The sequence below is a fragment of the Spongiibacter marinus genome, from assembly GCF_016906995.1.
GTDB classification, from domain to species: domain Bacteria; phylum Pseudomonadota; class Gammaproteobacteria; order Pseudomonadales; family Spongiibacteraceae; genus Spongiibacter; species Spongiibacter marinus.
In genome coordinates, this window is sequence record NZ_JAFBBD010000003.1 from 115,344 (window position 1) to 230,686 (window position 115,343).

Sequence of the window (115,343 nt, forward strand, 5' to 3'; positions counted from 1 at the left end):
AAATACCGGTGCATAATCAGCGCGGGAATGGCTACACACAGTCCGGAGGCGGTGGTGATCAGTGCCTCGGAAATACCTCCAGCCAGTACCCCCGCATTTCCGGTCCCCTGCACCATGATCTCGCTGAATACCCGGATCATGCCGACCACGGTTCCCAGCAAGCCCAGTAGCGGGGTAACAGCAGCAATTGTTCCCAGGGCATTGAGGTAGCGTTCCAGCTCGTGAATAACATGGGAGGCCGCGTCTTCGATGCTCTCTTTCATAATATCGCGGCCGTGTTTGGCGTTGCCAAGCCCGGCGGCAATGATTTCACCAAGTGGTGAGCCCTTGCGCAGTTGGCGAAGTTTTTCATTATCCAGTTGCTTGTTTTGCATCCAGCCCCACACCTGATTGAGCAAATTGCGCGGGGCGACCTTGTCGGGGTTCAGCGCTAAAAACCGTTCTACACAAATTGCCAGGGCGAGAATGGAAGATAGGATGATTGGTAGCATTAGCCAGCCACCAGCTTTGACGAGTTCCAGCACAGCACAGCCTCTTTATTTTTGTCGCTGCATTATACAGCGATGCTGACAATGAAAAAGTCATCATGGCCCTGAATCCGGTATGGCGCACACATCTTTGGGGGTAATCTGCCAGAAGTAGCGCTTTTTCCCGTCATATCGCAAAAGTTGCATGCCGTTGCTGGTCATCTCGAAATGCACACTACCGTGGATACCCGTTTGCCAACAGCGGCTCCCCAGCCTTTGGAAACGCTCGGTAACGTCTTTGGCCGGGTGCCCATAGGAGTTAAACCGCGAGGCCGCAAAGACGACGTGCTCGGCTTGGGTAGCACGAAGAAATACATTAGAAGAAGAGCTCTTACTGCCGTGGTGCGCCGCCAGAAGCATGTCTAGCCCAGCCTCTGGGGGCCAACTCCGCGCCAGCTCTGCTTCAATACCACGCTCAATATCGCCGGTCAGCAGCACTCGATGATCGCCAGCGCGAATAAGCAGAACGCAGCTGCGGTTATTGCTCTTGCTGTCACGAGAGGGTAAATAGCGTAAAAAACGGTATTCCACACCCTCCCACACCCAAGGTGAAGCGTGATGACAGTTTTTCGCCGCCAATTCGCGGTGTCGCTCGGGTTCGCCGGACAGTACCTGCTTCACCGGCACCGCGCTCACCAGCCTGTCGGCCGCGCCGGCGTGATCGCGATCTCCGTGGCTGAGAACTAAGCGGTCGACCCGGTGAATGCCGCGGCGACGGAGCAGCGGAAGTAGCACCGCATCAACACTGTTGTAGCGCGCCGAGAAGCTCGGCCCGGTGTCGTAGATCAATGCACGCCGCCCTTGTTGAACCAACACCGACAAGCCCTGACCCACATCTAACACACTCACCCATACATGGCCGGGTGGTGGCGATGGTGGTGTTTGTAGCAAACCGAGCCCGGCAAAAATCACCGCCAAGGGGCGACCCAGTACGCCGCGGGGCAACAACAGTAAACCCGCAGCCAACAGTAGGCACAGGATCGATAAAACGCTAAGTGCGGGCTGCCAATATGGCAGCTGTGACAGCAGTTCAAGATAATTAAACAGCCACTTGAGCAACGAATTCGCGGCAGAAAATAGGCCAAAATCGGGCAAGCCTAGCCAAGCCGCCAATAACGCGATAAAGAGCACCGGCATAATGACCAGCGCGAGCGCCGGAATTGCCACTAAATTTGCCGGCAATGCCGCAACGCCTGAGCCGAAACCCCAAATCGCCAGCACCGGCAATAATACGAATAACAGTTGCGCTTGAAGAAGCGGCAGTTTGCGCCACGCGGCCTGGCCCGATTGCACCCCCATTGTCAGCATCAGCAACACGCCCACAGCAACAAATGACAGATAAAACCCAGCGCTGTGCAGTGCCAGTGGGTCGCGAATTAGCACCAATACCAGCGCAATCTGAAGGCCCTGCCACGGCGATATGCGCCGCTGTAATAGCAGCCCGACGCATAGCACGGCGGCCATGATTAATGCCCGCTGAGTGGGCAGCGTAAACCCGGCCATTGCGGCATAAGCGCTGGCCAGAGCAAACCCAAGAGTCGGCCCCAGCCACACACTGCCCTGCCCGCCTCGTGTCAATACGGCGCCAAGCAGGCGAGCCAGAACAAAGCCCCAAGCCATAACAATGCCAATATGCATACCTGATATGGCCATCAGGTGACTGGTGCCGGTTCGGGAAAGCAGCGCCCAATCCTCGTCGCTGACATCGCGCCGATCCGCGTAGAGCAGCGCCCGCATAATACCCTGCCGCGACAGGCCAACGAGCGCCTCGCGCTGCTGACTCAACAAGCGATTACGCACTTGCTGATAGCGAACACCAATACTGGCTGCGTGTTCAGTCCCTGCGATTGGCACAATGGCTTTGGCATAACCGCGCCCGGCGTAGCCGTTGGCAATCAGCCACTGGCCGTAGTCAAACGCACCCACTGACCGGGCACCCGTTGGCGGTCGCAAGCGCAGCGTCAACCTCGCCCAGGTGCCAGCTAGAGGGGGGCGGGCGCCGTAATAGTTCACACGGTATCGGGCGCGACCGGCGGGGCAGTAGCCGTCGGCACACTGCCCGGCGGCCAACTGAATATCAAAGCGATAGTAAACCCGCCCATAGCCACTCTGTTCCTCAATTGGGCCGAGGATAAGGGCGTCGAAAACCGCCTTTGTCGGCATGTCTCCTGCCGGGGGAAGCTGAGCGAAACGCTGCTCGCAATAATGGGCGCTGTAGCCGCAAGCGAGGAAAAACGCTACCGCTGCGCTGCGCCACTGCCGTTTTACCATCAGGCCAGCAGCAATCGCAGCGCCGACGAGCAGGCGCCAGTCGATGACCTCTGGCAGAAAAGGAGGCACTGCCAGCCCGGCTGCAGCAAATGTCATCCATGACAACATACTGGTCTCGCTCTCGACTTACATGCATAATACCGCCGCATGGCACTGTGCTAGCGGCTGTCATGTGCATTCATTTTACGTAAAGTGGGGCCAATGGCTCGTAAATTCTTCAAGCGATGGCTTCCGGCTCCCGAGCGCATGCGTGAACACCCCTCAGTGCGCGTGTTCGGCAGTCTTCTTCACGAACCCAATCTGTGGCATTTAAATCGCCGTTCAGTGACCTTTGCGTTTTTTATTGGTCTGTTCACTGCCTTTGTGCCCATTCCCACACAAATGCTCCTTGCGGCACTGCTGGCTATTTTGCTGCGGGCAAATCTGCCGCTATCGGTAATGCTGGTATGGATCACCAACCCCGTTACCATGCCGGCCTTCTTCTATTTTAGCTACAAAGTGGGTGCTGCCCTGCTTGATGTGCCTGCCAAGGACTTCGCCTTTGAGCTGTCTTGGCAGTGGATTCAGGATGAACTGATTTTGTTGTGGCGGCCATTCTTGCTCGGCTGCTTGCTGACCGGGCTATTCTGCGGCCTGGTCGGTGCGGTGAGTATCCATATACTGTGGCGCGTGCACGTTGTGCGCCGCTGGCGTAAACGTCAACAGCAGCGCAGAGCAAAAACACCTAACTGACCCCTGTTACTGCTGCCGCAGGGTATGCGCGGGCGCGAGCCGCGATGCTCGCCATGCGGGATACAAACTGGCAAAAACACTCATAAAATACGCCGCCGCACTTACAATCGCGACGTCGCTGGCACGAATATCAGTCGGCAGATAACTAATTGGGTAGACATCCGAGCGCAACAGCTGCGCTCCGGACACCTGCTCCAGGCCAGCCACAAGGTCACCGATCACCAAAGAAAAGAGCACGCCCAGTATGGCGCCGATGAGCGTGCCAATACCGCCAATGATCGCGCCGTACACCATAAAGGTTTTCAGAATGTCGCTCTGTGTGGCGCCCTGGCTGCGCAGAATGGCAATATCCGAGCGCTTGTCATTCACCACAAGCACCAGTGTTGAAACAATGTTGAATACCGCAACGGCCACTACGGCCAACATCATTATCACCACTAACTTTTTCGACATTTGTATCGCGTGATACATATTGCCAAATTGCTGACTCCAATCACGCAACCGGTAGTGTCGACCATGCACTGTTGACAACTCCCAGGCTACTTTCGGCGCCGCAAACACGTCGTGCAGGGCAACCCGCAATGACAACGACTGATTCGGCAATAATGACTGGGCCGTAGCCAGCGGCATCAACACCAGCTGTTGGTCAAGCTCCGTGCCACTGCTGAAAATCGCCGCAAGCGTAAAGCGATAAAACCGCACTCCCCCCTTCTCCGGCTGCGGAATTGCCAAGCTCAACGAGTCTCCCGCCGCCAGTCCAAGGCGCGTCGCAAGCCCCTTACCAAGCACGACGTTCTGTCCTTGAAATGCGCTGAAATCAGCGAACTGTGTCATCTGCGACACCGTCGCTTCCTGCGCAAGGTCGACCCCAAAGAACTGCACCGGCTCGGCCTGACTGGACTTCACTAACAGCGCGTTGCCCTGTACAAAGGGCGCCACAGCGCGAACCTCAGAATGTGCAAGAACACTGCTGCGAAATGACTGCCAATCGGCGTCGCCGCCATTCCAGGGCACCATACTTATGTGCGGCACAAGGGCGAGAATACGCTGACGCATCTCCCGGTCAAAACCGTTCATTACCGACAACACGGTAATCAGCATGGCAATGCCCAATATCAACCCCGCCATGGACAACCGCGATAGAAATGACATCAGCTGACTGCCATCACCGCCGGTGCTATAGCGCAAACCAATAAATCTGGAGATACCGGCCACTGCTATACCTTCTGGGTCAATTGGCCAGCCCGCAATTCCAGAATCCTGTCCATGCGCTGCGCCAGTTGTAGGTCGTGGGTAACAATTAAAAAACTCGTTGCAGACTCGCGGTTAAGTTCAGCCAGCAGCGCGTGCACAGACTCAGCGGTATCACCGTCCAAATTCCCGGTTGGTTCATCAAGCAACACACAAGCAGGGCGATTGACCAGCGCCCGGGCAATGGCCACGCGCTGCCGCTCGCCACCGGAAAGCTGAGCGGGACGATGGCTGAGCCGACTGCCCAAGCCAACGCGCTCCAGCAAGCTCGCGGCCTCTGCCATTGCCTCACGCCGCTTTCTACCGGCAACAAGCAGCGGCATTGCGGCGTTTTCGACCGCGCTGAATTCTGCCAGCAGGTGGTGAAATTGGTAGACAAAGCCCAGCTCGGCATTGCGCAGACGACTGCGGTCACGGTCATTAAGAGCGGCGATATCACGGTCGTTAATCAGCACCCGACCACTACTGGGCAAGTCTAAGCCTCCCAGCATATGCAACAAGGTGGTTTTACCAGCCCCTGAGGGCCCGACTATCGCCAGCATTTCCCCCTTCTTCACCACCAGCTCGATGTTATCGAGAATGGTGAGCTCGCCGTCGCCCTGACGATAACGCTTGCAGAGGGCTTGGCAGTGTAAAACCGGTTTCGCGGTGCTTAGTTGTTCCATATTTTTCATTTACTCGTAGCGCAATGCTTCTGCCGGCTGGACTTTGGCCGCCTGGCGCGCGGGATACAATGTGGCCAATACACTTAGTGCGAGACCAAAACCGCAAATCCACACAATATCCGTCACCCTCAGCAGCGACGGTATTCGGCTGATAAAGTACACCTGCGGATCAAACACATACAGACCTGTCACGGACTCTAACCACGCGACGACGTCACCAATATTCACTGCCAGCGGCACGCCAATCAGCAAGCCCAACAACACACCGCACAGCCCGGTTGCGACCCCGTAGACAATGAATACCCCGGTGATACTGCCAGGCGATGCACCCATGGTACGCAACACCGCAATGGCGCCGCGCCGAGAGGAAACGGCCATACTTAGAATGGAAATAATATTGAAGGCGGCGATGATGACGATAAACATCAACAGCAGCCGCACCATCAGCTTTTCCATCTTAACGGCTTGAAACAGGCTGCCCTGGCTGATACTCCAGTCCACCACTGTGCTGCCTTTAGGGAGCAAGGGCAGTAGATCGGCAGACCACTTTGCCGACTGGAGAAGGTCGCTAAACTGCAGGCGCAAGCCCTGCACATCAGTGCCCAGTTGATAGAGTTTTTGCGCGTCCTGAAGATGAATAAACGCGGTGCTGGCATCAAGCTGCGCGCCCGCTGAAAACATTCCAACAACGGTGAAAACCCGCTCCCGGGGAAATAAACCAAAGGGCGTGACGGTGACCTTCGGCAAAATCACCCGCAGCGTGTCGCCGGGCATCAAATCCAACTGCCGCGCAAGGATATCGCCGACTACCACTTCGTAGTGACCCGGCGTTTCGCTCAAGTAGCGGCCGGCGATCATTTTTTCGGCGACCGATGACACTGATCGCTCTAATTCGGGGTCGATGCCGTACATCGCAACGCCCTGTATTCTGCCTGCCGCCGACAGCATCGCCTTGCCACCGACATAGGGTGCCGAGGCCTTTAGCCCTGGCGCCGAGGCTATCGCTTGTCGCTGTGCAGGCCAATCATCCAGGCGCTGATTCGGCCCCTCCACATACGCATGGGGTAACACTGACAACACTCGTTTCTGTAGCTCGGCTTCAAAGCCATTCATGACGGCGGTCACGACGATCAGTGAGACAACACCGAGCATCATGCCCAGCAGTGAAAACCACGACATCAAGGATAGAAAACGGTCATCACCCGCACCCTTGCGAAAGTAGCGAAGACCAATAAAGAATGGGAGTGAAGCTGGCATAGTGTTGCTGGAGGCCGTGAACGGTTGGGCCTCTATACTAGCATTGTCGGGACAAGAAACCGCAGTTATTGCGCCGCTGTGTGCGGCGCACAGGAACCGCTAGTCGCGGCTAGCGTCATAAAATTGCTTGCTGTCAGCCTGCATCGCCGCTTTCTCGGACTCTTCTTTACACTTATTCGGGTCGTTCCCGCAGAGGTCACAGACATAATCCGGATCAGCCAACGCTGCACCCACGCCGCCACAAGAGCCCGCTATCGGCTTGCGTCCAAAGATAACGCCGACCGACATCGCCGCCACGATCAGCAACATCACCAGTACTGCTGCAAAAATAGTCGCCATCACTTACTCCTTCGGTAGATAGGGAGCAAAGGCCGAGCTGTAACGACTGACAAAGCCCTCTTCCCCTTTCTCAATAATATACACAGGTAAATCCTGAGCTTCAGCAAGCGCCAGCGCACGCTCCGTACCCATTACGGACAGCGCGGTCGCCATCGCGTCAGCAAAAGCGCACGATGGATCAAGCACCGTCACCGACGCCAGCGTGTGAGTGATGGGCCTGCCAGTGCGCGGGTCAATAGTATGAGAATAACGCACACCATCCTGCTCGAAATAGTTGCGGTAGTCACCGGAGGTCGCCACCGCAATATCGCCCAGCGCTATCGCCAACTGAGGGCCACCGCCGGCCGGATTCTCAACACCGATGCGCCAGGCATCGCCGCGCGGGCTCTTCCCAGCTACACGCATTTCGCCGCCGATTTCAACGAGGTAGTCTTTCACACCCAGCGACGTCAGCCAAATCGCGGCAGCGTCGACGCCATAGCCCTTGGCAATGGCTGAAAGATCCATGCTCAATGCCGCAGACTTCATCAGCTTTGGCTCAAGCATATCGAGCTGCAGGCGGGTATAACCCACCCTATCCATCACGTCGGCCAGGGCGTCGTCACTCGGACGGCCCTCGCGCTTCACCGGCCCGAACCCCCAAAGGTCCACCAGCGGCGCCACGGTAATATCGAATGCCCCGCCGCTAAGCCAGCTCACCTCCATTGCCATGGTCAGAATCGCATATAGCGGCTCGCTCAGCTGTTGCCACTCACCGATGGGCGCGCGGTTTAACTTATTTAGCTCAGAGTCTTCAATATAGGTCGACGCAATTTGGTTAAAGTGCGCGAGCTGATAGTCGAGCTGTTGCTTCAAGCGCTCTGCGCGCAAATCACCAGGGTTTCGCAGCGTGACGTGGTAGGTGGTGCCCATCGTCTCGCCACTGAACTGGATAATTTCCTCTGGCGCCGGACTACAGGCACTTAAAAACAGAAAAAGCAGCACTAAGGCTGCTTTTTCCACGGACAGAGATCGCTTAACCACCGAAGTCATCAAGAAGAATATTCTCCGGTTCTACGCCCAAATCTTCGAGCATTTTAATCACTGCCGCGTTCATCATCGGGGGTCCACACATGTAGAACTCACAATCTTCAGGAGCCTCGTGGTCCTTCAGATAGTTTTCGTACAACACGGTGTGAATGAAGCCCGTCAAACCTTCCCAATTGTCTTCAGGCTGCGGGTCAGACAACGCCAAGTGCCACTCAAAGTTGTCGTTTTCTTCCGCCAGCTTGTCGTACTCGTCCATGTAGAACGCCTCGCGCAATGAGCGAGCGCCGTACCAGAAAGAAATCTTACGCTTGGAGTTCAGGCGCTTGAGTTGGTCAAAGATGTGCGAACGCATCGGCGCCATACCCGCACCACCACCGATGAACACCATCTCTGCCTCAGTTTCCTTAGCAAAGAACTCACCGAAGGGACCGTACACCTTAACTTTGTCACCGGGTTTCAGGCTGAATACCCAGGAAGACATCTGGCCAGCTGGCAGCGAAAGATTATTCGGCGGCGGTGTTGCTGCACGAATATTGAACTTAACAATGCCCTTCTCTTCGGGATAGTTGGCCATTGAGTAAGCGCGCACAACGGTCTCGTCAACTTTTGACTCAACATTGAAGAAGCCAAAACGCTCCCAATCGCCGCGATACTCTTCGGGGATATCAAAGTCAGAGTACTTCACGTGGTGAGGCGGACACTCCAACTGCACGTAACCACCGGCGCGGAAGTCTACGTTCTCACCTTCGGGCAGCTTGAGCGTCAGCTCTTTGATGAAGGTAGCTACGTTGGGGTTAGACTCAACCGTACATTCCCACTGCTTAACGCCAAAGACATCTTCAGGCACTTCAATAACCATGTCCTGCTTGACGGGCGTCTGACAGGACAAACGCCAACCTTCGCGAGCTTCACGGGGGCTGAAGTGTGCCTCTTCAGTAGCAAGCATGGAGCCGCCACCATCTTTTACAATGCACTTACACTGCGCGCAGCTACCGCCGCCGCCACAGGCAGATGCCAAAAAGATGCCCTGATTCGAAAGCGTACCCAGGAGCTTATCGCCAGCGGGTACGCTGATTGTTTTTTCACCATTTATCTCGATGGTCACATTACCGCTGCTCACCAAGCGCGCGCGAGCAAACAGGATAACGGCTACCAGCGACAACACGATCGCGGTAAACATCGTTACACCGAGAACAACCACTGTATTCATTAAAACGCCTCCAGTTCTTCTTCTCGGTTACAGATCGATGCCGCCGAAGGACATAAAGCCCAACGACATCAAGCCGACAGTAATAAAGGTGATGCCAAGACCGCGAAGGCCTTCGGGAACATCGCTGTACTTGAGCTTTTCGCGGATCCCTGCCAAGGCAGTGATCGCCAGCGCCCAACCGGTTCCCGCGCCCGCGCCGTAAACTACCGACTCGGTGAAGTTGTAATCACGCTCTACCATGAACAGTGAACCACCCATGATCGCGCAGTTCACCGTGATCAGCGGCAAGAATACACCCAGCGCGCTGTAGAGAGCCGGAACGAACTTGTCCAGGAACATCTCCATGATTTGTACGATAGCGGCGATAACGCCGATGTAGCTCAACAAGCCCAGGAAGCTGAGATCCACATCCGGGAAGCCGGCCCACGCCAGCGCGCCGTCGCGCAACAAATAGGTATAAATCAGGTTGTTAACCGGCACGGTAAGTGTCAGTACAACAATTACCGCAATACCGAGACCGATGGCGGCCTGGATTTTTTTTGAAATTGCCAAGAAGGTACACATACCAAGAAAGAAGGCCAACGCCATATTCTCGATAAACACCGACCTGACAAACAGGCTGAGATAGTGTTCCATCAGAAGGCCTCCTTAACGCTGCGTGTATTCTTGGTGATTTTAAATTCTTCCTCTTCTACCTGCTCTTTATCTGCACTGCGCAGGATCCAGATGAAGAAACCGATCAAGAAGAACGCACTGGGAGGCAGCAGCAACAAGCCATTCGGCACATACCAGCCACCGTTATTGATTGTGGCGAGAATCTCGATACCAAACAGGCTTCCAGAACCAAGCAGCTCACGCACAAACGCCACACTGAACAGCACCACGCTATAGCCCAAGCCATTACCGATACCATCGATAAAGCTCGCCAGCGGTGGATTCTTCATTGCAAAGCCTTCAGCGCGACCCATAACGATACAGTTGGTGATGATCAAACCAACAAATACCGACAGCTGCTTACTGATGGCATAGGCGTAGGCCTTAAGTACCTGGTCAACCACGATAACCAGCGAGGCAATAATGACCATCTGTACGATGATACGGATAGCGCCAGGAATGTGGTTGCGAATCATCGATACGGCGAGGTTGGAAAACGCCGTAACGAAAATCACTGAAATACACATTACCAGGGTAACCTTCATGCTTGAGGTTACCGCCAGGGCACTACAAATACCGAGGATCTGCAGCGCTATTGGGTTGTTTTTAAATATGGGTGAGGTCAATGCCTCTTTCATCGTTGCCATTACTTAGGCCTCCCCTGACTGCAGGTTGCTCAAGAAAGGCTTGTAGCCATTCTCGCCCATCCAGAATTGCAGTAGATTGGTTACACCGCGACTGGTCAAAGTTGCTCCACTCAAACCGTCAACCTTGTGCTCTGCTTCTGCCGTATTGGCATCAACACTGCCCTTGATCAACTGAATTTTTGCATCACCTTCGTCGTAGACCTTTTTGCCCGGCCACAGCGCTTTCCAGTTCGGGTTATCAACTTCGCCGCCAAGCCCTGGTGTTTCACCGTGCTCGAAGAAACCCAAACCGGCAACGGTGTTGAGGTCATTTTCCAAGGCCAGAAAGCCGTGAAGCGTCGACCACAGCCCAGCGCCGCGCACGGGAAGAATGATCTTGTCCAGCTCGCCATTGCTCTCAACAAGATAGACCGTCGCGTAATTTTCGCGGCGCTTTATCTTGGCAATGTCGTCACCGCCCAGTTCCACAGAGGTTTGCGGATCTTTAGCGATGCTGCTTTGCTCGAAGCTTGCAACATCAAATTGGTCAGTAAACTTGCCTGTATTAAGGTCAACAATGCGCGTAGTCACACGCTCGAATTGCTCATCGATGCTTTTCTCTGGGTCAAGCATGCCCGCAGCAGCGAGGATATTTGCCTTGCGGTCTTCCGCTTTGTTGGCAACTTGCGCCGGTTTCAGCATGACCGCAGCCGAGGAAACAAACAATGCACAGACGATACAGAGTGTTACCGCGACCAGCAGTGTTTTTTGAATACTGTCGTTATTAGCCACGTGCCAACCTCCGTTTGATGTTTGCTTGAACCACGAAATGGTCAATCAGTGGTGCGAACAGGTTGGCGAATAGAATTGCCAACATCATACCTTCTGGGAAGGCCGGGTTAACGACGCGGATCAGGACAACCATGCAGCCGATCAGCAAACCAAAAATGAACTTGCCGGTATTGGTCATGGCTGAGGAAACTGGGTCGGTGGCCATAAAGATCATACCGAAGGCGAAACCACCCAAAACGAAGTGCCAGTACCAAGGCATAGCCATCATTGGGTTGTCACTGTCGATGCCGTTAAACAGTAACGACAGCGCCACCATGCCACTAAACACACCCAGCACAATGCGCCAGGAAGCGATGCCCGTCCAAAGCAGAACAGCGCCGCCGATAAGGATCGCGATAGTGGATACCTCACCCATGGAGCCGTGCATGTTACCGCTGAACGCATCGAACCATGTCAGTTTATCCTGCAGTGCCGCCATACCGTCACTGGCCACGACCGACAAAGCCGTCGCGCCGGTATAACCGTCTACCGCCGTCCACACTGCGTCACCAGAAAGCTGGGCAGGATAGGCGAAGAACAAAAAGGCACGACCGGTCAGCGCTGGGTTAAGGAAGTTTTTACCGGTACCACCAAATACTTCCTTACCAACAACCACACCAAAGCTAATACCCAGAGCTACTTGCCAAAGCGGAATTGACGGGGGGCAAATCAGTGCGAACAGAATAGAGGTAACGAAGAAACCTTCGTTCACCTCGTGACCGCGCTTCATGGCAAACAGTACTTCCCAGAAACCGCCGACCGCAAAGGTGACGGCATATACCGGAATAAAGTACCAGAAGCCATGCCAGAAGTTGTCCCACACGCTGGCCGGGTTATAACCGGCAAACATACCGATCAAAGCGTGGCGCCAGCCTTCACCAGCAGCGATGCCCATATCGGCCATGATGGTGTTGGCTTGGAAACCAATATTCCACATACCGTAGAACATGGCAGGGAACGCACAGAACCACACGGTGATCATGATGCGCTTAAGATCAACACCGTCGCGCACATGGGCCGTGGTTTTTGTTACCGAACCCGGCGAATAAAAAATAGTGTCAACCGCTTCATAAAGGGCATACCACTTTTCAAAGCGGCCACCTTTTTCAAAATGCGGTTCCAGATCGTCGAGAATAGTTCGCAGACCCATGATTAACCCTCCTTCTCAATACGGCTGAGATTGTCACGGAGAATCGGGCCGTATTCATATTTGCCAGGGCAAACGTAGGTACACAGCGCCAAATCTTCTTCGTCCAGTTCGAGGCAGCCCAAATCCTGCGCCATCTGTGTATCCCCTACGATGAGGGCACGCAACAGCTGGGTAGGCAAAATATCTAGTGGCATAACCCGCTCGTAAGCACCGACCGGCACCATAGCCCGCTCGCTACCATTGGTATTGGTGGTATATGGCAGACGCTTCTTCAGGAATTGGCTGAGGTAAATACGCAGGGTCGAGTGTTTGTTTGCACCGGGCGATAGCCAACCCATGAAATCGCGCTGCACACCTTCAAGAAGGACACTCACCTGATTGTGGTAGCGGCCGAGATACGCCATTGCGCCGCGCGCGGTTCTACCACCGAGTACGGAACCAGAAATCAATCGGTTTTCGCCTGCTTTCAATTGACCGGCACAAAGCTCTTCCAAGCTCGCACCCAGACGAGTTCTGAGCAGTCGAGGTTGTTCAACTTGCGGGCCGCCCAGTGCGACAACGCGATCCGCTTGCAACTTACCCGTGGTAAACAAGCGTCCGAAGGCGATCACATCCTGATAACCAACGTGCCACAACTGCTTGCTGAGGCTAGCGCCTTCCAGGAAGTGCATATGCGTGCCCGCCAAACCTGCCGGATGGGCACCGGCAAATTCACTGACCTGCAGCTGGCTATTGTTAACGCTCGGCGCTTGACTACCGGCGGCAACACAAAGATGAACTTTGCCAGTGGTGAGTTTGCTCAGCACTTCAAGGCCGTTAGCAAAGTCCTGCTCTGCTTCTGCAATCACCAACTGTGGGTCGCCAGACAGTGGATGAGTATCCATTGCCGTAACAAAAATGGCGGCTGGCGATGCATCTAAGGCCGGCACCTTACTGAATGGCCGCGTGCGAAGCGCTGTCCAAAGCCCGGACTGCTGCAAGTTTTCAGCAACCTGATCCCTGCTCAGCCCGCTTAGCTGCTCGGCAGAGTAGCTAGCGAAGGCTTCGTACTCGTCATCTTCCACATCGATAACAACCGACTGCAGCACTCGCTTTTCGCCGCGGTTTATGGCTGACACCACACCGGTAGCCGGCGCAGTGTAGCGTACACCTTCAGTTTTTTTGTCGGTAAAAAGAAGTTGGCCCGTTTTTACACGGTCCCCTACTTTCACCGCCATTGTTGGCTTCATACCAACATAGTCGAACCCGAGTACAGCCACCGAGCGGACTTTGGGTCCTGGCTCAATACGCTGCTCGGGTGCGCCGGATATGGGCAAATCCAGGCCCCTGGAGATTTTGATCATAAGGCTCTCTGACACTCTTATGGTTAAACGCGAAAATAAAAATTCTGCGATTCCGAGCAGATGCTGGCCCGGGAGGCGGGGTGAGCACGGTCACCCAGCTCAAAAAATTGCCGCAAGTATATAGACTCACGGCATAGTCTGTCACGACGAAACTGGCGATACCGGCCAGAACCGCTATGCAAAACGGCCAGCGTCGCTATGTGCGCTGCTGGCCGTATCGACACTTACTCGGCTGGATATACCGCGTAGGAAACCCCTGCCATTTGCTCCAAAATACGGTGCACCTGGCAGCTGTAACCAAACTCGTTGTCGTACCAGCAGTACAAGATAGCGCTCTTGCCGTTCACGATGGTGGCTTCGCTGTCAAAAATACAGGCATGGCGAGAGCCGACAAAGTCACTGGATACAACTTCGGGTGAGTTTGAGTAGTCGATCTGCTTACGCAGCGGCGAGTGCAACGCCACTTTGCGCATGTACTCGTTCAACTCGTCGGCAGTGGTTTCCGTTTTGAGGTTCAGCTTCAAAATAGCCAGCGACACATTCGGGGTCGGCACGCGAATCGCGTTACCGGTCAGCTTGCCGAGCATTTGCGGCAACACTTTACCAACGGCTTTCGCTGCGCCCGTTTCAGAGATAACCATGTTCAGCGGTGCACTGCGGCCGCGACGATCACCCTTGTGATAGTTGTCAATCAAGTTCTGGTCATTGGTGTACGAGTGAACCGTCTCAACGTGACCATTTTCAATACCAAAACGGTCATCCAGCACTTTAAGCGGTGGCGCGATGGCGTTGGTTGTACAGCTGGCGGCAGAAATAATGGTGTCGCTGTCGAGAATCTCTGCATTGTTTACGCCGGCAACGATATTCTTCATATCGCCTTTGCCTGGCGCCGTTAAGATCACTTTGGCGATACCGGGGCGCGCCAGGTGTGTCGCCAAACCTTCCGGGTCACGCCATTTACCGGTGTTATCGACCAGAATTGCATCGTTAATACCGTATTGGGTGTAATCCACCTCTTCAGGAGAGTTGGCGTAAATGACTTTGACTTCTACGCCATTGGCGACGAAGGATTGACGCTCTTCATCAACGCGGATGGTGCCATTAAAGGGACCGTGCACTGAATCGCGGCGCAGCAATGAGGCTCGCTTCACCAGATCGTTTTCAGCACCGCCCTGGCGAACAACGACTGCGCGCAGACGCAGGTTGTCACCGCCGCCCGCTTTCTCTACCAGGAGACGGGCCATCAGGCGACCGATACGACCAAAACCGTAGAGAACGACATCGCGAGGTGGGCGCGCAGGCTCTTTGACGCCACCGATCAGATCGGCAACCTGGCTGCGAACGAACTCGTCAACACTCTGCCCTGCTGGCTTGCCTTGCTCTTCGTAAGCAACAGCAATACGGCCGGCATCAATGTGCGCCGTGCCCAAATCCAAACCAGCAAGTGCTTGAATGACAGGGAAGGTTTCAAATTCAGACAACTCGTTTTGTTCAACCTGACGAACAAAGCGATGCGCCTGCATAATATCCAGCACCGAGAGGTTGACCAGATTCTTTCCGTAGATATAGGTTTTGACGTTATTGCTGCGGTAGAGCTTACCAATCAGAGGGATCATTCCCTCGGCTAATGCTTCGCGCTCTTTCCAGTCGGCGAAGTAATCATCAGGACGCTCTCGTCTTCTCTCAGTCACGGCAGATACCCTTTGCTGTCGGGGGGAAAATTCAGGAGCGCGTATTATCTTTATTCACGCCATCCAGATCAACCTCCACAACTGTCAACTGCTACCAATGTCGGTACTAATCCTGGCAAATTTGCCGTGATCGTCGGGGTTATGACTGCAAGCGCCGACGCGGTACAATGCCCGCCCCTGTCCACCGACGAATAAAAGCACAGTGATACAACTTCCCAATACGCTCTCTCTTAGCCACCGTCAAAGCCTCGATCTCGGTAGTGTTACCCCCGCCAGCCAGGCATTTGTCACCGCAAAACTCGCATCGCGTATTGAGCAGCCCCTGCTGCTGATCACCCCGGATACCGCAAGTGCTTACCGGCTTGAGCAAGAGCTGCATTTTTTCGCCGCTGGCTTGCCCGTCAAGCTGCTCCCAGACTGGGAAACCCTGCCCTACGACACTTTCTCCCCCCACGAGGATATTATTTCCGAGCGGCTGCGCTGCCTGACTGAAATTCGTCAGATGACGCGCGGCGTCGTTGTAGTGCCGATCACGTCGCTCATGCAGCGCATCGCCCCACCGGAATACCTGGGCAGTCACAGCCTGTCGCTGAAGCGTGGTCAAGCCGTCGACTTAAATGCCTTCCGGCTGGAATTAGAAAATGGCGGTTATAACAACGTCACTACCGTCTTTCAGCACGGCGAATACGCCCTGCGCGGCGCTGTGTTGGATATTTTCCCCATGGGCAGCGATCTGCCCTACCGCCTGGATTTTCTCGATGAAGATATCGACAGCCTGCGCAGCTTCGACCCAGAAACGCAGCGCAGCCTGGAACACGTTGAGGCGATCGACCTGCTTCCTGGGCGGGAATTCCCGCTGGATGACGACGGCATTGCCGGATTTCGCCGGCGCTGGCACGAGCGCTTCAATGTCGACCACCGCAAATGCCCGGTCTATCAAGATGTGAGTAGCGGTATTGCCCCGGCGGGGGTTGAGTACTACTTACCGCTATTTTTTGAACGCTGCGGCACCTTGTTCGACTATTTACCGAACAATGTCACGCTGCTGCGCTGCGATGGTATAGAGGCTGCAGCAGACCACTACTGGCAGGACATTCACCAACGCTACGAGCAACGCAACGGCGATACCCAGCGGCCCGTGTTAAGCCCCGCAGAGCTTTTCCTGCCGGTGCCAGACCTGTTTGCCAGTATTAAGCACTACCCCCGTCTGCGCCTGGGCCGAGACGGCGTCAGCAACCCTGAATACAATCTGGCCGCTGAATCCCTGCCCGTCCTCGACATCGACAGCCGCGCCGACGACCCCGTGGCAGCGCTGCGTGCATTCAGCGAAAACCGGCGGATATTACTGTGTGCAGAATCGGCGGGGCGGCGCGAGGCACTTGTAGAGTTGCTTCAGCGCCACCATCTGCGCCCTACCCTGATCGATAGCTGGCAGGCCTTCGAAAGCGCCGACTGCGATTTGGCGATCACTACCGCCGCCCTGCAGGAGAGCTTCGCATTCAGCGCGCCCTCGGCTTTCGCGGTGGTCGCCGAGCCGCAGTTGTTTGGCCGCCGGGTCTCACAGAGCCGGCGACGGCGGAAAAACACCAACAACAATGCCGAAGCGGTGGTCCGCAACCTTGCAGAACTGCGCATCGGCGCGCCCGTTGTCCACGCCGATCACGGCGTGGGCCGCTACCTCGGCCTACACAGCATTGATGTAGACGGGCAAAGCAACGAATTCCTGACACTGGAATACGCCGACAATGCCAAGCTGTACGTACCGGTGTCATCACTGCAACTGATAAGTCGCTACAGCGGTGCCGACGAGGAACTGGCTCCTTTACACAAACTTGGCAGCGACCAGTGGAGTCGCAGCAAACGCAAAGCCGCGGAAAAAATTCGCGATGTTGCTGCGGAGCTGCTCGATATTTATGCCCGGCGCGAAGCGCGACAGGGCCGCGCCTTTTCATTGAGCGGCGACTATCAGCAATTTGCGGATGACTTCCCCTTTGAAGAAACGCCAGACCAGCAGCTGGCGATCGACGCGGTACTGGGCGACTTGCGCTCCGAGCAACCGATGGACCGCCTGGTATGCGGCGATGTGGGCTTTGGCAAAACCGAGGTCGCTGTTCGCGCCGCGTTTGTTGCCGTGGAAAACAACACTCAGGTCGCGATCCTAGTGCCCACCACCTTGCTTGCCCAGCAGCACTATGAGTCATTCCGCGACCGCTTTGCAGACTGGCCGGTCAAAATTGAAGTGCTGTCGCGCTTTCGCTCAGCAGCCGAGCAAAAGCAAGTAATTAGCGACCTGCAAGCCGGCAAGATCGATATCCTTATCGGCACCCACAAGCTTCTCAGCAGTGATATTCGCTATGCCAACCTCGGCTTGGTCATCATTGATGAAGAACACCGCTTCGGCGTTCGCCAAAAAGAGGCCCTTAAAAATTTGCGCGCCGAAGTCGACGTACTGACACTGACCGCGACACCGATCCCTCGCACCTTGAATTTGTCGATGTCGGGGATTCGCGATTTATCCATCATTGCCACCCCCCCAGCGCGGCGTTTATCGGTAAAAACCTTTGTCCGCGAGCGTGACGACGCGCTGATTAAAGAGGCGATACTGCGAGAGATTCTGCGTGGCGGCCAGGTTTACTACCTGCACAATGAGGTCAAAACCATTGAAAAAGCCGCGCGCGAGCTCGAGGCGATGCTGCCGGAAATACGCGTCGGTATTGGTCACGGACAAATGCGCGAGCGCGAGCTTGAGCAAGTAATGAGCGACTTCTACCACAAGCGCCACAATGTACTGCTGTGCTCGACCATTATTGAAACAGGCATCGATGTCCCCAACGCCAACACCATTATCATTGAGCGCGCCGACAAATTCGGGCTGGCGCAACTCCACCAACTGCGAGGCCGCGTCGGACGCTCTCACCACCAGGCCTATGCCTATTTGCTAACGCCTCCGGCCAAGCAGCTCAGCCGCGACGCCGAGAAGCGCCTGACCGCCATTAGCGAGGCCGACGACCTCGGCGCTGGCTTCACCCTTGCAACGCACGACATGGAGATACGCGGCGCCGGCGAGTTGCTCGGCGAAGGCCAGAGCGGCCAAATACACTCCATCGGCTTTAGCCTTTACATGGAAATGCTCGACCGCGCCGTAAAAGCCATTCAAGCCGGGAAAACAGTGAACCTGGAAGACAGCCAAGCTGACCACACCGAGGTTAACCTGCGTATTCCTGCGCTGATCCCGGACGATTACTTGCCCGATGTGCAAGAACGCTTAATGCTCTACAAGCGCATTGCAAGTGCTACTAGCGACAACGCGCTGCGCGAGCTACAGGTGGAAATGATCGACCGCTTTGGCCTGCTCCCCGAGGCTTGTAAAAATCTGTTCCGCTGTGCCCAGCTCCGCCTCAAAGCAGAAGCACTGGGTATACGCAAAATCGAGGCATCAGCGGGAGGGGGTCGCCTGGAATTTGCGGAAGACACGCAGGTTGACCCAATGGCCATTGTTCAATTGGTGCAGAAAAATGCCCTGCGCTACCAGCTTGATGGCGCTAACGCTATGCGCTTCAAAGAAGAGGTAGAAAGCGCCGAGCAGCGTATTAGTGCCGTTGACGACTTGCTAGCAGCACTGACACCCAGTACAAAGTAAACGTCGATGACGGCGCTTAACAACAAGAGACCAAGATATGCCCCGCTTCCAACTCGCCACATTCTTTTTACTTGCTGTCGCATTTGCCGCGCCGCTGCACGCTGAGCCCGACAACCGTTACCAAATTGATATTGTCGTCTATGCCAATACCGATCCCGCGGCGAACAATGCCGAGGCATGGCCAGACAATTTGCACCTGCGTTACCCGCGAGATTGGCGAAGCTTGAAAAACACCGGCCGCGGCCACTTGCAACGCACCGATCAGCACCACCCACAATTTGCCAAAGCCCTACGCTCTCTGCAGCTGTCGTCGCGCTACCGCATTCTTACTCAGCAAAGTTGGATTCAAGACCTGCAACCACGCGGCAAAGCACCGGCAATCCTCATTCGCGGCGGACGGGAAGTCGGCGAGCACTATGAGCTTGAGGGCTATATTCGCATCGCCTTGGAGCGCTACTTATATGCGCAACCCATGCTTTGGCTTTCTCAGTTCGGCGAACGCGGCGGCAATTACTATCTGCCCCGCCACCCCTACCGACCAGCACCGGAAAACGAGGACGGTTTTATCGATGAGGCGTTTGAAAATAGCCCAGAGTACGCCGAATTTTTAAAACAGAATCCCCAGCTGGCAGATTCTGAGCCTACTATCCCCGCAGGGGCGGAGCCGGTAGAGCGCATCGTGGTCATGAAGCAGGAACGCCGCATGCGCAGCGAAGAGCTGCACTACATCGACCACCCCCTGTTTGGCTTACTGGTTATGATCAGCAAGCCTCAGGAATTACCCGTGGCTGGCGATAGCGTGGGAGAGTAACGACTTTACCTGCAACATTCCGGTATCGATAACGGCCTGAATATCTTCCATCGTAATGAGTGTGTCGCTCAGGCCGGCACCTGGATTCACCACCAAGCACACTGAGGCGTAATCCAAACCAGCCTCCCGAGCAAGCGCTGCTTCAGGCATCGCGGTCATACCCACCATATCGTTGCCATCGCGCGCCAAGCGGCGTATCTCTGCTGCCGTCTCCAAACGCGGTCCCTGGGTTACCGCGTAGGTGCCGTAGGGCTCAATATCAATATCCGCGTCCTGGGCAGCGGCGCATAATCGTAGCCGCAGCTCTTCACAGTAGGGGTAACTGAAGTCCACATGCTCAACCCTGCCATCACGGCCATCGTAAAAGGTATGTTCACGTCCCCAGGTGTAGTCATTGATTTGCTCAGGCAATGCAATAACACCGGCAACAAAGCGCTCGCTGATTCCCCCTACCGCATTCACTGCGATCACTTCCCCTGCGCCAACAGCCTTCAAGGCGTGAATGTTCGCGCGGTAGTTAATCGCATGGGGCGGCAGCGAATGCCCCACACCGTGCCGCGGCAGAAACAGAAACTCCGCCCCCTGATACTCCATATGCTGAACAGGTGCACTGGGCTCACCGTAGGGCGTTGACACGGTTTCACTGCTCAACATGTGAGCGCCCGGCCAATCACACAGCCCGGTACCGCCAATTACTGCAATGGGTCTACGCATTTTCTTCGTCTCCAACCGCTCCGCTTTGGCGAGCAGCATTTTCGATCTGTAAGGGGGCCATTTTCACCGTGGTGGTGGGGAACGCCACATCAGCGCCATGCTCATGGACAATATCTAAAACCTTTAACAAAACATCTTGCTTAATTTCATGGTACGTCACCCACTGGGTTGTCTTAGTGAAGGTGTAGATAAAGAAATCCAAGGACGACGCGTTGAACTTATTGAAGTTCACAATCAGCGTTTTTCTGAGATCAATCTCGGGGTGCGCTTCCAGCATGGTTTTTACGTCGCTGATAATGCCGGGTAACTTGCTCGCATCTTCATACCTTACGCCCACCGTTTCATAGATACGCCGGTTCAGCATGCGCGATGGGTTCTCGACGGCGATCTGCGTAAACGTGGCATTGGGCACATACAGTGGGCGCTGGTCAAAGGTGCGAATTCGGGTCTGCCGCCAACCAATATTCTCTACCGTGCCCTCTATCTCTTTATCTGGGGAGCGCACCCAGTCGCCCACAGAGAATGGACGGTCTAAATACACCATCAGGCCACCAAAAAAATTCGCCAACAAATCCTTAGCGGCAAAGCCCACCGCTATCCCGCCAATGCCGCCAAAGGCCAGCACACCAGAAATGCTGTAGCCAAGGTTCTGAAGGATCATCAACACCACAACAATGATGACCGCGCTTCGCACCAGTTTGCCCAGCGCCATCACCGTTGTTTGGTCGATCGGCTCGTCGCTATCGCTGTATTCTCTGGAGAGCAGGCCCGCTTCGATCTCGTGAACCAGCTTCACTAGAAACCAGCCCAAAATCGCCATCACCGCAACGGCTCTGAACGGTTGCAGGGCGGTAAAGATGTCGGCGTCAGTGCTACCGGCGATAATCTCCAATACGTGACTGGCGCCGACCACCCATATCAACAATACCAGCGGACGACGCGCAGCGAGCAAAACGGCGTCGTCCCACAGGTTATGCGTGCGTTTAAAACGCTCACCCAGGACATTCAGCAAGCGGCCTGCCAATAAGTTCGCCGTCAGAACAATAAGAACAACGATGAACACTTCCGTGAGCCAAGGGTAGTTAGAAAACTCTATACCTTTAATCCAATCCATCGACATCAAACGCTGTCCTCTACTTATACAGATTGCTTGTTAGCCCCGGGCCACTTATTCATTAGCGTGCTAAAAAACGGGGTGAAAAAAAGAAAATCAGTTTAACTTAGCCGGGCATCTTACTGAAAGTGCGAAGATTTAAACTTGAAGCCCATAACAACGACACAAAGCCACACCCGGGCTCTCGGATAAATCCCTACTGGACAGCCCGAAGGGACATGATAGCTTGGAGATACGTACTTTAGGAGGTGAACGCTATGGCATCATTAAATGCGTTGATAGGCTGCTGGTACAAAGACTTGGAAACCGGTCAGCAGTTCGAAGTTGTGGCTACAGATGAAGGCCTGGACACAATAGAAGTGCAATTAATTGACGGAGAAATCTGCGAGTACGATTTGGACAGTTGGAGGCAGCTAAAGCTCACCGGTATTGAAGAGCCAGAGGACTGGCGAAATGCGTTCGAGCTCAGCGATGACGACTACCGCCATTGGGATGATGGCATCATGCCGGAGCAGATCGGCAACCCGCTACACGAAATCGAGAGCGATGTTGTCAACGGCATCCTCGATGAATTCTAGCCACTGAAACACTGAATTTTCCGCGCTCCCCCTCCTGCCTGCCTTCGGGTGGGCTTCTTTTTATCTACCCTCCCACTTTTTATCTACCCTCCTGCTTTCAGCCAACATCAAAATTACCGATCGCGGCTTGCACAGAACAAAATACTGTATATACTCACAGTTACTGTATAGATAAACAGATGCCAGAACATGGAAAAATTAACCGCCAGACAAGCGCAAGTACTCGAGCTGATAAAGAGCCATATCGACGATACCGGCTACCCACCGACCCGTGCAGACATTGCCAGAGAACTCGGGTTTCGCTCACCTAACGCTGCCGAAGAGCACCTCAAGGCTCTGGCCAGAAAAGGCGCGATCGAAATTATACCCGGCGCCTCAAGAGGTATTCGCCTTCCCGAAGACCTCGGCATTCCCATTGTTGGCCAGGTTGCTGCAGGTAGCCCCATCCTGGCTCAGGAGCACATTGAAGACCATTGCGCGATTTCGCCAAACCTGTTTTCTCCCTCGGCCGACTACTTCCTTCGCGTGCGCGGCGACAGCATGATCAATGCCGGAATATTTGAAGATGATCTATTGGCTGTACACCGCTGCCAGGTGGCTCAGAACGGACAAATCATCGTCGCGCGAATTGGTGATGAGGTCACTGTAAAGCGCTTGCAACACCAAAAGAACAAACACCAATTGCTATTAATCGCCGAAAACCCCGACTACGCCCCCATTGAAGTTGACCTGCGAGAACAGGACTTCGCCATTGAGGGCTTGAGTGTGGGTGTACTGAGACGCGGGAGTTAAGCATGGCACTGATCGAGCAAACATCATTGTTCTCAAACGCTCAGCAGCACAACACTGCTACGCGCATTACCGATATCGTGTTGAGCAGCCAGGCGCACCTGTCACGCACGCTGCTGGCCGCCATGCTAATGCAGCTAAGCGGACAAACTGAGGAGCGTTGGTTGTGCTGGGTTGCAGACAGACCTCTCAAACCATTGCTCGATGCCTGTGGCAAAGATCGCGGCCAGCGAATATTACAGGTTGTGGCGAACGGCGGCAGCCTCTGCAATATTGCCGCACGAGCGCTGGAGCGCGGGAAAAGTCACACCGTGGCGGTTTTGACGAACACTTCCCTCAGCACAGAACAACGCTGCGCTCTAGAGCGAGCTGCGCTGGCTGGCGACGCCGAGTGCCTGGTGATACAGCTTCAAAATTAACAGCCAAGAGGGACTCAGCAGCCACAATACATAAGGGGTAAAGAGGTGCTCTATGCCCTAGTGGAGGGTCTTTGATGGGGGGTGAATATCGTCCTGATCGTCGTCTTGTGCTTCAGCGGCGTCGTCACTAAGCTCTTCGCTCACAACCTGCGCAGCTTCTAGACCAGCCTGCACCATTGCACGGGCGATCTCTAAACATGAGCCTGGAATTTGCTCTCTGGCCTCACTTGAGAACCGGATCATCACCAATGGCTTTTCGTCGCCTTCGGAACGCTGAAGCACGATATCGCCATTTGCCAATTCGACCAATTCTAAATAAGCCAGCACAGAGTTTCCCTTGTTTGTTATCACCACGCGTTGACGCGTTTGCTAAGTGTAACAAACCCAGCGACCAGTAGGCCAATCTGTCAGTAGACCGAGCTATTAATACTCCAGGAGTGTGCTTCGGTGTCTCGCGATCAACTCGCTGAGGAACTGCAAGCAGCCCTTAGCAAGCTCAACATCGTCCTGGTCAGAAACCGTAACGGTGCTTAGCAGCGACGGGTTGTACTGTTTTGCATCACCGGGCTGGCGCACAAAACGGTAGTCCAGCATCCACTTCAACTGATCATCGTGTATTTCGCGATCAGCCAACTCTCCAATTTCCGGAGGATGCGCGGCCTTCGTCAATACTTGAGCATTCATACGCCCAGTGGGCAGAGTCTGGCTGTACAGCGGTTGCTGGATGAGTAAGTCGGCCAAATGGCACTCGTAGGCCAGCCGTAGCTGCCACAACGCAGACTCAACACAAGCTCGCTGATAATGCCCGCTCCACTGTGGCTCAGCGTCCCTTTCACTGTCAGCGAGATACTGCTTAGCGAAGTGTAAATGGAGGTTGCACTGCCCCCGGTAACTCTCTGACATACGCCCTACTTCGCTTTCTTCACTGGCGATTTTTTAGCCGCTTTTTTCTGCTTTACATGCGCCACCCATTTACCGCCTTCATAAAAGGCGGACCAACCACTGGGTTTGCCGTCAACCTCAGACTGCACATACTGCTCCTTGGTCTTACGGCTGTAGCGAATAACAGTATCTCGCCCCTCGTTGTCTTGCGCTGGCGCAGAAAACAAGAAAGCGTATTTAGGATCGATCTCTGCCTGGTGAGGCAGAATCTCTTTCACCTTGGGTGCCCGGGTTTCACGGTTTTTGGGGAAGCCACTGGCAGCCAGGAACAGTCCGGAGGCACCGTCGCGGAGTACGTAGTGGTCATCGACTTTTTCACACTGCAACTCCGGCATAGGAACCGGGTCCATTTTCGGCGGTGCCGCTTCACCGTTACGCAGTAATTTGCGTGTGTTTTTGCAGCTCTCGCTCGTGCAACCGAAATACTTGCCGAAGCGCCCCGTTTTCAGCTGCATGTCGGCACCACACTTATCACATTCGATAATTGGGCCGTCATAGCCTTTAACCTTAAAGGCGCCCTGCTCAATCTCATAGCCGCTGCAATCGGGGTTATTGCCACAAATGTGCAATTTGCGACTTTCGTCGATCAGGTAACTCTCCATTGCCGTGTTGCACAGCTTGCAACGGTGCATACTGCGCAAGACCCGAGACTCTGCCTCTTCGTCTTCCGCATCAATACTAATAAATTCCTCACCGGGAACCAGATTGATGGTTTGCTTACAACGCTCTTTGGGCGGCAAGGCATAACCCGAGCACCCTAAAAAGACACCGGTGCTGGCCGTGCGGATTTGCATATTACGTCCGCACTTCGGACAGGGAATATCCGTTTCGGTGGGCTGGTTGCTGCGCATCCCATCGTCACTGCCCTCCGCTTTTTCGAGGGTCGCCCTAAAATTGCTGTAAAACTCATCCAGCAGCGCCGTCCAGTTTTTGTCACCAGAAGCAACGCTATCTAAGGACTCTTCCATCCGCGCGGTGAAGCTGTAGTCGAGAAGATTGCTGAAACTCTCGACTAGACGATCGGTGACAATATCGCCCATTTTTTCGGCGTAGAAGCGTCTATTTTCAACTTTTACGTAACCGCGGTCCTGGATCGTCGAAATAATGGACGCATAGGTCGATGGCCTGCCGATGCCGCGCTTTTCAAGCTCTTTTACCAACGCTGCCTCGCTGTAACGCGGCGCAGGCTTGGTGAAGTGTTGGCTGGGATCAACCTCAAGCAACTCAAGGTGATCTCCGACTTTTACATCGGGAAGTTCCTGATCGTCGTCTTTTTTGCTCGCAGCCGGCGGCTGAACCTTCATAAACCCATCAAAGCGCATCACACGCCCGCGAGTACGCAGCTCAAACTCCCCCGCTTTGACCGTGATAGACGTGCTGGTGAACTCAGCAGGCACCATTTGGCAGGCAACAAACTGCCGCCAGATCAAGGTGTAAAGACGCTCCGCATCTCGCTCCATGCCGGACAATTGGGTCGGCTCGACATTGACATCGGAGGGGCGAATCGCCTCGTGAGCCTCCTGAGCACCGTCTTTGCTTGAGTAGCGTTGGGGCTGCTCAGGCAGGTAACGCGTGGAAAAATTCTGCTCAATGTAGCCTCGGCAGGCTTCCACAGCATCATTACTCAAATTGGTCGAGTCAGTACGCATATAGGTGATATAACCCGCCTCGTAGAGGCGCTGCGCCAGCATCATGGTTTTCTTAACGCCAAACCCCAAGCGCGTACTCGCCGCTTGTTGCAGCGTAGACGTAATAAACGGCGCGCCAGGCTTGCTCCGCGTCGGCTTGTCTTCGCGGCCAGCGACTTCAAAGCTTGCGGCTTCAAGTGCGGTGACCGCCGCCATTGCTGACTCTTTGTTATTGGGCCGGAAGTTGTTCGCCCCCTGCTTTTTGACTTCCAGACGCAGCGGCCCTGCCGCAGCGCGATTGTTCGTATGGATTTGCCAGTATTCCTCTGGCACGAAAGCGCGGATTTCCTTCTCACGCTCAACTATCAGGCGCACGGCTACCGACTGAACTCGGCCTGCACTCAAGCCTCGTGCAATCTTTGCCCACAACAGTGGCGAAACCATATAACCAACAACGCGATCGAGAAAGCGACGCGCCTGCTGGGCATTAACCCTGTTGATATCGAGCTCGGTGGGAGCGGAAAAGGCTTCTTGAATCGCCTTTTTGGTAATTTCGTTGAAAACGACGCGCTTGTAGCGCGAGTCGTCGCCACCAATCGCCTCGCGTAAATGCCAGGCTATCGCCTCCCCTTCGCGGTCAAGGTCGGTCGCGAGATAGATGGTGTCGGCATCGGCGGCCAGCTTTTTCAGGTCGCTGACGACTTTTTCTTTGCCGGGCAGTATTTCATAGCGCGCCTTCCAGCCTTTTTCCGGGTCAACGCCCATTCTCGCCACCAACTGCTCACGCGCCTTTTTCTTTTTGTGGCGCGCTTTCTCTTCCGGCGACATTTTGCGCGTTAGCGCGGCGGCCTTGGCGCGCTCCTTCGGATCTGCCCCGGCCTTGCTGCTGCCGCTAGTGGGTAGGTCCCGGATATGGCCCACACTGGACTTAACAACAAAATCTGACCCCAGATATTTGTTGATCGTCTTAGCTTTGGCCGGCGACTCCACGATTACCAGAGATTTACCCATATTACCCTTATCTGCAAAATGCGATTAGATGACGCGCCAGTGGCGAGGCGACATATATAAGTGTTCAATCCTCGGTGGTCAAGGCTGGTCACAATAATGCCAACCCGACATCGCCCCTAAATGGCTTCCTTATTTTGCTCAATCAGCGCAAAACGGGGCGTTGAGGTACCGTCGATATCAACATGCTCGAGAAACATATCAACAGGCCGAACCCATAGTTCTGACTGCCCGTACAAGGGGCGATATACCACCAGCAGCTCTTCGGATTCACTGTGACGCGCTACGCCGTAGACCTGGTACTCACCACCTTTATAGTGCCGATAACGACCAAGCTCTACCTGTGTCTTTTGCGACATACTCCAACCTTAATCTGATACTAGTGTATTGAGGATATCAGCCAAATTTTCAACTGCCGCGATATCCGCGTTCGCCTCGCGCCAAAACACTTTTACCATTCGGCCACTGGCCTCGATCACTATGGTGTCTTTCGGCAGCCGGTCACGCAGGCCGGCAATGCGATCTTGCACCGCAGCAGGCGGACCGGGCACATCGTCTTCGGCGCCATCGGGCCAATATCGCCAGCGCTCGCTGGCGCGGGCTTTTGGCAGGGTCATGGCATAGCATAGCCCGTTGACGGTTTCTTCCTTGCGCACTTTTTGGCGACGGGTTTGCGGCAGCTGAGTGATCTGCACGGTAACACCCAGCGCCCTCGCCCGATCGCGAAGCGCCGCCTGCAAGCGCTGGCGCGGGCTGGGAATGATCCACAATATCGGCGCCAACATAAATGCTAAAACCGCCGCCGCGATGATCCAGAACATGGTTATCCTTAATAAATCATTGCACACTGGTCGTACAACCCGTGCTATAAAATGTCGTATAGACTCACCGCAAGTACAGCGCAAGGAGAAACCATGGCCAACTACCAACGGATATTGACGGCGATCGACCTATCGGATGAGGCGATTCCGGTATTGCAACGCGCGGCAGCCATGGCCCGCCAGCATCAAGCGGAATTGCATCTTCTACACGTCGTTGAACCCCTGAGCCTGGCCTACGGCGGCGATATCCCCATGGACTTCTCAGGGATACAGGAAGAGCTGCAACAACAAGCGGAAAACAGTCTTAAGCGCTATGCCGACCAATACGGCATTCAAACCGACAACTGTCACCTGCTTACTGGCCGCCCGGAGGCCCACATCCACCAACTCAGCGAAGAGCTAGACTGCGACCTAATTGTCGTGGGCAGCCACGGCCGCAAAGGGCTCGCCCTGTTACTTGGCTCCACAGCAAACGCGGTGTTACACGGCGCCAAGTGCGACGTTTTGTCTGTGCGAGTGGGTTAGTCTCCCGCCGCCTCAGACAATTCCATCCAGCGCTCCATACAGCTATCCAGTTCCTCTTGGAGCGCCGCTAAGCGCGCCAGCGTATCGTTAACCTTTTGCGCGTCCTGCTGATAGAACTCAGCACTGGCGCTCTGGTCGCTCAACTGCTGCAGCTGACTCTCCAGGTCGTCAATCTTGTCAGGTAAATTGTCGAGCTCGCGCTGATCTTTATAACTTAACTTCTTACGTGCTGCTTTTTTGGCCGGCGCAGCCGTCGCTTTCTTCTCGCCTTTTGGTTTTTCAGGCGCTACCACCGCCCTGCGCGCCTGGTAGGCGGCCACTTCGCTATACCCGCCAATGTGCTCACTGATATTGCCGTTACCTTCGAACAGCAGACAGCTGCTGGCGACGCTGTCGACAAAAGACCGATCGTGGCTGACCAGTAGCACGGTTCCTTTAAAGTCAACGAGTAAGCTCTCCAGCAGCTCGAGGGTCTCCATATCGAGATCGTTGGTCGGCTCGTCCATCACCAGCACATTTGCCGGCTGCGTAAACAGGCATGCCAGCTGCACGCGTGCGCGCTCACCCCCTGACAGCACACCAAAATGGCTGCGAGCGCGCTCAGGTGTGAACAGAAAATCACCCAAATACGACATGATGTGCCGTTCGCTGCCATTGATCGAAACCGATTCTCGCCCCTGGCCGACGATATCTACCACACGCTCGTTGGGGTCTAAGCGGTCGCGCAATTGATCAAAATAGGCGACTTGCAGATTGCTCCCCTGCTTGACCTCGCCGCTCTGAGGAGCCAATTCCCCCAGTATCAACCTAAGCAGCGTCGTTTTACCCGCGCCGTTCGGCCCAATCAAAGCCAGCTTGTCGCCGCGATTCAGCAACAGGTTAAAGTTTTTCACCAAGTCGCGGCCGGGCACACTAAAACAAACATCGGTCAGCTCGGCAACAATCTTGCCGGTTTTTGTCCCTTCGTTGACGTTCAGGCGCGCAGTACCCTGCTGCTCACGGCGCTGGGCGCGCTCCCTACGCATTTGCTCAAGCGCCCTGACCCGCCCTTCATTGCGCGTGCGCCGCGCTTTTATACCCTGGCGAATCCAGACTTCTTCCTGGGCCAGACGTTTGTCAAACAACGCATTGTGCTCAGCCTCGACCTCTAGCTCGTGCTCGCGCCGCTGCAGGTACTGACTGTAAGTGCCGTCGTAATTTTTCAGTTGCCCCCGGTCCAGCTCGATAATTCGGTTAGCCAGTGACTCAATCAGTGCACGGTCGTGGGTGACGAAAAGCACGCAGCCACCAAAGCTTTTAACGCATTGCTCTAGCCACAGAATGCCCTCAACATCGAGGTGATTAGTCGGCTCGTCCAGCAGCAATACATCGGGCTCTGCGACGAGCGCCCTCGCCAGCGATACGCGACGCAACCACCCACCGGACAGGGATGAGATCGGGGCTTCAGGGTCTAGCTCCAGGCGGCTCAGGGTCGACTCGATACGCTGCTGAAAACGCCAACCATCCGCCGCTTCAATTTGACGCTGTAGACGCTCCAACGCTTTTAACGAGGCATCATTCATTTCGCCGTGCGTCAGACTGTGATAGCCCTTCAACAGATCACCGAGTTCGGAAAGGCCACCTGCAACGACGTCAAAAACACAGTCATCTGCCGACGCGAAGTCCAGGTTTTGCTCCATTCGCGCAATGACCAGCCCTGGCTGGCGCCAAAACTCACCCGCATCCGGCTGAAGGCCACCCTCAACCATGCGCAATAATGTCGACTTTCCGCAACCATTGCGCCCAAGCAAACAGACGCGATCACCATCATCCAGCTGGATATCAGTGTTATCCAACACCGTCTGCTGGCCAATGCTGTGTTGCAATTGAGTGCCGCGAATTAAAGGCATATAGTGGTTTCCATGGGTATTAAGGTTAACTGCCGCGCCATATCGCTGGCCGGAAAAGCAGGTGCACAAGGATGATAAACAAGACGATTGGCACGCGACTCTTCGCGCTGCTTGTTTCAATTGGCGCTGCATCATGCTGGGCGGATAATGCCCAGTTGAACGAGCAGCGGCAAGTATATCGTGAAGCCATGGATGAAATCAGCCGCGGTCGCAGCGAACAGGCCGAGCGCCACCTTCCCGCACTCGCCAACTACCCGCTGCTCCCCTACGTTGAACTGGAGTTGTTAAAAGCACAGATTGGCGACGTTGCCAGCGGCACCATCGACTACTACCTACAACAATACCGTAACACGGTCGTTGGCAGCCGTATTCACATTGCCTGGCTACACCAGCTGCGTCGCGCGGGCGACTGGCCGCAATTTATACGTTACTACCGCAAAAAGCCTATCAGCAGCCTGCGCTGCGCCTATATTAGCGCCCTCCGACATACCGGCGATAACGCCTTAGCGGACAAAGAAACGCAAAAACTATGGCATACCGGACACTCGCTGCCCACGCGTTGCGACGGCGTATTAGATCAGTGGCTAAGCCGCTTAGCACCACAGGAACGCCACCAACAACGCCGCCAACGAGCGCGCTTGGCAATTGCCGCCGGACAGCACAATCTAGCGATCTATTTACTTAAAAACGTACCGGGCAGCGATGATGCGCTCGCGCTGCTTAAGCAGCCCAGCCTGCTTTATACCCGTGGCTTCGAGTTGTCGGCCAACGACGAGAACCGCCAGCTGGCATTGCTTACCTTGCGCCGCTTGGCGAAAAGCGATTTCGAGCGTGCAAATACGCTCTGGCACCAACTAGAGCGGGAATTGTCTTTCAGTAGCCAGCAAAACTACGCGCTGCGTGACGCCTTCGCCCGGCAAATTATCGCCAGCGACGCGGAATACGCCCGGGATTGGATTAACGCCAATGACCCCGCCTTTGAAGACCCCTACCTCACCGAGTGGCGCGTGAGGCTCGCATTAAAAGATGGCGACTGGGAGGCAGTACACCACTACATTGCCCTGTTGCCCGCCAAACTGCGCCAGCAGCCAGACTGGCAGTACTGGTGGGCACGTGCCGACATTGAAAAAAACCAGCGATTCACACCCGAAGCAGAGACGCGGCTTAGGGCCATGGCGACTGATCGCGGCTACTACAGTTTTATGGCGGCCGATTTATTGAATCAGGAATATCGCTTGGGCCACCAACGCAACCTCGACCCCAGCTTGGTGAGCGAAGTACAACAACACAGCGCGATTCTACGCGCGCGCGAGCTGTACTGGCACGGCGCAACAACCACAGCCCGACTTGAGTGGCGCCAGGCAATGCGAAGCTTAAACACCGCAGAACAAATCGCGGCCGCGCAACTAGCTTTGGATTGGCAGTGGTCTCACCAGGCCATCGCCACCGCTATTCAAGCGGGGCAATGGGACGATTTGTCTCTGCGCTTTCCCACTCCCTACCAGACAGTCTTTGCGCGTATCGCCGAGAAAGAAAATATCGACTTGAAATGGATATACGCGATCGCCCGACAAGAAAGCGCCTTTGCCAGTGATGCCCGCTCTCCCGTTGGTGCCCGCGGTTTGATGCAGCTGATGCCCGGCACCGCTCGCACCCTTGCACGACAAATGGGGCGCCCCGTCCCCCGTGGTAAGGAGTTACTGGAACCCGACACCAATATCGAAATGGGCGGCTTTTACTTGGGCCAGCTACTCAAGCGCTTCAACGGCAATCGCATTCTCGCCACCGCCGCATACAACGCTGGCCCGTCAAGGGTGGAAAGAGTATTGATGCGCCAAGACAGCAATATGCCGGCAGATATCTGGATAGAGAATTTACCCTACGGCGAGACCCGTGAGTACATCAAGAATGTGATGGCCTTCAGTGTGGTGTACGGCAAAAAGCTGCAGCTGAGCAAACCTATTCTGGCTCAGCATGAGCGGCGGATCAGTCCCTTCGAGGAGCTTCAAACGCCCTGAGCTAAGCCAGCACCTCAACATCGTCGCCAAGGGTTATCCGCCCTTGGCCACGCTGAATCACATTCTGCCCAAAAATGATATTTTTTCCCTCGCTGCAGTGCTCACGCAACAGCGAAAAAACAGCCTTTTCACGTTCGCCTGTCTGCGGATCAATGGTCGGAATCGCGCAGCGGGTGCAGGGCTTGACTACATCGAAAATAACATCGCCGATACGTAATTGCTGCCACTGCCTTTCCGCAAAGGGTGGCGCGCCGTCAACAACGAGGTTGGGCCGAAAACGCGCCATCGCCAGTGGCTTACCATAGCCTTCAGATAAGGCATCAACACTCTGCTGCAGGCACAGCAAAAAAGGAAAACCGTCGGCAAAGCTGACTCTGTCACCGCGCTGAGCATAAGCGGTATCGACCTGCCGGTGAAAATCATCGGCCATATAGCACAGTCGTACCTCCACCCCGAGCCGGCGGGACAACCACTGGGCAGCTTCATCACCACCGTCCGCGGCCGAGCAGCGGTCCTGCCAAACAACAACAGCCATGTGATGACTGCCAGTGGGTTTCACCACCGGCAGAGAGTCGCCGCTGCTCAAGTCTTCCAGGATAATGCCGCCATCGATTTGCCTTGCATGCAGTCGGCACATCTGCGGCAACTGCCTTTGACTAAGGAATTGGCCACGGTGGTCAACAACCATCCAGCGCCGATCGCCATGCGGCCCCCAATCACTGACATCAAGCGTCGAAAGGGACTCTCCGGCCAACGATTTTACCGGATAGCGCCACAATCCACTTACTTGCACAACGCCTCCCCCTCACTGACAAAGGTCACAACGGCAGCGCTATCAAACGGCCACTGCAACTCCCTGTCGCCATCGCCTAATACCGGGATACGCTCCCCATAATCGGCAATCAGGGCATCACTCTCAGCGATATCCACCACTTCTATTTGCCACTGCGGATGGCTGGCAAGCAAGTTAGCCAGCAGGGCTTCAGCTTGCTCACACAAGTGGCACGCCGAGGTGCCATACAGAGTTAATTCACGCATACTTGGTCCAAAAAAAAGCCCGGCAACTGCCAGGCTCCAGGTCAGGTGTTAGGCCATTATAAGTCGTATCCGACCTCGTTGTGGCCAGTAATGTCCAAACCTTCCGATTCCTCATCAGCGGTAACGCGCAGGCCAATCAACTTATCAACCAGTTTAAACAGCGCAAAACTCACTACCGCGGTATAGGCACAGGTCGACCCGATACCAATAAGCTGCACTTTCAGCTGCTCAACAATTGTCACGCCCTCGGCCAAGCCTTGACCACTGAAAACCCCCAGCTCACTGCTGGCAAAAATACCGGCGAGGAAGGTACCGAGAATACCGCCAACACCGTGCACGGGGAATACATCCAGTGAGTCATCAATTTTCAACACTTGCTTGATCCACAGCGTGCAATAGAAACAAATAACGCCTGCGCTCAAACCAATCACCACCGCGCCCGCCGGACCCACATACCCCGATGCTGGTGTGATGGTACCAAGCCCGGCCACCATACCGGTCACAGCGCCCAGCGCACTGGGTTTACCGTAACGCCACCATTCGACCAGTGACCAGGTAAGGCAGCCGGTTGCCGCTGACAGGTGTGTCACCAGCATTGCCATACCGGCGTCGCCATTGGCCGCCAGCGCGCTACCGGCGTTGAAGCCAAACCAACCCACCCAGAGCATTCCCGCGCCGGTGAATGTCATCGTTAAGTTGTGGGGCGGTAAAGCAACATTGCCAAAGCCATTACGCGGCCCCATTACCATCGCCGCTACCAGCGCGGCCACGCCGGCGGTAATGTGCACAACCGTGCCCCCGGCAAAGTCGAGCAGCCCCATTTGGCCGAGCCAGCCACCACCCCATACCCAGTGGGTAATGGGCGCGTAAACGGCCAGCAGCCACAGTGCCGAAAACAGCATCACGGCAGAAAAGCGAATACGCTCAGCAAAACCGCCCACGATGAGTGCCGGCGTAATAATGGCGAATGTCATTTGGAACATTACGAACACCGTCTCGGGGATATCTCCCACCAAGCTGTCTTCCCCTACTCCGGCCAGAAGAACACGGCTGAGACCGCCGACAAAGTCGTTGCCATCAGAGAACGCCATGCTGTAGGCCACGGCAAACCACAACAGCGAGGCCACACAGGTGATACTAAAGCACTGCATCAGCACACTGAGGATGTTCTTACTGCGCACAAGACCGCCGTAGAACAGGGCCAGCCCGGGTAAGGTCATGAAGAGAACCAACGCCGTGGACGTTAAAATCCACGCCGTATTCGCGCCATCGGCTTCTGCAGCGAGACTGCTTTGCGGCAGCAATGCTGCCAATGCAACAAAAATGGGCAGAGCCGCCCGAACGACAGGAATTTTCATTTACTTTTCTCCAAACTTGCGCAACAAAGCGCACTATTTATAAGCACAATCCAGCGAAGCAGCACCGTTAAGGTGCATGTTGACGCTAATTCGCAATGACATCGAATTAGCCCTCCCTCACCAGAAAGATATTTTTCATTTAATTTCAAATAGTTATCAATTTTCGGCGGCGACTGCGCAGTGTTGCCCGCGCCGTTAATCACCACCGAAAGAGACCGCTGCCCCGCTTAAAAGCAATATCCATGCCCAAAATGGGGCGAGCGCACCATTTTCTTGCAAATTCGTTTTCAGTGACGTAGCGCGTGATAGGTCGAGGCATTCAAGCCCAGATAACGTAGAATAGGCCGCCAACAACGATAACAAGGGAGAACAGTGTGTTTTCCAAACCAACTGCCAGAGTCTTAGCGATTTTGGACTTGTTTATGAGCCACCCCAGCAAAGCCTACGGCTTAACCGAGCTGACGCGCATACTGGGCCTGAACAAGGCCACCTGCCACGCCATATTGAGTACCATGGCCCGCTACGGCTTTCTCGCCCAGGACAGTCGCAGTAAAGCCTATCGCTTGGGGCCAAGCATCGCCGCCGCTGGCATGTCAGCCTTTGCCCAGTTTCCCGTGCTTGAAGTGGCTCGCCCGCGACTGGAGGCGCTCAGTAAAGAGCTGCAGCTGGGCTGTGGCCTGATGGGACGAAGCGGCGACCAGCTCGTGCTGCTCACTAATTACGGCATTCCAGAGCGCCTGGAATTTCCTTTCCACCAAGGCCTGCGTCTGCCCAATGCCGCGCCATTAGGGGCCGCTTTTATCGCCTGGTCGTCACCGAACAAGTTGCAACAGTGGTTAGATAGCGCTCAGGCACATCTGCCCGAGTGGGATGAAAACCTAGATAAACGACTGCGAATTTCCGTTATTGGCATACGTGCTCGCGGTTTTGAGGTGACCTTGATTAGCGAGGCAGAGGCCGCGCTGGAGCGGGAATTAGCCAAACCGAAAGAAAACTGGAGCCTTGAGGAAGTCGCTGAGCATGTGCAGCACTACCGGGAGTCACTGTGCCGCAGCCACTACCACCTTGACCGTATTGAAGAGGGCCGCCAGTACCAGGTCGCCAATATTGCTGTGCCTATCTTCGCCAGTGGTGAAGAGCCGGAACTGGTGATTTCAGCGGGCAGTATTCGCCGCCCCGTGTCAGCGCAGGATATCCTTGCCATCGCCGACCGCCTAAAACTCGCGGCTAAAGAAATCAGCGAAGCCGCCACCGCAACCTTGAGCTACCCCCAGCCTGACCAGGATCCACCGACCGCATGACCGAAGATCGCCAGCAATACCTCAAGAAAAAGCAATTTTTCCAACAGCTGCTCACTATTTACGGCCGTAAGCCGGTGCTCGAGGCGCTACAAAACCCACAAGTTCGCATTTATAAACTGCACTTGGCGGACAGCAATCGGCGCGACGGCATCGTCAAAGAAATCGTAGACGCGGCGGAGCGCGAAGGGATTGAGGTCGCCTGGCACGAGCGCCGTGCCCTATCGCGGATATCGAAAAATGGCAAACAAGACCAGGGGGTTGCTGCGGACCTGCAGCTGAAGGCGTATCGGCCCTGTAGCGATATACCGGCAAGTCGCGACACCACTACTCGGCGTATCTATATCGCGCTCGATGGCGTTAACAACCCTCAAAACCTGGGCATGATTATTCGTTCGGTGGCGGCAAGTGGTATCGATGGTTTAATACTGCCCAAAAAGGGCTGCGCCGCGCTGTCACCGCTGGTGATCAAAGCCAGCGCCGGAGCCCTGTTCAACTGCCCTATTTTTCACTGCGACACACTTCAGCCCGAACTGCAGCGCCTCCAAAAAGCTGGGGTGGAGATCGCCTGCCTCTCTTCCCACGCCGAGCAATCGCTCTTCGAAAGCCAGTCTGACACTAGCCGAGTCTATGTATTGGGGAATGAAACTGAGGGGGTGTCGTCGGCCACACAGGCACTGAGCGACTGCGCACTGCAAATACCGATGGCCAATGGTGTGGAGTCACTCAATGTCGCGGTAACCGCCGCCCTGTTGGCCTTTAGCCATAACAGGGCGGGCGCATAGCGCGGCGCTACTTGGCCAGGTAGGCCATCGCCTCTTCGAGGCCGCCCAGAGTCATGGGGTACATCTGCCCTTCCATGATCTGCTCAACCATGCCAATGGACTGTGTCCAACTCCAATCTTCGGGCGGCACGGGGTTTAGCCATACCACTTTGTCAAAGGTCTCGCGCAGGCGCCGCATCCACAGCTCCCCGGCTTCGTCGTTCCAGTGCTCGACACTGCCGCCTGGCTGCACGATCTCGTAGGGCGACATTGACGCGTCGCCGACAAAGATAATTTTGTAGTCCGCGCTGTATTTGTGCATCACGTCGAGCAGCTGTATTCGCTCACTGTGACGACGCACATTGCTGTCCCACACCGACTCATACAGAAAGTTATGGAAGTAGAAATACTCCATGTGCTTAAACTCGCTGCGCGCGGCGGAAAACAGCTCCTCGCAAACGCGAATATGCGGGTCCATAGAGCCGCCCACATCAAAGAACAACAGCACTTTAACGGCGTTATGGCGCTCCGGCACCATCTTCAGGTCCAGCAGACCGGCATTGCGGGCCGTCGACGATATCGTGTCGTCGATATCCAGCTCGTCGGCCGCACCGCTGCGGGCAAACTTGCGCAACCGGCGTAGCGCGATCTTGATATTACGCGTACCAAGCTCAACCGAGTCATCCAGGTCGCGAAAGTCGCGGCGCTCCCAGACCTTTACGGCTTTCTTGTTTTTGCTTTCACCACCGATTCGTATGCCCTCGGGGTGATAACCACTGTGGCCAAACGGTGAGGTACCGCCGGTGCCGATCCACTTGTTACCGCCCTCGTGGCGTTCTTTCTGCTCTTCTAACCGCTTTTTAAATTCCTCAATGAGCTTATCGAGGCCACCCAAAGACTCAATTTTTGCCTTTTCTTCCTCGCTGAGCTGCTTCAAAAACTCTGTACGCAACCAGTCATCGGGAATCAGCGCCTCAATCACGTCGTCAAGGCTCGATAGGTCATTGAAGTAACGCGCAAACGCCTTATCAAAGCGGTCGTAATATTTCTCATCCTTCACCATACAGACGCGAGCGAGCTGATAGAACTCGTCGACGTCCATGAAGGCGAGCCGCGCCTCAAGGCCGGCCATCAAGTCGAGTAGTTCACGAATACTCGCCGGAACACCAGCATTTCGCAGGCCAAAGAAAAACTGAACCAACATAGACTAGCGGCTCTCGCGACGATGCATAAAGGCCAGCCGTTCAAGCAGGTGAACGTCTTGCTCGTTCTTCAGCAATGCACCATAGAGCGGCGGGATAGCCTTGCTCGCATCGCGATTTTTAAGAATTTCTTCGGGGATGTCATCGGCCATCAGCAGCTTCAACCAGTCAATCAATTCTGACGTTGAGGGCTTTTTCTTCAGACCCGGAATCTTGCGAACATCGAAGAAGACTTCTAGTGCTTCCTGAACGAGGGTTTTGGAGATATCGGGATAATGAACCTCCACGATTTTCTCCATCGTTTCGCGATCGGGAAAATTAATAAAATGGAAGAAACAACGGCGCAGGAAGGCATCTGGCAGCTCTTTCTCGTTGTTGCTGGTGATAATGATAATGGGACGGTGCTTCGCGCGAACGGTTTCACCCGTTTCGTATACAAAGAACTCCATGCGGTCCAGTTCGACCAGCAGGTCATTCGGGAACTCGATGTCTGCCTTGTCGATTTCATCGATCAGCAGCACCACCTGCTCATCGGCGGCAAACGCTTCCCAGAGTTTGCCGCGCTTGATGTAGTTGGCAATGTCGTGCACTTTGTCATCGCCCAGTTGCGAGTCACGCAAACGCGACACCGCATCGTACTCATACAAGCCCTGCTGAGCCTTTGTGGTGGATTTGATATGCCACTGGATCAATTTTTTACCCATTGCCGCCGCTACTTGCTCGGCAAGCAGGGTTTTACCCGTTCCGGGCTCGCCTTTGATCAGCAGCGGGCGTTGCAGGGTAACGGCGGCGTTTACCGCCATGCTCAGCTCTTCGGTGGATACGTAAGAATCAGTACCAGTAAATTTCATCAACTCGTCCTACTCGGGCGCCCGGTTTTATTATTGCCGGACGATCATTACACTGGGCGGCGCTGGCGCCACACTATCTAATAGTCAACGCGAAGCCTACTTGGCTGCTCGACTTACGGCAAGCGTCGCAGCGGCCAGCTATAGTATCGAGTCAGGACAATTTGCCGTGACATTACACTGCCAGGATCAAGGAAACCCAAAATGACCGCAATTTTCGACGACATCAGCCGCAGCATCGGCGAAACGCCACTCGTGCAGATACGCAGAATCAGCCAACACCGGATTCTTGTAAAACAGGAATCGCGCAATCCTGCCAATAGCGTGAAATGCCGAATTGGCGCCAATATGATCTGGCAAGCTGAACAGAGCGGCGCGCTGAAACCCGGCATGGAAATTGTTGAGCCAACCAGTGGTAATACCGGCATCGCACTGGCCTTCGTCGCCGCGGCTAGGGGCTACCCCATCACATTGACCATGCCCAACACAATGAGCCTGGAGCGCCGCAAAGTACTCATTGCACTGGGCGCCAAACTCCATTTAAGCGATGGCGCCAAGGGGATGAAGGGAGCCATCAGTGCCGCAGAAGACATTTGCGCCCAGGACCCTGAGCGTTATTTTATGCCGCAGCAGTTTAAGAATCCCGCGAACCCAGCGATTCACGAACAGACCACCGGCCCGGAAATTTGGCGGGACACCAACGGCGATATCGATATTTTAGTTAGCGGCGTCGGCACCGGCGGCACAATCAGCGGCGTGTCTCGCTATATTAAAAACCACTGCAACAAAGCCATCTGCTCAGTGGCCGTGGAGCCCGAGAGCTCGACGGTGATTCGCCATGCACTCAACGGCGAAGAACTCAGGCACGCCCCTCATAAAGTTCAGGGCATCGGTGCAGGCTTTTTGCCAGACACGCTAGACCTAAGCGTGGTAGACCGTGTTGAAGCGATAAGCGATGAAGACGCCATGCGCTGGGCGCATCGGCTAATGAAAGAAGAAGGCATTCTGGCCGGCATTTCCAGCGGCGCCGCGATGGCCGTTGCAGAGCGCGTAGCCAGTGAACCTGACAATGCCGGCAAAACCATTGTTGTGATCCTGCCCGATTCGGCGGAGCGCTACCTCAGCAGCCCACTATTTGACGGCGCCTTTAGCGAAATCGAGAGCTGACATCACCCTGCAGCGCATCGCAAACGGCAGCACCTGATCTACGCTGACACTTTCGGCTCGACACGCTCCCCGGCTTTCTCGGCTGCGGGAGCAGAACTTGCAGAGCGCGGCGCGACCAGCGCCCATACTATTGCCGCGACAATGGCGAAGAGTTGGCCAGCGCCAACAATAATCACCGCCGCCATCGCCGATTCAATACCGCTGGTCATCACACTTAGCGCCGCACCGATGGTTGCCGGCATCCACAGTTCCACCGCTTCGGGGTGCCGGCACGGCAGCAGCAGTAAAAAGGCCACTGCGAGAAACGCCCACAACTTGACGGCAGACAGGCGATAAACGCGAATCAGCAAGCCCCAAAGCAGAGTCGCGACCACGCCAAAGGCCCAATAGGCCTGCCAGGCGAGTGTGTAATCATTGTTATCAATCATACTAATCCCTAATCAATCCAGCGGATGATATGGTCCTCAAGCTCGTCATCTGCCACGGTCACTTCACTCACGCAGCGTCCCTTTACCGACACACCCAATGTTTCCATCAGCCGCTGATCACCGGCAATAAGGGGGTGCCAAGGCTCGAGCGGCCGCCCCTCATGAAGCTGTCGATAGGCGCAGCTACTGGGCAGGCTGTACGCAAACGCCGGCAGTGATTCACGCAGATCGAGGCAGCCCGGCACCCGCGTCAGGCGCTGCGGGTAATCCCGGCAACGTATGTGCTCAACATCGAGCAGTCGACACGACACGTCGGTGTAATACACCTCACCGCTGTCTTCGTCTTCAAGCTTGTGCAAGCAGCAGCGGCCACAACCGTCACACAGGGCTTCCCACTCCTGGTCGCTCATCTCTGCGAGCGGCTTTGCCTCCCAAAATGGGCGATGACGAGACGCTATCACCGATCTTCACGCGGTGAGAGAGGCGCCTCTGGCTGCGGAGGAAGCTGAAGATAAAATCCATTTTCATCAATAGCTTGCAACACATCCTTAACATCTGCTCTAGCTAACTTTTTACCCTCTTCGAGCAGCAGTGTCATCGCTCGCTCCGGCTGACCAAAACGCTTCAACAGCACCTCTGGAACACGCTCTGTGTCTTCCGCCTTGTCTACATAAAGGTACATCCCCTCATGCTTAGCACTGCGATAAATGGTGCAAATCCGCCGCATCACGCCCCCTCCAAACTTTGCAATAACACCTCACCTACCACCTGCTTGCGCCACGCTGTCATCGAATCGGGCAGGCGACGAAGCCTGATCACCTCTTCCATATCACGTTTGCGGCACAACAAACCCGCGGGGATACCCAGCGAATCAGCACAACGCTCTACCCCGCAACGCATCGCGGCCAAATATTGCGCCTGCTCTGCTGACAACGGCCGTTCGCCCGGCGGTGGATGTGCAGCGCTATCTTCCTCGCGTGCCTCTCGCACAATAGTAAGCACGTCGTCGCCAAAGCGCCGCAGCGATGCACCGGGCAGGTCTTTAATTCTTCCCAACTCACCGCTACTGGAGGGCTGGCGGCGAGCAATTTCGAAGCACACTGGATCCTTAAAAATGCGCCCGCGTGGCACATCTCTCTCCCGCGCCTGCTCTTCCCGCCAGGCACATACGCGCTGCAGTACCAAACGCTGGCAGCCGTTGAGCTTCCAAAGCGATTTATTGCGCAGGTAAAACTGATCCGATGGGGTGCCCTGATCGGCCTGCTCGATAAGTTGCCGACAATCTTCTTGCCACCACGGCAGCCGACCCAACTCCTCGAGTCGCTGACGCAGCAAGGGGTAAATATCCTGCAAATACGCCACATCGAGCGCCGCGTAGTGGCATTGGCTCGCGGTAAGTGGTCGCTGCAACCAATTGGAGCGTGTTTCGCCTTTCTCTACGTGCTGATTCAAGCTGTGAGCGACCAGCTTTTGGTAGCTCAGGCCCTCTCCCCAGCCCGCCAGGCCAGCGCCAATTTGGCTATCTAACAACGGCGCTGGCAGCGCGCCACACAGACGCTGAAACACTTCGAGATCTTCACTACACGAGTGCAGGACTTTAGGAATACCGGCGTTGTTCAGAAGTCCCCTAAAATCGTCCCAATCGGTAATGGCAATGGGGTCGATCAGCCAACACTCGCCAAGCGCGCCTACCTGTATTAAACCTGCAATAGGATAAAAGGTATCTCGGCGGATAAACTCGGTGTCCAGGGCGACAAATTCAGCCGACTGCCAACGCTTACAAGCTTGCGCTAGCTGCTCGTTGGAATCCAGATAATGGTATGCATCATTCAAAGCGCTGGCGTCCTTTTAGCGCATGCGACAAGGTACCGCTGTCGACATATTCAAGTTCGCCACCCAAGGGCACACCATGGGCGATACGGCTCACTGCCACCCCCAAGCGCCGCATCTCTTCAGCGATATAGAAGGCGGTTGCCTCCCCTTCTACGGTGGGATTCGTCGCCAGTATCAATTCGGAGACGTTCAGGGCCTGAACCCGCTCGACCAGGCGGTCAATGCCAATGTCCTCCGGGCCGATACCATCGATGGGCGACAGTCGGCCCATCAACACAAAATACAGGCCGCGATAGTCCCCGCCCTGTTCGAAGGCGAGCACATCGGCGGGTGATTCCACGACGCAAATTGTGTGTTGGTCGCGCCGCGGATCGCGACACAACCGACATTCAGGGTCTTCGGTGAGCGTGCGACAGCTGCGGCAATGCCCTACATTTTCAACGGCATTGTGCAGCGCTTCTGAAAGGCGCTGAGCACCGCCACGGTTTCGCTCCAGCAATTGAAAGCTGATGCGCTGCGCCGACTTGGGACCAACCCCAGGCAGGCAGCGCAACGCGTCAATCAGCTCATCGATAAGGGGGCTGTAGTTCGACATTAAAAAGGCATCTTGAAGTTACCGGGCATTCCCATCCCTGAAAGCATATCGCCCATTTGTCCCTTGTTGTTTTCCTCAACCTTGCGCACAGCGTCATTCACCGCCGCGGCCAACAGGTCTTCCAGCACTTCTTTGTCTTCGCTGAGCAAGCTGTCGTCTATTTGCACACGCCGCACATCGTGGCGCCCAGTCATTACCACGCTCACCAAGCCCGCGCCGGCTTCGCCACGCACTTCTTTATTTGCCAGTTCTTGCTGCGCTTGTTGCATTTTCTCCTGCATTTCGGCAGCTTTTTTCATCAATTCATTAAGGTCTGCTTTCACTCTGGTCTCCTAATCTTGACGACGTTTTTCCGGCAAGCTGATTGATTCAAGGTCTAGTTCGGCCGAAAACTCGGCGATAATTTCCTGCACGAGGGGGTCGCTTTCGATCGCTTGGCGAGCGACAACAAGCCTCTCTTGTAGACGCCGGGCGCGGTACTCCGCTGGTGTCTCCTCCGCGGGCTCACCGATATCGATTGCCACCTTAAGTGCCTGACCAAAGTAATCAGCCAAGGCCTCTTGTAGGCGCTCGATATGACGGTCATTCAGCAGTGTCGCATTGCCCTGGCTAATTACAAACTGCAGGCGGCTACCCTCTTTGGCGGCTAGCTGGCAATGCGAGGCAATACTCCCCAACATTCCAGGCAATGCGAAAGCGTCAAACTGCTCGCGCCATAGCCTGGCATCGAGATCAGCGAGCTCAACACTCGGCGCCGCGGCTGCAGCCTCTTCCGGCGCCGACACTGTTGCCACCGGTGGCTCGTCTGAACGCGGCCGCTGAACTTCTGCTTGCTCATGCTCAACGGCGTCAGCAATTTGCTCGGTCGATGGCGCACTGTTTTGTGCAGCCTCTTGTGGCGGTATTGGCGCTGAGGCTTGCTCTGGTTTGCTCGGCTCAGCGGCGACTGACGACGCCTCGCCCTCGCGGCTATGCTGTTCAGGAGCCTCATTGGCAATAGGTGCGGGCTCTGCCGCCGTAACGGCAGTGTTCGGCTCTGCCTCCGGCTCGCCCTCGGCGTCAGACGGCGTCGGCGGCTTTTTTACGGGGGCAGCCTCCCCCTCGGGCGAGGCGCTGGCAGTAAGCGGCTGGCTTGGCGGCGCCATGACACCTTCGGGTTTGAAGGCCACCATACGCAGCAACAACATTTCCAGGCCGCCGCGAAGCTCGGGGGCCAAATTCAAATCGCGTCGCCCTTGAAGCGCCATCTGGTAATAGAACTGGACTTCCTCGGCACTGAGTTCGCCCGCCAGTGCCGTCACGTTCTGTTTATCGCCCAGGCTATTGTCCAGCCCCTCGGGAACGGTTTGCGCAATAGCGATGCGGTGGAGCACCACCAGCAGTTCATTGGCAACGCCGGCAAAATCCACACCCAGCTCGGCCAGCTCCGCCACGATCGCTAACAATTCGGCCCCGTCGCGTTTAGACAGCGCCGAAATTAATCGGTAAACGGCGCCGTGATCGATGGTGCCCAGCATCTGCCGAACATCGTGCTCGCCGAGTTTACCCGAGCCGAAAGCGATTGCCTGATCGGTTAAACTCAAGGCGTCGCGCATACTGCCGTCGGCGGCGCGCCCCAGCAGCCACAGCGCTGCCTCGTCAAAGCTGATCAGCTCTTTTTCGAGTATCTGCTTCAAATACTCTACTACGCGTTCAGGACTTAAGTTTTTCAGGCTGAACTGAAGGCAGCGCGACAAAATGGTCGCGGGAATTTTTTGTGGGTCCGTCGTCGCCAGCAAAAACTTAACGTGAGGCGGCGGCTCTTCCAGCGTTTTTAGCAGCGCATTAAAACTGCTGGCACTGAGCATGTGCACCTCATCGATGAGGTACACCTTGTAGCGCCCCTGTGTCGGGGTGTATTGCACATTATCGAGAAGCTCGCGGGTGTCCTCAACCTTGGTGCGCGACGCCGCGTCAACCTCGATCAGGTCAACGAAACGCCCCTCGTTGATGGCGACACACGACTGGCATTGGCCGCAGGGCTCTGAGCTGACGCCCTGCTCGCAATTCAGACAACGCGCCAGAATACGCGCGATGGTGGTTTTACCCACGCCACGAGTCCCGGTGAACAAATAAGCGTGGTGAAGCCGATCGTGATCAAGCGCATTGATCAAGGCTTTGAGCACGTGGCTCTGGCCGGCCATTTCCCGGAAGCTTTTGGGTCGCCACTTTCTCGCCAGAACCTGATATGTCATCACAAAATCTCTCGAAATCGATCGTCAAGGATACACTAGCGCTGCGCTGACATAAATAATGTCGGAATTAGAAAAAACGAGAGGAATCACGGGGATAGGAATAAATGGGTGGCGGCCCGACCAGCCACACCCCGGCACACGAGTCGATAACTACCGTTGCTCCCTTCCGGGCCTGGCGGGGTTTGCTACCTATCGTTGCGAGGGGACCGGAAGGACCACCATAACGCGCTTTCGGCCTCGGCCAATTGCGGGGCGCTATTGTGTTCGAAACCCCCTTCACATGCAAGGGGGATAATCGGATTATTGCGCGCTGACTGGCGGAAATTGCGCGAGAATCGTCGCCACAGTTTCATCGATATACGCGCGCCGCTCCACGGGATCTTTCAGTGTGGGTTTGACACGGCTTGCGCTGCCGCGCCATACCAAACGGCGATTTTCAGGCTCGATAATATCGATAACAACATTGTCCTGGGTATATTCGCGCACCCAGATATCGTCATCGTAGAAATGCGCGTAGCCAAATCCCGGGCGGTGGTAGCAGTGATAGCAAGGATAGTAACCAAAATGGCTATACCAGTTGCCCACACTTTCTACGCGTGTTTTTTCGACAGTGCCGACATGGTAACTCACCAGTACTGACGCGCTGTCGACGGCAACTTTCTTCACGCCGCGCAGCGCCATCTGCGCCTCGATAGCATCGCGATATCGCTCATGCATCAGGGCGTCGTAGGCGGGTTCCCGTTGCTCGTTGTCAGGCGTCAGCCAGGCGTAACTCGCTACGTTAGCGAAATCGTAATCGAGGGCATAATCCTGACTCACTGGCACTGCTGTGCACGCCGCTACTACTGCCGCGATAACGGCAATACCACATCGCTTAATGACTGCTGGTAAATCGTGCATTACGCCCTCCAAGCCGCCTAGTGGCTTCAATTTCGCTTAAGTACTACCCAGTTTGCAAAGCGGCCGCGAATAACGCGCAGCAGCATACCATCATCGCTGCGTGATGCCGCCGCCTGCAGCTCATTAATACTGCGTACGCGCCGCTGATTCACTGACACCAACAAGTCACCGGGGCGCAGCTTAGAGGCCGCCAGGGCATCTTGTTTAACCTCGGTAACCACCACGCCTTTGCCATCGTCGGCGTTTTTCAGGCTAACGCCGTCTAGCAGAGGATGTACCGACCGCGCATCGGCATCGACCTGCTTCTCAGCCGAGCCCAAAACAACCTTATAGCGTTTCTCGCGCCCTTCTCTTAACAGCGTGATCGCCACTTTGTCGCCGACCCGGCGCAAGCCGATGGCGTTTCTCAGTTGCGCAGAACTCAGTACGGCCTTGCCATCCACAGCGATCACGACATCACCCGCCTCTATGCCAGCCTTGTCAGCGGCCGAATCTTCTTGAACCTCTGCCACTACCGCGCCGCGCTGACCCGCTTCAATATCAAAGGCTTCCGCCAACTCGGGCGTCAGGTCCTGGATAATAACGCCCAGCTGCCCCCGGCGTACCTCACCGTGCTGAAGAATCTGCTCAATGCTCGCCATCGCCATATTTGCCGGAATGGCAAAGCCGATGCCTACGTTGCCACCGGAGGGCGCCAGAATCGCGGTATTCACACCAACTAACTCTCCGCGTAGATTTACCAGCGCGCCACCCGAATTACCGGGATTGATAGAGGCGTCGGTTTGGATGAAATTCTCATAGCCCTCAATACCCAGTCCAGTGCGGCCTAAGGCACTAACAATCCCGGTAGTCACCGTTTGCCCCAGGCCAAAGGGGTTACCGATCGCCACAACAAAATCGCCCACACGCAGTTTATCGGAATCAGCAAGGCGCACCGCGGTGAGCTTCTCGCTGGGAATTTTCAGCACTGCGATGTCAACGTCTGGATCAGAGCCGACCAGCTCTGCGGTAAAACTGCGCCCGTCCTCCAGAGACACCGTGATTTCATCCGCGCCGTCAATTACATGGTGGTTGGTGAGCACAGTTCCCTCACCCGCATCGATAATCACACCTGACCCAGCACTCTGCGTGCGGCGCTGGCGCGGCTGCAATTGCTGCTGAGGCATATTGAAGAAACGGCGAAAGAAGGGGTCGTTTAACAGTGGATTCTGCTGGACCCGTTGCGTGGTGTAGGTTGAGATATTCACTACCGCCGGATTCACCGATTTCAACATCGGTGCCAAGCTGGGCAATGGCTCCCCATCGGCCACCGACTTCGGTAGTAGAGCAAAACTGTGTGTGCTTACCGCTAACAGCAGCGCTGCAAAAACCGTTAAATATGAGCGGGAAATGGTAGTTTGCAAAATCCGGGTCATGACTGTGCCGATCTCCTCATAACGTTGATAACAAGGTTAGAGTGCAGAATCCAAAATTATTTCCCTAAATAAACAGATTCTGCAAGATCAGCAAATCATTGCCTGCTCAGGCCAGTTTTTCTGCCATCGCCTTGGAAAGCTCATCGCGGATTCGCGACTTGAACGGCTTCATCATCATTCCCAGCTGGATGTCGACCTTGACCTCCCCCTCCAACAATTGCAGCACCCCCTGAATACCGGAGCGTTTCAGCTCCAGTTCTCGGTCGCTGCGCCAGTGGGCCTTCATCTCAAAACGGTCACTCAGTTTCACTGCTAAAGCATCGAGCATCTCCCGAACATCTGCGTCGCTTTTCGAGTGGCGTTGGCTAAGAGAAATTTTCGACACGGTCAGTCTCCAGTAAGTCGCATCGGGAATATCAAGCATTCTAGCAGAGTCGTGCTCAGGCGCTGACGGAATTGCAGGCATAAAAAAACCGCCGGTAGGCGGTTCTTTTAATTTGGTGGAGCTAGGCGGGATCGAACCGCCGACCTCTTGCATGCCATGCAAGCGCTCTCCCAGCTGAGCTATAGCCCCGAAAGAGGCTGCGCATATTAAGGTTCGTCCCCCACCTTGTCAACACGCGCAGTGAAAAAAATCCCCTTTAACAACACAGGCGCATTTGCCGCCACCATCAAGGGAGTTGTTGATAGCGTTTTTCCAGCTTCTTAAGTTTTTTCTTGCCCACCCCGCCCAAAATATCAATGGCGTGGCGAATGCGCGCACGACTGATTTCCGGCCCGAGTATTTCCATGGAGTCGACGACTGAAATCGATGCAGTGGTGCCCGCAATGGCAATAAACAGCGGTGGCATCACATCTTTCATGCGCAGCTCCAGACCGTCGACCAGCGCCTTGATATCGGCAAACAAAGTATCGCGCTGCCAGTCGGATTCGGCCTCCAAGCGCCACAAGCAGCACTGTAAGACCTCAACCAACTGCTCTTCCTCTAAGGTGCACTGAGCAAAACTCTCCTTACTCAGCGGCAGCATTCCCGATAGGAAAAAACCCGCCAGCGGTGCGATATCGGTAAATACCTCAATACGCTGTTTTAGATGTGGCAGCATTTTGGTCAGCGTTTCCCGATTCAACGCCCAGCTCTGCAGGCGCTCAATTAGCGCGTCGTCGCTCAAGTCCTCTCGCAACCAAAGCCCATTAAGCCAGCGCAGTTTTTCAACATCGAAAATCGGCCCACCCAGGCTGACACGCTGAATGTCGAAGTGCTCGATCATTGTCTGAAGGCTAAACTTCTCGCGCTCATCGGGCATACTCCAGCCCATCCGCCCTAAGTAATTAAGTAGCGCCTCCGGCAAAAAGCCCATGCGCTGGTAGTACAAAATACTAGTGGGGTTCTTGCGCTTGCTGAGCTTACTTTTGTCAGGGTTGCGCAACAGCGGCAAATGGCAAAGCTGCGGCATTTCCCAGCCAAAATACTCGTACAGCAACTTGTGCTTAGGCGCAGAATTCAACCATTCTTCGCCGCGCAGCACGTGGGTGATACCCATCAAATGGTCATCCACGACATTGGCCAAATGGTAGGTAGGCAGGCCATCGGATTTCAACAATATCTGCGCGTCGACCTGGCCCCAATCTAATTCCACGGTACCGCGCAACATATCTTCTATCTCGCAACGGCCCGCTTCTTCGGGCACCACCATGCGAATAACATAGGGCATGCCCTCGGCTTCGCGGCGCTGCTGCTCGTCGTCACTCAGACGCAGATCGGAGGGCTTTAAGGCCGTGTGCTGGCCTTCAGCGCGCCGCGCTTCTCGCAGAGCATCAAGTTCTTCGGGGCTGCGATAACAGCGAAACGCCAAGCCCTTCGCGATAAGTTGCTCGCAGTGCTCTCGGTAAATTTCGCTGCGCTCACTCTGCCGGTAAGGCCCCGCTTGTCCGCCCACATCGGGCCCTTCATCCCAGTCCAAGCCCAGCCAGCGCAGAGAGTCTAAAATTGCCTGTTCTGACTCTGGCGTCGAACGCTGCTGGTCAGTGTCTTCAATGCGCAGCAGAAACTGGCCGCCTTGGCTTTTTGCAAAGCAGTAGTTAAACAGGGCGATGTATGCGGTGCCGACGTGTGGATCACCAGTGGGGGATGGCGCAATGCGAGTGCGAACAGTCATGGAGAGTTGTTTACCATTTCAATACAATTAGCGTTGGCCGCGCGCATAAGCTGCGACATGAAAGGCGCCATTATACGGGCCAGCGGCGATAAGATTCACCTACCCCGGAGGTTTTCCTGGCGAATGCCCAACAATACCCTCGACAGGCGCTTCTGCGTAGCGCCAATGCTGGACTGGTCAGACCGCCACTGCCGTTTTTTTTGGCGAAAAATGAGTCGGCGCGCCGTGCTCTACACAGAAATGGTGACCACTGGCGCCCTGCTTCACGGCGACCAACACCGGCATTTGCAGTTCAGCACAGAGGAACAGCCCCTCGCCTTGCAGTTGGGCGGCAGCGATCCCAGCGACTTAGCCAAGGCCGTCAAGCTTGCCAAACAATGGGGCTACGACGAGGTGAATCTGAATTGTGGCTGCCCCTCCGACCGTGTTCAAAATGGCTTTTTTGGCGCGTGTTTAATGGCCCGCCCCAGCCTGGTGGCAGACTGCGTCGCCGCGATGATTGATGCTAGCGACTTGCCGGTAACCGTGAAACACCGCATTGGTATTGATGATCAGGAAGGCTATGAGCCGCTGCACGATTTTGTTGACCAAATTCACCAAGCAGGCTGTAACACGATCATTGTGCATGCCCGCAAAGCGTGGCTACAGGGTCTAAGCCCCAAGGAAAACCGGGAAATTCCGCCGTTGAATTACGATATGGTTTACCAGCTCAAAAATGACTTTCCCGGGCTGGAGGTCATTATCAATGGTGGTATCGACAGTATCGACGACGCGCTATCGCATTTGTCACATGTCGATGGCAGTATGTTGGGGCGCAGTATTTACCAGAACCCCTACCAGCTGGTGGAGGTAGATGAACGTATCTATGCCGACGAAGCCAATCAGCGCAGCCGGCAGGATGTTGTCGAATCACTCTACCCCTACATTGAAAAGGAACTTGCAAGCGGTACTCGACTCCACCATATAACGCGACATATTCTCGGGATTTTTAATGGCCAGGCCGGAGCCCGCCAGTTCCGCCGCCATCTCAGTCAGCATGCGCACCGGAATGATGCTGGACTGGAGGTACTGCAAGAAGCACTGGCCCTGACAACAACGGCGCAACAACGCCTGCAAGACTACGCGCAACAACGTGCTGCCCAAACCCTGCAGGAAAGCGAAATCAAGATACGGTGATAGGATTCATTTAATGAGCAGTATACTGGCACAACTTAAAGCGATGACGGATGTCGTGGCCGACACCGGCGACATCGAGGCAATCAAACGCTTTTCCCCCCAAGATGCGACCACCAACCCCTCACTCATCCTCAAAGCCGCCCAGCTGCCTCAGTATCAGGCGCTGATCGACCGCATCGTTGCCGAAAACATTACCGACCCTAACAACGACGAACAAATTAAAGCTGCCAGCACGCGCCTGGCCGTTGCCATAGGCCGCGAAATTAGTCAGCTGGTACCAGGAAAAGTCTCCACAGAAGTGGACGCTCGGCTCTCCTTCGATACTGCCGCGACCGTCGAACAAGCCAAGACTATCGTCAAGTTATACGAAGAAGCGGGTGTTGGGCGCGACAAGTTATTAGTGAAGATCGCCTCGACGTGGGAAGGCATTCAAGCTGCCGCAGAGCTCGAAAAAGCCGGCATTGAATGTAACCTGACCTTATTGTTCAGCCTGGCACAAGCGGCGGCATGTGCCGAGGCAGGTGCAACATTGATCTCGCCCTTTGTCGGCCGCATTCTCGACTGGCACGTGGCCCGCGGCGACAGCCCCGAAAGCCCGGCACAAGATCCCGGCGTGCAGTCTGTCGCGGGCATCTATGCCTACTACAAACAGCATGGCTACAGCACCATTGTGATGGGCGCGAGCTTTCGAAATACCGGCGAAATTGCTGAGCTAGCGGGGTGTGACCGACTCACAATCAGCCCTGCCCTGCTCGAAGAATTGGATAATGCGCAAGGTCAGCTGCCGCAACGCCTGAGCCCTGACGCCGACTTTGCACCACAACAGAAGCTCGATTCTAGCGAATCATCCTTTCGCTGGGCCATGAATGAAGATGCCATGGCAACAGAAAAGCTGGCAGAAGGGATTCGCGCCTTCGCCGCGGACCAACGGAAACTCGAGGATTTGTTGAGAGGCTGGCAAGGTGTTTGAGTTTATAAAAAACTTGCTGGGCGAGGCCTCCAATGCCGATGGCAGCGACGAGCTTTCGATGGAATTGGTAGCCGCCTCGCTGTTGATAGAAGTCAGCAAATCCGACTACAAGCAAGAGCCGGCAGAAGTGGAGAAGATTCGCCAACTGCTGGTGCAGCACTTTCACCTCAGTGCAGACGAAATTGAAGCCTTTATGGAAAAGGCGCATGAGTCGACCCAAGACAGCACCTCCCTCTACCCCTTTACCCGCTACATCAATGACAATTGCAATAACGCAGAGAAGTTTCAACTAGTGAAGGCGCTGTGGGAAGTTGCGGCAGAAGACGGCGACATAGACAAGTACGAAGAGCACGTCATTCGTAAAATTTCAGAGTTGATTTACCTGCCCCACAAGGACTTTATCAGGGCAAAATTGATGGTTTGTGAAACGCTTGGCCTAACAGCAAAAAAGTAATGCCGCAGGCTTAATAACACTGCCCTTCCAGCAGGGTGACAAGCTCGCGAAACTTAGCCCGATTGCTCTCATTCATTCCCATGAGCACGCGGTGCGCCTCCAGCACTTTGGCGCGAACCGCATCTTCACTGTCGGGCAATACCGGCAGTTCATTCAGGTCCTCGTCGTCTACCACTGGCTCTTGGCGAATACAGAAAACGCGACCAAACCCCATGCTATCCAGCACGCGAGTGATATCAGGATTGGTAGACAAAATAACCGGCACATAGGAAAAGCGTTGCTTGGCTTTGATTGCCAGTTTTGCGAGCAAGCCAAGGGTGGTGCTGTCTATATTGGTTGCATCAACGAGATCAATAACGACACTGGCAAACCCTTTACTGGTTAGCATATCGTCAAAAAAATCATCCATCGTCGTGCAAAGGGTTAGACGGACTTCGCCAACCAATTTAATGACGAAAGCACCATCTTGCTCTGCGACCAAAATCTTACCTGGCTGCATGACTTCCTATAACCTGCTAATGACTAAGATGGCGATATCATCCGGTGCATCACCAATATTGTTTAAGTCGAAGGCCGTTACCAGTTCACTGGACGAACGCTGCCCAGCGCTTAGTAGTGCCAATAGCGCCTCTTCTTTCTCCTTTAGCGAGTCGCGTTGTAACACCTCCAATATACCATCGGAAAACAGTGTCAGCACGGCGCCACTCGGAAAGCAGATCATGTGATCGGTAAAAGCCGCATCGCTAAAAAGCCCCACGGGCATATCGTGCTCGGGCAAAAATTCCGCCTGCCCGTCACAGGCCAGCACCGGCGCCGGAAGGTGTCCCGCAACCGCGTAACAGAGCTGATCGCAGTTGAGGTCAAAGACCCCTACACACATGGTCACATGCTTGCCGATACCCATTTCAAGAAGTTCACGGTTGGCTATGGCAAGCATTTTCGCGGGAGACAGTATTGCCGTTGAACCGCGATGAAGGTAGTCACTGCGCTTGCGAGCGAAAAGGTTTTTCAAAAATACGGTCACGAAGGCGGAACTGGCGCCGTGGCCTGACACATCGGCAACAAAGAACACCGCCCGATCATCGCCGACGAGAAAATAGTCAACGAAGTCGCCACTCAGGTAGAGGGACGGCAAAATAAAGTGGCAGAACTGATAGCCTTCAATGTCTTTAGGCGTATCTGGCAACAACAATTGCTGAACGTGCTTACCGGCCTGCTGATCTTGCTGAAGGTGGGTCAGACTTTCCAATAACTCGCGGTTGGCCGCTTCTAATTTATGGCGATAAGCGAGGTTTTCACGTTTTAATTCGCAGCGCTCCACCGCGCGATTGATGGCATGGCGAATGACATCAGCGCTTTCAGGCGGCAGCATGAGGTAATCGGTAGCGCCGTGGCGTACAGCAGAGAGAACATCGGCCAGACTCTCGCGCCGGGACACACAGATCAGGGGAAGCTCACGGGGGTCGGCAGCCATATCATCAAGCAAGGTGATGCCTTGGCAGTCGGGCAGATCGATATCAATCATCACAATATCGATATCATCTTCCCGAAAACAGCGCAGCGCCTCTGTGCTGTCGTCGATACTCAACACGATAACGCCGAGGGCCTCTAGGGCTTCGCGCAGTTGCCGGTGTAGGTCATCGCGGTGCTGAACAAGCAGCAGCCGGTGATGTAAGGGTCTGGTCATCTGCCTGTTTTACCTTTACGGCGCCACCGGAGCAAGCCATGTGCCTGTGCAGGATTCACATCCCGCTACCCTGCTATTCAAAATCAAAGGACTCAAAATCCTCGTCGCCAAAGCTATCCTGGAACTCGCCATCGTTAATTAGGAACTGACGGCGCTGCAGATAGGCATCTTTTAGAAAGGTGTACTTATCACCGCTGACCAGCTCATCGGAGCCCAATAATTTTGCACGTACTTGCACAAGATCCAGCGCCATCAAACCCAACTCAGCGGAAAAGGGCTCAACCTCACTGGTCGGTGAAGCATAGCGATCGATAAAGCGGCTGCTGCCATCGCGAATGGTACTTGGCCCGAGAAGAGGCAGCATTAGAAAGGGGCCGGGCTCTACCCCCCAAACAGCCAGAGTTTGCCCAAAATCCTCTGACTCGCGGGGCAGTCCCAGATGGGTCGCGACATCAAAAAAGCCCAGCACACCCACCGTGGTGTTTATCAGAAAGCGCCCGGCATCAACCATGGCGTCTTTGCCCTCGCCCTGGAGGACATCATTGAAGAAGTTCTTCACCTCACCGAGGTTGTCAAAAACATTGCCGATGCCCTGGTCAATGAATCTCGGCGTCACCTCTTTGTAAGCCTTGGCAACCGGTTTGGCGACGTAGCGATCCGCCCCCTCGTTAAAGGCGAAAATGTGGCGATTGAGGCCTTCCCAGGGGTCGCGGGGATCATTGCCATATTCTGCGGCGAAAGACAGCGGCGCGAACAGACAAATCACCGTGGTGAGCAGTCTATGCAGCAACATGCGAATAGTATTCCCTACTGTTGTATTGCGCCCACTATACCTAAAGCCCACATTAATACCAGCGATGTTATTCGCCAACGAATGAAGGCTCTGCAAGGCAGAGAATATCCGCCTCCAGCAACTGTTGTAGCAGGCTCTCAGCGAAGTCAACCAAGCGATCTTCCTCGGTCGCCAGTTCCTTAGCCAAACTCGCCAAACACTCACGTGGCGAGGCTCCGCCTTCTAGCAGTGCTAACAAGCGAGCGGTGACGGCATTAATTTCCATAAATCGCACCGCGTCGCTGCGGTCCCGGTACACCACCAAATATGTCATGTCTCCCGGCGGGTGGAGAGGTTGATAGGCCTTGGAAATACGATGCACCGGGTATGGGTAACTCAAGCTCCAGGCGAGGGGCGACTTCCGCAGACAGGTATCGACCAAGGGCGTGGACACAGACAGTTTCGCCGGCAGCGTGGCCGTATCTGTATCGAGAGCAAGTTCCACCCACTCATAGTGCGCCAGCGCCCGTAAAAATGGTGGATCATCGGGGTGGTCGCGCGCACTGCTAAGGTAGTGAAGAAACTCCTCAGCAATTTGCAAAAAATACGGGCTCTGGCAGTGATGGACTTTCATAAAGTCCCGCACCATGGCGTGCCACTGATCATCGGGAAAAATACTGCGACAAACCGGAAAACCACCGCTGATGAAGCCCTCTATGTTCTTGTAGAACAAGTCACGATACACGGCCAGTCGTCGAGGCTCGATGCCCTGAGGCGCTGGGCAAGACTCCGGATCGCGCAAATAGGCGGTGAAGGCCTGCTGCTGTTGCTGAAAGGGGTCCATTACTGCCCTACCTCCCCTGTCGCCTGCACATCGCGAATTCGCGATACCTCATCGAGCAACTCGGCCATTGGTGGAAAGTTAAAATCTCGCTCCAACAATGTCGGCAAAGACCCGCAATGCCCATAGCACTCGCCAAGCAGCTGCCACACGGACTCGATAACGGGCGCACCATGCGTATCCACTTTGAGGTCATCAGCCTCGTCAAAATGACCGGCGATGTGCATATAGGCGGCGCGCTCCAGCGGTAGCTCGCGCAGGAATTGCCGGGCATCGTAGCCGTGGTTCACACTGTTAACGTAAACATTATTCACATCTAACAATAGGCCACAATCGGCCTCTTCCAGCACGCCAGTAATGAACTGCGATTCGGTCATCTGGCTATCAAGCGCGGTGTAGTAGGAGGCATTTTCCAGTAAAATTTTTCGACCGAGACGCCGCTGCACCTCAATTACGCGCTCGGCAACATGCGCAACCGCCTCATCGGTAAAGGGGATCGGCATCAGGTCATAGAGATGGCCGCTATCGCCGCAGTAGGTAAGGTGCTCGCTGTAGAGGCGACAATCGAAGCGGTCGATGAATGCCGCGATATCATCAATCAACGCGTAGTCGAGCGGCGCAAAGCCACCGATGTTTAAGCTCAAACCGTGCAGGGTAACCGGGAATTTTTCGGCCAGCGCTTCAAATGCCTTGCCAAACCGTCCGCCGAGGTCAATCCAGTTTTCGGGGGCGACCTCGAAGAAGTCAATATCGCCGGGCTGCAACTCGCTGAAGGCATCGAGCATGCCGCGTCGCAAGCCCAGTCCCACGGCATCTGCCGCTAAGCCCGGTTGAATTGCTGACTGTTGCTGAACGTGATATTGAGGCAAGGCCCTCTCCTCTTCGCCCGTTATTGTTGTATTAGGACGTATGACTCAGCGAATTGTTACATCGTTCTTTAACGCTTGCCAAAGCTGCTTTAGGCGTTTCTCCGATACGGTTTGCGCCGTGCCCAAGCGCTGGGCGAACAACGACACGCGAAATTCTTCCAACAGCCAGCGGTATTCTCTGAGCTTTTCTGATTTCTGCCACAACTTGGGATCGCGAGCCAGTGCGTTTTCCAGCTGCTCCTGTAGCGGTTCAATGGCAAGTGTCGACTGGCGATCCCGCTGATAGTGGCCGTCCAGTTTACTGACCCGCTCCTCTATCGCAGCAAGGTATCGCGGGTAGTGGCCAAGCGCCTCGGTAGACACCTGAAAAATAAAGTCGTCGACAAATAGGCCGTCTAACTGGCGCTGAATATCATTAATACTGTGTATCCAGCTCAAGCTGTTTAGCTTCTTCAGCTGCTTTCGGATTCGCGCCTGCGACGCGAGAATATCGCCTAGCAACGCTGCAACCTCTTCGGCACAAGGCACAAATTCCGCACGACCCGACTCCCATAGGGCATCAAAGGCCTGTTGATCGCGCGGCAGATTATCCGTAGTAACTGCAAAAGCTCGACGCGCTGCCACCAATAGACAGGCCTCTATCCACGCTTTGCGTTGTTGTCCGCAGGCGGCGAACTGTAGCTGTTGGGCATTCCCCTTAAACAACTTAGCGCGCAGACTCTTGCACTGGGCGGGCAAACGCAGAAGTAACAGCCGCAAACAGCCGCGCAAGGACTTGTTCTGCGCCTCCTCCAGCGTTTCGGCCAAGCTGAGCTCCACATCCTGCCCCGAATCCGTCAAGCAGGGAAACGCAGTCAAGGTCGCGCCCGCCTGTTTGAAGCGATGCTCGACAGGCAGTTCGCCAAACTCCCATTGTTGATAGCGGCGCACCTCAAAACCACCCTGGCTCTCTTCAGCGATACTTTTTTGCACCTCTGAAGCGAGCTGCGCCCTCAATGCAACAATATCCCGCCCCGACGCCAGCCGCTTGCCGCCGTCGTCGAGTACCACCACATTCATTTTGTAGTAGTCATCTATGGTCGCCGATGACCATGCTGCTAAATCAATATTGGCGTCGCTAAGCTGCTCCAGCCGGGCAGCTAATGCTGGTAGTAGAGGCTCGTCACTCGGCGTTAGCCGGGCCAATGCCCGATCTACGTAGTCAGGAACCGGCACCAATTGCTTGCGCTGGGCCTTTGGCAACGCCTTAACCAAGGCAATACATTTTTCTCGCAATAACCCTGGCACAAGCCATTCGAAGCGCCCCTCCGGCAGCTTGTGCAACAATACTAGCGGAACGGAAACACTGACGCCGTCATCGCGATGCCCCGGCTCAAAGTGGTAAGACAAGGCCAGCTGTTTACCCCCACAATTCAACTGGGTGGGAAATTGCGCCTCGTCAACGCCACCCTCGCTGCGCATCATCTGCGAGCGAGCCATCTTAAGAGTGGCATCCGCAGAGGATTTTTTCAGCCAGGACTCCAGTTGCCTGGCGGTCGTTATGCCCTCGGGCAGGCGCTCATCATAGAACGCATAGATCTCCTCATCTGAGATCAAAATATCACGCCGGCGCGCCTTGTCTTCCAAGTCGAGTATCTCGCGACGCAAGGCCTGGTTGTGGGCAAAAAATGCCGCCGCACCTCGGTAACGCCCCTCAACCAAGCCCTGGCGGATAAAGACCTCCCTGGCCAGCTTGGCGTCAATAGGGCCAAAGTGAATGCGATGACGGTCGCGCAGGGTCAAGCCGTAAAGCAGGGTTTGTTCATAGGCCATTACCCGCCCGCTACGGGCGTGGAAATGCGGTTCGGCGTAATTGCGCTTCAACAAACTGTCGTTGATACCAAACACCCACTCGGGCTCGATCTTTGCCACACAACGAGCAAATAGCTGACTGGTCTCTGCCAGTTCAGCGGCAACAATCCACTTCGGCGTTTTCTTTCGCAGCGACGACCCCGGAAAAATCATCAGTTTGCGATTGCGCGCGCCGAGGTATTCCCTGCCCTCGTCATGGTTCGCAATTTGACTGAGAAAGCCCGGCAACAGCGCCCGATGAATGTTTTGGTAATCGGCTGGCTGCTTATTTTGCTCGAGTTTTAACTGCCGGCACATCAGTAGTAGCTGGTGGTGCACCTCTCGCCATTCACGCATGCGAGTCCAGCTGAGAAACTCCTTCTTACACAGTTTGCGCCATTGATTCGCACTGAGTTGTTGGCGCTGCTCCTCCGCGTATTCCCACAGTGCTACAAAGGCGAGGAAATCCGACCCCTCCTGCCAAAAACGCCGGTGCTTTTCGTCCGCCGCCTGCTGTTTATCCGCCGGGCGGTCGCGTGGGTCCTGAATACTCAAGGCACTGGCAATCACCAGTATTTCACGCAGGCACTGCTGTTCTGCCCCGGCGATAATCAGCCGAGCTATACGCGGATCTACCGGAAAACGCGCCAGCATCTTGCCCTGCGCCGTCATCCGCTCCCCGTCGACGGCCCCAAGTTCCCTCAGCAAGGCGAAGCCATCGCGAATTAAGCGGTTATCCGGCGCGTCGACAAAGGGAAACTTGCGGATATCACCCAGACCCAACTGCAACATCTGGAGGATAACGGCCGCCAGGTTAGTACGTTGAATCTCCGGCTCGGTAAACAGCGGGCGGCGCTCAAAGTCTTCCTTGCTGTACAGACGATAAGCGATGCCTTCTGCCACGCGCCCGCAGCGCCCCGCGCGCTGATTTGCACTGGCTTGAGACACTGGTTCAATGGGCAGGCGTTGTACCTTACTGCGAACGCTGTAGCGACTCACGCGCGCTGTACCTGCGTCGATCACATAGCGAATGCCTGGCACCGTCAGCGAGGTTTCTGCCACGTTTGTCGCCAATACCACGCGCCAGCCACGCCGGCCTTTAAGGTCGAAAATGCGCTGTTGTTCCGCCGCGCTCAGCCGCGCATACAGCGGCAACACCTCCGCACCCGGCAGTTGCGCTTGACGCAACTGTTTGGCGACGTCGCGTATCTCCCGTTCGCCACTCAAAAAAACCAAAGTATCGCCATGGCGTTGCGCGCCCTCGGCGATCATCTCCCGCAATACTTGCTCGACCCCTTCTCCCAGGTCTTGCTCTGCGCTGATGTCTTCCAAAGGGCGATAGCGAAATTCAACTGGATAGCTGCGACCGGACACCTCGACGACGGGGGCATTGTCGAAGTGGCGAGAAAAGCGCTCCACATCAATGGTTGCAGAGGTAATAATCAGTTTGAGCTCTGGGCGCTTAGGCAACAGGGTTTTCAGGTAACCCAGCAAAAAATCAATATTGAGGCTGCGTTCATGGGCCTCGTCGATGATAATCGTGTCGTAATCGCTCAAATAACGGTCATTGGCGATTGCAGCGAGCAGGATCCCGTCGGTCATCAGCTTTATGTAGGTGTTCGGGGTGCTTTGCTCCTGAAAACGCACCTGATAACCCACGGCATCACCCAACGGCGTATTCAATTCATCTGCAATTCGCTGAGCCACCGTGCGCGCCGCAAGACGACGAGGTTGGGTGTGGGCGATCTGCCCATTGACCCCGCGGCCCATTTCCAGACACAACTTCGGCAGCTGCGTGGTTTTACCCGAACCCGTCTCGCCGGCTATCACCACAACCTGGTGTTTATCGATTGCTGCTCGAATATCGTCAATGCGCTGACTGACCGGCAATCCCTCGGGGAAGCTCACTGCCGGTACGGCGCGCTGCCGGAAGAGCAGCCGCTCAGCGGAGGCATTGATGCTCTCCTCAAGTTTGACATAGGCGTCGCCGACAGCTTGCCCGTCTCGCTCTCGTCGCTGCAGTTGTTGCAAACGACGTCGCAATCGATAGTGATCGGGGCGGTAGCTGTCGCCGAGTTTGTCAGCGAGGAGATTCCAATTATGGCCGGACATGAGCGCTAGACTAGGACCTTAAAATAAAAAGGGCGCCACATGGGCGCCCTTGCGTTTTCCAGCGTAAAAATCAGCTGGCGCGCTTGGCAAGCTCTTCGTCTCGCAGAGTGCGGCGAAGTACTTTACCAACGTTCGTTTTGGGCAGTTCGTCACGAACTTCGATATAGCGCGGCATTTTATAGCCGGTAAGACGCTCGCGCAAAAAGTCCTTCAACTCTTTCTCGTCAAGTTCGCCATGCTTGGGCGCAACGAAAATCTTAACGGCTTCACCGGATTTTTCATCAGGCACGCCAATCGCCGCACACTCAGCAATATTTGGATGCGAGCTAAGCACATCCTCGATCTCGTTGGGGTAAACGTTGAAACCGGACACCAAGATCATGTCTTTCTTGCGATCGACAATTTTCAGGTAGCCATCTTCCTTCACCACCGCGACATCGCCAGTCAGCAGCCAGCCATCTTTAATGGTCTTCTCAGTTTCGTCCGGGCGCTGCCAGTAACCCATCATGACCTGCGGGCCACGCACGCAAAGTTCGCCGCGCTCGCCGATACCCACGTCGTTGCCGTCGTCGTCAACCAAACGCACTTCGGTACCCGGCAGCGGCAGGCCGATGGTACCAATTTGGTTGGCACCACCTGGGTTGATCGATACCACTGGTGAGGTTTCGGTCAAACCGTAACCCTCGTAGATCTCCGCGCCGGTCATTTCCTTCCAGGTTTTCGCGGCACCGGCAGTCAGCGCCATCCCGCCAGACAGGGTGACCTTGAGGCCGGAGAAGTCCAAGCTGGCAAATTCCGGGTGTTTACAAAGCTGAACAAACAGCGTGTTGATACCGCTCATTCCCGTCCATTTCCAGCGTTTCATCTCTTTAATAACGCTGTCCAACTCACGCGGATTGGGAATCAAAATTGAGTGGTTACCCTGCATCATGACAACAAACGTCAGCATGAATGAGTAGATGTGGTACAGCGGCAGCGGCGCGATAAAGGTTTCGCCGCCACTCACCAAGCCATAACTGGAGAAGTTCTCTCGGCTCTGCAATACGTTAGCCATCAGGTTTCTGTGGCTAATCATTGCGCCTTTAGATACCCCAGTGGTACCGCCGGTATATTGCAGCAGCGCCAATGCTTCCAGGTCCGGCGCAGCCTTTTGATATTGCTTGCTACTGCCTTTGGCCAGGGCTTTACGGAAGCTAATGGAGTTCTTGAATTTAACCGCGGGGACTTCTTTGCGTACATACTTAAGTACGCTGTTAATCAATGTCCGCTTCACTGGTGGATGAAGGTCGGCCACTTCAGTAACGATAACCGTACCCACGCCAGTATCACCAACTACCGCGGCCGCTGTTTCGGCAATGTTTGCCAATACGACGATGGCCTTTGCACCGGAGTCGTTCAATTGGTGCTTGAGTTCGCGCTCGCTGTAAAGGGGATTGGTATTCACCACGATCATGCCGGCACGCAGCGCACCGAACAGTACAACCGGGTACTGCAAAATATTAGGCATTTGAATCGCAATGCGATCGCCTGCTTGCAAACCGCTGTGCTCTTGCAGGTAACAGGCAAACTGCGCAGACAAGCGATCCAAATCTGCGTAGCTTAATGTGTGCCCCAAGCAGCTGACAGCCGGGTTCGCCGCGTATTGATTGACGCAGTGGTCAAACATACCGACCAAATTCGGGAACTCTTGCAGATCGACGTCATTGGATAGGCCAATGCGTGATCTCGCCGCGTTAATCGTTTCTGCAATTTGCTGTTGCTGCTCAGACAAGGTCGCCCCCTAGCTATATTTTTGTTATCGACGTGCCTCCCCATGCCGGTTGGCACAAGGGCTCGGACGCCTATTCAAGTGAATTTGGCAAGCTAACCAGATTTGTGTTCACTGTCAACACCAGTCGACTCGCCAGCCGCAAACTGATCCGGGTCCACAAACATCAGGCGAAAGCGCAAATTTCCCGCCTGGCGCTGGTCTACACCCAGTACCAGCGCATTCATCTGCCCTTTTGTTTCGCTGATGACAGGCACAAAAATAACATGTTCTTGCCCCTCTTGATCACTCATCACCCTGGGAGCATTGCCTGTTTTTAGAAAGCGGGCGTAGCTATCCACGAGCATGATCAATTGATTGCGAAATGCACTAAAGTTTAACTGTCCGCGGAACTCATCATAGTTCATATCAAGACTGACGCGCAGGACCGACCCGTCTTCAAGTTTCACATCGTTCAGCAATACCGCCTTACCCGCCTCCAAGGCGCGAAAGAAACGCTTTCCGTCGCTGCGCTGCCCGTCAATGATGCACTGTTTAATCAGCGAGGATGCCAATAACATCAGCGCGGGGGTCTCAATATTTACATTCATTGTTGTTATTCCTGATACGTCATTTTCTGGCGACAGCATGCTAATGCAAGACACCCCTTCACACCAGCCTCAGCCCGCAGGCGCTGCACCGGCAATATCGTCACTGCGGTGACAGGCCACGGCCCTGCCTTCAGCCTGCGCTTTAAGCCAGGGTGGGGTCTGTCGACATGCTTCAAGGGCGTAGGGGCAACGGTCGGCGAAGCGGCAGCCGACATCGGTACTTAACGGCAGGGGCAGTTCTGTGGTCCGCGGGGCGATCACTTGTACCTTGTTGCGATCGAGCGTCGGCTCGGGGTGAGCAGCCAGCAACTGCTGAGTATAGGGGTGCGCCGGGGTATTCAGCAGCTGCCAGCAGGGCGCTAGCTCAAGTAGTTCGCCGAGGTACATCACCGCAATGCGGTCAGCCAAGCCACCAAGTACCGCCAGGTCGTGGGTGATAAATACCATTGCGGTACCGAGATCGCTCTGAATTTCCCTCAACAGCGCCAATATTTGCGCTTGCACCGACACATCCAGCGCTGACACCGCCTCGTCGCAAACCACCAGCTGCGGCTCACACAAAAAGGCCCTGGCAATCCCCACCCGCTGGCGCTGCCCGCCAGACAGTTCATGGGGGTAGCGCTGGGCAAATCGTGCATCAAGGCCGACCCGCTCCAGCCAATACCCCTGCCGCTGGTGAATCACACTGCGACGCTCACCGCGAGCCAGCAGTGGCTCAGTCAAACTGTCGCCGATGGTCATGCGGGGGTTGAGACTCGCGTAGCTGTCCTGAAAAACCATTTGTATCTGCCCCGCGCGGCGGCGCTGGAGCTTCTCAGGTAAAACCGCTCCGTTGAATCGCAGAGTGCCGTGGGAAGGCCGTTGCAGGCCGGCAATGATACGCCCCAGGGTGGACTTACCGGAGCCGCTTTCGCCCACTAGCCCCAGCACTTCGCCAGCGCGGATGGATAAACTCACCCCATCGACAGCGGCAAGATCCTCATTATTGCGCTGAAAATGACAACTGACCTGGTGCAAGGCGAGCAATGGTTCAGTCATGCTGCAGCCTCCAGCGTTCGGGGTAGTCCGGGTGCCAGCGCCAACAGCGCACGCCAGCACCTCGCGGTGAGATCAGCAACGGCGGCGAATCCTCACAAATAGCCATGCGATGTTTACAGCGCGGTGCAAAGGCACAACCCTGAATAGTGCCGCGCATATCGGGCGGTGAACCCGGAATGGCAACCGTAATTTCCCTGCTATGCAAACGTGGCATCGCTGCCTGCAAGGCCTCACTGTAGGGGTGGGCAGGGTGGCGTAACAAACTCGCTACAGAGGCCGACTCCACGGTTTCACCCGCGTACATCACTGATACGGTGTCAGCAATATTGGCCACCACCCCCAGATCATGACTGATAAACAGTAAACTGGTGCCCTGCTCGTGCTGTAGTTCACGCAACAGTGCCAACACTTCGGCCTGAACCGTCACATCCAGTGCGGTGGTCGGCTCGTCGGCGATCAATAATTTCGGTCGACAAGCAACCGCCAGCGCTATCATCACCCGCTGCAGCATGCCCCCCGAAAACTCAAAGGGGTATTGAGATAGGCGCTGCTCGGCACGCGGAATCGCCAAGCGCTCAAGAAGTGCCGCAGATTCGGCACGCGCCTGTCGACGGTCCATATTGCGGTGCAAGCGAAAGCACTCAGACAGCTGCGCTCCGATCGTTCGCGTGGGGCTTAATGCGGTCATCGGGTTTTGAAATATCATGGCGATGCGCCGCCCACGCCACCCTCGCCAATCGCGATGCCCCTGAGCCGGCAGTGGCTGCCCCATTACACTGAACTGCTCGGCATTGAGCACCGCATTGGGCGGTGCCAAACCGAGTAAACACATGGCGGTTAACGACTTGCCGCTGCCAGACTCGCCGACAAGCGCTCGGCATTCTCCCTCCTCCAGACTGAAGGACACCTCTCTCAACACCTGGTTGCCGCTGAGTGCGAGTTGTAAATGCTCTATGGCGACGACGCTCATTGCCCCACCCCGCCGCTGCGTTTATCGGCAGTGTCACGCAATGCGTCACCGAGAATATTAAACGCCAATACCGAAATACTGATCATTGCGGCCGGCCACAATAGCTGCCCGGGGTGGGACAAAAGTGTTTTGATACCATCGTTACACATTGCCCCCCAAGACGTGCTTGGTGGCGACACCCCCATACCAATAAATGAAAGAAAGGCCTCAGTAAAAATCGCCTGGGGTATGGCAAAACTGAATGCCACCATCAACACCGGCAACACATTTGGAAAAATATGTCGCCGGAAAATCCCCCAAGTAGTAACGCCCGAGAGTCGCGCCGAGTCGATAAATGGCTGGCTGCGCAGGGCCAGCACTTGGCCGCGAATAAGCCGCGCACTGCTCGGCCAGCTAAGCAGTAACATCGCCAAAATGAGTGGCAAAATGCCGTCCTGACCGGGACCAATCCCGAAGGCAATACGCAGTAAAATCATGAAAAGCAAGAACGGCAGTGCGACGACAAAATCCGCCGAGCGCATGGCAAATTGGTCAAATTTACCGCCAATATAGCCCGCCAAACCGCCAAAGATCGCACCGAAACTGATAAACAATAGCGGCGCCACAATCCCCACAAACAACGAGCTTCGCCCGCCAGCCATCAGCCTCGCCAGGATGTCGCGGCCCAAGGCATCGGTACCCAGAGGGTGAGCAGGCAATCTAAGGTACTCGGGATAAACCGTCGCAGAGGCAGGTATCAGTTCCTGCAACTGGGCTTCAAATACCGAAATTGCTGGCTCAGGGCGTGTCTCGGTTGAAAACAGCATCATCCCTGTGTCGGCATCGACCAGGGTGTAACGATAGATCTGACGCCGCAATTGCAATTCATCGGTATACGACCGGCCCCTACCCTGCCACAGCGGCAGGCCTTTACCCGATTGATGCTGTTTAGCTCGATAAAGACGAAAGCGCTCAACCGAGACCACCTCGGGCCAGGCGAGCTGCACCCGTTCGGTATTACTCTCCAGCACCGTCAAGCGGCTGACGTTACCAACTCCCTTTGTTGATATGGGGCCGACCACCCTTGCGTATATCCCCGATGTTGGTCCACTGGACACCTGCGACAACCATTGCTGGCTCGGATCCTGCTGCCACACTAACGGGCCAAGGAGCACAAAAAGCAGCATCGCCATCGCCGCGCCTGCGGCCGCTAATAAGCTGGGGCTCCACCGCCATGACGGGGGCGCCGCGCACTCTGCATCTGGAAGTACCGGCGGCTGCCACGGCGCAAAACGAAATACGGGAATGCGCATGTTAGCTGCGCCCCGCTGACAAACGGATTCGAGGGTCGATCAGGCCATAACTGATGTCGACAAGCACCACAATGACCACCAGAAAGGCGCCATAAAATACCGTGGTTCCCATAATGACGGTGTAGTCCAGCTGTTGCACGGCCTGCACGAAATAGCGTCCCAAGCCGGGTATTGCAAAAATCAGCTCAACCACAAACCCGCCCGTCGTTATCGCAGCAACCGCTGGACCGAGTTCAGTCACTACCGGTAACAGGGCATTGCGCAGCTGATAGCGAAAGAAGAGTGATACACCACTGATACCGCGCGCTCGCGCAGCCAATATATAGTCACTGCTTAGTACCTCGAGCATCGCCGCGCGGCTCAAGCGGCTTAAATATGCCAAAGTGCCCAGCCCCAGTACCAGAGCCGGGACCCAAACATGGTTGACACCTCCCCACCCCGCCACCGGCAACACCGTGCTCTCGGCTGCCGAGTTGAGCTTGACGATAATCAATTGAGCCAAACCGGCTATCACAAACCCCGGCACAGAAATCGCTGCAACCACCATGAACATTACTAACTTATCAGGCCACTGGCCGCGGTAATGCGCGGCGATGCTGCCTGCCAAAACCCCGCCCACTAACGCAATAGCAATGGCCGCGATTCCCAGGGTTGCCGACACCGGAAAATGCTCGCGTATTATGTCGTTCACACGGCGATTTTCCTGAGTAAAGGAGATACCGAAGTCGCCGTTTATCATATTGCCTATGAAGGTGAAGTACTGCTGGCTGAGTGGCTTATCTAGCCCGTAACGCGCTTCCAACTGCGCGCGAACTACCGGCGACATCGCTTTGTCCTGGATCAATGGGTCACCCGGAACTGCGTGCATGGCAAAGAACGTCGCCGTTGCAATAAACCAAACTGTTATCGCGCCCCATAGGAGCCGATGCAATACAAACTTGATCATCATTCAGGGCTCAATCCAGGCATCGCGAAAATTGGGGTCACCGCCAAACACTGAACGACGAACGCCCTTTAACTGAGGGTGCTGAACATACAGCATGGCATTCTCGTAGGTGGGCAAAATGGGGACATCATCAACCACCAAATCCTGCAAGGCAGCCATCGCGGCAAATCGCTGGGAGGCATTGGCGCTGCTTTGAGCAACGCGCACCAAGCGATCATATTCCGGGTGGCTGTACCGACCACGATTATTGTCATTCCACGAGGCAAACAAATCGGCAAAGGTCATAATATCGTCGTAATCGGGCCCCCAGGCGGCAACCACGATGTCAAAATCGCCGCGGCGCATCTTTTCTATGCGCTGCTTGAATACCTGCTGATCAATACGCAGGTCCAGGCCCAGGCCGCGCTTGAGGAGGTACTGGTAGTACTCGGCCTCCTGTACAGCACGAGGGCTGTCTCCGGCAAGCAGCATAAGCGGTGGGAAAGCCTCAAGGCCGAGCTCCCTTTTCGCTTGCGCCAGATACTGGCGCGCCATGGCCAGGTCTTGTCGCAGTCTCCTCACCGGATATTCCTGACGAAAAGCCTGTCGCTGGCCGCGCACTGTGACCGGAAACAGGGAATACGCCGGCAGCACGCCCGGTAGGCCGATCACTTTATTGACGAGTACAGCTGGGTCCAGCAGATACTGAATCGCCTTTCGGAAGCTTCTGTTCGCTGTAATCCTGCCCGCGCGAAAATTAAACTCGAGAAAGAACAGCGAACCACTGTGAAAGTGCTGAATGTCATAGCCGCGCTTAACCGCCTCATCCAACAAACCGGTATCTAGATTGGCCAGTGCAATCTGCCCATCTCGAAACAAATTAAACTGTGCACCGGGGTCTGCGGTGATATAGGGCATGTCGATGCGAGAGATGCGCAGCGACGATTTGTCCCAGTAATGCGGATTTTTCTCCAAGGTTAAATGCGCGCCGTGCACCCATTTGGTCAGGGTAAAAGGCCCGTTGTAGAGCATTTTGTCGGCGTCAGCGGCATAACGGCGCCCCCAGTGCTCTACAAGGTCTTGGCGCAGCGGCATATAACTCATGAAGGCCGTAAGGCTTAGGAAGTAGGGACAGGGCTGGGCAAACTCGACATGCAACTCGGTGCTGGAGACAGCCCGCACACCCAGTGAATCCGGCGGCGCAAGGCCTTCGTTTACGGCGCGAGCACCTTTAATCGGATAAAAGATAAACGCATACTGGGAGGCGGTTTCCGGGCGCAGGGCATATTGCCATGCAAAAACAAAATCCTGAGCGGTAACCGCCTGGCCGTCACTCCACGTCGCATTCTCGCGCAGCCAAAACCGCGCCCCGTTTTCGTCGATTTGCCAGCGTTCGGCCACCCCGCCCACCAGCTCACCGCTTTCGCCGTAGCGCAGCAGCCCCTCCATCATATGAGAGATAACAAAACTCGCGATCGTATCTGTCGCTCTCGCACTGTGCAATGTGGGCGGTTCAGTCGCGAGGGCCAGCGTAATACTTTTTGACTCTGGGTCGACGGCGCCAGCCTGCGCGGGCAGGACTGGGAGTATCCCCACGACAGCAAATACAATCAGCATTACAGCCGACGCAATTTTGCCTGTTACAATACCTGTTGCCTCTCTCATAGCGTTTACAGGCCTGTCATTGAACGACCACAACAATCCTTATTATCTCCAACCTGCCGAGCTCGACTGGCAAGACGGTGTTCCCTGCGCCAGCGACTTCGGTGATGTATATTTTTCCCGCGATGATGGCAGCGCCGAAAGCCGCTATGTTTTTCTTGACGGCAACCAGCTGGCAGAACGCTGGAGAGCCCTAGATGCCAATAAACCCGGACGCTTTACCATCTGCGAAACCGGCTTTGGTACCGGTCTCAACTTTTTACTGGCCTGGCAATTATGGCAACAATGTGCGCCCGACTCTTGGACCCTGCACTATATTTCCTGCGAAAAGCACCCGCTGAACAGTGGAGACCTTGCCAAAGCCCATCAGCACTGGCCAAGCCTAGCGTCATTGGCGGCGATTCTACAGCACAATTATCCCCCTTTGATACCTGGACACCATCGCCGTTCACTCGGTGAGAGAGGGCCGCACATAGACCTGCTGTTTGGCGACATTGCCGACACCCTGCCCGCATTGATTGACAGTATTGGCAGTCACCCCGACTCGTCACCGCGCGCCGTTGACGCATGGTTTTTAGACGGCTTTGCCCCCTCTGCCAACCCGGGCATGTGGCAAGCGAGCCTTTTTGACGCCATGGCTCGCTTGAGCAAGCCCAATGCAAGCTTTGCGACCTTTACCGCTGCTGGCATAGTCAAACGTGGTCTGCGTGAGCGCGGTTTTACCGTGACCAAAACCAAGGGCTTTGGCCGCAAACGCGACATGCTTGTCGGGCACTTTTCTGCCGCGCAGCCCGACACCGAGCCCGCTTTGCCGCCGAGCCGCCTGCCGTGGCATCAGCCTGCCGCGACCGCAAGCGTGCACTCAGTGGTGGTGGTTGGTGCCGGTTTAGCTGGCTGCACCACCGCCCGCGCACTGGCAGAGCGAGGACTCAGGGTCACCCTTATCGAGCGCCGCGCCAACCCCGCTGAGGAGGCATCCGGCAACCCACAGGGCATGCTCTACACCAAATTATCGCCAGAACCCGGCTTGCTCAACGTGTTTACTCTGCACAGCTTTCTCTATGCGCTTCACCACTACCATCGTATTGCAAGCAATTCCGGTGCCATTGATGGTGAGTTTTGCGGTGTTCTTCAACTCGCCAATTCGCCACGCGAGGCGGCGCTGTTTAAGCGCTTGCAGCAGCAATTGGCCGAACACCACTGGCTACAATTTGTGGATCGTGATCGAGCCTCTGCATTAAGCGGTATTGATATTCGCCAAGACGGTATCTTCTATCCCGCCGCGGGCTGGCTGTCGCCGCCGAGTGTTTGCAAAGAACGCATTGCTCACCCCAACATTGCGCTACTGACCAACAGTGAGGCACTGTCGCTGCTTGACCACGGAGACCACTGGCAGATCATTGGCAGCGGGCAACATCCAATTGCTGAGGGTGATGCCGTCGTTATTGCCAATAGCCACGACGCAACGCAGTTTTCACAGAGCGCGTTCTTACCGCTGCGTAAAATTCGCGGTCAAATTAGTTATTTTCGACAGCAGGATGTTCAGACCCCACCCCGGTGCGTGGTGTGCCACAAAGGCTATGTCGCCCCTGAACATAAGCAACAACTCTGCATTGGCGCGAGCTTTGATCTTCACAACGCCAACAGTGAGGTAACGGCTGAGGACCACGCCTATAACCTCAACACACTCGCCGGCCTTAGCCCGAAGCTGCTAAAGCCCGGCAGCGAAGCGATTGGCGGCCGCGCCGCGCTGCGCTGCGCCAGCCCGGATTACGCGCCTATCGTTGGCGCCCTGCCCGATATTGAAGCCTTCGACAATGATTACGCCGCGTTGCGCAAAGATGCTCGCCGCGCCATCGATCAGCCCGGGCGCTATGTGCGCAATTGCTATGTGAATGTCGCCCACGGCTCGCGGGGCCTTACGTCGACCCCCATCGCCGCCGAACTGCTTGCTGCCTATCTATGCAATGAGAATCGGCCACTGCCCAAGCAGTTGTGCGAAAGTTTGTCGCCCGCGCGTTTTATCATTCGTGACTTAATGCGCAGTAAACGCTAGGCTGCCCCAAACTACCAACACATGATAGGAGCCTGCGTGAGCGACTACACTGCCCTGGAAAAACGTCTGCGCGAACTCGAGGATATTTCAGCAATTTCTGCACTGAAATACCGCTACCTCAATGCCTGTGATGCCAAGCAACCCGAGGAGGTTAGTAACTGCTTTGTTGCAGGAAAGATCGACATCGACTTCGGCCATATCGGGCGCTTTGACAGCCGCGAAGCCTTTGTAAACGTCTTTGAAGAACTTGGCTGCCACGCCCACATTATCGACATGCACCACGCCCAAAACCCCGTTATCCGCATCCTCTCGGAAGACCAGGCAACGGGGCACATCGGCCTGCGTTTTCTGAGCATCAACACCCAGGATAAAACGCGCATTCAGCTGTCTGGACACTACGACGATGAATACCAACGTGTCGATGGAGAGTGGAAGATATCAGCGAGCCGCTTCACCGTGGCGGCTGTTGAGATGATTGATTTCTCTGGTGACCACGCCCGCGTTACCTACACCGGAAACACAATGCCCTCCTTATAGGATGTTCGTCTTGGAGAACAAAGCCTAGCGGCTCATTTAACAAACCAAGCCGCGGATGGATCGCGAGACAACTCAGCCCCTTGGGCCGTACCGGCAAACATGGGGCCTGAAAAGTCACAACGGCTAGGGCGACATTCATTCCAGTCGGTGACAATTTCGCGGTGGCTGAACTGCCACCGGCCGTCACAGTGAATATAACGGTCCAAGTACCGCCCACCCACCAGCAGCTCTTCATCGCCCGAGGCACCGGGGTAACGGTGGTACGCCTGGCAATACACTTCGCCCTCGGCGCGATCGCCGTCAACCACAATCAGGTGATTCGTTACCGCGTGCGCCGTCAAAGTCATCTGGGATAATTGCTCTGGCAACCACTGAACATAATCACTCGCTGCGCCGCGGAACATGGCCCCGTGGTCTTCAGTAGCATCAGGGTGATAGAGCTCTGCCAATGCGGCGTAGTCTTTGCGGTCGATGGCCCGGCAGTAGCGCAGTACCAAGTCGCGAATGGCTTCCTTCGCTGACAAGTGCCAGAGAATATCGTCGTTTTTCATCGCCCTGAGTGCCCTCCAAATCCTTGCTTAGCCACGGTGCCCGTCATCTGCACGTCAGTGGTGCGCGGCTACCAGCGAAATGGCATAGTAGGAGATTCTGCAAACACTTTGAATGCTGACAATAGTGATGTACCGCTTACACACGCTTATCGCTCTTGTGGTCGTCGTACTGCCACTGCGCGCGGCTGCTAATACGCTTCCTTACGACGTTGTGGGGCACTACCCTCATTCAACAGCGCTCTTCACCCAGGGGCTGGAACTGTTTCACGGCCAGCTTTTTGAGAGCAGCGGTCTTTATGGCCACTCGAAAGTGATTGCACGCCCCTTTCCAGAAGGGAGTACTGCCCCAGAAGGGAGTACTCCCCCTGAAGAAAGCACTGAAACCCTGCGGGGCGTCACCCTGGACAAATCGCTATTCGCAGAGGGCTTAACCTTCCACAGAGGCAGACTTTACCTGCTCACATGGCGCGCTGGCCAATTACTGGAGATAGACCCCGAGCGGTTTGCGCTACTGCGCCGTCACGCATACAAGGGTCAGGGTTGGGGTATTTGCTATCACTCGCGCCGCGACTTATTTGCAATGTCTGACGGCAGCGACGAAATACAATGGCGCCGAACCAGCGACTTCTCATTGGTGGACACCCTCACCATTACCGGAGCCGGTAACTATCAGCACCTCAACGAATTGGAGTGCCATGGCGACTATATCCTCGCCAACCAATGGAAGCAGCCCTACCTCCTTGTCATTGATGCGCGCTCAGGCGAAGTCGTTTCACAACTAGACTTGAGTGCACTCATTCCAGAGGGCCTCCATCAGGAAGCGGTGCTCAACGGTATCGCCTATGATGCCCGCGACGATACCTGGCTGGTGACGGGTAAACTCTGGCCCAAAATCTACCGAATTCGCTTTACGCTTCCGGTATTGGAGACGGCAAAAAGCGCCGCAAAAGCCGGCTAAAAATGCTAGTCTCCCTGAAACGTTTAATCGCTCAAGACAGGATTCTATGACTGCTACCCAACCACGTGCCGCCCACCCTGCTTTTGAATTACTCAGCAGTAAATCAATCGACGCACTCGGCGTCGCCCTTTGCGAATACCGGCACATAGAAACCGGCGCCAGCCACTACCATATTGACGCTGACAATAAAGAAAATGTGTTCCTTGTGGCACTGCGCACCGTCCCTAACGACTCGAAGGGCGTCGCTCATATCCTGGAGCACACGGCGCTGTGTGGCAGCGAAAAATACCCGGTGCGCGACCCGTTTTTTATGATGATTCGTCGCTCGCTGAACAGCTTTATGAACGCGTTTACCAGTTCTGACTGGACAGCCTACCCCTTTGCCAGCAGCAACCGGAAAGACTTTGATAACCTGTTACAGGTGTATTTAGATGCCGTTTTCTTCTCACGCCTGCACCCCCTAGATTTCGCCCAAGAGGGTCATCGGTTAGAGTTTAGCGAACGCGGCAATCCCGACTCAGCACTTCAATTTAAAGGTGTGGTTTTCAATGAAATGAAGGGGGCCATGAGCTCGATACCAAGCAGGCTCTGGCACACGCTGTGTAAGTATTTATTTCCCACTGCCACCTATCACCACAACAGCGGCGGCGATCCGGAGGCCATTCCAGACCTCAGCTACGAAGAGCTAAAGGGCTTTTACGAAAGCCATTACCATCCCAGCAACGCCATTTTTATGACCTACGGCGATATTTCTGCCGCCGAGCACCAAGCACGCTTTGAAGAATTGGCCCTCAAGCGCTTTACCGCCCTGGATAAGCACATTGCAGTGGCGGATGAAAAACGCTACCACGCCCCCATTCGCGTGCAAGAGTCCTACCCGCTGCCAGCGGCGGAGGACCCCAAGGGTAAGACCCATATCGTGTTGTCCTGGCTACTGGGCAATAGTACCGACCTTGATAGCCTGCTAGAGGCGCAACTTCTTGCCGGAATATTATTGGATAACAGCTCCAGCCCACTGCTGCATGCGCTTGAAACCAGCGACCTGGGGAGCTCCCCCTCGCCGATGTGTGGTTTAGAGGACTCAATGCGTGAGATGGTGTTTGCCTGCGGACTGGAAGGCAGTGAGGTCGAGCACCGCGATGCCGTAGAGGCCCTGGTGCTCGACACCCTCCGCGACTTGGTCAAGGAGGGCGTCGACACCGACCAAGTTGAATCAGTCCTTCACCAGCTGGAGCTACAACAACGAGAGATCAGTGGCGACGGCTACCCCTATGGCCTGCAACTGATTTTGAATAGTTTGGGAGCGGCCACCCACCGCGGTAACCCCGTTGATGTCTTGGACCTAGACCCAGCGCTTGCGCGCCTGCGTGAGAAAATCGCTGATGCGGATTATCTTCCCCGCTTGCTGCAGCAGCTAATTGATAACCCTCATCGCGTCACCCTGGTTTTCAGTCCTGACCAACAGTATCAACAGCGCGCCGAAGACGCTGAACAACACCGATTAGCCACAATCCAAGCCTCGCTCAGCGACGCAGAGAAGCAGGCGATTATCGATCAGGCAGAAGCCTTGGCTGAGCGACAAACCCTGCAAGAAGACGAGAGCATCTTGCCCCGAGTCGGCTTGGCAGATGTCGCCCAAGACCTCCCCGAGCTGCCCTATACCGACGCGCATTTCGGCAACCTGCCCTACTGCTATTACAACCGCGGCACCAATGGTTTGATTTACCAGCAGTTGTTAATCGAAATGCCGCATCTCAGCGATGACGAGCTCGGCTTACTCCCCCTCTACACCCAAACCGTCACCGAGCTCGGCCTGGGCGAGCGCAGCTATATAGAAGTACAAGCCCACCAAGCCGCGATCTGTGGCGGCATCTCGGCTTACACCAGTATGCGCGGCGGCATAAACGATGAACAGCAGCAGCAGGCGTACTTAGTACTGTCGTCGAAGGCCTTGCTACGTAATTGCCAGGCGCAAGCAACGCTCATGCGCGACACACTGGAGCAGGTACGCTTTGACGAACATGAACGAATCCACGATATGCTCGCCCACATGAAGGCGCGACGAGAGTCTTCAATCACCGGAAACGGGCACGCGCTGGCCATGGCAGCGGCCTCTTCGGGGATGAGCCCCGTTGCAAGAATTAGCCAAAAGATGTCCGGTTTAGATGGCATTCTGCAGCTTCGACAGCTGAGCGATGCGGCTGAGACAGCGAGCGGCAAAGCCGCCTTGGCTGAGGGGTTAGCGGCCATTCACCAGAAAGTGCTGTCTGCCAACCGGCAGCTGTTGGTCGTTGCTGAAGAACAGGAGTTCAATGCTCATCGCTCAGCGCTGGCATCGGTTTGGGATAATTTCCAGGGCGATGGCAACGCGCTATTGCACACCGACACCTGCCGTGAAGCACGTCGTGAATTTTGGTCTGCTAACTCCCAGGTCAACTTCTGCGCCAGCGCCTACCCCACCGTTCCCTCGGGCCATCCGGACGCCGCGATATTGAGCGTGCTGGCTGTGTATCTTCGCAACGGCATCTTGCATCGCAGCATTCGCGAACAGGGCGGCGCCTATGGCGGCGGCGCATCGCAAGACTCCAATATTGCGGCCTTCCGCTTTTATTCCTACCGCGACCCACGCTTGCAAGAAACGCTAAACGATTTCAGCCAAGCCATTGATTGGATGCTGGACACACCTGTGAGCAGCGACGCCCTGGAGCAAGCGATACTGGGCGTTGTCAGCAATATCGACAAACCCGGCTCGCCCGCCGGCGAGGCAAAGCAGGATTTTCACAGCCGTATTTTTGGCCGCAGCATTGATGATCGCCGCACATTCCGAAACCGCGTACTCGCGGTGACTGGCGACGATTTGCAGCGGGTGACCCGAGAGTACCTCAAGGGCGTGGCGCCCAGCATTGCGGTAATCAGTAATAGCGCAACGGCCCAAAACCTTGACGACTGGCTGTCAGCGGAAGGCTTTGAGCAACGGCAACTCTAGCGCCCGCGTGCAGTGCCACCTACTTCATCAGTGATGAAGGTGGCGCTGTATGCGCTGCTGCAGCTGCTGCGCATTGGGCTGCAGGCGTAAATTTTGCTTCGCGGCGCCCAGGTCATTGAGCTCGCTGTCGCTCAGCGCGCGCCCCGAGAATAACAGCGCATTCATGTAACCCTTTTGCGTTTCAAAGGAGTTATCAGTCAGCAGCAATAGCTCATCAATTATCGCCCAGCGTTCACCGATATCTCCCCCCACCTTGGCACCGATTAGCTCACCGTCGAGGTAAGCCTTGAAGCTACCGCCATCGCCACCGGCGTAAAATACCAAGCCGAGTCGATGCCATTTTCCTGGACGGAACTCGCCAAAGTACCCGGAACCGGCACTGGCGATACCCACTCCGCCACTGGCTCTGGATTCGAAGAATATGTCTGCGTCATCATCGTTATTAGGCGTAGTCTGCATAATGGCGCGCCAGAAGCCATCACTGGCCTCTGGCCATAAAATGTCCATAACGAGCGAGTAATCCGATAATTTTCCTTGCTCGGCGAGATCGCCGTTCGCAGGGACGTTGGTCTGCAGTTTCAACCCCTGCTCCGGACTGTATGCATCAAATGCCATCACCACCGAGTCTCCACCCGCTAATTCCGGCACACCAAAGTCTGCCGGCGGGCCGAATTGGGTATCCGCTTGTGTGGCAACGTTAAGGTAGCTCAGGCGCGAGGGCCCAGCGTCTTCTCGCAAGGGCTGCTCATCGCTATGGAATTGCCACGTTGTGGTAACGGTGTCTGGTTGACAGCGACTCAGGGTTTTATCGATATCCAGATACAGGCAGTCACTGCTGCGCTGGCGCGCATACGCATCCAGACTTGCCCAACTTTCTGACAGGTATGTTGCTGAGCGGTCAGCTAAATTGGGGAAGAAAAGCGGCAAATTCCACGCGGCACTTTTATAGAGCACCAGCTTGATGGGCTCTGACTCGGCTGCCTGCGACGAGACAAACACCCAAGCTGGCTGCGCCGCACGCATCTCAGCCAATTCTGCGGCGGATACACTAACTTCATAGAATGCCTTAAAACCTGGCGTATCTGCGGGCTGTCGCTCAACGGGTAGCGCGCGATGAAATTCGGTTGCGGTTACCGTCCCTGGCAGCCAGCGCTCGATAACCTGCGAGGGATCCAGCAACGCGGCATCGGCCCCGTGATGATATAGCGCCGCTTTGGCTGCCAGGGCGGTTAATTGTTGTGCGTTTGGCTGGTCTTCAGCCAAGGCGATTTCGACATGCGCATCGGGGCTGTATTTTTGCACAATGCCCTCAATAACCTGCTGCGTTGTCGCATCGGGCTCAGCAATATCACGCACCTGAATTTCGTCAACACTGGCGTCGAGGAGCCGTTTGTCCGACAGGCGGTAGCGAAGCGTCACGTCACTCAGACCATCGGCGAAAAAGTCTGGCTGGATCAGTATATTGCCCGACGCCAACTGCTCAAACTCGGTACCCAAATGGCTGTGTCCGCCAAGGGCGAGGTCGATCTCTGGATTGGCGAGTAGGATTTCACGATCCGCACTGGCGCCTAGGTGGCTGAGCATCACTAAAACATCCACGTGCTCCCGGTACTGGCTGACTACCCCCTCGGCAATATGCTGCAAGTGCCAATTCATTTTAAAGTCGGGGACGAAATCCGGAATCGGCGCCGTCTCAAGGGGCTCATCAAGCTCATTCCACGGCCCCGAGCTCATACCAAAGAAGCCGACCTTCAAGCAGCCTACCTGAAGTACTGCAAAGCCCTGCGCGCCGAAACTCTCTGCACTGCCGCCTCGGTATTCACTGTTACTAGCAATCACCTGTGCGATTGGGTCCTGTGCGTGGTCGAGTAGCGTGTCCGCCCCCCAGGCAAAATCGTGATTGCCAATGACGCGTACATCAAACGCCATGGCCTTGGTGACCTCAACCGTCGCGGCTCCCGCCGATAACAACTCAGCGACGCTGCCCTTTTCAAAATCGTCTCCGCCGTTACTGAATACTGTATAGGGCTGCTCTTCAAGCGCCTGAAGGTGGTAGGCCTTGATACGACTAAAAAGCTTTTCAGGGCCACCATAGCGTGCATGCAGGTCAGCTACGTGAATAAAGCGCAGCGATTGTTCCTCGGCTTGTGCTTCGCAGTTGCCGTTGACCACGCGCGCCACCTCGGGAGCCTCAGTGGGAACCAAGCGATATTCACCGAACTGGGTGATACTGGCCGTGACACCCGCCTCGCTCTGCACAGAGCTCAATAGCGGCCGCCACTGCCCATCGACATTTCTGGCCACGCTATAGCGCTGATTTTTGGGGTTTTCCGGCAGGGGTAAGAATAACCTAGCAGGCGTTAGCAGCTGTGTTTCCGTGGGCTGCAGCTCATACTGCGTTTGCTCCGCAGCGACGTTCACTTCTAAAGAAATAGACAGGGCTTGCGCTGCGCTGGTCGACGCCAGTTCTAAACGCGCGGTGTCATCGAAGGTTAGCACCGACGCTTCACCTGGAGCTACGCGATAGGAAGGCGTGTCGTCGCGACCGGAGCCGCCCCCACCACCTCCGCCGCAGGCAACAAGGGAAAAACATATAAACAGTGGGGTTAAGAAACCCTGTCGCATACTCACAGCTCCATTAATTTACTGCCCATTGCAGCTCGCTATCCTTGCGAATACTACGTGACCCAGCGTAGACGCTATCTAGGTACAAACCGTGATTTCAGCAACCACTATAGGCTCACTGCGCCGCAGAGACTCCGGTTTTTTCTTGGCCAGCTTTGCGCAGTCTTCGATACTCTGCCTGTTGGGAGGGCGTGAGCAAGCCGTAAAATTCCATTTGCGTCTGGAGAATTGACCCCGTGTGGCGGGCCGCAACAGACCCCGCCCGCTGGCTCATTGCAGCAATGGTACTGCGCGTCATTTCCGGTAGCGGTTGTAGCTGCATATCTTGTCTAAGTGCGACGCTTTCTTTTTGTAACTCGGCTGCTTTTGCCGCATAGCGGACAATCAACTTATTAACCTGCTCGCGTTGCTGGCTAGTGAGCTCCAGCTTGTCCGCCAGGGCAGCGATGCTGGCACTGCTAAGCGCCTCTGCCGCTTGAGCCGGCATCACCAGCACCCATGTGCTGAAAAAAAGAATCGAGATAGAGCGAATCAACATTCATTATTCCTTTCAATGAATCTGTCCCAAACAGAGTACTTCTCGGTGCAACATCGTTATGCAGTTCTACACACGCGCCGGATGGACTCTGCGTCGAAGCCACGATGATGAAGAAATCGCTGCCGTTTGGCCAGCTCCCGCCGATCTTTGGGTGGAACATCGGCGTATTTTTTTTGGTAAACACTCTGCAATTGCTCAAACCAGTCGAAACCGGCATCAGCAAACGCCTCATCGATAATCGTCTCTGAAACACCGCGGTCGCGCAGTTCCATGCGAATACGCGAGGGGCCAAAGCCACTATTTGCTCTCATACGCAGATAGCTCTCGGCAAAACGCTGATCGCTTTGTAACCGCTCATGGGCCAAGCGCTCGACAACTATCGCAATGTCCGCCTCGCAACTGGGAAAGCGCTGCGCCAACTTGGACACCAACTCCTTTCGGCTATGCTCCCGTCGGGCCAATAAGTCCATTGCTTTCTTTCGTATACCTATGTCACTCAATTTCTACTATCCTAGTTGAGGGTAGATGCTCGCCTCTACGGCAAATACTTATTTTTTTTAATCTGTGCAAATAGCAAAGTAACAACACGGTCAACAGGGCGTTATTAGACTCGACCGCTTTCTTTTACCATGGAGTGTAACTATGTTAGTGCAAATTCAAGTATTGTTGATGCAGATTTTTTCTGGTTCCTTGGCTAAATTTCGCGATGATGAGCGCGGTGCAAGTGCCATCGAGTACGCAATTATGGCAGCCGTACTGATCGGCGTAATCATCGCCGCGATTGGCTTCCTCAATCTCGAAGGCATTTTCACCACCATCAACGCAGATATCAACGCAGCCTAAATACGTTATTGAAATTGGCGGCGAAATAGGAATTCCCCGTGTTATGGCCATTGTCATCATTCTGCTACTCGTAGCCATTGCATATGTTGATTGGTCATCGCGGAGAATTCCCAACGCCCTAAATCTGGTGCTGTTTATTGCATCGTTGGGCGTTTTTATTGGCAGTAGTGGCATCAGCGCCTATCAATGGATGGTGAATATTGTGCTCGCCCTGGCGATTACACTTCCAGGCTACCTTTCAAACAACATGGGAGGTGGCGACGTCAAGCTGCTGCTGGCCCTCTCTCCGCTTTGGCCGCCGACGACGTTACTCTTTGTCTTCGCCTCGGGTACCCTGGTGCTGGCACTCATCATGACTATCATCGAAAAAAGTAAGCGGCATGATAAGCATCGAGCGCGCGGGTTCCCGATCGGCACTGCGGTCAGTCTGGGCGCAGCGCTACTCCCCCTCTCACCATTCTTCTCTGTTTCGCTATGACACACCACGAGGAAAACATTATGGCCGGGGCGCCAAGTACTTCAAATAACGCGCGCCAGAGCGGTGTGGTCGCTATTGAATTTGCCATTCTATTCCCAGTATTTTTCGCTCTAAGCTATGCAGTGATGGCCTATGGGATGTATTTTCTACTGTTGCAGAGTTTCGCCTATGCGGGTGAAGATGCTCTCAGAGCGGCGCTAGCTACAGACTGTGCTGCAGCAGTATGCACGGAGGCCGAGCTAGAGCCTGTCGTCACGGCGCAAGTCCAGAATTCACTCACGTGGTTCTCCGCGGACCTCGTCAATGCAGCAACGGCCGGCGATGATTTCTTCAGCTGCGATGCAACAATGCTATGCACGGTGAGGCTCAGCGCCCCACCTATTTTGGACAGCATAAATCTACCTATTATCGGCAGCATTCCCAACCTGCCCGACCCGGTAGTGAGCCGTTCCAGCCTGCGCATGTAGCAATCGCGACAAGGAAACTATACGTAGGTGCCACAATATCAGCACAACGTCACACCACCTAACATCAGGGAAAGAGACGCTAAACTAAAATGTAGCGACGGTGTAATACGATAACTTCATCTTAGATGCATTCAAGGGATATACCGATGCAAGCAAGGACTCTCAAGATCATCGCTGCACTGCTAATTATCAGCGCAGTTATCATGGGTATCATTGGTTATCGAATTAGCCAACAAGATGCTATTCGCGACCAACAGCGGCAGACTGTGGCAACGCAGGCCGACTCCTATACATATGCTCAAAAGCTAGTCATTGCAACAAGAGACATCGCCAAGGGAGAAACCCTGACCGAAGAGGAGCTGATGCAAGTTCCTTATGCCATCAAGGTCGAGGGCAGCTTTGCAACGGTCTCAGAGCTACTTAACAAGCGAAGTAAACAAGACATTCTGAAAGGTTCGGTGATTCGTGACAGCGATTTCGAATCCGATAGCAAGTTAGCTGAGCAAATTCAGCCCGGTCACCGCGCCGTTGCCGTTAAAGTTGACGAGGTTATCGGCACTGGTGGCTTCTTAAAGCCCGGGGATTTTGTTGACGTCATCTTTAATAGCCGCGCCACAAAAGAGACCAACGACCGCAGTATGTCTCGACGCGTACTACGCAATATTCGTCTGATCGCATTTGGCGACGAGGTCGAGGGCGAAAAGCCGCAGCCGGTTACTAACGAGAGCAGTAAAAAAGCGAACAACAAAGATGGCGGAAAACGCAGCCGCTCCGCGGTACTGGAAGTGCCGACAGACGAGGTAAACCGCCTTGTGTTAGCCGAGAGCGCCGGGGGACTTCGATTGGTAGCGATCGGCGAAGCTGACCGCCTGGCACGCGAGGAGATGATCGCATCCGGTGAAACGCCCGAAGAAAACGAAGACAAAGCAACCTTAATGCGAGAAGTCACGGGCTTTAAACCCGCCCCACCGCCAAAATCCATTTATATGTATAGCGGCGATAAAGTCGAGACAATTCGAGTACGAAACTAATGCAGCAACCACTGGTTCGATATGGAGCATCTATCATGAAACAGGGATTTTTAATTGCTTTGCTGTTAGGGCTAATCACCAGCCTGCATGCAGAGCCCTACAAGACCCTGCGACTGGAACTGGGTGAGCAGCAAATGCTGAGTACCAAATACAGCGTAAAAAGGAGTGCCATTGGGCGCCCGGAAGTTGCGTCACTTAAAGTGCTCAATTCAAGAGAATTTCTTCTGACTGCAAAACAACTTGGTGCAACCTCGCTGTTACTTTGGCAGGGCGGCAAGGAGCCGACGGAATTTCGCATAGAGGTCGTGCCCAGTTTGTCACCCAGTACGCGCGACGGCGTTGCGGTGGACAGCAGTGGCCCCTACATCAGCCTGCAGGGCGAGACTCGATCCTTACAACAACATCAGCAGCTACTCACATCAAGTGGCCCCAATGTTTTGGACAACACCGTTCAGCGCGGCTCCATGCAGGTGCAAACGGATATTCGCATTGTTGAATTTAGCCGATCCCAACTCAAACAAATTGGAACCGCACTGTCCTACGTCGGCGGGGATACCTCTATCGCAACCGGCGGATCTGGTTTACTTCCGCTATTAGAGGGCAATGGGCCACTGGGTGCATTATTAGGTATTACACCAACAGGCGCGGATGCTTCCTCAATACTAGTAGGTCATGTAAAAAATGGTTTTAGTGCAGCCATTAATGCCCTTGCTCGAAACGGGTATGCCTACACATTGGCTCAACCCTCGCTGGTCAGCATGTCTGGTCAAACAGCAACTTTTTTGGCGGGTGGCGAATTCCCATATCCCGCGTCAAACCGCGATGGCCAAATTCAAATTGAATACAAAGAGTTTGGTGTGCGGCTGCACTTAACACCAACCGTACTTAGTGAAAATAGCATCATGCTAAAAGTTGCCCCAGAAGTCAGTGACTTGGACTTCACCAACGGCGTGCAAGCCAGCGGCGTTTCCGTCCCCTCTCTGCGCGTGAGGCGCACAGACACCTCAATACAGCTCGCTCCCGGGGAGAGCTTCATTATCAGTGGTTTGGTAAGCAGAAACACCTTTACCAATGCCGACCGGCTGCCCGGCTTGGGAGATATCCCAATATTGGGTGCCCTATTCCGCTCTACGCGGTTTTCACAGGAAGACAAAGAGTTGATCATGATCGTCACTCCCCACCTGGTGAACCCCATTGCCAAGGACGCGGAGCTGCCAGAACTACCCGGTGAAACCTATAAGCACTATGTCCCCTCATTTACCGATATGCTGTTTCGCGACCTAGATAAATCCAGCGAGCGAGCAGCGAAGAAGACGCAAAAATCCGATGTCGGATTCGCAGATTAATAAGGGAGCCCAGTGATGAGGCTGATCGACCGGAGAACACCTGAAACTAAGCAGGAACAACTCGACGATTACGAGACGCTCAAAGCCGCCCTACACCGCTTTGTCATAGATCGTATCGAAGATGACAATATCATCTACGACGATGACTCAAAAAAGTTAGAAGAAGCGATCGGTGCTTATATACGGCAGTATTGTCGTATATACGAGGTGAATATCGGCCGAGAAAAATTCGACAACCTAGAGAAAGAGCTGCTGGACGAAATTGTGGGGTTCGGCCCCCTACAAGTTCTTCTCGACGACCCCGATATCAATGACATCCTGATTAATGGTCCGCGGCGCATCTTTGTCGAACGACGCGGCGTACTAGAACAATCGTCTATGCGGTTTCTAGACGACCGCCATGTGCTTCGGGTTATTCGACGCATGATATCGCCACTGGGGCGCCGCATCGATGAATCCAGCCCCATCGTTGATGGCCGACTGGCAGATGGTAGCCGTATTAACGCCATCGTACCGCCGCTCGCACTAGATGGCCCCTGCCTGTCTATCCGAAAGTTCCGCAAGGATCCTCTGACCGCCGAAGAACTCCTGGCCGGCGGATCGATAACCAAGGACGCACTGGACTTTCTCAGCGAGTCGGTTGCTAAAAGGCGTAATATCTTAATAAGCGGGGCAACCGGCTCCGGTAAGACCACTTTGCTTAACATTCTGAGCCAGTATATTCCTGCAACCGAGCGCATCGTAACCATCGAGGACGCAGCAGAACTCCAATTGCGCAATAGCCACGTGGTGCGACTAGAGACCCGACCTGAAAACAATGAAGGTGTTGGCCAAGTCACAGCGGGCGAGCTTGTCAAAAACGCCCTTCGCATGCGCCCAGACCGAATTATTGTCGGTGAAAGCCGCGGTGGAGAGGTCGTGGACATGTTGCAAGCCATGAACACCGGCCACAATGGCTCGATGACCACCGTGCATGCCAACTCAGCGAGCGATGCGATCACTAGGCTGGAAATGATGGTCGGGATGTCGGGGTTCAAAGGCTCAAGCGAGTTAATTCTCAAAATGATTGGCAGTGCATTGGACATGATCGTTCATATCGGCCGCCAATCAAATGGGCATCGCTGTGTAATGCAAATATGCAAACTCACGAATACGGCGAACGGACTGCAACTACGCGAGCTATTCGCTTTGGATGCTGGCGGTAATCTTGCCAGAAACCCCAGTGAACAAAATGTTCCTCTACTCAACGACGTAATGCCGGGGTCGCCGTGATGTTTTGGATAGCCCTGGTGGCACTAATGATTGGCCTCGCCTTTGTGCTCATGCTGTTGGTCAATGTCGAAGCACCGGCAGAGGTAGAAATCGCCGAGGTCGAACGCAAAGATCCCTTGCCGGAATTCATTACTAATTATTTAGCCGCCAACGGCGTAGAGCTCCCGGCTGTCGTGATCTACAGCGTCATTGCGAGCCTCGCAGCAATGACGATTCTGTGCATCGCGTTACTGCCGATTAGTATCGCTGCCATCAGCATTCTAACTGGCTACGCCGTTGCATTTCTCAGCATAAAATTTGTCGGCAGCAAACGTCGGGCGAAGATGCTTGAGCAGCTGCCCTCTTTTATCAACCAAGTTACCCGCAGACTATCGGCGGGTATTTCTGTAGAAAATGCCTTCGCAGACTCAGTTGAAACTTTGGAACGCCCCTTAGGCACCGTCATGCGACGAGTAGTCAGACGGGTACACCTGGGCTACGACCTTCACCAGGCTTTCAGCCGTGAAGCTGGCGTGACGAAACTACACGAATTCAACGTAATTGCGACGGCCCTGCGCATCAACGAACAATACGGCGGGAGCATCCGCTCTATTCTGGATGATATCGTGGGTATATTGCGAATGGATGAGGCCGGCAAGCGTGAACTAGCCGCCATGACTGGAGAAACACGTTTCACAGCGACAGTACTCGCTCTGCTGCCGCCCGGTATCGCCGTATACATGTTTAGTATTAATCCAGACATGATGTTGGAGGTGTGGTCTCAAAGCAGTGGTAAGTCCCTATTTATCATCTCCGCGGTAATGGAAATACTGGGCGTATTCGTACTGTGGCGCATGGTTAACTCAATAGAGTCATAGGCAATAGACATGGAAGCGCAACATTATTTTTTCATTATCGGCGCACTTATATTATGCACCGCACCGGTAATACTCCTAGCTACCGCACACATTAACAGTGATGCCAGCGAGAACACCAAGCTAGAGTTTGGGCGCCATGACACCTGGCGCATGCTTCGCGAGGAAAACACCCATATTGCCTCGCTCTCTCAGCTGCTACGCCGCGCGGGACTGTTTACCAGCGCACAACAGATCAAAGCGATTTCTTTTACCTTGGTCGCTTGCCTAGTATTGGGCGTAATTGCCGCGGCGGCGAGTCTGTTTAAGGGGCTCGCGATCGGGCAGGTCTTGGCCATCACCGGTGCGACAGTGATTGGCAGTGTTGTACTGGCCTACCTCATTCTAAAAAACCAAGCAGACGAGCGACAAAACGCCTTAGAAAAAGAAACCATGATGTTAATTCAGACCACGCGCATGCTATGGCGCGTCGGCCTGTCTTTACCCAAAACCCTTGGCATTATTTGCGAGCAACTGTCAGAACTGTCACCCAACTGCGCCAAGGAGCTTTCCCTTGCAGCAAATAAAATTGAGTCGGGGCAGAGTCAAGAAGAGGCCCTTTATGAGCTTATCAATAGCTGCAGTGCAGAGGGCTTCAAGGAGTATTTGATTGTAATCCGTCAGCAGTCCATTACTGGCGGCAGTATCGATAAGTCTCTTGACGAACTCTACTTGCTCTTACAAAACCGTCGGCGGCTTAGCTTACAAGAGCAGGTCAATAAAATATCGGGAAAGATGTCATTGGTTATGATGCTGTTTTTATTTCCCGCTTTGGTATTACTTGCAGCTGGCCCTAGCTTTTTCTCCATGGTGCAAGCGCTGAACGAGTTAGGTGGATGATGAATACGTCAATAAACAACACCTGTTTTCGACGCTTTCTGCCGTTGATGCTGGCATCACTGCTGTTATCAGCATGCGCCTCAGCGCCCTCGCAACTATCGCAAAACCGTGCAGATTGTGGTGCGTCATTGAGCCAAGCCCAACGGGTAAAACTAGATCTTGTTGAGCAGTTATTGTCAGAAGGCAGCTATTTCTCTGCACAGGCGCACCTGGAACAGGATGACAGTAATAGTCCTCGGGCCCTTTGGTTGACCGCCGAAGCACAACGTAAGACGGGGATGCTGAGTGAGGCCTACGACAACTACAGAGACCTCAGCCTAACCTGCATGACCGCTGCCGGACACGCTGGCATGGCGAAGATACTTGCCACCCGTGGCGATCTAGCCATTGCCCATCAGCACATGTTGAAAGCCAGACACCTCGCCCCTACCAGCGCAGATGTTCGCAATGACTACGGCTTCATTCTCCTGGCAATGCGAGACTTCAAAGCAGCCCAACGAGAGTTTATGACCGCATTGCAACTGAAAAATGGTCATCCGGTCGCTCTGCGTAACATGATCATCAGCCTGATACTTGATGGTGACACCCGAACCGCACTACGCCTCGCTCAAAACAACGAAATTAATAGTGCAGAATTTAATCAGCTCCTTGAAAAAGCAAACCATTTCACAGAGCCCACTGTCGCCAAACGCGCCATTGTTAGATAGGGAACTAACGTATGAAAAATCGACTATTGATACTTTCATCACTCGCCTTTAGTTGTGCGGTCACCGCGGGCGAACCTAGCTATGACATTAGCCGCGACACTGCAACAACCCGAGCCCTAGACGCTCAACGTTCTGGAGAAATAGCCTCTGATATTCCTCAGAAGCAGAACGGCGCCTCGCGCGCATTAAGCTACAAGCGCTATACCGAAAGCTTTGACCGCCCGATTCCCGTGTCATTTATCGACACAGACTTTAAAACGGAATAGTAATGAGTGCTGCCCGCCGCTTTATTCGCCAGCCAACCCCTTCGCAACAGCGAGGGGTAATGACGCTGACCTTAGCTGCGTTGATGTTGGCAATAACTGCTTTTCTTGCGCTCTCGGTCGATACTGGCAGGCTTTTTCTGGAGAAGCGCACCTTACAAAGGCAGGCTGACTTAGCGGCCCTGGAAACGTCGTTGACTTATTGTCGAGACCAATCGCTAGATGATGACGGCCTATTTGCGGCCGCCCAGGCGGCATTGGCTAGTGAGCGCAATAATTTTCGTGGCGATGCGGGCGGCATTGCGGTTGTGCTCGGTGAGATTACGAGCGCTGACGACGGCAACGGTGGTAGCGTCAAACAATTCACCGCAAACGCAGATGGAAAGGCCGTAGAGGTCACGCTGACGCGAACAATACGTGCATCCCTTTTCGGCAGTGTAGTACCTGGCGGCAGCCAAACAATCACTATTGAGGCGCGGGGCGCTGCAGAAGCTTGCCAGCCCGTCGCATCGCTACATTTGCGCAGCAATTTACTCAATGTCGACTCAAGCCAATCAGCGCTTCTTAACGGCGTCTTAGGCGGCTTGTTAGGTACTACCCTTAACCTCAGTGTCGCACAGTGGGACGGTCTACTGGACACAAACCTCAATTTGCTGAGTTACCTTGATGCTCTGGCCGTTGATCTCGGCATCTCTGCAGGAGACTATGACAGCGTACTTAACGCCGACGTTAGTCTGGGAGATCTACTCGACGTCGGCGCAGATGTACTGGAGTTAGGCGGTAATACCGCTGCGGTTAGCGCATTTCGTGATCTCGTCTTAGCCATCCCTGGGGCCACTCCGCTGATATCGCTCGGTGAGCTGCTTGAGGTGCAAACGGGAGCACCCGAAGCCGCACTAGATATTGGCCTACAGGCAATGCAACTTGTTCAAGGGACCATTCAACTGGCGAATAGCAAATCCGCGATCGCCGCCGACATACCCATAAACCTTCTCGGCTTAGCGGGCGCAACAGTAAAACTGCAAGTGACCGACCCGCCAAGACTCATGGCCACGGGCAACCCAAAACTCGCTGCAGATGCGCCTTACGGCGGAGATGCGATATTTGTCAGATCGGCCCAAGTACGCACATTTATTTCGCTGGATCTGCCAATTGTCGGCGCCACCCTAAATACGCTGCTAAGCCTCGTAAATGACAACCCTTTACTGAGCGGCATCGCTGGCACAGTCAGCAGCTTGCTGTCACTGGATATACTCGGCGTACTTCAGGGACTGAGCTGCGTGGTTTACTGTGATATCCAGAGGGACCTTTTAGATATCGAAGTACTAAGCTCGCCGAGGCTGGATATCCTTCTTGAAGCGGGCAGCGGTGACGGCCGCGTAACCGATTACGATTGCGATGGCGAAGACAAAGCACTGGATGCGCTCGCAAATAGCTCCGCTGTCAGCGTACTTGCCGGTAGCCTGGGCAGCGATATGAATGATGCCGCCACTAACGCCTTCGATGAAGCCTCACCAAGCGTGGAGCCCATTCCGATACTCGATATCGGCACCAAGCGGGTACGCTACCAGTGCACCCTGCTGCTGATTTGCTGGACTGAATACTGGGACGGCAGCGCTTGGGATGGTGATCCCGGTGCCGCCGAGCGGGATGCCTTCTCTGGAGGCGGGCTGGGCCTGAGTTTAGACTCTGATTTGCTCGCAGGCTCAGAAACCCTGAATTTCGCCAACAACCCATCCGATGACTACCTGCCCGAGTTCGGTGTAGATCCAATAGATGAGGCCTATCAAAGCGTTGATACTCAAAGCTTGGTTGATAACTTAGAGGGCGATTTGCTGGGCTTAAACCTCGAGTTCTACGCCCCCACCAACAGCGGCGATGGCATTACCGGAAACGCGCTCGGTGGGCTCCTCTTCCTCGTCGGCTCAGCCGCCAATGCGCTGACGGGCGCAGTGGAAGCGATTATCACATCTACGCTCTCTCCACTGCTGACAGCCATTATTAATCAGCTGTTGGATGCGCTCGGCGTCAGTTTGGCCGAGACCGAAGTAGGCGCAGCCATGACCTGCGAAAGCGATAGAGTGAAGCTCGTAATGTAGCGCGAGCCTTTTCACCTTAATGCTGCCTCCTGCAAAAAAATATAGTCTGACAACCACTACTGTTACACTGTAAAAAAACAAGAATCTGCCGGCTGTAACCACAATGAACTTCAATGACTACCTCACCCTTCTCGCGAAAAATGGCGGCTCCGACTTATTTCTCAGCACCGGCGCTCCGCCGTGCGCGAAATTTCACGGGAAACTCAAACCTCTAGATAAAGACCCATTTACACCGGGCGAGATCAGAGACATCGCCTACGAAATTATGGATGGCGAGCAACAGAAAGAGTTCGACCAAGAACTCGAAATGAACCTTGCTTACGCCATTCCTAAAGTTGGCCGTTTTCGCGTCAATATATTTAAACAACGCAACGAAATCTCGATAGTAGCTCGTAATATCGTCACCGATATTCCCAACGTCGACTCCCTGGGGCTACCCTCAGTTTTGAAAGACGTGATTATGACAAAACGAGGCCTGGTGCTATTCGTTGGGGCAACGGGTTCTGGTAAATCAACGTCTCTTGCAGCACTTATTGATCACCGGAATACCAACAGCAGCGGTCATATAATTACGATCGAAGATCCGATTGAGTTCATACACCGGCACAAGCGCAGCATTGTTAATCAACGCGAAATTGGTGTGGACACGCGCAGCTTTCACCAAGCCCTGAAAAATACACTCCGGCAGGCACCTGATGTCATTTTAATAGGAGAAATCCGCGACCGTGAAACGATGGAACATGCCATTGCCTTTGCCGAAACAGGGCACTTGTGTATTTCCACACTGCATGCCAATAACGCCAACCAGGCACTCGACCGGATCATTAACTTCTTTCCCGAAGAGCGCCGGAATCAATTACTGCTCGACCTCTCTCTCAACTTAAAGTGCTTTGTCTCTCAGCGTCTGATTCCCACCCTAGATGGCAAACGCTGCGCTGCTATCGAGATCTTATTGGGCACGCCAACCGTCGCCCAGGCTATTCACAAAGGCGAAGTCGAGTCGATCAAAGAGATCATGGCAAAATCAGAAAATCTGGGGATGCAAACCTTTGATGCCGCCCTGTTCAAGCTTTACGAGGAAGGGAAAATTTCTTTTGAGGATGCGTTGAAAAACGCTGATTCATCCAACAACCTGCGTCTCAGAATTAAACTAGAAAGCACGAGAGGCATTCCCGCCGGCGAAGAAGAACCTGATACAAGCAGTAGTAATAGAAAAGCTGATAACGCTTTCAGCCTGCAAATTGAGGAAGAGCCTCCAGAGCCCGAAAGTTAAACTGAAAAAACTCAGGGGCAGTGGTCAGTGCCCCTGAACCAGTTGGCTGCAACGCTATTCTTCGCTGGCCTCTACACTTTCTTCTGCCTTCTTGGCAGCCGGCTTCGGTAGCAGCTGTTCGCGGATGGCCGATTCAATTTCATTGGCGATTTCGGGGTTCTCACTCAAGAAGCGTGCAGCGTTGGCCTTACCCTGACCAATCTTGTCGCCCTTATAGGCATACCAGGCACCAGATTTATCAACTAAGCCCAGCTTGACGCCCAAGTCGATAACTTCACCCATGCGGTAAATACCACGGCCATACATGATTTGAAATTCAGCTTGCTTAAATGGCGGTGAAACCTTGTTTTTCACAACTTTAACGCGGGTTTCGTTACCAACAACTTCATCGCCCTCCTTCACCGCGCCGGTGCGACGAATATCCATGCGAACTGACGCGTAGAATTTCAGGGCATTCCCGCCAGAGGTGGTTTCGGGGTTACCAAACATAACCCCAATCTTCATACGAATCTGGTTGATGAAAATCACCAGCGTATTGGTCTGCTTGATACTGCCGGTAAGCTTCCTCAGTGCCTGGGACATCAGTCTCGCTTGAAGGCCAACGTGAGAGTCACCCATGTCGCCCTCGATTTCAGCCTTCGGCACCAGCGCGGCGACCGAATCGATAACAATGACATCGACAGAGCCGGATCTAACCAGCATATCGGTAATTTCCAGCGCTTGCTCCCCGGTGTCAGGCTGAGAAACCAGCAAATCTTCCAGGTTTACACCAAGCTTTTCGGCATACTGGGGGTCAAGGGCGTGCTCTGCGTCAACAATCGCCACTGTCTTGCCCAGCTTTTGCGCTTCAGCCATTACCTGCAAACACAGCGTGGTTTTACCCGAAGACTCAGGGCCATATATCTCTACGATTCTTCCAAATGGCAGGCCACCGATCCCAAGGGCAACATCCAAACCCAATGAGCCGGTGGAAACAGAGGGCATAATTTCACGAGAGCTATCCCCCATTTTCATAATTGAGCCCTTACCAAACTGGCGCTCAATTTGCCCTAATGCCGACTCCAGAGCCTTCTGTTTGTTGGCGTCCATAGTTTCTCACCCTTCTTCATGTCGCTAGTGGTCTCAACCACACTTGCGAGGCCGCTGACTAATTACTGTATATATACTCAGTATTATATAAGGCGTTGTCAATCCCTGCTGAAAAAAAGTCCTGCTCGCGACGCTGGCGACACAACGAGGCATTCCGTAAACTTCTCGCTTTTCCCCAGCAAAGTGACGAGCGGAGTTTTCCCTCGGGTTCGGAGAGTGATTATGAATGCAGGCATCGACCTGGCCCAGCACACGCCAATGATGCAGCAATACCTGAAAATTAAGGCACAACATCCGCAGGAATTACTATTTTACCGGATGGGCGACTTTTATGAGCTCTTTTTCGATGACGCAAAACGCGCTTCCGACTTGCTGGATATCACCCTCACCGCCCGCGGAAAATCCGGCGGAAACCCAATTCCCATGTGCGGCGTTCCCTATCACGCCGCGGAAGGCTACCTCGCTCGCCTGGTAAAATATGGCGTTTCCGTCGCAATTTGCGAGCAAGTCGGTGACCCCGCCACCAGCAAAGGCCCGGTGGAAAGAAAGGTCGCACGCATTGTCACCCCCGGAACACTGAGCGATGAGGCGCTGCTCGATGAACGCCGCGACAATTTACTGGTCGCCTGTTGCCGACAAGAAAATACCTTCGGGCTAGCCGTTCTCGATATGAGCAGCGGCCGCTTCAGCGTATCAGAGTTAACAAATGAGCCAGCCTTGCTGAGCGAGTTGCAACGGCTGCGCCCAGCCGAGCTACTAATACCCGAAGATTTTGGCGGCGAGTGGTTGCCAGATTTACCCGGTAGGCGTGCCCTTCCACCTTGGGACTTCGATAGCGAAAGTGCGCTGCGACTGTTGTGTAGCCACTTCCAGGTTCAAGACCTCGCCGGCTTCGGCTGTGACAACCTGCCCGTCGCAACAGCAGCTGCCGGCTGCTTATTGCAATACGTCAAAGATACTCAGCGCTGCGAATTACCCCACATTCGACGACTCCAGCACGATGCATGCGAGCGGGCTGTCGCCATGGACGCAGCCACCCGCCGCAACCTCGAGCTTGATACAAATCTCGGCGGCGGTACCGACAACACCCTTGCCTCCGTGATTGATCGCTGCCAGACAGCGATGGGCAGCCGGCTTCTCAAACGCTGGCTTCATCGCCCGCTGCGCGACCGAGCAGTATTAGAGGCCAGGCGAAACAGTATCGCAGCGCTGATTCAGGATTATCACTTTGAATCCATTCGCGAACAGCTAAAAGCCATTGGCGACCTGGAAAGAATTTTGGCGCGTGTTGCGCTGCGTTCGGCCCGCCCCCGGGATCTTTCTCGCCTGCAGAGCTCCCTTGCCATTTTGCCGCCCCTGCAGCAACTTTTAGCGGCAATTCCCACGGAACATATTCGTGGGATCGCGACAGATATCAGTACCTTCCCAACACTCGCTGAACTGCTACAAACGGCCATTATAGACAATCCGCCTATGGTCATTCGGGACGGCGGCGTCATTGCACCGGGCTATGATGCCGAGCTGGATGAACTACGAAGCCTGAGCAGTGATGCTGGCGAATTTTTGGTGGCAATGGAACAGCGCGAAAAAGAGCGGACCGGACTCAGCAGCTTAAAGGTCGGCTATAACCGTGTGCACGGCTATTACATAGAAATCAGCCGCACACAGGCGGAAAATGCACCAACAGAATATATTCGTCGGCAAACCTTAAAAAATGCCGAGCGCTTTATCACGCCGGAACTCAAAGAGTTCGAGGACCGCGCACTCAGCAGCAAAAGCCGCGCACTGGCGCGAGAAAAAGCGCTCTACGAAGCATTACTGGATCGTTTGAATGAGCATCTAGGTGCCCTACAGCTCTCGGCACACGCACTGTGCGAATTAGATGTGTTAAGCAACCTCGCAGAACGCGCCGTACAACTGGACTTCTGTGAACCGGAGTTTACCGACAATGGTTGCATAGATATCGAACAGGGGCGTCACCCCGTGGTCGAGAGCGTTCTAGACGAACCCTTCATCGCCAACGACCTCAACCTGGATCGCCGTCGCAGAACCCTCATCATTACCGGCCCGAATATGGGCGGTAAATCGACCTATATGCGCCAGACCGCGCTGATTGTTCTGCTGGCCCATATCGGCAGCTTTGTTCCGGCGAAACGCGCCAAGCTAAGCGTCGTTGACCAAATCTTCACTCGCATCGGCTCCTCAGACGACTTGGCCGGCGGTCGCTCGACCTTTATGGTGGAAATGACCGAGACGGCAAATATTCTCCACAACGCCACACAAAACAGCCTGGTGTTGATGGATGAAATTGGTCGCGGTACCAGCACCTTTGACGGCCTCTCGCTTGCCTGGGCCAGCGCTATTGAACTCGCGGACAAGGTCAAGGCCTTTACCCTGTTTGCCACCCACTACTTTGAATTAACGGTACTGCCCGAAACTTACCCCTGCGCGGCCAATGTCCACCTAGGTGTGCGGGAATTCAAAGACCATGTCGTCTTCTTGCACCGACTTGAAGAGGGGCCAGCTAATCGCAGTTATGGCCTACAAGTGGCAAAACTTGCCGGAATGCCCGAAAAAGTCATCTCGGCCGCTCGCAGTAAACTCAATGAGCTGGAACAACAGGCGATCGCTCCGGTGATAAAAACCAGTGGCCCGCAAGCGGATTTGTTTGCCAGCCCCACCCTCTCAGCGGTCGACGAGGCACTGGCGGACATCGACCCCGATGCGCTGACTCCCCGCCAAGCCCTGGAAGCCCTCTATCACCTCAAAGAATTGGGTGATAAGTGATCAATATCGGCTCATCAGTAAAACAAATTATGTACACCTAAATTATTGTTAAGGCTGACGCTGTACCGATATTTTTTCCTGGTGTTACAATGCGCGCTTGCCGATTCACAGTCAGAGAGTAAGGGGCTGACCAAAATGACTTTTGTTGTAGGTGAAAATTGCATCAAGTGTAAGCACACAGACTGTGTGGAAGTATGTCCTGTTGACTGTTTTTACGAAGGCCCGAACTTTCTGGTTATTCACCCAGATGAGTGCATCGATTGCGCACTGTGTGAGCCCGAGTGCCCGGTAGAAGCCATTTTCTCGGAAGATGAACTCCCAGATGATCAACAAGTATTCCTCGAGCTGAATGCCGAGCTCGCAGAGGTTTGGCCGAATATCACAGAAATGAAAGATGCTCCGGCCGACGCAGAAGAATGGGCAGGAAAGCCTGACAAACTCCAGTACTTAGAGAGATAATCACTCTTTGTCTGCTGCGAAAAAGCCCGCTCAATGCGGGTTTTTTTATGCCTGACTCCCGCCCATATTCCTCAGCCTCACCAACGACAAGGGAACAAAGTCGCTGAATTTGCGTCACAGCTACACCATGTCACGACATGGCCAATGCAAAAGAGCTAGCGACAGAAAGACCCATCGTCAGCGTTTGCATAGCGAGGCGCAAGGAACATCGACGCCCGAAACCTAACAACTATGGAGCGTATTCATATGAAGAAATTCACGTCATTCTTTGATCATGTTTTTCTCGGACGAGGCATCTTAATGGTTGCGATAACACTCGGTGGCACAGCTGCTTTAACGGCGTGCGACCGCAACGAGGGCCCTGTTGAAGAAGCGGCTGAAAGCGTTGATGAAAGCTTTGAAAGCGCCAGAGATTCCTACCAAGAGGGCGTGGAAGAGGTTAAAGACGAATACGACGATCACACCACTGAATAAGCCCCTCGCCGGAGAAAGGTCAGCCCTGCTGACCTTTCATATCTTGCCTTTTAGCTTTTGACAGCGCCCCTACACTCTCGCTTTAATTAGCGTTTTCACGCCAACCGAATAGGACTCCCTTGGACGCTGCCAGCATCAACACCCTTTTTCTGATCGGCGCCAGCCTCGTCGCAGCCAGCATCCTCGTTAGCTCCGTTTCCTCACGGCTAGGCATTCCTATTCTTCTCATCTTTTTAGGTGTCGGCATGCTCGCGGGTGAAGAAGGCCCGGGAGGTATTCGCTTCGACAACTTTTCAACCGCCTACCTCATTAGCAATCTTGCCCTGGCGGTTATCCTCCTTGATGGCGGCATGCGCACGCGAATAAGCAGTTTTAGGGTTGCATTGTGGCCCGCCCTGTCACTCGCCACCTTTGGTGTTGTGATTACCGCAGCACTCACTGGCTGGATCGCCACGCTGCTTTTCCCTCTCACCTGGATGGAGGGCCTGCTAATAGGTGCCATCGTCGGCTCCACCGATGCTGCAGCCGTTTTCTCGCTATTAGGTGGTAAGGGCCTCAATGAGCGGGTTGGCGCCACCCTGGAAATAGAGTCGGGCAGCAACGACCCGATGGCGATGTTCCTGACGATCAGTCTTATTGAATTACTGCGCAGCGCCCAACCACTCTCATTTTCACTGGCGGTGGATTTACTGTGGCAGTTTGGCTTAGGAATCGGCCTGGGTGTCGGCGGCGGCTACCTGCTGTGGCGCTTAATCAATAAAATGGAGCTCGCCAGTGGCCTCTATCCCCTGCTGGCTGTTAGCGGCGGCCTGGTTATCTATGCCCTTACCACCGCAGCTGGCGGTAGCGGTATTCTCGCTATTTACCTGTGTGGTTTGGTGCTAGGGAATCGTCCGGTGCGCAACCGCCACGGTATTTTGCATATGTTTGACGGCTTGGCCTGGCTCAGCCAAATCGCAATGTTCTTGGTGCTGGGACTATTAATTACCCCTAGCGAGTTATTTGCAGTGACCCTGCCTGCCCTCGCACTGGCATTGTGGATGATCTTCTTTGCACGGCCGCTCGCCGTATTCACCAGCCTATTGCCCTTCAGGAGCTTTGCCCTGCGTGAACGGGCCTTTATAGCCTGGGTTGGGCTACGCGGTGCGGTACCCATTATCCTGGCGATATTCCCGATGATGGCAGGCTTGGAAGACGCCCAACTCTACTTCAATGTCGCCTTTTTTATTGTTTTAGTATCGCTGTTATTCCAGGGAAGCAGCCTGAGCTGGGCGGCGCGACGCGCCGATGTCGTCGTGCCCGCGACGCCGGCCCCGGTTACGCGCGTTGGCCTTGAGGTACATATCGCCAGTCAATGGGAGCTCTTCGTCTACACCCTGGCTGCGGACAAGTGGTATATCGGTCGGCCATTAAAGCAGCTGCACATGCCCGAGAATACACGGATCGCGGCATTATTCCGCGACCGACAGCTCCTCCACCCAAGCGGCAGCACACTGCTCCTAAGCGGAGATATTCTCTGTGTCATCGCACACGATGCAGATCTGCCTGCCCTTGGAAAGCTGTTTAGCGAGGCGCCAACGCAAGGCTTGGATATGCGCTTCTTCGGCGACTTTATTCTTCAAGCAGATGCGCGCTTAGCCGATATTGCCCAGCTCTATAACTTGAAAGTCAGCGAGAAGAATGCCGGCCTCACCCTCGCGCAATTTTTATCTCGGCGATTGTCCAGCAAACCGGTGTTGGGCGACCACATTCGATGGCAGAACATGATCTGGACGGTCGCCGAGATGAAAGGCAAACGCATCAGCAAAATAGGCTTGCGCAGCGACTCAACTGAGGGCTTGCCCTAGGGCCCGTTTACGCTAGTTACGTTACGCCCGTTGCGGCTAAAAATTGCCACCCCAGCAAGTGCAATTCAATGAATGTGAGCAGGCCCTAGAATAGGGATTTCATCGTTCCGCCATCTACCACCAACGATGAGCCAGTGATGTAACTGGCCGCATCCGACAGCAGAAATGCACCGGCGCGACCGAACTCCTCCGGCTCACCGTAACGCCCGAGCGGAATCAACGCCTCATTGGCGGCCCGTTGCTGCTCCACCGCCACTTCTCTCATCTGCGCCTGATTGGCATCCAGCGACTTTATACGGTCTGTATAGATTATCCCTGGAATCAAATTGTTAACGCGGATTTGGTCAGCAGCCAGGGAACGACTCAGACTCTTTGCCAAACTACTGACGCCCGAACGCATCACATTAGACAACAAGAGAAAATCGATCGGCTCTTTTACCGACGACGACGTCAGCATCAAAATTGCTCCCCCGCCCGCACTGCGCAGGTGAGGAAGGGTTTCCCTCACTAGGCGCACCGCGCTCATCAGGGTTAAGTTGAATGCACTTTGCCAGTCATCATCGGTAAACGCGTCAAAGCCCCCGGGAGGTGGTCCACCAGCATTGACCAAGACCCCATTCACCTCACCAAACTCCTCCACGCCTCGAGCCACCCAAGCGCGAATGCTCTCTGCATCTGTCATATCCAGGCCCGCGCCCACAACGCGGGTGCCGTAACGTTCCGCTAACTGGGCTGCCGATGCCTGCGTTCGCTGCACATCGCGGCTACCCAATAGCAGCGTTGCTCCGGCCTGGGCCAGGTTCTCAGCGATGGCATAGCCCAACCCTTTACTGGCACCCGCCAACAAAAAGACCTTCCCGTTCACACCTAAGTCCATTTCCTCTCTCCTGAAACATGGCACCGCGACAGCGTCCACCCACGCCATAGCGGCCTGAATTGCATCTAAACACCGACAATACCGGCCGTTAAATTATCGAAGTCGGCCACGAAAACCGCCGAATTTCGGGCTTTGTCACGGTTTTGGGGCAAAAATCGCATTTTCGTGAAAAAAAGATGACAAGCCCACTCCCAGCTGTCAACATTGCTGTCGCATCAGCATAGAAGTGACCTTATGGCCAGCAATACATCCTCCAGTTATCACCACGGCAATCTCCGTCAAGAGCTGATGGAGCTTGCAGAAAAACACTTGGTCGAGGGCGGCGTCCGCGACCTGAGCTTGCGTGCCCTCGCCCGCGAAATCGGCGTATCGCAAACCGCTCCCTATCGCCACTTCCGCGACAAAAATGCGCTACTCGCGGCCCTCGCAACAGAGGGCTTTAAACGCTTTTTTGAAATGGGGCGCCCCAGTGAAGAAGAGCCCCGGGCGGACAAAAGCTTACTCTATTTTGGCTTGGCCTATGTGAAGTTTGCCCGAGAGCACACTGAACTATTTCATCTGATGTTCGGCCCGGCACTGCAACCTCGTAACCAATACCCCGAATTGTTTGCGGCCGGCCGCGAGGCGATCTATAAAGTGCGCGCGGGCGTGGAGCGTGGTCTCGCCAACGGCGAACTTCGCCCCTTAGACAACGTTGCATCTATTGCCCACACGGTATGGGCAGCCGTGCACGGCGTGACCACACTGATGCTGGACCACGCGGACACCTATGGCTACCACCGCGACTTGCACCTTCAAGCTGAAAAATCTATGCGCATGATGATCGCAGGCCTCTGCACGGACCCGAGCTACATCTCGACACTGCCTGACGAGTCGACGCACTACCCTCCAGAGTCGGCGCAGAAGGCTTCGGCATAGCTTTCCATCACGCTCCGCGCAGTAACACTGTCGCGGAGCTGCGCAACATTTTTTGACTACTCGTCAACACCAGCAGTGCTAATATGCCAGCCCCTGCCACACTCGCTAGTGGTATTGCCGCCCAATATAGAAGTACTTCTGACTGCATGACCCAGCGCTGAATAAAAAACAAACAAAAATTGGCACCCAGCCCAGCTACCGCCCCGGCCAGTGCGCCCAGCAACGCAAATTCACCGATGACTACCGCGAATAAAAAACGGTTTCTGGCGCCCAAGGTTCGCAACAGCGCGTTTTCCTGTTTGCGGGTTTGGAAACTCAGCATCACATTTGCAGCGCTAATCAGTAAGGCGCTCACCAGCACCAGTAAAAGCACCACAGCCAGTGCACGAGATAGCTGCGCAACCACGCCTTGAACCTGTTTAAGTACTGCGCCAATTTCAATCAGACTGACCGTCGGGTAGCGGCCGAGCAAATCGACCAATAGCGGGCGCTGCGAGTCGTCGAGGTAAAAACTGGTAATGTAGCTACCGGCGTAACTGCGCAACGCGTCCTCTGGAAACAGGAAGTAAAAGTTCGGACGCATACTTGCCCAGTCGAGCTGCCGTAAACTCGCAACCGTCGCGGTTAAATCTCTGCCGCCAACGTTAAAACGTAACGCCGTGCCCACAGTAATATTCAGGCGTTGAGCCAATTCTTGCTCCACTGACACAGGGTTTGTCTGCAACGGCTCAGCAGCCTGGCTCCACCACTGACCGGCGATCAGTTGATTGTCCTCTGGCAGCGCCTCTGACCAACTGAGATTCAACTCTCGGTCCACACCCGTATTTCGGGTTTCCAGGCCCTCGATATCCTGCAATGGCATGTTGTCGATTTCTACGAGGCGACCACGAACCATTGGATACAAGCCCGCGTGGTGAATACGGCGTTCAGCGAGGAAGGCCTCCAGCGGCTCGACATCACGATCGGCAATATTGATCAAAAAGTAGTTGGGCGTGTCCTCAGCCACCTGTTGCTGCCAGTCCTTAAGGAGTAATTCCCGTAACAGCAGTAAACTCACCAACACCATCAAGGCAAGGGCGATGCTGGCAGTTTGAAAAGCGTTGGCGTAACGCCGCCGATAAATGCTCGACACAGCCAGGCGTTGAACACTGCCCGGCAGTCGACGGCTGAGGCGACGAATACCTGTCAGCGCCATAAGCACGACGCCAGCCGCCGCCACAAGTAACACTGAACAACCCAGCATCAGCGCAATGACCAGTGAGAGATCTCCGCTATACCAGTACATCAGCAGCCCTAAGCCCGCAGCCCCGGCGGCAGTCGCAAGGCGAACCCCACCCTCGAGCGATTCATCGCGGCGCAACACGTGAACGGGCGATACGCGGCTCAAACGCACTATCGGTGGCATGGCAAAGCACAACAGGCACAACGCTGCACTGACAATAGCCATCCAAAGCGGTCGCAAACTTCCAGCCGGCGGGGTTGCAGACACCAGGTCACTGAGGCTGACAAACAACAAATATTGCACCGCAACGCCAACCAAGCCTCCCAGCACCGAGGCAAGAAGCAATACCAGCAGTAACTGCCGAAGGTAGTGCAGTAAGATATATCGCCGACTCGCCCCCAATGTTTTCATTAAGGCCACCGCGTCAATGTTGCGCTGGCCGTAGCGCTGGGCCGCCAGCGCAATGGCCGCCCCCGCCAGTGCCAAGGTAAGGCTAGCAGCCAATAGAAGGTACTCTTCTGCGCGCGCCAAAGCGCTGGCCAGCGCTGGCTGGTTGTCTTCGATATTCAGCCACTTTTGCCCCGGCAACAAACTGGCGCTGAGAGTTTGCCGATATGCCGCGAATGCCGCGTCATCGCCGGCAAAAAGATAGCGGTAGTCCACAACGCTCCCGGGCTGTACCACCTCGGTGGCACCCAGGTCTTCCAGATTCATTAGCCCACGAGGGCCGTAGATATTCAACGCAGAACTGCGGTCGGGCTCATCAACCAATACCCGCGTTGCCACTAGCGCTTTTTCCCCTACCTCAACGGTCTGACCCAGGGTAATACCGAGCGTCGCCATCGCCCGTGAATCCAGCCAAACCTCCCCTGCCAATGGCCCGTGCTCAACCCCCTCCCCATCGGCAAACATCTGCTTGGCTGCGCGAAGCTCGCCCCTCAATGGGTAGGATGCGGAGGCCGCACGCATAGACACCAGCAACATCTCTTCACTGGCATAGACCATTGTGCGAAACGCCACAAGCTGCGCTGTGCGCAGGCCCTCAGAGCGCGCGTTATCCAGCCATTGCGGCTCAATCGGTCGCGGGCTGGTCAGCACATGATCTGCAGCCAAAAAGGTGCGACTTTGCGTCGCCATCGTCGCTTGTAAACGTTCTGAGAAACCGGCAATACCACTAACGCTGGCGACCGCTAGGCTAAGGGCGATACACAATAGGCCCAGCTCGCCACCGCGCCAGGAGCGCAGCCATTGCTTGAGCATCAACATGGGCGTTGCCGCGGTAATTCTGACAACTCACCATCGTACATTTCAAACACTCGTTCGCAGTGGTCTGCCAAGCCCTGCTCATGGGTCACCAGTACCAATGTAGTGCCTTTGTCTCGGTTCAAGCTGAACAGCAGCTCGGTGATATGTGCGCCGGTTTTCGCATCAAGATTGCCGGTAGGTTCATCGGCAAACAGGATCGCGGGCTCACTGGCAAAAGCGCGCGCTATCGCTACCCGTTGCTGTTCACCACCGGAGAGCAGCCGCGGATAGTGGTGCTGCCGATGTCCTAACTCCAGCTCCTCAAGCAGCGTTGACGCGCGCTGACGCGGCGCTTCCATGCCCGCCAACTCTAGCGGCAGCATCACATTCTCCAGTGCCGTTAGTGAGGGCAGCAGCTGGAAGGACTGAAACACAAACCCCACCGAGCGTGCCCGCAGCGCCGCCCGTTGATCCTCACTCATGGACGCCAAAGACTGGCCTTGAAGCAGAACATCACCTTCGCTCGGCGAGTCCAAGCCTGCCAATAAACCGAGCAACGTAGACTTCCCCGACCCAGACGGCCCAACAATTGCCGCGCTCTGCCCCGCCTTGATTTCGAGATCGATCCCTTTCAGTATTCGTAGCTCGCCATCACCACTGGGGACTGTCTTGCTGAGCTTTTCAACTTTTATCATTCGCCTTCCTGTACTGCATTTGCTGGTCGTCGCCTGCGGCTTTGCGTTTAGTGTATCGCTCCATGCTCAAGACCGCAGTAGCCCGCGACTACTTATTCTTGGTGATAGCCTCAGCGCCGCCTATGGCATGGCACCTGAAAAGGGTTGGGTCGCCCTACTGGCCCGCGACTTAGCCGACAGTGCAACCATTATTAATGCCAGTGTTAGCGGCGAAACGACCGAAGGAGGCCTGCAGCGTTTGCCAGGTTTACTGCAAGAACATGCCCCCGACGTCGTGGTGCTCGAGCTGGGTGGCAACGATGGTTTGCGGGGCTACCCACTAACACGTGTACGCAACACGCTGAGCGAAATGATCACCCTGAGCAGAGAAAGCGGCGCAAAAATACTCCTTGTGGGAATGCGCATTCCGCCCAACTACGGGCGGCGCTACAGCCTCGGGTTTGAGAACATCTATCCGGCATTGGCCGAGGAGCACACGCTGCCGCTTGTGCCCTTTTTACTCGAAGGCATCGCCGGGAACGCCACACTAATGCAGAATGACGGCATCCACCCCAACGCCCAGGCACAACCTGCGATGGCGGCTACGGTGGGCGATGCACTTCGTCCAATATTGATGGCGCTGGAGGAAAAAAACTAGGCGTGTAAGCCTCCTCGAGTAAGCCGCTCCGGGTCGAGATAGCCTAATAATTCCTCGCGGGAATATGTCGTCATCTCTTCGGCAACATCGAGGATATCGCGCTGTTCGCTGTATGCTCGCTTTGCAATCTCAGCCGCCCTCAAATAGCCAATTAGCGGGTTTAACGCCGTTACCAACACCGGGTTTTTAGCCAGAGCAGCCTGTAAATTGTTGTGATTTACCTGGAAATCAACAATGCATTGATCGGCCAGAGCAGTGCATGACGACGCCATCACATCGATACTCTGCAGCAGGTTATAGGCAATCACCGGCAACATAACATTCAACTGAAAATTCCCCGACTGCCCTGCCATGGCAATGCAGGCATCATTGCCGACCACCTGCGCACAGGCCATCGCTACCGCTTCGGGAATCACCGGATTAACCTTACCCGGCATAATACTGCTACCCGGTTGCAGCGCCCGCAGCTGAATTTCGCCTAGTCCTGAGAGCGGCCCACTATTCATCCAGCGCAAGTCATTACTGATTTTCGTCAGAGCCACCGCCAGCGTTTTCAATTGCGACGATGCCGACACCGCCGTGTCCTGACAGGAGATACCCTCAAAAAAATTATTGTTCGGCCGGAAATCGGTATGGGTGTTGCGAGAAATCACCTCGCAAAATGCCGCCGAAAAGCCCTGCGGCGCATTCACACCGGTACCGACCGCCGTGCCGCCCTGGCTTAACAGCCGCAATTCCGACAGGACATGCTGCAGACGCGCCTGAGCTTTCTCAAGCTGACAAGACCACGCCGACATCTCTTGGGCAAGTGTCATCGGCATGGCATCCATTAAATGTGTTCTGCCCGTTTTGACTACGCCTGTCATAGCACCAGCGCGTTCATCAATCGTCGCCTGCAAACGCTTCACCGCTGGGATCAATATTTCCTGTAGCTTAATGGCAGCGCTGCAGTGTATCGCTGTCGGCACCACATCATTGCTGCTCTGGCTCATATTCACGTGGTCGTTGGCACTGATGGACAGGCCAGACATCTCACTCGCGAGGGTCGCCACCACCTCATTCACATTCATATTTGTACTGGTACCCGAGCCAGTCTGAAACACGTCAACGGGAAATTGGTCGCGAAATTCGCCCGCCAATACGCGGTCCACTGCTTGGATAATGGCCTGACTAATCTCGGCGTCCAGCACGCCCAGCTCGGCATTGACCTCAGCAGCCGCACGCTTGATATGTAATACCGCGTCAATAAAGCTGTCGGGAAGTATCAGCGAACTGATCTGAAAGTTGTCCAATGCCCGCTGGGTTTGGGCGGAAAACTTGGCATCCGCCGGCACGCTGACGTCGCCCATGCTGTCGGTTACCACACGAAATTGGCTCATCTGCTGCCTCCAATCGAGTTATCGCAATGGCCTCCAGTATCCCTACCACGCTCGGCAGATGCAAAACGCGGCGTCAGCTTCTAGAATAGCTGGCCAGCAACGGAGACCGCTATGCACGACTACAGCAATATCGACACAAGCACTTGGCTCGCTTGGGATCGCGATCATATCTGGCACCCCTATGCGTCTGCGCTATCCGCGCCAGAGATGTTCCCGGTTAAATCTGCCAGTGGTGTTGAAATTGTGTTGGCGGACGACAGGCGCTTAGTCGATGGCATGTCATCTTGGTGGTCGGCGATTCACGGCTACAATCATCCCGTGTTAAACGACGCCGCACAGCGTCAGCTGGCAGACATGTCCCACGTTATGTTCGGCGGCCTGACCCACGCCCCCGCGGCAACACTCGGCAAGCGGCTGGTCGACCTGACGCCGCCACCCCTGCAGCGAGTATTTATTTCTGACTCGGGGTCAGTAGCGGTTGAAGTCGCGATCAAAATGGCGCTGCAATACTGGATCGCCAAGGGGCGGTCAGCAAAGCATCGACTTATCGCGCTTCGCAATGGTTATCATGGCGATACCTTTGCCACGATGGCAGTGTGCGACCCGGTAAACGGTATGCACCATTTATTCAGCTCAGTGTTGAGTCAGCAACTGTTTGCAGAGGCGCCACAAACACCATTTGGGCAGGCAGCCAGTGATGGCGATATGGCCTCGGTGGAAGCGCTGCTTCGCGAGCACCACGGCGACGTTGCGGCCGTTATTGTCGAACCCATCGTGCAAGGGGCTGGCGGCATGCGATTTTATTCTGCCGACTATTTACGCCGCCTGCGCGCGCTATGCGACCGCTATGATGTATTGCTGATTCACGACGAAATTGCTACCGGTTTCGGCCGTACAGGTAAACTTTTCGCCTGTGAGCACGCCGACATCAGCCCCGACATTATGTGCGTTGGCAAGGGGCTGACCGGCGGTTATCTAAGCCTTGCTGCTACCCTGTGCACTGAAGACATTGCCCAAGGTATTTGCCAGGGTGAGGCTGGCGTATTTATGCACGGCCCGACTTTTATGGGCAACCCTCTGGCTTGCGCCATCGCCAATGCCAGCATCGACCTGCTGCTTGCCAATGACTGGCAGGGCAATATCCAGCGTATCGAGCAGGGATTAAAACAAGGCTTATCACCGGCCAGCGAGATCCCTGGCGTTGCGGATGTGCGCTGCCTCGGCGGCATCGGCGTGATTGAAATGACCGAACCAGTGACGATGGCCTCTATTCAGCGCCGCTTCGTCGATCACGGTGTTTGGATTCGGCCCTTTGGAAAACTCATCTATACCATGCCGCCCTACATCATTGACGACGAGCAACTGGCATTCCTCTGCCGGGAGATTATCGCGGTTATTCGTGAGGAACAGGCACAATGACAGGCGATACCTTCAAGGAGCGCCTTCGCGAGATTATCTTCGGCACAGAGCCAGGTCTGGGCAGGAACTTCGACATCGCGCTTATCATCGTCATCATTGCGAGCGTTTTAGCCCTATTTTTGGACTCCGTGGAGCCCCTGCATGCCGCCTATGGCGAGCTTTTTTACACTGCAGAAATCGCCTTTACCGTGCTGTTTAGTATCGAGTACCTAGCGCGAATATACTGCTCTGTAGACCGAAAACGCTACATCACCAGCTTCTACGGCATCGTCGATCTGCTAGCGACACTGCCCACCTACCTGGCGTTAATTTTACCCGGCGCCCAGCATTTGCTGGTGATTCGCATCTTTCGCGTACTGCGTATTTTCCGCGTGTTTAAGCTTTTCAAGTACATGTCTGAGGCGAATATTCTGGTACGTTCGATCAAATCGTCGCGCCACAAAATTACCGTGTTCTTCATCACCGTCGTCACACTGGTCATCGTCTTTGGTTCTTTGATGTATTTGGTCGAAGGGCCTGAAAATGGCTTCACGAGTCTGCCGCAAAGCATCTACTGGGCCATCGTCACCGTCACGACAGTCGGCTACGGTGATATTGTTCCCCATTCGCCCCTGGGGCGCGCCATCGCAGCGATGGCAATGGTTACCAGCTACGCCATCATAGCCATCCCAACCGGGATACTCAGCGCGGAGCTCGTGCAAGAAAACCAACGTCAGGCAGGGTTAAAGCGTTGCACGTCTTGCCAACAGGGCAACCACGAACGCGACGCCATTCACTGCAAATACTGCGGTGAATTGCTGCCTGAGCAATGAACTGACACTTCGAGATTCGCGCGCTATGTGGATACAACGAACGATTACTCTGCGCGCGAAAGCGCGTGGCTTTCACCTCATCGACAATGAGATCATCGCGCAACTGCCGGAAATATCACAATTATCTGTCGGTTTATGTCAGCTGTTTATTCAACACACCTCGGCGTCATTAACGCTTAACGAGAATGCCGACCCCACAGTTCGTAGCGACTTTGAGTATTTTTTCTCCCGCTGCGTTCCGGAAGGCGATACCCACTACCAGCATACCGATGAGGGCTGCGACGATCTTCCAGCCCATATTAAAGCCAGTCTATTGGGCAGTAACGTGACAATACCCGTGAGCGAGGGACGGCTTGCCTTGGGTACTTGGCAAGGTGTGTACCTTGGAGAGCACCGCAACAGAGGTGGCCAACGCCGCATTGTTGCGACACTTTTTGGCGAATAATGGGTCTCAGTGGAGGTCTCAGCCAATTCAGCCTCGGTTCAGATACGAGGCCGATAATGTGAACTAAGCGTCATCATTGCAACGTGGCTGCTATGCTATTCTGCCGCGCATTGCTTTAACTACTATTATAAGGATCGATTCATGTTGCGTTTATGGAAATCTGTAGCCGTCTCACTGGCTCTGCTTGGCAGCAGCTTGGGTATGGCACTGGAAGTTGGCGGCAATTTACCTACGCTGGACGTGCCAAGCCGCGGGGAGCTGGTTATGTCGGGCGATAAGGTGAGCTTCAGCCCTTGGTCTAGCACCAGTATCAGCACGGGCAGCCCAGCACTTATTTTTCACATGCCTGCGCGCATGTCATCAGATGCCGCGATTGCCCCCCTTCGCGCACGGCTGGAAGCCGGTGAGTATCCCACTGAGAGTTTCCAATCAATTTCCGTGGTCAACCTTGATGACGCACTGTGGGGAACCTCTGGCTTGGTCGCTGGTGAGCTCGCCAAGAATAAGCGCGCTCACCCCCAAGCTGTGCTCGTTGCCGACGATGCTGGACGCGGGCTAAAGGCCTGGCAATTAAAGTCTCGAACCATTGCGGTTATTTTGCTCAATGCCGAGGGTGAAATTACTTACCTGAAGGAAGGCGAACTGTCGCAGGATGATATTGACACCATTATCGCAAAGCTGGACGCCGAAATTGCCAGTGCGGAGCGTGTTGCGAACAACTGAGTTAGGTCGTAAAAAAGCGCGCCATGTATCAATTGGCGCGCTTCTCCAATAAGCGTTTCAAGTTCTTGAGCATCATTTTCACACCAAAACGCATCACAGGGCTGAAGACGGGTAGGAATACCTTACTAAAGCCCTTTGGCTTCATCGCCATTGTCCACCGCACGCGACAGCGGTTATCCGCCAATTCGTCCACTTCGTAGCGCTCGGCAAAGGACTCTATATTGTCCCGGGTAGCGTGTGTGAAACAGAATGCCATTTCCCTGCCCCGCTCCCAGGCAATAAACTCTTCGAAACCCGTCAGCCCGCCCATCATATATACTGTACGAGTCGTCCCGATCCCGAAAGGCCTCGGCGAGGTCCACTCCACGCGCTGGATCGGCATTGCCCAACGGGGCCAGTCATCGGCATTTTCAAAAGATGCAAAGACATCTGCCGCGCTGACACCGAACTCTACCTCAGCAACGTACTTAAACGGTGCTGATTCAAAGAAGGTCATATCCACGGCTTGACACAAAAATTTTTCTGCCACTTATTATCTCCGCTGATTTTTCTGGCATACGTAGTAGTAGATCGGGAAATCTACCCCGCCCAGCCACTAGCGACAAGAAAACCTAGGGAAAATGACAAACTCTTCATCAAACTCGCAAGATAAGGAACCAAAAAGTGCAGAAAACGCGATCGAGCAACTGCCGCTGCTCTATCGCGACGACGATATTGTTGTGGTGGACAAGCCCTGCGGCCTGCTCGTTCACCGCAGCCCAATAGACCGGCGAGAAACGCGCTTTGCCTTACAGATACTCCGCGAGCAGCTAGGGCAGTACATCTACCCCGTTCATCGCCTGGATAAGCCCACCTCAGGGGTGATGGTTTTTGGCCTGCACAGCGAGAGTGCCTCGGTATTAGCCAAACAGTTTGCCCAGCACCAGATCCGCAAGGCCTACCTAGCGACAGTTCGGGGTTACGCCCCCGCCAGTGGCTGCATCGATCACCCATTGCGGGCAGACCCCGATCGCTATGCGGGAAGAGCGGAGTTTGGGGACGCCAAGCCGGCCATTACCCACTATCAGTGTCTGGCTCAGTACGAACTTGATGCCTGCATCGAAAAATACCCTCAATCGCGCTACTCATTAGTGCTCGCCCAGCCGCTGACCGGGCGGCCCCACCAGATTCGCCGACACATGAAGCATATCGCCCACCCCATTATTGGTGACGCCAAGCACGGCCGCGGTAGGCATAACCGTTATTTTGCTGAGCATTTAGCCTGCCCTCGCCTGTTACTGCACGCCATGGCCCTGGAGTTCAGCCATCCCGCCAGTGGCGAACGGCAGCGCTTTGTATCGCCGTTAACGGGTGCCTATGCGGCATTAGTGAAGGCGTTTAACTGGCAGACAGCGGTGAACACCGCCGAGCATAGACTTGGCTGGCCGAAGGTTACATAATTATAACTTAACCTTATCGCCCATTCCCTCTACGCTAGTGGGAATAACTTGACCGGCCCCAGCGCCCGAACACCAGTAAAACAATAACGCGAGGCAAACTCACTGTGACTAAGCTCTATGACTACATTATTGTCGGCGCCGGCTCCGCTGGCTGCGCCCTGGCCAATCGCCTCAGTGAGGACGGCCAACGCAATGTCCTGCTCCTAGAGGCAGGTGGGAAAGACAGCAATCCTGTTATTCATATGCCACTGGGTTTTGCCTTCACTATGAAAAACCCCAAATTCAGCTGGTGCTATGCCAGTGAGCCTGAGCCTCATATGAATGATCGCCGCATTGACCAGCCCCGTGGCAAGGTGCTCGGCGGTTCCAGCTCAATCAATGGCATGGTCTATATCCGCGGTCAGAAAGAAGATTACGACCATTGGGCGGCCCTGGGTAACACCGAGTGGAGCTATGACAAACTGCTGCCTATCTTTAAGCGCAACGAGGCCTATGTGGGCCAATGCAGTGACGAATACCACGGGCGCGACGGCCAACTCCACGTCGATGACGTGCAAGACCACTACGAAATGGCGGATCTCTACGTGAAAGCCGCGCAGGAAGTGGGCATCCCTTACAACCCTGATTTCAACGGCGAAACTCAGGAAGGCGCAGGGTTTTATCAAGTGAATATTCGCCGCGGCCGCCGTCAGAGCACCGCGCGCACCTATCTGCGCAATGCCGCGAAGCGCAGCAATTTGACGATTGAAACCAACGCCCTGGCGAGCCAGATTATTTTCGAAGGTCATCGCACAACCGGTCTTCGCTATTTGAAAAATGGTAAGGATGTCACCGCTCGCTGCCGGGGAGAAATCATTTTATGCGGTGGCACAATGAACTCACCGCAGCTGTTAGAACTTAGCGGTATCGGCGATGCCGAGCTGCTGCGCCAGAAAGGCATTAAGTCCGTGCACAATTTGCCCGGTGTCGGTGAAAATATGCAGGATCACCTCACCGTGAACACCCAGCGCTCCTTCGAGGGGCTGCGAACGTTCTACGAGGACTCACGCCCGCTGCCAATGATCGGCAACTTATTCAAGTTCTGGTTTAAGGGCAAAGGCATGCTGGCGCATCCCGCCTCGCAGGTTGGTGTTTTCTTCCGCACCTCGGACGACGTCGATCGCCCCGACGCGCAGATTCACTTCACCCCCGCCGCCGGTGATCAGGACGAAAACGGCCGCATGCTTACCGTGCCAGGCACCACGGCGACGGTATGCTATCTGCGACCAAAGAGCCGCGGCTGGGTGCACATTCGCAGCACAGATCCAACCGAGCCACCGGCATTTATTCACAACTACTTAGCGGAAGAGGAAGATCGTCAAAAGATGATCGCAGCGATTCGCAAAACGCGTGAAATTTTTGAGGCTCCCGTCTTCGACTCCTGGCGCCGTGAAGAGCTTGTGCCCGGCCCTGAAGTACAAAGTGACGAAGAGATTCTTGAGTTTGTGCGCAACACCGGCGAGTCTGTATACCACCCTGTTGGCACCTGTAAAATGGGTAACGACGACATGGCCGTGGTCGACCAACACCTCAAAGTACATGGCGTTGAAGGCCTTCGCGTTGCCGATGCATCCGTGATGCCAACAATTATTTCCGGAAACACCAACGCAACTTCAGTGCTGATCGGCGAGCGCTGCGCCGACTTCATCCTCTCCGGCCAGTAGGCCTAGCGCTGGCGGTAGGGTATCTGGCAATAGTCGATACCCTCCGCTGGCTGAATACCGTGCTTCAGCAGGCACATTTTCAGCGAGTTCATCGACAAACTAATATTGGGCGTTGGGCCCAAGTAAACATGATCGAGAGCCATTGCTTCACCCTCTGATGAGGCCAGTGCAAACTTCATATACGGCACCAGCATACTCCGGCCTTCTCGAAAGAAAACCTCTGCATTGGGGTAGTTGGAAATTACTGGCGAAACCAAACGCCACTCCTGCTCTTCCTCAAACGAGGGGTGCTTCAAAATGGCGGCGATACGCAGCAAGTCGGTTTCCAGGTGAGCAAATAAGCTCGGGAAATCCTTCTGCTCCCCTTCTCCGGCCAACAGCTCAACACCGTCGATAATTTCTGCTATCAAACTATGCTGCGCGCTCGGCGCATAGACACAGCGCCCCAGGTTAAAGCTCTGGCTGCTCGCGCAGCGGCGAATAAAGGCAGCATTGAAGCCGAGACTTGCGCCTTTACCTACAGAGCTATACCCACGCCATTGGCTCAGTAAATTGCCATTAGAGCGAAACGAAGCACCAAATAAAATATGGCCATTGGTAATACGGTGCTGCACCCAATCGATAAAGGCATTTAGCAGCGCGGGCTGATCATGCCCTTGGCGAATTCGCAGCTCCACCTCGCGCTTCACCAAATCAGCGGTATGCCTTAGCTCCGCAGAATCATTCATGTAGCGTATGTCGCTGGCCCACAGCACACCGCTGCCCAGAATGCCCAAAACGCCGCTCAACGACGTGTAATGGTAAAGCGTGTCCTGTGGTTGCTCTGCGTATAGCTGCGCACTAATGGCATCAATCATGTTAGGTCTCAGCCAAAAAGCCAGACACCAGCGCATTGAATTCACGCGGCTTTTCGGCGTGCAGCCAATGCCCTGTTCCCGCTATGGTTTCGATGCGACTGTCGGGAAACTGCTTCATAATTCCCACCCGGTTCTCATCAATAATGTAGCGAGAGTTCTCTCCGCGGATAAATAGTGTCGGCCCCGCGTAGGGCTCTGCAGCGGGCGCATCACGCAGTAAATCGTAGCAGTCTGCAATTACCGAAAGGTTCATGCGCCAGGCCCAACCCTCGCCTTCGCGCACTAGGTTTTTCAGTAAGAACTGTCGTATGGGTAGCTCGGGCACGGCTGCTTGAAGCTGCTCGTCGGCATGCTCTCGGTTACGCAGCGCGCGCAAGTCCATGGCCAATAAACCCTCAATAATGGCATCGTGGCCGCGCCCATAGCGAACCGGTGCAATATCGGCGACCACAAGTTTCTCTACCAGGTTGGGCTGAGAAGCCGCCAATTGCATCGCCACCTTACCACCGAGGGAGTGGCCTAGAAACGTCGCACTTTGCACCGCCAGCTCGTCGAGGGTTTTGGCCACATCCTCAGCCATACTGGGAATATCCATATAGTCTCGGTGAGGAGACTTACCATGGTTGCGCAGATCCATGCGAACGACTCGGTAGTTGGGCTCCAAGTGGCGTGACAGGGTCAATAAATTGCTGGCCGAGCCAAATAGCCCGTGCAATAGCACGACGGTAGGCCCCTCACCCCGCGACTCGCTGTGCAGCACCGCCGCTGCATTTTTTACTTCACTTCTCATGCTCTGATCCGGTTGCTAGAATGCCTGCGCATTCAAATAAATAGGTGTTACTGTGAGAATTTTGCTTCCGATAGTTGCTGCAGCAGGACTGTTGCTCGGTGCCTGCAGCTCCGTGAGCTACAACCCCACTGTGTTCGATTTCTTTATCGCCAAAGACGCTATGGCTGCGAAACCAGTGAAAAAAGTGATTGTTGCCAGTGTCAATGTCACCGGTGAACCCACCCGCTCCATGTTACGGGACAGCGTAACGAAAATCGATTCGATGGTGGTGGACTACCTGCAAGAAAATGGCTTCGAGATCGCACCTCAACATTTATTCAACAATGCCTGGCAGCAGGCCCTGCTGAACTTCGGTGAATTCTACGACCCCACAACGGGCAAAGTCGACCAACAGGGCTGGCAGCAGGTAATGGCCAGCACTTTTCAGAGCCTGCAGGCACATAAAGATATCGATGCGATCGTCTTTACTGACCTAATCGCTCACGACGTGCAGCACAGCACGGGCATGAAACACTATGCCCGCTGGTATGGCGTTACCCGCGAACCTGCCACAGAGGGCGCAAGCGCCAGTGTTCCGGTTGATTTCAATTGGACTCAAGTGATCAAGGGCGCGAGCTTAGTGATTACTCTCTACAGCACCGAAGGGCAGCCGCTGTTCGCCAGCCGCGGTGGTTTGGATACGCTGCATGCGATCGACTCTCGCAAGAGCCAGAAAGGCTTCGTGCGCCGTAAAAAAATCCTTGGGAACAGCAGCCGTATCCAAGAGGGTATTGAACTCGCCTTTCACCCATTAATTGTTATGGATCGCTATCCGGCGCCGCCCAAAAAGCAGCCTTGAATAAGGCACTCCACTTAGCTGCCAGAGGGAGCTTGCTGCGTGGTCACCCACACAGGCGAGCTCCATGCTCGCTCTTGTATTTGACGTCGGTGATCATCACGGCAGCAGCTTTCATAGCCGGGTGAAATGGTGTCCGGCTGGCTGCAGTCTACTTCGGCCGCCACGCACAGCTGCTGACTCCACCGGCAACGGGGCACTTCGACGGCGCGAGCGTAGTAGTAATGGCGCGCCTCTGGGTCGAAATCCGGATCCTGCCATACCGAGCACAGCTGTGCGGCGCCACTACCCTGCGTTTGGCAGCTGTTTATGTCTACTGTCGCCGGTTTTCCCGAGCTGGCAATATCAATCACTGTTTCTGAGCGCTGCCCCGCGCTATCAACACTGCCTTTTACAATCTGTAGAGTTTGCAGCGGTAAGCCAGGCCGCTTCGCTGTGCCGGGGTCCATTGCGGCCATCACCGCAATACGGGGGGCCGATGATGAATTAAGCTGGAGCTCCCCTCCCATGGGAACGCCGATTTCATAACCCACTTTGGCAAAATCCGTGCGCTCACATAAATCGCTGGGGAGCTCCTCGCCCGCAAAAACTCTCAGGGCGATACGCGGACCACTGGTCGCATAGACCTCGCGCCTTAGCAAGGCATCGAATATGGCGTCGCGACTATTCTCTTCTGCCCATACCGCCGCAAGACCACCCGGATTAAACTCGATATCATCGGGCAATCCCGGCGGCACACTTTCACCCGCTGGCATACCAGCCCCACCATGCCCTAGGAATTCTTCCTCACTCACCGCTCCAGGCGCAGAAATGTGGGTGTCGCTGCTGGCGATAAAGCCAAAAGCCAGTGGATTGAGCCCCGAGTCGCTGGAGTTGGCGTACGCCAGGCCATCGCGCAATACCTCGCGCAAAAAACCGGATTTTGGCCCTGCCGGTTCACTCAACGAAGGGGAAAGCTTGCCGAGAAACTTACTGCGAAAGCTGCCATAAGGTAATTGTTCGAAGCCGCACAGCTCATCCTCAGATTGCAGCGGATCGTAGTAGCACTCGGAACTGCCCTTGTGCTGCATAATTTCTACAACGCGCTCTAAACGCGCTCTCTGCGCCTCTCTACTTGGGTCGTTATTTCCCTCTTCGTTCAAGGCAAACATATAGCCATCACTCAAATTACTATTGTGAGGAATCACCAGCACTTCACAGTTTTTAAGGGCGCTCGCTTTGCCACATTGCGCATCGAGCCCATCCCACAGTTGTGGGGCACTGGGGGCATCGATAAAGGAAACCGGCAACGCTGGCACACTGGCATTGCGAAAAATAATATTGCGATGGAGGTTGGCGAGATTCTCGGCCGCCCCCGTCCACTCATAGGCCACGAAAGAGGTAAATTCACAGTCATCACTGCGGTCGTAAGCCACTTCAGCTGAGGTTTGAATGTCTTGCCAGGGGCGCAAGGCCGCCTGTCGACAGTATTCGCCATCTTCACCACAAAAGCCTAAGCGACCGGCCATGGCCGCTTTGGTATTGAACAGAAAAAATGCCCCGCGAGGCCAACCGCGATACAAACGACATTGCCAACTGCCATAGCCGCGTTGTGATGGGTCCAAGCAAATATCGCGCTCGCCAAATAACTCGGCGTGATCTGTCACCGCCGCGAAGTCCAGAGGTCTCTCTAGCTGCAACTCCCTCAACGCCTCGCCATCGGGGAGCCAGGGCTGAACGGGTAGACGGCCACCTTTTGCAAAACGGTAGGCATCGGCGGGAGAGGTTCGAGTACCTTGAGTACTTGCATCCAGGGAGTACTTGGTGTGTACGTGCAGATCACCAAAAAGTAACTGCCGTTCGGGCTGCCAGTTTTTGCAGCGGGGCTTTGTAACCTGATTCGTGGTGGAGGTGTCCAGGTTTGCAATCGGCTGGGTATAGCCCTGTTGACACAGCATGAGAGCACAAACACTCAAAGCGGCAACTATTATTCTTTTCATATTAGCCATTCCGGGTGGTAAATGACCATTTTGCGCCAACAGCCGATGGGCTACATCCTCCATCCGGCCTAGCCAACTGCCTTAAGTGCAGCGAGGTGTGGACCGGCTGGAGGCCTTTGGGCCTAGATCAGCCGACTGATTGTTGTGCTAACTTACTCACCGAAGTGCTGCTTCATGGTATCGAACCACGCCCGCAGTACCGGACAATCTTCAGGAATATCGCGTTTTACCCAGTTGCAGAATCCGAGTACGGCATAGAGGTCGATATCCGCTTGGCTTAAGGAC

108 protein-coding genes, 1 tRNA gene and 1 other RNA gene (2 of these 110 cut by a window edge) are annotated in these 115,343 nt (G+C 54.9%); 43 read left to right on the top strand and 67 right to left on the bottom strand.

The features are described from left to right. Positions 1-524: the 5' portion of a MotA/TolQ/ExbB proton channel family protein gene (locus HNR64_RS05080; RefSeq protein WP_204995481.1), read on the bottom strand. It extends 118 nt beyond the left edge of the window; the window shows 524 of its 642 coding nt (coding positions 1-524); its start codon is at positions 522-524; its stop codon lies beyond the left edge, outside the window. Between the two features lie 60 nt (positions 525-584). Then, the gene (locus HNR64_RS05085; RefSeq protein WP_204995483.1) at positions 585-2,906 is read right to left on the bottom strand and encodes a DNA internalization-related competence protein ComEC/Rec2; all 2,322 of its coding nucleotides are present in this window, start codon (positions 2,904-2,906) and stop codon (positions 585-587) included. A 93-nt stretch (positions 2,907-2,999) separates the two neighbouring features. Here HNR64_RS05085 and HNR64_RS05090 point away from each other — a divergent pair, with 93 nt between their 5' ends. Then, complete coding sequence (locus HNR64_RS05090) at positions 3,000-3,530, top strand: DUF2062 domain-containing protein (protein WP_204995485.1); 531 nt, start codon at positions 3,000-3,002, stop codon at positions 3,528-3,530. Between the two features lie 6 nt (positions 3,531-3,536). Here HNR64_RS05090 and HNR64_RS05095 read toward each other — a convergent pair whose 3' ends face one another. The 12 genes from HNR64_RS05095 to HNR64_RS05150 form a co-directional block, all read right to left on the bottom strand. Continuing rightward, positions 3,537-4,745, bottom strand: coding sequence for a lipoprotein-releasing ABC transporter permease subunit (locus tag HNR64_RS05095; protein ID WP_204995486.1), 1,209 nt, complete (start codon positions 4,743-4,745; stop codon positions 3,537-3,539). A 2-nt stretch (positions 4,746-4,747) separates the two neighbouring features. Continuing rightward, the gene (gene lolD, locus HNR64_RS05100) at positions 4,748-5,446 is read right to left on the bottom strand and encodes a lipoprotein-releasing ABC transporter ATP-binding protein LolD (RefSeq protein ID WP_204995487.1); all 699 of its coding nucleotides are present in this window, start codon (positions 5,444-5,446) and stop codon (positions 4,748-4,750) included. Between the two features lie 9 nt (positions 5,447-5,455). Further along, entirely contained in the window at positions 5,456-6,703 is a 1,248-nt protein-coding gene (locus HNR64_RS05105; protein ID WP_204995488.1) for a lipoprotein-releasing ABC transporter permease subunit, read from the bottom strand. Positions 6,704-6,802: 99 nt separating this feature from the next. Continuing rightward, entirely contained in the window at positions 6,803-7,042 is a 240-nt protein-coding gene (gene nqrM, locus HNR64_RS05110; RefSeq protein WP_027872589.1) for a (Na+)-NQR maturation NqrM, read from the bottom strand. Between the two features lie 3 nt (positions 7,043-7,045). Continuing rightward, on the bottom strand, positions 7,046-8,044 hold the full coding sequence (locus HNR64_RS05115) for an FAD:protein FMN transferase (protein ID WP_338061809.1): 999 nt from the start codon (positions 8,042-8,044) through the stop codon (positions 7,046-7,048). A gap of 13 nt (positions 8,045-8,057) precedes the next feature. After that, positions 8,058-9,281: an NADH:ubiquinone reductase (Na(+)-transporting) subunit F gene (gene nqrF / locus HNR64_RS05120; protein ID WP_027872591.1), complete on the bottom strand. Its 1,224-nt coding sequence runs from the start codon at positions 9,279-9,281 to the stop codon at positions 8,058-8,060. A gap of 27 nt (positions 9,282-9,308) precedes the next feature. Further along, positions 9,309-9,917 (bottom strand): NADH:ubiquinone reductase (Na(+)-transporting) subunit E, encoded by a 609-nt coding sequence (gene nqrE / locus HNR64_RS05125; RefSeq protein ID WP_027872592.1) that lies wholly within the window; start codon positions 9,915-9,917, stop codon positions 9,309-9,311. Further along, positions 9,917-10,582 carry an NADH:ubiquinone reductase (Na(+)-transporting) subunit D gene (locus HNR64_RS05130; RefSeq protein WP_027872593.1) on the bottom strand — a complete coding sequence of 222 codons (666 nt, stop codon included), beginning with the start codon at positions 10,580-10,582 and terminating at the stop codon, positions 9,917-9,919. The genes nqrE and HNR64_RS05130 overlap by 1 nt, the downstream gene beginning before the upstream one ends. Positions 10,583-10,585: 3 nt before the next feature. Beyond that, positions 10,586-11,353: a Na(+)-translocating NADH-quinone reductase subunit C gene (locus HNR64_RS05135; protein WP_027872594.1), complete on the bottom strand. Its 768-nt coding sequence runs from the start codon at positions 11,351-11,353 to the stop codon at positions 10,586-10,588. Further along, a complete protein-coding gene (locus HNR64_RS05140; RefSeq protein WP_027872595.1) occupies positions 11,346-12,542 on the bottom strand; it encodes an NADH:ubiquinone reductase (Na(+)-transporting) subunit B in 1,197 nt (398 codons plus the stop codon). Before HNR64_RS05140 ends, HNR64_RS05135 begins: the two co-directional genes overlap by 8 nt. A 2-nt stretch (positions 12,543-12,544) precedes the next feature. After that, a complete protein-coding gene (locus tag HNR64_RS05145; RefSeq protein ID WP_027872596.1) occupies positions 12,545-13,885 on the bottom strand; it encodes a Na(+)-translocating NADH-quinone reductase subunit A in 1,341 nt (446 codons plus the stop codon). Between the two features lie 224 nt (positions 13,886-14,109). After that, positions 14,110-15,576: a glyceraldehyde-3-phosphate dehydrogenase gene (locus HNR64_RS05150; RefSeq protein ID WP_027872597.1), complete on the bottom strand. Its 1,467-nt coding sequence runs from the start codon at positions 15,574-15,576 to the stop codon at positions 14,110-14,112. A 202-nt stretch (positions 15,577-15,778) separates the two neighbouring features. Here HNR64_RS05150 and mfd point away from each other — a divergent pair, with 202 nt between their 5' ends. Together mfd and HNR64_RS05160 are read left to right on the top strand one after the other, a co-directional pair. Continuing rightward, positions 15,779-19,216 carry a transcription-repair coupling factor gene (gene mfd / locus HNR64_RS05155; RefSeq protein WP_204995489.1) on the top strand — a complete coding sequence of 1,146 codons (3,438 nt, stop codon included), beginning with the start codon at positions 15,779-15,781 and terminating at the stop codon, positions 19,214-19,216. 37 nt (positions 19,217-19,253) lie between these two features. Beyond that, positions 19,254-20,027: a CsiV family protein gene (locus HNR64_RS05160; RefSeq protein WP_204995490.1), complete on the top strand. Its 774-nt coding sequence runs from the start codon at positions 19,254-19,256 to the stop codon at positions 20,025-20,027. On the opposite strand, the gene HNR64_RS05165 is transcribed toward HNR64_RS05160, so the two are convergent. Both HNR64_RS05165 and HNR64_RS05170 read right to left on the bottom strand, forming a co-directional pair. Next, positions 19,995-20,741, bottom strand: coding sequence for an S-methyl-5'-thioinosine phosphorylase (locus HNR64_RS05165; protein WP_027872600.1), 747 nt, complete (start codon positions 20,739-20,741; stop codon positions 19,995-19,997). The two genes, HNR64_RS05160 and HNR64_RS05165, sit on opposite strands and share 33 nt — an antisense overlap. Further along, positions 20,734-21,861, bottom strand: a complete 1,128-nt coding sequence (locus HNR64_RS05170; protein WP_204995491.1) for a mechanosensitive ion channel family protein — start codon at positions 21,859-21,861, stop codon at positions 20,734-20,736. The genes HNR64_RS05165 and HNR64_RS05170 overlap by 8 nt, the downstream gene beginning before the upstream one ends. A 251-nt stretch (positions 21,862-22,112) precedes the next feature. Here HNR64_RS05170 and HNR64_RS05175 point away from each other — a divergent pair, with 251 nt between their 5' ends. The 3 genes from HNR64_RS05175 (at position 22,113) to HNR64_RS05185 (ending at position 23,641) form a co-directional block, all read left to right on the top strand. Continuing rightward, positions 22,113-22,433, top strand: coding sequence for a DUF6763 family protein (locus tag HNR64_RS05175; protein WP_204995492.1), 321 nt, complete (start codon positions 22,113-22,115; stop codon positions 22,431-22,433). Positions 22,434-22,622: 189 nt separating this feature from the next. Then, positions 22,623-23,225 (top strand): transcriptional repressor LexA, encoded by a 603-nt coding sequence (gene lexA, locus HNR64_RS05180; RefSeq protein ID WP_027872603.1) that lies wholly within the window; start codon positions 22,623-22,625, stop codon positions 23,223-23,225. Between the two features lie 2 nt (positions 23,226-23,227). Beyond that, positions 23,228-23,641 carry a hypothetical protein gene (locus HNR64_RS05185; protein WP_204995493.1) on the top strand — a complete coding sequence of 138 codons (414 nt, stop codon included), beginning with the start codon at positions 23,228-23,230 and terminating at the stop codon, positions 23,639-23,641. A gap of 57 nt (positions 23,642-23,698) precedes the next feature. On the opposite strand, the gene HNR64_RS05190 is transcribed toward HNR64_RS05185, so the two are convergent. From HNR64_RS05190 to HNR64_RS05210, 5 genes are all read right to left on the bottom strand, one after another. Continuing rightward, complete coding sequence (locus HNR64_RS05190; protein WP_204995494.1) at positions 23,699-23,968, bottom strand: hypothetical protein; 270 nt, start codon at positions 23,966-23,968, stop codon at positions 23,699-23,701. Between the two features lie 96 nt (positions 23,969-24,064). Further along, on the bottom strand, positions 24,065-24,544 hold the full coding sequence (locus HNR64_RS05195) for a DUF6586 family protein (protein WP_204995495.1): 480 nt from the start codon (positions 24,542-24,544) through the stop codon (positions 24,065-24,067). A gap of 5 nt (positions 24,545-24,549) precedes the next feature. Then, complete coding sequence (topA, locus tag HNR64_RS05200; protein ID WP_204995496.1) at positions 24,550-27,222, bottom strand: type I DNA topoisomerase; 2,673 nt, start codon at positions 27,220-27,222, stop codon at positions 24,550-24,552. 116 nt (positions 27,223-27,338) lie between these two features. After that, the gene (locus tag HNR64_RS05205) at positions 27,339-27,578 is read right to left on the bottom strand and encodes a DUF1653 domain-containing protein (protein ID WP_204995497.1); all 240 of its coding nucleotides are present in this window, start codon (positions 27,576-27,578) and stop codon (positions 27,339-27,341) included. Positions 27,579-27,587: 9 nt separating this feature from the next. Continuing rightward, positions 27,588-28,040 carry a hypothetical protein gene (locus HNR64_RS05210; protein ID WP_204995498.1) on the bottom strand — a complete coding sequence of 151 codons (453 nt, stop codon included), beginning with the start codon at positions 28,038-28,040 and terminating at the stop codon, positions 27,588-27,590. 93 nt (positions 28,041-28,133) lie between these two features. Here HNR64_RS05210 and HNR64_RS05215 point away from each other — a divergent pair, with 93 nt between their 5' ends. Next, positions 28,134-28,565, top strand: coding sequence for a universal stress protein (locus tag HNR64_RS05215; protein WP_027872610.1), 432 nt, complete (start codon positions 28,134-28,136; stop codon positions 28,563-28,565). Here HNR64_RS05215 and HNR64_RS05220 read toward each other — a convergent pair. Next, positions 28,562-30,454 carry an ATP-binding cassette domain-containing protein gene (locus tag HNR64_RS05220; protein ID WP_204995499.1) on the bottom strand — a complete coding sequence of 631 codons (1,893 nt, stop codon included), beginning with the start codon at positions 30,452-30,454 and terminating at the stop codon, positions 28,562-28,564. The two genes, HNR64_RS05215 and HNR64_RS05220, sit on opposite strands and share 4 nt — an antisense overlap. 71 nt (positions 30,455-30,525) lie before the next feature. On the opposite strand from HNR64_RS05220, the gene HNR64_RS05225 reads away from it, so the two are divergent. Further along, complete coding sequence (locus tag HNR64_RS05225) at positions 30,526-32,472, top strand: transglycosylase SLT domain-containing protein (RefSeq protein WP_204995500.1); 1,947 nt, start codon at positions 30,526-30,528, stop codon at positions 32,470-32,472. A gap of 1 nt (position 32,473) precedes the next feature. Here the strand turns inward: HNR64_RS05225 and HNR64_RS05230 are convergent, their stop codons facing one another. From HNR64_RS05230 to HNR64_RS05240, 3 genes are read right to left on the bottom strand one after another with little or no spacing between them, the layout of a single operon-like run. Further along, on the bottom strand, positions 32,474-33,265 hold the full coding sequence (locus tag HNR64_RS05230; protein ID WP_204995501.1) for an MOSC N-terminal beta barrel domain-containing protein: 792 nt from the start codon (positions 33,263-33,265) through the stop codon (positions 32,474-32,476). After that, positions 33,256-33,510: a glutaredoxin family protein gene (locus HNR64_RS05235; RefSeq protein WP_204995502.1), complete on the bottom strand. Its 255-nt coding sequence runs from the start codon at positions 33,508-33,510 to the stop codon at positions 33,256-33,258. The genes HNR64_RS05230 and HNR64_RS05235 overlap by 10 nt, the downstream gene beginning before the upstream one ends. Positions 33,511-33,566: 56 nt before the next feature. Beyond that, on the bottom strand, positions 33,567-34,868 hold the full coding sequence (locus HNR64_RS05240) for an ammonium transporter (protein ID WP_204995503.1): 1,302 nt from the start codon (positions 34,866-34,868) through the stop codon (positions 33,567-33,569). A gap of 374 nt (positions 34,869-35,242) precedes the next feature. On the opposite strand from HNR64_RS05240, the gene HNR64_RS05245 reads away from it, so the two are divergent. After that, the gene (locus HNR64_RS05245; RefSeq protein WP_286694142.1) at positions 35,243-36,169 is read left to right on the top strand and encodes an IclR family transcriptional regulator; all 927 of its coding nucleotides are present in this window, start codon (positions 35,243-35,245) and stop codon (positions 36,167-36,169) included. After that, positions 36,166-36,951 carry a TrmH family RNA methyltransferase gene (locus tag HNR64_RS05250; RefSeq protein WP_204995505.1) on the top strand — a complete coding sequence of 262 codons (786 nt, stop codon included), beginning with the start codon at positions 36,166-36,168 and terminating at the stop codon, positions 36,949-36,951. The genes HNR64_RS05245 and HNR64_RS05250 overlap by 4 nt, the downstream gene beginning before the upstream one ends. Positions 36,952-36,958: 7 nt before the next feature. On the opposite strand, the gene HNR64_RS05255 is transcribed toward HNR64_RS05250, so the two are convergent. Further along, positions 36,959-38,134: a vWA domain-containing protein gene (locus HNR64_RS05255; RefSeq protein ID WP_027872619.1), complete on the bottom strand. Its 1,176-nt coding sequence runs from the start codon at positions 38,132-38,134 to the stop codon at positions 36,959-36,961. Positions 38,135-38,137: 3 nt separating this feature from the next. After that, positions 38,138-38,983: an AAA family ATPase gene (locus tag HNR64_RS05260; RefSeq protein WP_027872620.1), complete on the bottom strand. Its 846-nt coding sequence runs from the start codon at positions 38,981-38,983 to the stop codon at positions 38,138-38,140. 201 nt (positions 38,984-39,184) lie between these two features. Here HNR64_RS05260 and cysK point away from each other — a divergent pair, with 201 nt between their 5' ends. Next, the gene (cysK, locus tag HNR64_RS05265; RefSeq protein WP_204995506.1) at positions 39,185-40,147 is read left to right on the top strand and encodes a cysteine synthase A; all 963 of its coding nucleotides are present in this window, start codon (positions 39,185-39,187) and stop codon (positions 40,145-40,147) included. A gap of 38 nt (positions 40,148-40,185) precedes the next feature. Here the strand turns inward: cysK and HNR64_RS05270 are convergent, their stop codons facing one another. The 13 genes from HNR64_RS05270 to gltX all read right to left on the bottom strand — a co-directional run bounded on the left by HNR64_RS05270 (position 40,186) and on the right by gltX (position 49,708). After that, the gene (locus tag HNR64_RS05270) at positions 40,186-40,575 is read right to left on the bottom strand and encodes a hypothetical protein (protein WP_204995507.1); all 390 of its coding nucleotides are present in this window, start codon (positions 40,573-40,575) and stop codon (positions 40,186-40,188) included. Positions 40,576-40,583: 8 nt separating this feature from the next. Beyond that, positions 40,584-41,033 carry a YcgN family cysteine cluster protein gene (locus HNR64_RS05275; RefSeq protein ID WP_288364550.1) on the bottom strand — a complete coding sequence of 150 codons (450 nt, stop codon included), beginning with the start codon at positions 41,031-41,033 and terminating at the stop codon, positions 40,584-40,586. After that, positions 41,033-41,302 (bottom strand): YcgL domain-containing protein, encoded by a 270-nt coding sequence (locus tag HNR64_RS05280; protein ID WP_204995730.1) that lies wholly within the window; start codon positions 41,300-41,302, stop codon positions 41,033-41,035. The genes HNR64_RS05275 and HNR64_RS05280 overlap by 1 nt, the downstream gene beginning before the upstream one ends. Beyond that, a complete protein-coding gene (gene rnd, locus HNR64_RS05285) occupies positions 41,302-42,408 on the bottom strand; it encodes a ribonuclease D (RefSeq protein WP_204995509.1) in 1,107 nt (368 codons plus the stop codon). The genes HNR64_RS05280 and rnd overlap by 1 nt, the downstream gene beginning before the upstream one ends. Further along, positions 42,401-43,003, bottom strand: a complete 603-nt coding sequence (gene recR, locus HNR64_RS05290; RefSeq protein WP_204995510.1) for a recombination mediator RecR — start codon at positions 43,001-43,003, stop codon at positions 42,401-42,403. The genes rnd and recR overlap by 8 nt, the downstream gene beginning before the upstream one ends. Continuing rightward, positions 43,003-43,326, bottom strand: coding sequence for a YbaB/EbfC family nucleoid-associated protein (locus HNR64_RS05295; RefSeq protein ID WP_027872627.1), 324 nt, complete (start codon positions 43,324-43,326; stop codon positions 43,003-43,005). The genes recR and HNR64_RS05295 overlap by 1 nt, the downstream gene beginning before the upstream one ends. Positions 43,327-43,335: 9 nt before the next feature. Further along, the gene (dnaX, locus tag HNR64_RS05300) at positions 43,336-45,237 is read right to left on the bottom strand and encodes a DNA polymerase III subunit gamma/tau (RefSeq protein ID WP_204995511.1); all 1,902 of its coding nucleotides are present in this window, start codon (positions 45,235-45,237) and stop codon (positions 43,336-43,338) included. A gap of 115 nt (positions 45,238-45,352) precedes the next feature. After that, positions 45,353-45,449: signal recognition particle sRNA small type (ffs, locus tag HNR64_RS05305), an RNA gene on the bottom strand. Positions 45,450-45,537: 88 nt separating this feature from the next. Next, on the bottom strand, positions 45,538-46,137 hold the full coding sequence (locus tag HNR64_RS05310) for a DUF4136 domain-containing protein (RefSeq protein WP_204995512.1): 600 nt from the start codon (positions 46,135-46,137) through the stop codon (positions 45,538-45,540). Positions 46,138-46,163: 26 nt separating this feature from the next. Continuing rightward, entirely contained in the window at positions 46,164-47,552 is a 1,389-nt protein-coding gene (locus HNR64_RS05315) for a DegQ family serine endoprotease (RefSeq protein ID WP_204995513.1), read from the bottom strand. A 106-nt stretch (positions 47,553-47,658) separates the two neighbouring features. Beyond that, positions 47,659-48,018: a polyhydroxyalkanoic acid system family protein gene (locus HNR64_RS05320; protein WP_204995514.1), complete on the bottom strand. Its 360-nt coding sequence runs from the start codon at positions 48,016-48,018 to the stop codon at positions 47,659-47,661. A 32-nt stretch (positions 48,019-48,050) separates the two neighbouring features. Further along, a tRNA-Ala gene (locus HNR64_RS05325) sits at positions 48,051-48,126 on the bottom strand. A gap of 97 nt (positions 48,127-48,223) precedes the next feature. Next, entirely contained in the window at positions 48,224-49,708 is a 1,485-nt protein-coding gene (gene gltX / locus HNR64_RS05330) for a glutamate--tRNA ligase (protein WP_204995515.1), read from the bottom strand. A 123-nt stretch (positions 49,709-49,831) separates the two neighbouring features. On the opposite strand from gltX, the gene dusA reads away from it, so the two are divergent. The 3 genes from dusA to HNR64_RS05345 are packed head-to-tail and all read left to right on the top strand — an operon-like array spanning position 49,832 to position 52,308. Next, positions 49,832-50,884 carry a tRNA dihydrouridine(20/20a) synthase DusA gene (gene dusA / locus HNR64_RS05335; RefSeq protein ID WP_204995516.1) on the top strand — a complete coding sequence of 351 codons (1,053 nt, stop codon included), beginning with the start codon at positions 49,832-49,834 and terminating at the stop codon, positions 50,882-50,884. Positions 50,885-50,897: 13 nt separating this feature from the next. Continuing rightward, on the top strand, positions 50,898-51,854 hold the full coding sequence (gene tal / locus HNR64_RS05340) for a transaldolase (RefSeq protein WP_204995517.1): 957 nt from the start codon (positions 50,898-50,900) through the stop codon (positions 51,852-51,854). Next, a complete protein-coding gene (locus tag HNR64_RS05345) occupies positions 51,847-52,308 on the top strand; it encodes a tellurite resistance TerB family protein (protein WP_204995518.1) in 462 nt (153 codons plus the stop codon). Before tal ends, HNR64_RS05345 begins: the two co-directional genes overlap by 8 nt. Positions 52,309-52,318: 10 nt before the next feature. On the opposite strand, the gene HNR64_RS05350 is transcribed toward HNR64_RS05345, so the two are convergent. The 13 genes from HNR64_RS05350 to HNR64_RS05410 form a co-directional block, all read right to left on the bottom strand. Continuing rightward, positions 52,319-52,807, bottom strand: coding sequence for an STAS domain-containing protein (locus tag HNR64_RS05350; RefSeq protein ID WP_204995519.1), 489 nt, complete (start codon positions 52,805-52,807; stop codon positions 52,319-52,321). A gap of 6 nt (positions 52,808-52,813) precedes the next feature. Then, the gene (locus HNR64_RS05355; RefSeq protein WP_204995520.1) at positions 52,814-53,995 is read right to left on the bottom strand and encodes a PP2C family protein-serine/threonine phosphatase; all 1,182 of its coding nucleotides are present in this window, start codon (positions 53,993-53,995) and stop codon (positions 52,814-52,816) included. 73 nt (positions 53,996-54,068) lie between these two features. After that, positions 54,069-54,788, bottom strand: a complete 720-nt coding sequence (locus HNR64_RS05360; RefSeq protein ID WP_204995521.1) for an MlaA family lipoprotein — start codon at positions 54,786-54,788, stop codon at positions 54,069-54,071. A 67-nt stretch (positions 54,789-54,855) separates the two neighbouring features. Beyond that, positions 54,856-55,611, bottom strand: a complete 756-nt coding sequence (locus HNR64_RS05365) for an HvfC family RiPP maturation protein (protein WP_204995522.1) — start codon at positions 55,609-55,611, stop codon at positions 54,856-54,858. Beyond that, positions 55,611-56,477: an HvfB family MNIO-type RiPP peptide maturase gene (locus HNR64_RS05370; protein WP_476749630.1), complete on the bottom strand. Its 867-nt coding sequence runs from the start codon at positions 56,475-56,477 to the stop codon at positions 55,611-55,613. Before HNR64_RS05370 ends, HNR64_RS05365 begins: the two co-directional genes overlap by 1 nt. Before the next feature lie 45 nt (positions 56,478-56,522). Continuing rightward, positions 56,523-60,419 (bottom strand): ATP-dependent RNA helicase HrpA, encoded by a 3,897-nt coding sequence (gene hrpA, locus HNR64_RS05375; protein WP_204995523.1) that lies wholly within the window; start codon positions 60,417-60,419, stop codon positions 56,523-56,525. A gap of 70 nt (positions 60,420-60,489) precedes the next feature. Beyond that, on the bottom strand, positions 60,490-62,190 hold the full coding sequence (locus tag HNR64_RS05380) for an AMP-binding protein (RefSeq protein WP_275587313.1): 1,701 nt from the start codon (positions 62,188-62,190) through the stop codon (positions 60,490-60,492). A gap of 92 nt (positions 62,191-62,282) precedes the next feature. Beyond that, the gene (locus tag HNR64_RS05385) at positions 62,283-62,777 is read right to left on the bottom strand and encodes a hypothetical protein (RefSeq protein WP_204995524.1); all 495 of its coding nucleotides are present in this window, start codon (positions 62,775-62,777) and stop codon (positions 62,283-62,285) included. Between the two features lie 69 nt (positions 62,778-62,846). After that, positions 62,847-63,815 (bottom strand): ABC transporter ATP-binding protein, encoded by a 969-nt coding sequence (locus HNR64_RS05390; RefSeq protein ID WP_204995525.1) that lies wholly within the window; start codon positions 63,813-63,815, stop codon positions 62,847-62,849. Continuing rightward, positions 63,808-64,785 (bottom strand): ABC transporter ATP-binding protein, encoded by a 978-nt coding sequence (locus HNR64_RS05395; protein WP_204995526.1) that lies wholly within the window; start codon positions 64,783-64,785, stop codon positions 63,808-63,810. The genes HNR64_RS05390 and HNR64_RS05395 overlap by 8 nt, the downstream gene beginning before the upstream one ends. Then, a complete protein-coding gene (locus HNR64_RS05400; RefSeq protein ID WP_204995527.1) occupies positions 64,782-66,077 on the bottom strand; it encodes an ABC transporter permease in 1,296 nt (431 codons plus the stop codon). The genes HNR64_RS05395 and HNR64_RS05400 overlap by 4 nt, the downstream gene beginning before the upstream one ends. Position 66,078: 1 nt before the next feature. Beyond that, a complete protein-coding gene (locus HNR64_RS05405) occupies positions 66,079-67,026 on the bottom strand; it encodes an ABC transporter permease (protein WP_239547629.1) in 948 nt (315 codons plus the stop codon). After that, on the bottom strand, positions 67,027-68,667 hold the full coding sequence (locus HNR64_RS05410; protein ID WP_204995528.1) for a peptide ABC transporter substrate-binding protein: 1,641 nt from the start codon (positions 68,665-68,667) through the stop codon (positions 67,027-67,029). Positions 68,668-68,686: 19 nt separating this feature from the next. Between HNR64_RS05410 and mnmC the strand changes: the two genes are divergently transcribed. Both mnmC and HNR64_RS05420 read left to right on the top strand, forming a co-directional pair. Beyond that, complete coding sequence (gene mnmC, locus HNR64_RS05415; protein WP_204995529.1) at positions 68,687-70,720, top strand: bifunctional tRNA (5-methylaminomethyl-2-thiouridine)(34)-methyltransferase MnmC2/FAD-dependent 5-carboxymethylaminomethyl-2-thiouridine(34) oxidoreductase MnmC1; 2,034 nt, start codon at positions 68,687-68,689, stop codon at positions 70,718-70,720. Between the two features lie 36 nt (positions 70,721-70,756). Then, positions 70,757-71,257 carry a nuclear transport factor 2 family protein gene (locus HNR64_RS05420; protein ID WP_204995530.1) on the top strand — a complete coding sequence of 167 codons (501 nt, stop codon included), beginning with the start codon at positions 70,757-70,759 and terminating at the stop codon, positions 71,255-71,257. Between the two features lie 32 nt (positions 71,258-71,289). On the opposite strand, the gene HNR64_RS05425 is transcribed toward HNR64_RS05420, so the two are convergent. After that, positions 71,290-71,808: a nuclear transport factor 2 family protein gene (locus HNR64_RS05425; RefSeq protein WP_204995531.1), complete on the bottom strand. Its 519-nt coding sequence runs from the start codon at positions 71,806-71,808 to the stop codon at positions 71,290-71,292. A 112-nt stretch (positions 71,809-71,920) separates the two neighbouring features. On the opposite strand from HNR64_RS05425, the gene HNR64_RS05430 reads away from it, so the two are divergent. Further along, positions 71,921-72,766, top strand: coding sequence for a glutaminyl-peptide cyclotransferase (locus HNR64_RS05430; RefSeq protein ID WP_204995532.1), 846 nt, complete (start codon positions 71,921-71,923; stop codon positions 72,764-72,766). A gap of 46 nt (positions 72,767-72,812) precedes the next feature. Next, complete coding sequence (locus HNR64_RS05435; RefSeq protein WP_204995533.1) at positions 72,813-75,752, top strand: insulinase family protein; 2,940 nt, start codon at positions 72,813-72,815, stop codon at positions 75,750-75,752. Between the two features lie 27 nt (positions 75,753-75,779). Here the strand turns inward: HNR64_RS05435 and HNR64_RS05440 are convergent, their stop codons facing one another. The 3 genes from HNR64_RS05440 to HNR64_RS05450 all read right to left on the bottom strand — a co-directional run bounded on the left by HNR64_RS05440 (position 75,780) and on the right by HNR64_RS05450 (position 79,385). After that, a complete protein-coding gene (locus HNR64_RS05440) occupies positions 75,780-78,377 on the bottom strand; it encodes a metallophosphoesterase (RefSeq protein ID WP_204995534.1) in 2,598 nt (865 codons plus the stop codon). A gap of 115 nt (positions 78,378-78,492) precedes the next feature. Continuing rightward, complete coding sequence (locus tag HNR64_RS05445; protein ID WP_204995535.1) at positions 78,493-78,915, bottom strand: Spy/CpxP family protein refolding chaperone; 423 nt, start codon at positions 78,913-78,915, stop codon at positions 78,493-78,495. Positions 78,916-78,971: 56 nt separating this feature from the next. Next, positions 78,972-79,385 carry a regulatory protein RecX gene (locus tag HNR64_RS05450; RefSeq protein WP_204995536.1) on the bottom strand — a complete coding sequence of 138 codons (414 nt, stop codon included), beginning with the start codon at positions 79,383-79,385 and terminating at the stop codon, positions 78,972-78,974. 172 nt (positions 79,386-79,557) lie between these two features. Between HNR64_RS05450 and HNR64_RS05455 the strand changes: the two genes are divergently transcribed. From HNR64_RS05455 to HNR64_RS05510, 12 genes are all read left to right on the top strand, one after another. Beyond that, on the top strand, positions 79,558-79,758 hold the full coding sequence (locus tag HNR64_RS05455; RefSeq protein WP_239547631.1) for a Flp family type IVb pilin: 201 nt from the start codon (positions 79,558-79,560) through the stop codon (positions 79,756-79,758). 43 nt (positions 79,759-79,801) lie between these two features. Further along, positions 79,802-80,236, top strand: a complete 435-nt coding sequence (locus tag HNR64_RS05460; RefSeq protein ID WP_204995537.1) for a prepilin peptidase — start codon at positions 79,802-79,804, stop codon at positions 80,234-80,236. A 20-nt stretch (positions 80,237-80,256) separates the two neighbouring features. Further along, complete coding sequence (locus HNR64_RS05465) at positions 80,257-80,703, top strand: TadE family protein (protein ID WP_204995538.1); 447 nt, start codon at positions 80,257-80,259, stop codon at positions 80,701-80,703. Positions 80,704-80,849: 146 nt separating this feature from the next. Next, complete coding sequence (gene cpaB / locus HNR64_RS05470; protein ID WP_204995539.1) at positions 80,850-81,734, top strand: Flp pilus assembly protein CpaB; 885 nt, start codon at positions 80,850-80,852, stop codon at positions 81,732-81,734. Positions 81,735-81,769: 35 nt separating this feature from the next. Further along, entirely contained in the window at positions 81,770-83,080 is a 1,311-nt protein-coding gene (locus tag HNR64_RS05475; RefSeq protein WP_204995540.1) for a type II and III secretion system protein family protein, read from the top strand. A 15-nt stretch (positions 83,081-83,095) separates the two neighbouring features. Beyond that, positions 83,096-84,352, top strand: a complete 1,257-nt coding sequence (locus HNR64_RS05480; protein WP_204995541.1) for a TadA family conjugal transfer-associated ATPase — start codon at positions 83,096-83,098, stop codon at positions 84,350-84,352. Then, positions 84,352-85,209, top strand: a complete 858-nt coding sequence (locus HNR64_RS05485; protein WP_239547659.1) for a type II secretion system F family protein — start codon at positions 84,352-84,354, stop codon at positions 85,207-85,209. Before HNR64_RS05480 ends, HNR64_RS05485 begins: the two co-directional genes overlap by 1 nt. 9 nt (positions 85,210-85,218) lie before the next feature. Continuing rightward, positions 85,219-86,085 carry a type II secretion system F family protein gene (locus HNR64_RS05490; RefSeq protein ID WP_204995543.1) on the top strand — a complete coding sequence of 289 codons (867 nt, stop codon included), beginning with the start codon at positions 85,219-85,221 and terminating at the stop codon, positions 86,083-86,085. Further along, positions 86,082-86,792, top strand: coding sequence for a tetratricopeptide repeat protein (locus HNR64_RS05495; protein WP_204995544.1), 711 nt, complete (start codon positions 86,082-86,084; stop codon positions 86,790-86,792). The genes HNR64_RS05490 and HNR64_RS05495 overlap by 4 nt, the downstream gene beginning before the upstream one ends. Positions 86,793-86,803: 11 nt before the next feature. Beyond that, positions 86,804-87,058, top strand: coding sequence for a DUF3613 domain-containing protein (locus tag HNR64_RS05500; protein WP_204995545.1), 255 nt, complete (start codon positions 86,804-86,806; stop codon positions 87,056-87,058). Positions 87,059-87,060: 2 nt separating this feature from the next. Then, positions 87,061-89,154 carry a TadG family pilus assembly protein gene (locus HNR64_RS05505; RefSeq protein ID WP_204995546.1) on the top strand — a complete coding sequence of 698 codons (2,094 nt, stop codon included), beginning with the start codon at positions 87,061-87,063 and terminating at the stop codon, positions 89,152-89,154. A 103-nt stretch (positions 89,155-89,257) separates the two neighbouring features. Further along, positions 89,258-90,427 (top strand): PilT/PilU family type 4a pilus ATPase, encoded by a 1,170-nt coding sequence (locus HNR64_RS05510; RefSeq protein ID WP_204995547.1) that lies wholly within the window; start codon positions 89,258-89,260, stop codon positions 90,425-90,427. Between the two features lie 54 nt (positions 90,428-90,481). Here the strand turns inward: HNR64_RS05510 and recA are convergent, their stop codons facing one another. Beyond that, positions 90,482-91,516: a recombinase RecA gene (gene recA, locus HNR64_RS05515; protein WP_204995548.1), complete on the bottom strand. Its 1,035-nt coding sequence runs from the start codon at positions 91,514-91,516 to the stop codon at positions 90,482-90,484. A gap of 222 nt (positions 91,517-91,738) precedes the next feature. On the opposite strand from recA, the gene mutS reads away from it, so the two are divergent. The 4 genes from mutS to HNR64_RS05535 all read left to right on the top strand — a co-directional run bounded on the left by mutS (position 91,739) and on the right by HNR64_RS05535 (position 97,083). Next, complete coding sequence (mutS, locus tag HNR64_RS05520) at positions 91,739-94,303, top strand: DNA mismatch repair protein MutS (RefSeq protein ID WP_239547632.1); 2,565 nt, start codon at positions 91,739-91,741, stop codon at positions 94,301-94,303. A 135-nt stretch (positions 94,304-94,438) separates the two neighbouring features. Next, complete coding sequence (fdxA, locus tag HNR64_RS05525; RefSeq protein ID WP_027872654.1) at positions 94,439-94,762, top strand: ferredoxin FdxA; 324 nt, start codon at positions 94,439-94,441, stop codon at positions 94,760-94,762. 246 nt (positions 94,763-95,008) lie between these two features. Beyond that, complete coding sequence (locus HNR64_RS05530) at positions 95,009-95,236, top strand: hypothetical protein (RefSeq protein ID WP_204995549.1); 228 nt, start codon at positions 95,009-95,011, stop codon at positions 95,234-95,236. A 119-nt stretch (positions 95,237-95,355) separates the two neighbouring features. After that, positions 95,356-97,083 (top strand): potassium/proton antiporter, encoded by a 1,728-nt coding sequence (locus HNR64_RS05535; RefSeq protein ID WP_204995550.1) that lies wholly within the window; start codon positions 95,356-95,358, stop codon positions 97,081-97,083. 85 nt (positions 97,084-97,168) lie between these two features. Here the strand turns inward: HNR64_RS05535 and HNR64_RS05540 are convergent, their stop codons facing one another. Then, complete coding sequence (locus HNR64_RS05540; protein WP_204995551.1) at positions 97,169-97,960, bottom strand: SDR family oxidoreductase; 792 nt, start codon at positions 97,958-97,960, stop codon at positions 97,169-97,171. Positions 97,961-98,194: 234 nt separating this feature from the next. Between HNR64_RS05540 and HNR64_RS05545 the strand changes: the two genes are divergently transcribed. Then, the gene (locus HNR64_RS05545; RefSeq protein ID WP_051170802.1) at positions 98,195-98,878 is read left to right on the top strand and encodes a TetR/AcrR family transcriptional regulator; all 684 of its coding nucleotides are present in this window, start codon (positions 98,195-98,197) and stop codon (positions 98,876-98,878) included. A gap of 7 nt (positions 98,879-98,885) precedes the next feature. On the opposite strand, the gene HNR64_RS05550 is transcribed toward HNR64_RS05545, so the two are convergent. Further along, the gene (locus tag HNR64_RS05550; RefSeq protein WP_204995552.1) at positions 98,886-101,366 is read right to left on the bottom strand and encodes an ABC transporter permease; all 2,481 of its coding nucleotides are present in this window, start codon (positions 101,364-101,366) and stop codon (positions 98,886-98,888) included. Continuing rightward, entirely contained in the window at positions 101,360-102,040 is a 681-nt protein-coding gene (locus tag HNR64_RS05555; RefSeq protein ID WP_204995553.1) for an ABC transporter ATP-binding protein, read from the bottom strand. Before HNR64_RS05555 ends, HNR64_RS05550 begins: the two co-directional genes overlap by 7 nt. On the opposite strand from HNR64_RS05555, the gene HNR64_RS05560 reads away from it, so the two are divergent. Further along, positions 102,015-102,677 carry an arylesterase gene (locus tag HNR64_RS05560; RefSeq protein WP_239547633.1) on the top strand — a complete coding sequence of 221 codons (663 nt, stop codon included), beginning with the start codon at positions 102,015-102,017 and terminating at the stop codon, positions 102,675-102,677. The two genes, HNR64_RS05555 and HNR64_RS05560, sit on opposite strands and share 26 nt — an antisense overlap. Here the strand turns inward: HNR64_RS05560 and HNR64_RS05565 are convergent. Next, entirely contained in the window at positions 102,674-104,056 is a 1,383-nt protein-coding gene (locus HNR64_RS05565; RefSeq protein WP_204995554.1) for a class II fumarate hydratase, read from the bottom strand. The two genes, HNR64_RS05560 and HNR64_RS05565, sit on opposite strands and share 4 nt — an antisense overlap. A gap of 111 nt (positions 104,057-104,167) precedes the next feature. Between HNR64_RS05565 and bioA the strand changes: the two genes are divergently transcribed. The 4 genes from bioA (at position 104,168) to HNR64_RS05585 (ending at position 107,455) form a co-directional block, all read left to right on the top strand. Continuing rightward, positions 104,168-105,475 (top strand): adenosylmethionine--8-amino-7-oxononanoate transaminase, encoded by a 1,308-nt coding sequence (gene bioA, locus HNR64_RS05570; RefSeq protein ID WP_204995555.1) that lies wholly within the window; start codon positions 104,168-104,170, stop codon positions 105,473-105,475. Then, positions 105,472-106,287 carry an ion transporter gene (locus tag HNR64_RS05575; protein ID WP_204995556.1) on the top strand — a complete coding sequence of 272 codons (816 nt, stop codon included), beginning with the start codon at positions 105,472-105,474 and terminating at the stop codon, positions 106,285-106,287. The genes bioA and HNR64_RS05575 overlap by 4 nt, the downstream gene beginning before the upstream one ends. A 25-nt stretch (positions 106,288-106,312) precedes the next feature. Next, positions 106,313-106,732 (top strand): secondary thiamine-phosphate synthase enzyme YjbQ, encoded by a 420-nt coding sequence (locus tag HNR64_RS05580; RefSeq protein WP_204995557.1) that lies wholly within the window; start codon positions 106,313-106,315, stop codon positions 106,730-106,732. A 141-nt stretch (positions 106,733-106,873) separates the two neighbouring features. Next, positions 106,874-107,455 (top strand): YtfJ family protein, encoded by a 582-nt coding sequence (locus tag HNR64_RS05585; protein ID WP_204995558.1) that lies wholly within the window; start codon positions 106,874-106,876, stop codon positions 107,453-107,455. Positions 107,456-107,483: 28 nt separating this feature from the next. Here the strand turns inward: HNR64_RS05585 and HNR64_RS05590 are convergent, their stop codons facing one another. Beyond that, entirely contained in the window at positions 107,484-107,984 is a 501-nt protein-coding gene (locus HNR64_RS05590) for an SRPBCC family protein (protein WP_027872665.1), read from the bottom strand. 91 nt (positions 107,985-108,075) lie between these two features. Between HNR64_RS05590 and HNR64_RS05595 the strand changes: the two genes are divergently transcribed. Continuing rightward, positions 108,076-108,894, top strand: coding sequence for a pseudouridine synthase (locus HNR64_RS05595; protein WP_204995559.1), 819 nt, complete (start codon positions 108,076-108,078; stop codon positions 108,892-108,894). Positions 108,895-108,998: 104 nt separating this feature from the next. Further along, positions 108,999-110,597 carry a GMC family oxidoreductase gene (locus HNR64_RS05600; protein ID WP_338061813.1) on the top strand — a complete coding sequence of 533 codons (1,599 nt, stop codon included), beginning with the start codon at positions 108,999-109,001 and terminating at the stop codon, positions 110,595-110,597. A gap of 2 nt (positions 110,598-110,599) precedes the next feature. Here HNR64_RS05600 and HNR64_RS05605 read toward each other — a convergent pair whose 3' ends face one another. Together HNR64_RS05605 and HNR64_RS05610 are read right to left on the bottom strand one after the other, a co-directional pair. After that, positions 110,600-111,454, bottom strand: a complete 855-nt coding sequence (locus HNR64_RS05605; protein WP_204995560.1) for a DUF2971 domain-containing protein — start codon at positions 111,452-111,454, stop codon at positions 110,600-110,602. A 1-nt stretch (position 111,455) separates the two neighbouring features. Next, the gene (locus HNR64_RS05610; protein WP_204995561.1) at positions 111,456-112,244 is read right to left on the bottom strand and encodes an alpha/beta fold hydrolase; all 789 of its coding nucleotides are present in this window, start codon (positions 112,242-112,244) and stop codon (positions 111,456-111,458) included. 52 nt (positions 112,245-112,296) lie between these two features. On the opposite strand from HNR64_RS05610, the gene HNR64_RS05615 reads away from it, so the two are divergent. Further along, positions 112,297-113,082, top strand: a complete 786-nt coding sequence (locus tag HNR64_RS05615; protein ID WP_204995562.1) for a hypothetical protein — start codon at positions 112,297-112,299, stop codon at positions 113,080-113,082. 14 nt (positions 113,083-113,096) lie between these two features. Here HNR64_RS05615 and HNR64_RS05620 read toward each other — a convergent pair whose 3' ends face one another. Both HNR64_RS05620 and HNR64_RS05625 read right to left on the bottom strand, forming a co-directional pair. Further along, entirely contained in the window at positions 113,097-115,058 is a 1,962-nt protein-coding gene (locus HNR64_RS05620; protein WP_239547634.1) for a DUF3604 domain-containing protein, read from the bottom strand. Positions 115,059-115,210: 152 nt separating this feature from the next. After that, positions 115,211-115,343, bottom strand: the 3' end of a protein-coding gene (locus HNR64_RS05625; protein WP_204995564.1) for a glutathione S-transferase family protein. It continues 491 nt past the right edge of the window; 133 of the gene's 624 nt are visible here — the last part of the coding sequence; its start codon lies off the right edge, out of view; it ends in the stop codon at positions 115,211-115,213.

What these genes read in the sequence shown, in the direction of transcription:
- HNR64_RS05085 (WP_204995483.1), bottom strand. Translation starts at nt 2,906, where the DNA reads ATGTTGTCATGGATGACATTTGCTGCAGCCGGGCTGGCAGTGCCTCCT.
- HNR64_RS05090 (WP_204995485.1), top strand. Translation starts at nt 3,000, where the DNA reads ATGGCTCGTAAATTCTTCAAGCGATGGCTTCCGGCTCCCGAGCGCATG.
- lolD (WP_204995487.1), bottom strand. Translation starts at nt 5,446, where the DNA reads ATGGAACAACTAAGCACCGCGAAACCGGTTTTACACTGCCAAGCCCTC.
- HNR64_RS05105 (WP_204995488.1), bottom strand. Translation starts at nt 6,703, where the DNA reads ATGCCAGCTTCACTCCCATTCTTTATTGGTCTTCGCTACTTTCGCAAG.
- nqrM (WP_027872589.1), bottom strand. Translation starts at nt 7,042, where the DNA reads ATGGCGACTATTTTTGCAGCAGTACTGGTGATGTTGCTGATCGTGGCG.
- nqrF (WP_027872591.1), bottom strand. Translation starts at nt 9,281, where the DNA reads ATGAATACAGTGGTTGTTCTCGGTGTAACGATGTTTACCGCGATCGTG.
- nqrE (WP_027872592.1), bottom strand. Translation starts at nt 9,917, where the DNA reads ATGGAACACTATCTCAGCCTGTTTGTCAGGTCGGTGTTTATCGAGAAT.
- HNR64_RS05130 (WP_027872593.1), bottom strand. Translation starts at nt 10,582, where the DNA reads ATGGCAACGATGAAAGAGGCATTGACCTCACCCATATTTAAAAACAAC.
- HNR64_RS05140 (WP_027872595.1), bottom strand. Translation starts at nt 12,542, where the DNA reads ATGGGTCTGCGAACTATTCTCGACGATCTGGAACCGCATTTTGAAAAA.
- HNR64_RS05145 (WP_027872596.1), bottom strand. Translation starts at nt 13,885, where the DNA reads ATGATCAAAATCTCCAGGGGCCTGGATTTGCCCATATCCGGCGCACCC.
- HNR64_RS05160 (WP_204995490.1), top strand. Translation starts at nt 19,254, where the DNA reads ATGCCCCGCTTCCAACTCGCCACATTCTTTTTACTTGCTGTCGCATTT.
- HNR64_RS05165 (WP_027872600.1), bottom strand. Translation starts at nt 20,741, where the DNA reads ATGCGTAGACCCATTGCAGTAATTGGCGGTACCGGGCTGTGTGATTGG.
- HNR64_RS05170 (WP_204995491.1), bottom strand. Translation starts at nt 21,861, where the DNA reads ATGTCGATGGATTGGATTAAAGGTATAGAGTTTTCTAACTACCCTTGG.
- HNR64_RS05175 (WP_204995492.1), top strand. Translation starts at nt 22,113, where the DNA reads ATGGCATCATTAAATGCGTTGATAGGCTGCTGGTACAAAGACTTGGAA.
- lexA (WP_027872603.1), top strand. Translation starts at nt 22,623, where the DNA reads ATGGAAAAATTAACCGCCAGACAAGCGCAAGTACTCGAGCTGATAAAG.
- HNR64_RS05185 (WP_204995493.1), top strand. Translation starts at nt 23,228, where the DNA reads ATGGCACTGATCGAGCAAACATCATTGTTCTCAAACGCTCAGCAGCAC.
- HNR64_RS05195 (WP_204995495.1), bottom strand. Translation starts at nt 24,544, where the DNA reads ATGTCAGAGAGTTACCGGGGGCAGTGCAACCTCCATTTACACTTCGCT.
- topA (WP_204995496.1), bottom strand. Translation starts at nt 27,222, where the DNA reads ATGGGTAAATCTCTGGTAATCGTGGAGTCGCCGGCCAAAGCTAAGACG.
- HNR64_RS05205 (WP_204995497.1), bottom strand. Translation starts at nt 27,578, where the DNA reads ATGTCGCAAAAGACACAGGTAGAGCTTGGTCGTTATCGGCACTATAAA.
- HNR64_RS05210 (WP_204995498.1), bottom strand. Translation starts at nt 28,040, where the DNA reads ATGTTCTGGATCATCGCGGCGGCGGTTTTAGCATTTATGTTGGCGCCG.
- HNR64_RS05215 (WP_027872610.1), top strand. Translation starts at nt 28,134, where the DNA reads ATGGCCAACTACCAACGGATATTGACGGCGATCGACCTATCGGATGAG.
- HNR64_RS05220 (WP_204995499.1), bottom strand. Translation starts at nt 30,454, where the DNA reads ATGCCTTTAATTCGCGGCACTCAATTGCAACACAGCATTGGCCAGCAG.
- HNR64_RS05225 (WP_204995500.1), top strand. Translation starts at nt 30,526, where the DNA reads ATGATAAACAAGACGATTGGCACGCGACTCTTCGCGCTGCTTGTTTCA.
- HNR64_RS05235 (WP_204995502.1), bottom strand. Translation starts at nt 33,510, where the DNA reads ATGCGTGAATTAACTCTGTATGGCACCTCGGCGTGCCACTTGTGTGAG.
- HNR64_RS05240 (WP_204995503.1), bottom strand. Translation starts at nt 34,868, where the DNA reads ATGAAAATTCCTGTCGTTCGGGCGGCTCTGCCCATTTTTGTTGCATTG.
- HNR64_RS05250 (WP_204995505.1), top strand. Translation starts at nt 36,166, where the DNA reads ATGACCGAAGATCGCCAGCAATACCTCAAGAAAAAGCAATTTTTCCAA.
- HNR64_RS05255 (WP_027872619.1), bottom strand. Translation starts at nt 38,134, where the DNA reads ATGTTGGTTCAGTTTTTCTTTGGCCTGCGAAATGCTGGTGTTCCGGCG.
- HNR64_RS05260 (WP_027872620.1), bottom strand. Translation starts at nt 38,983, where the DNA reads ATGAAATTTACTGGTACTGATTCTTACGTATCCACCGAAGAGCTGAGC.
- cysK (WP_204995506.1), top strand. Translation starts at nt 39,185, where the DNA reads ATGACCGCAATTTTCGACGACATCAGCCGCAGCATCGGCGAAACGCCA.
- HNR64_RS05270 (WP_204995507.1), bottom strand. Translation starts at nt 40,575, where the DNA reads ATGATTGATAACAATGATTACACACTCGCCTGGCAGGCCTATTGGGCC.
- HNR64_RS05280 (WP_204995730.1), bottom strand. Translation starts at nt 41,302, where the DNA reads ATGCGGCGGATTTGCACCATTTATCGCAGTGCTAAGCATGAGGGGATG.
- recR (WP_204995510.1), bottom strand. Translation starts at nt 43,003, where the DNA reads ATGTCGAACTACAGCCCCCTTATCGATGAGCTGATTGACGCGTTGCGC.
- dnaX (WP_204995511.1), bottom strand. Translation starts at nt 45,237, where the DNA reads ATGACATATCAGGTTCTGGCGAGAAAGTGGCGACCCAAAAGCTTCCGG.
- HNR64_RS05310 (WP_204995512.1), bottom strand. Translation starts at nt 46,137, where the DNA reads ATGCACGATTTACCAGCAGTCATTAAGCGATGTGGTATTGCCGTTATC.
- HNR64_RS05315 (WP_204995513.1), bottom strand. Translation starts at nt 47,552, where the DNA reads ATGACCCGGATTTTGCAAACTACCATTTCCCGCTCATATTTAACGGTT.
- HNR64_RS05320 (WP_204995514.1), bottom strand. Translation starts at nt 48,018, where the DNA reads ATGCCTGCAATTCCGTCAGCGCCTGAGCACGACTCTGCTAGAATGCTT.
- gltX (WP_204995515.1), bottom strand. Translation starts at nt 49,708, where the DNA reads ATGACTGTTCGCACTCGCATTGCGCCATCCCCCACTGGTGATCCACAC.
- dusA (WP_204995516.1), top strand. Translation starts at nt 49,832, where the DNA reads ATGCCCAACAATACCCTCGACAGGCGCTTCTGCGTAGCGCCAATGCTG.
- tal (WP_204995517.1), top strand. Translation starts at nt 50,898, where the DNA reads ATGAGCAGTATACTGGCACAACTTAAAGCGATGACGGATGTCGTGGCC.
- HNR64_RS05350 (WP_204995519.1), bottom strand. Translation starts at nt 52,807, where the DNA reads ATGCAGCCAGGTAAGATTTTGGTCGCAGAGCAAGATGGTGCTTTCGTC.
- HNR64_RS05355 (WP_204995520.1), bottom strand. Translation starts at nt 53,995, where the DNA reads ATGACCAGACCCTTACATCACCGGCTGCTGCTTGTTCAGCACCGCGAT.
- HNR64_RS05360 (WP_204995521.1), bottom strand. Translation starts at nt 54,788, where the DNA reads ATGTTGCTGCATAGACTGCTCACCACGGTGATTTGTCTGTTCGCGCCG.
- HNR64_RS05365 (WP_204995522.1), bottom strand. Translation starts at nt 55,611, where the DNA reads ATGGACCCCTTTCAGCAACAGCAGCAGGCCTTCACCGCCTATTTGCGC.
- hrpA (WP_204995523.1), bottom strand. Translation starts at nt 60,419, where the DNA reads ATGTCCGGCCATAATTGGAATCTCCTCGCTGACAAACTCGGCGACAGC.
- HNR64_RS05385 (WP_204995524.1), bottom strand. Translation starts at nt 62,777, where the DNA reads ATGAATGTAAATATTGAGACCCCCGCGCTGATGTTATTGGCATCCTCG.
- HNR64_RS05390 (WP_204995525.1), bottom strand. Translation starts at nt 63,815, where the DNA reads ATGACTGAACCATTGCTCGCCTTGCACCAGGTCAGTTGTCATTTTCAG.
- HNR64_RS05395 (WP_204995526.1), bottom strand. Translation starts at nt 64,785, where the DNA reads ATGAGCGTCGTCGCCATAGAGCATTTACAACTCGCACTCAGCGGCAAC.
- HNR64_RS05400 (WP_204995527.1), bottom strand. Translation starts at nt 66,077, where the DNA reads ATGCGCATTCCCGTATTTCGTTTTGCGCCGTGGCAGCCGCCGGTACTT.
- HNR64_RS05405 (WP_239547629.1), bottom strand. Translation starts at nt 67,026, where the DNA reads ATGATGATCAAGTTTGTATTGCATCGGCTCCTATGGGGCGCGATAACA.
- HNR64_RS05410 (WP_204995528.1), bottom strand. Translation starts at nt 68,667, where the DNA reads ATGAGAGAGGCAACAGGTATTGTAACAGGCAAAATTGCGTCGGCTGTA.
- HNR64_RS05425 (WP_204995531.1), bottom strand. Translation starts at nt 71,808, where the DNA reads ATGAAAAACGACGATATTCTCTGGCACTTGTCAGCGAAGGAAGCCATT.
- HNR64_RS05430 (WP_204995532.1), top strand. Translation starts at nt 71,921, where the DNA reads ATGCTGACAATAGTGATGTACCGCTTACACACGCTTATCGCTCTTGTG.
- HNR64_RS05435 (WP_204995533.1), top strand. Translation starts at nt 72,813, where the DNA reads ATGACTGCTACCCAACCACGTGCCGCCCACCCTGCTTTTGAATTACTC.
- HNR64_RS05440 (WP_204995534.1), bottom strand. Translation starts at nt 78,377, where the DNA reads ATGCGACAGGGTTTCTTAACCCCACTGTTTATATGTTTTTCCCTTGTT.
- HNR64_RS05445 (WP_204995535.1), bottom strand. Translation starts at nt 78,915, where the DNA reads ATGTTGATTCGCTCTATCTCGATTCTTTTTTTCAGCACATGGGTGCTG.
- HNR64_RS05450 (WP_204995536.1), bottom strand. Translation starts at nt 79,385, where the DNA reads ATGGACTTATTGGCCCGACGGGAGCATAGCCGAAAGGAGTTGGTGTCC.
- HNR64_RS05455 (WP_239547631.1), top strand. Translation starts at nt 79,558, where the DNA reads ATGTTAGTGCAAATTCAAGTATTGTTGATGCAGATTTTTTCTGGTTCC.
- HNR64_RS05460 (WP_204995537.1), top strand. Translation starts at nt 79,802, where the DNA reads ATGGCCATTGTCATCATTCTGCTACTCGTAGCCATTGCATATGTTGAT.
- HNR64_RS05465 (WP_204995538.1), top strand. Translation starts at nt 80,257, where the DNA reads ATGGCCGGGGCGCCAAGTACTTCAAATAACGCGCGCCAGAGCGGTGTG.
- cpaB (WP_204995539.1), top strand. Translation starts at nt 80,850, where the DNA reads ATGCAAGCAAGGACTCTCAAGATCATCGCTGCACTGCTAATTATCAGC.
- HNR64_RS05475 (WP_204995540.1), top strand. Translation starts at nt 81,770, where the DNA reads ATGAAACAGGGATTTTTAATTGCTTTGCTGTTAGGGCTAATCACCAGC.
- HNR64_RS05480 (WP_204995541.1), top strand. Translation starts at nt 83,096, where the DNA reads ATGAGGCTGATCGACCGGAGAACACCTGAAACTAAGCAGGAACAACTC.
- HNR64_RS05485 (WP_239547659.1), top strand. Translation starts at nt 84,352, where the DNA reads ATGTTTTGGATAGCCCTGGTGGCACTAATGATTGGCCTCGCCTTTGTG.
- HNR64_RS05490 (WP_204995543.1), top strand. Translation starts at nt 85,219, where the DNA reads ATGGAAGCGCAACATTATTTTTTCATTATCGGCGCACTTATATTATGC.
- HNR64_RS05495 (WP_204995544.1), top strand. Translation starts at nt 86,082, where the DNA reads ATGATGAATACGTCAATAAACAACACCTGTTTTCGACGCTTTCTGCCG.
- HNR64_RS05500 (WP_204995545.1), top strand. Translation starts at nt 86,804, where the DNA reads ATGAAAAATCGACTATTGATACTTTCATCACTCGCCTTTAGTTGTGCG.
- HNR64_RS05505 (WP_204995546.1), top strand. Translation starts at nt 87,061, where the DNA reads ATGAGTGCTGCCCGCCGCTTTATTCGCCAGCCAACCCCTTCGCAACAG.
- HNR64_RS05510 (WP_204995547.1), top strand. Translation starts at nt 89,258, where the DNA reads ATGAACTTCAATGACTACCTCACCCTTCTCGCGAAAAATGGCGGCTCC.
- recA (WP_204995548.1), bottom strand. Translation starts at nt 91,516, where the DNA reads ATGGACGCCAACAAACAGAAGGCTCTGGAGTCGGCATTAGGGCAAATT.
- mutS (WP_239547632.1), top strand. Translation starts at nt 91,739, where the DNA reads ATGAATGCAGGCATCGACCTGGCCCAGCACACGCCAATGATGCAGCAA.
- fdxA (WP_027872654.1), top strand. Translation starts at nt 94,439, where the DNA reads ATGACTTTTGTTGTAGGTGAAAATTGCATCAAGTGTAAGCACACAGAC.
- HNR64_RS05530 (WP_204995549.1), top strand. Translation starts at nt 95,009, where the DNA reads ATGAAGAAATTCACGTCATTCTTTGATCATGTTTTTCTCGGACGAGGC.
- HNR64_RS05540 (WP_204995551.1), bottom strand. Translation starts at nt 97,960, where the DNA reads ATGGACTTAGGTGTGAACGGGAAGGTCTTTTTGTTGGCGGGTGCCAGT.
- HNR64_RS05545 (WP_051170802.1), top strand. Translation starts at nt 98,195, where the DNA reads ATGGCCAGCAATACATCCTCCAGTTATCACCACGGCAATCTCCGTCAA.
- HNR64_RS05550 (WP_204995552.1), bottom strand. Translation starts at nt 101,366, where the DNA reads ATGTTGATGCTCAAGCAATGGCTGCGCTCCTGGCGCGGTGGCGAGCTG.
- HNR64_RS05555 (WP_204995553.1), bottom strand. Translation starts at nt 102,040, where the DNA reads ATGATAAAAGTTGAAAAGCTCAGCAAGACAGTCCCCAGTGGTGATGGC.
- HNR64_RS05565 (WP_204995554.1), bottom strand. Translation starts at nt 104,056, where the DNA reads ATGAGCCAATTTCGTGTGGTAACCGACAGCATGGGCGACGTCAGCGTG.
- bioA (WP_204995555.1), top strand. Translation starts at nt 104,168, where the DNA reads ATGCACGACTACAGCAATATCGACACAAGCACTTGGCTCGCTTGGGAT.
- HNR64_RS05575 (WP_204995556.1), top strand. Translation starts at nt 105,472, where the DNA reads ATGACAGGCGATACCTTCAAGGAGCGCCTTCGCGAGATTATCTTCGGC.
- HNR64_RS05580 (WP_204995557.1), top strand. Translation starts at nt 106,313, where the DNA reads ATGTGGATACAACGAACGATTACTCTGCGCGCGAAAGCGCGTGGCTTT.
- HNR64_RS05585 (WP_204995558.1), top strand. Translation starts at nt 106,874, where the DNA reads ATGTTGCGTTTATGGAAATCTGTAGCCGTCTCACTGGCTCTGCTTGGC.
- HNR64_RS05595 (WP_204995559.1), top strand. Translation starts at nt 108,076, where the DNA reads ATGACAAACTCTTCATCAAACTCGCAAGATAAGGAACCAAAAAGTGCA.
- HNR64_RS05605 (WP_204995560.1), bottom strand. Translation starts at nt 111,454, where the DNA reads ATGATTGATGCCATTAGTGCGCAGCTATACGCAGAGCAACCACAGGAC.
- HNR64_RS05610 (WP_204995561.1), bottom strand. Translation starts at nt 112,244, where the DNA reads ATGAGAAGTGAAGTAAAAAATGCAGCGGCGGTGCTGCACAGCGAGTCG.
- HNR64_RS05620 (WP_239547634.1), bottom strand. Translation starts at nt 115,058, where the DNA reads ATGAAAAGAATAATAGTTGCCGCTTTGAGTGTTTGTGCTCTCATGCTG.